The 83683-nt window shown below is 59.4% G+C and carries 60 protein-coding genes and 1 pseudogene; 41 read left to right on the top strand and 20 right to left on the bottom strand.

The window, feature by feature from the left end:
• The 5 genes and pseudogenes from IEX75_RS17220 to IEX75_RS17200 form a co-directional block, all read left to right on the top strand.
• A pseudogene (locus IEX75_RS17220) lies at window positions 1–192 on the top strand (hypothetical protein); the annotation flags it as partial.
• A gap of 308 nt (window positions 193–500) precedes the next feature.
• Complete coding sequence (locus IEX75_RS17215) at window positions 501–1352, top strand: isocitrate lyase/PEP mutase family protein (RefSeq protein ID WP_188796042.1); 852 nt, start codon at window positions 501–503, stop codon at window positions 1350–1352.
• Between the two features lie 90 nt (window positions 1353–1442).
• A complete protein-coding gene (gene nosR, locus IEX75_RS17210) occupies window positions 1443–2849 on the top strand; it encodes a response regulator c-di-GMP phosphodiesterase, NosR family (protein ID WP_229720923.1) in 1407 nt (468 codons plus the stop codon).
• Between the two features lie 24 nt (window positions 2850–2873).
• The gene (locus tag IEX75_RS17205; RefSeq protein ID WP_188796040.1) at window positions 2874–4613 is read left to right on the top strand and encodes a histidine kinase; all 1740 of its coding nucleotides are present in this window, start codon (window positions 2874–2876) and stop codon (window positions 4611–4613) included.
• A gap of 711 nt (window positions 4614–5324) precedes the next feature.
• Window positions 5325–8291 carry a bifunctional diguanylate cyclase/phosphodiesterase gene (locus IEX75_RS17200; RefSeq protein WP_188796038.1) on the top strand — a complete coding sequence of 989 codons (2967 nt, stop codon included), beginning with the start codon at window positions 5325–5327 and terminating at the stop codon, window positions 8289–8291.
• 22 nt (window positions 8292–8313) lie between these two features.
• On the opposite strand, the gene IEX75_RS17195 is transcribed toward IEX75_RS17200, so the two are convergent.
• Complete coding sequence (locus tag IEX75_RS17195; RefSeq protein WP_188796036.1) at window positions 8314–9177, bottom strand: LysR family transcriptional regulator; 864 nt, start codon at window positions 9175–9177, stop codon at window positions 8314–8316.
• 349 nt (window positions 9178–9526) lie between these two features.
• Here IEX75_RS17195 and IEX75_RS17190 point away from each other — a divergent pair, with 349 nt between their 5' ends.
• The 5 genes from IEX75_RS17190 (at window position 9527) to hmpA (ending at window position 15587) form a co-directional block, all read left to right on the top strand.
• Window positions 9527–11593 (top strand): FUSC family protein, encoded by a 2067-nt coding sequence (locus tag IEX75_RS17190; protein ID WP_188796034.1) that lies wholly within the window; start codon window positions 9527–9529, stop codon window positions 11591–11593.
• Window positions 11586–11801, top strand: coding sequence for a DUF1656 domain-containing protein (locus tag IEX75_RS17185; RefSeq protein WP_188796033.1), 216 nt, complete (start codon window positions 11586–11588; stop codon window positions 11799–11801). Before IEX75_RS17190 ends, IEX75_RS17185 begins: the two co-directional genes overlap by 8 nt.
• Window positions 11802–11823: 22 nt before the next feature.
• A complete protein-coding gene (locus IEX75_RS17180) occupies window positions 11824–12702 on the top strand; it encodes an efflux RND transporter periplasmic adaptor subunit (protein WP_188796031.1) in 879 nt (292 codons plus the stop codon).
• Window positions 12696–14102 carry an efflux transporter outer membrane subunit gene (locus IEX75_RS17175; protein ID WP_188796029.1) on the top strand — a complete coding sequence of 469 codons (1407 nt, stop codon included), beginning with the start codon at window positions 12696–12698 and terminating at the stop codon, window positions 14100–14102. The genes IEX75_RS17180 and IEX75_RS17175 overlap by 7 nt, the downstream gene beginning before the upstream one ends.
• A 276-nt stretch (window positions 14103–14378) precedes the next feature.
• Window positions 14379–15587, top strand: a complete 1209-nt coding sequence (hmpA, locus tag IEX75_RS17170) for an NO-inducible flavohemoprotein (protein ID WP_188796027.1) — start codon at window positions 14379–14381, stop codon at window positions 15585–15587.
• Between the two features lie 91 nt (window positions 15588–15678).
• Here the strand turns inward: hmpA and IEX75_RS17165 are convergent, their stop codons facing one another.
• The 10 genes from IEX75_RS17165 to IEX75_RS17120 all read right to left on the bottom strand — a co-directional run bounded on the left by IEX75_RS17165 (window position 15679) and on the right by IEX75_RS17120 (window position 29786).
• Complete coding sequence (locus IEX75_RS17165) at window positions 15679–16113, bottom strand: RrF2 family transcriptional regulator (protein ID WP_188796025.1); 435 nt, start codon at window positions 16111–16113, stop codon at window positions 15679–15681.
• 162 nt (window positions 16114–16275) lie between these two features.
• Window positions 16276–17985, bottom strand: coding sequence for a thiamine pyrophosphate-dependent enzyme (locus IEX75_RS17160; protein ID WP_188796023.1), 1710 nt, complete (start codon window positions 17983–17985; stop codon window positions 16276–16278).
• A gap of 50 nt (window positions 17986–18035) precedes the next feature.
• A complete protein-coding gene (locus IEX75_RS17155) occupies window positions 18036–19448 on the bottom strand; it encodes a TolC family protein (RefSeq protein ID WP_188796021.1) in 1413 nt (470 codons plus the stop codon).
• Window positions 19429–21366 (bottom strand): FUSC family protein, encoded by a 1938-nt coding sequence (locus IEX75_RS17150; protein WP_188796019.1) that lies wholly within the window; start codon window positions 21364–21366, stop codon window positions 19429–19431. Before IEX75_RS17150 ends, IEX75_RS17155 begins: the two co-directional genes overlap by 20 nt.
• Window positions 21350–22375: an HlyD family efflux transporter periplasmic adaptor subunit gene (locus IEX75_RS17145; protein ID WP_188796017.1), complete on the bottom strand. Its 1026-nt coding sequence runs from the start codon at window positions 22373–22375 to the stop codon at window positions 21350–21352. Before IEX75_RS17145 ends, IEX75_RS17150 begins: the two co-directional genes overlap by 17 nt.
• Window positions 22376–22390: 15 nt before the next feature.
• Complete coding sequence (locus IEX75_RS17140; protein ID WP_188796014.1) at window positions 22391–22678, bottom strand: YtcA family lipoprotein; 288 nt, start codon at window positions 22676–22678, stop codon at window positions 22391–22393.
• Between the two features lie 44 nt (window positions 22679–22722).
• Window positions 22723–23652, bottom strand: a complete 930-nt coding sequence (locus IEX75_RS17135; protein WP_188796011.1) for a helix-turn-helix domain-containing protein — start codon at window positions 23650–23652, stop codon at window positions 22723–22725.
• A 546-nt stretch (window positions 23653–24198) separates the two neighbouring features.
• Window positions 24199–27252, bottom strand: a complete 3054-nt coding sequence (locus IEX75_RS17130) for an ATP-binding protein (RefSeq protein ID WP_188796009.1) — start codon at window positions 27250–27252, stop codon at window positions 24199–24201.
• Window positions 27253–27267: 15 nt separating this feature from the next.
• Window positions 27268–28812, bottom strand: coding sequence for a LuxR C-terminal-related transcriptional regulator (locus tag IEX75_RS17125; protein WP_188796007.1), 1545 nt, complete (start codon window positions 28810–28812; stop codon window positions 27268–27270).
• 362 nt (window positions 28813–29174) lie between these two features.
• Window positions 29175–29786, bottom strand: a complete 612-nt coding sequence (locus tag IEX75_RS17120; RefSeq protein ID WP_229720954.1) for a response regulator transcription factor — start codon at window positions 29784–29786, stop codon at window positions 29175–29177.
• 260 nt (window positions 29787–30046) lie between these two features.
• On the opposite strand from IEX75_RS17120, the gene IEX75_RS17115 reads away from it, so the two are divergent.
• From IEX75_RS17115 to IEX75_RS17105, 3 genes are all read left to right on the top strand, one after another.
• On the top strand, window positions 30047–30310 hold the full coding sequence (locus IEX75_RS17115; protein ID WP_188796005.1) for a hypothetical protein: 264 nt from the start codon (window positions 30047–30049) through the stop codon (window positions 30308–30310).
• A 4-nt stretch (window positions 30311–30314) separates the two neighbouring features.
• Window positions 30315–30599 carry a DUF2384 domain-containing protein gene (locus IEX75_RS17110; protein ID WP_188796002.1) on the top strand — a complete coding sequence of 95 codons (285 nt, stop codon included), beginning with the start codon at window positions 30315–30317 and terminating at the stop codon, window positions 30597–30599.
• 110 nt (window positions 30600–30709) lie between these two features.
• The gene (locus IEX75_RS17105) at window positions 30710–31513 is read left to right on the top strand and encodes an acetoacetate decarboxylase family protein (RefSeq protein ID WP_188796000.1); all 804 of its coding nucleotides are present in this window, start codon (window positions 30710–30712) and stop codon (window positions 31511–31513) included.
• Between the two features lie 215 nt (window positions 31514–31728).
• On the opposite strand, the gene poxB is transcribed toward IEX75_RS17105, so the two are convergent.
• The gene (gene poxB / locus IEX75_RS17100; RefSeq protein WP_188795998.1) at window positions 31729–33447 is read right to left on the bottom strand and encodes a ubiquinone-dependent pyruvate dehydrogenase; all 1719 of its coding nucleotides are present in this window, start codon (window positions 33445–33447) and stop codon (window positions 31729–31731) included.
• Between the two features lie 618 nt (window positions 33448–34065).
• On the opposite strand from poxB, the gene cyoA reads away from it, so the two are divergent.
• From cyoA to IEX75_RS17075, 5 genes are read left to right on the top strand one after another with little or no spacing between them, the layout of a single operon-like run.
• Window positions 34066–34980 (top strand): ubiquinol oxidase subunit II, encoded by a 915-nt coding sequence (gene cyoA / locus IEX75_RS17095; RefSeq protein WP_308422156.1) that lies wholly within the window; start codon window positions 34066–34068, stop codon window positions 34978–34980.
• A gap of 1 nt (window position 34981) precedes the next feature.
• A complete protein-coding gene (gene cyoB / locus IEX75_RS17090; protein ID WP_188795995.1) occupies window positions 34982–36943 on the top strand; it encodes a cytochrome o ubiquinol oxidase subunit I in 1962 nt (653 codons plus the stop codon).
• 17 nt (window positions 36944–36960) lie between these two features.
• The gene (gene cyoC, locus IEX75_RS17085) at window positions 36961–37572 is read left to right on the top strand and encodes a cytochrome o ubiquinol oxidase subunit III (RefSeq protein ID WP_229720922.1); all 612 of its coding nucleotides are present in this window, start codon (window positions 36961–36963) and stop codon (window positions 37570–37572) included.
• Window positions 37569–37958 carry a cytochrome o ubiquinol oxidase subunit IV gene (gene cyoD / locus IEX75_RS17080; RefSeq protein WP_188795991.1) on the top strand — a complete coding sequence of 130 codons (390 nt, stop codon included), beginning with the start codon at window positions 37569–37571 and terminating at the stop codon, window positions 37956–37958. The genes cyoC and cyoD overlap by 4 nt, the downstream gene beginning before the upstream one ends.
• 38 nt (window positions 37959–37996) lie before the next feature.
• Window positions 37997–38491 carry a hypothetical protein gene (locus tag IEX75_RS17075; protein WP_229720921.1) on the top strand — a complete coding sequence of 165 codons (495 nt, stop codon included), beginning with the start codon at window positions 37997–37999 and terminating at the stop codon, window positions 38489–38491.
• A 2-nt stretch (window positions 38492–38493) separates the two neighbouring features.
• On the opposite strand, the gene IEX75_RS17070 is transcribed toward IEX75_RS17075, so the two are convergent.
• Entirely contained in the window at window positions 38494–39447 is a 954-nt protein-coding gene (locus IEX75_RS17070) for a LysR family transcriptional regulator (RefSeq protein WP_188795989.1), read from the bottom strand.
• Between the two features lie 121 nt (window positions 39448–39568).
• Here IEX75_RS17070 and IEX75_RS17065 point away from each other — a divergent pair, with 121 nt between their 5' ends.
• Both IEX75_RS17065 and IEX75_RS17060 read left to right on the top strand, forming a co-directional pair.
• Complete coding sequence (locus tag IEX75_RS17065; RefSeq protein WP_188795987.1) at window positions 39569–40006, top strand: DoxX family protein; 438 nt, start codon at window positions 39569–39571, stop codon at window positions 40004–40006.
• A gap of 57 nt (window positions 40007–40063) precedes the next feature.
• Window positions 40064–40429 carry a nuclear transport factor 2 family protein gene (locus IEX75_RS17060; protein ID WP_188795985.1) on the top strand — a complete coding sequence of 122 codons (366 nt, stop codon included), beginning with the start codon at window positions 40064–40066 and terminating at the stop codon, window positions 40427–40429.
• Window positions 40430–40996: 567 nt separating this feature from the next.
• Here IEX75_RS17060 and IEX75_RS17055 read toward each other — a convergent pair.
• On the bottom strand, window positions 40997–43927 hold the full coding sequence (locus IEX75_RS17055) for a sensor histidine kinase (protein WP_188795983.1): 2931 nt from the start codon (window positions 43925–43927) through the stop codon (window positions 40997–40999).
• Between the two features lie 311 nt (window positions 43928–44238).
• On the opposite strand from IEX75_RS17055, the gene IEX75_RS17050 reads away from it, so the two are divergent.
• The 12 genes from IEX75_RS17050 (at window position 44239) to IEX75_RS16995 (ending at window position 60475) form a co-directional block, all read left to right on the top strand.
• Window positions 44239–45483 (top strand): MFS transporter, encoded by a 1245-nt coding sequence (locus IEX75_RS17050; RefSeq protein WP_188795981.1) that lies wholly within the window; start codon window positions 44239–44241, stop codon window positions 45481–45483.
• A 19-nt stretch (window positions 45484–45502) separates the two neighbouring features.
• On the top strand, window positions 45503–45874 hold the full coding sequence (locus tag IEX75_RS17045) for a tautomerase family protein (protein ID WP_188795979.1): 372 nt from the start codon (window positions 45503–45505) through the stop codon (window positions 45872–45874).
• A 19-nt stretch (window positions 45875–45893) separates the two neighbouring features.
• Window positions 45894–46673: an SDR family oxidoreductase gene (locus IEX75_RS17040; RefSeq protein WP_188795977.1), complete on the top strand. Its 780-nt coding sequence runs from the start codon at window positions 45894–45896 to the stop codon at window positions 46671–46673.
• Between the two features lie 464 nt (window positions 46674–47137).
• Window positions 47138–50164: a sensor histidine kinase gene (locus tag IEX75_RS17035; protein WP_188795975.1), complete on the top strand. Its 3027-nt coding sequence runs from the start codon at window positions 47138–47140 to the stop codon at window positions 50162–50164.
• A gap of 362 nt (window positions 50165–50526) precedes the next feature.
• Window positions 50527–53463 carry an FAD-binding and (Fe-S)-binding domain-containing protein gene (locus tag IEX75_RS17030; RefSeq protein WP_229720920.1) on the top strand — a complete coding sequence of 979 codons (2937 nt, stop codon included), beginning with the start codon at window positions 50527–50529 and terminating at the stop codon, window positions 53461–53463.
• A gap of 80 nt (window positions 53464–53543) precedes the next feature.
• Window positions 53544–54227 (top strand): YoaK family protein, encoded by a 684-nt coding sequence (locus IEX75_RS17025; RefSeq protein WP_188795974.1) that lies wholly within the window; start codon window positions 53544–53546, stop codon window positions 54225–54227.
• Between the two features lie 122 nt (window positions 54228–54349).
• The gene (locus IEX75_RS17020; protein WP_188795972.1) at window positions 54350–55279 is read left to right on the top strand and encodes a 3-hydroxyacyl-CoA dehydrogenase; all 930 of its coding nucleotides are present in this window, start codon (window positions 54350–54352) and stop codon (window positions 55277–55279) included.
• 1 nt (window position 55280) lies between these two features.
• Window positions 55281–56258: a 3-hydroxyacyl-CoA dehydrogenase NAD-binding domain-containing protein gene (locus IEX75_RS17015; protein ID WP_188795970.1), complete on the top strand. Its 978-nt coding sequence runs from the start codon at window positions 55281–55283 to the stop codon at window positions 56256–56258.
• 76 nt (window positions 56259–56334) lie between these two features.
• Window positions 56335–57558 (top strand): acyl-CoA dehydrogenase family protein, encoded by a 1224-nt coding sequence (locus IEX75_RS17010; RefSeq protein WP_188795968.1) that lies wholly within the window; start codon window positions 56335–56337, stop codon window positions 57556–57558.
• 42 nt (window positions 57559–57600) lie between these two features.
• A complete protein-coding gene (locus IEX75_RS17005) occupies window positions 57601–58392 on the top strand; it encodes an enoyl-CoA hydratase-related protein (RefSeq protein WP_188795966.1) in 792 nt (263 codons plus the stop codon).
• Window positions 58389–59210: an enoyl-CoA hydratase-related protein gene (locus IEX75_RS17000; RefSeq protein WP_188795964.1), complete on the top strand. Its 822-nt coding sequence runs from the start codon at window positions 58389–58391 to the stop codon at window positions 59208–59210. The genes IEX75_RS17005 and IEX75_RS17000 overlap by 4 nt, the downstream gene beginning before the upstream one ends.
• Before the next feature lie 38 nt (window positions 59211–59248).
• The gene (locus IEX75_RS16995; protein ID WP_188795963.1) at window positions 59249–60475 is read left to right on the top strand and encodes a CaiB/BaiF CoA transferase family protein; all 1227 of its coding nucleotides are present in this window, start codon (window positions 59249–59251) and stop codon (window positions 60473–60475) included.
• 231 nt (window positions 60476–60706) lie between these two features.
• Here IEX75_RS16995 and IEX75_RS16990 read toward each other — a convergent pair whose 3' ends face one another.
• Genes IEX75_RS16990 through IEX75_RS16975 form a run of 4 tightly spaced genes read right to left on the bottom strand, consistent with a single transcriptional unit; the run spans window position 60707 to window position 65499 of the window.
• Window positions 60707–61231 carry a MarR family winged helix-turn-helix transcriptional regulator gene (locus IEX75_RS16990; RefSeq protein ID WP_188795962.1) on the bottom strand — a complete coding sequence of 175 codons (525 nt, stop codon included), beginning with the start codon at window positions 61229–61231 and terminating at the stop codon, window positions 60707–60709.
• Window positions 61232–61254: 23 nt separating this feature from the next.
• Window positions 61255–62817 (bottom strand): efflux transporter outer membrane subunit, encoded by a 1563-nt coding sequence (locus tag IEX75_RS16985; protein WP_188795961.1) that lies wholly within the window; start codon window positions 62815–62817, stop codon window positions 61255–61257.
• A 28-nt stretch (window positions 62818–62845) separates the two neighbouring features.
• A complete protein-coding gene (locus IEX75_RS16980; RefSeq protein WP_188795960.1) occupies window positions 62846–64426 on the bottom strand; it encodes a DHA2 family efflux MFS transporter permease subunit in 1581 nt (526 codons plus the stop codon).
• The gene (locus tag IEX75_RS16975) at window positions 64423–65499 is read right to left on the bottom strand and encodes an HlyD family secretion protein (RefSeq protein WP_188795959.1); all 1077 of its coding nucleotides are present in this window, start codon (window positions 65497–65499) and stop codon (window positions 64423–64425) included. The genes IEX75_RS16980 and IEX75_RS16975 overlap by 4 nt, the downstream gene beginning before the upstream one ends.
• Window positions 65500–65721: 222 nt before the next feature.
• Between IEX75_RS16975 and IEX75_RS16970 the strand changes: the two genes are divergently transcribed.
• The 7 genes from IEX75_RS16970 to IEX75_RS16940 all read left to right on the top strand — a co-directional run bounded on the left by IEX75_RS16970 (window position 65722) and on the right by IEX75_RS16940 (window position 75452).
• Window positions 65722–66258, top strand: a complete 537-nt coding sequence (locus IEX75_RS16970) for a MarR family winged helix-turn-helix transcriptional regulator (RefSeq protein ID WP_188795958.1) — start codon at window positions 65722–65724, stop codon at window positions 66256–66258.
• 296 nt (window positions 66259–66554) lie between these two features.
• Window positions 66555–70754: an RHS repeat-associated core domain-containing protein gene (locus tag IEX75_RS16965; protein WP_188795957.1), complete on the top strand. Its 4200-nt coding sequence runs from the start codon at window positions 66555–66557 to the stop codon at window positions 70752–70754.
• Between the two features lie 15 nt (window positions 70755–70769).
• Window positions 70770–71210 (top strand): hypothetical protein, encoded by a 441-nt coding sequence (locus IEX75_RS16960; RefSeq protein WP_188795955.1) that lies wholly within the window; start codon window positions 70770–70772, stop codon window positions 71208–71210.
• Window positions 71211–71628: 418 nt separating this feature from the next.
• On the top strand, window positions 71629–72765 hold the full coding sequence (locus IEX75_RS16955; protein WP_188795953.1) for an acyltransferase family protein: 1137 nt from the start codon (window positions 71629–71631) through the stop codon (window positions 72763–72765).
• 274 nt (window positions 72766–73039) lie between these two features.
• Window positions 73040–73315 (top strand): hypothetical protein, encoded by a 276-nt coding sequence (locus tag IEX75_RS16950; RefSeq protein WP_188795951.1) that lies wholly within the window; start codon window positions 73040–73042, stop codon window positions 73313–73315.
• Window positions 73316–73407: 92 nt separating this feature from the next.
• The gene (locus tag IEX75_RS16945; protein ID WP_188795949.1) at window positions 73408–74460 is read left to right on the top strand and encodes an acyltransferase family protein; all 1053 of its coding nucleotides are present in this window, start codon (window positions 73408–73410) and stop codon (window positions 74458–74460) included.
• Window positions 74461–74894: 434 nt separating this feature from the next.
• The gene (locus IEX75_RS16940) at window positions 74895–75452 is read left to right on the top strand and encodes a hypothetical protein (RefSeq protein ID WP_229720919.1); all 558 of its coding nucleotides are present in this window, start codon (window positions 74895–74897) and stop codon (window positions 75450–75452) included.
• Between the two features lie 95 nt (window positions 75453–75547).
• Here the strand turns inward: IEX75_RS16940 and IEX75_RS16935 are convergent, their stop codons facing one another.
• Window positions 75548–76723 carry a hypothetical protein gene (locus IEX75_RS16935; RefSeq protein WP_229720918.1) on the bottom strand — a complete coding sequence of 392 codons (1176 nt, stop codon included), beginning with the start codon at window positions 76721–76723 and terminating at the stop codon, window positions 75548–75550.
• A 459-nt stretch (window positions 76724–77182) separates the two neighbouring features.
• Window positions 77183–80437 (bottom strand): TonB-dependent receptor, encoded by a 3255-nt coding sequence (locus IEX75_RS16930; protein ID WP_188795946.1) that lies wholly within the window; start codon window positions 80435–80437, stop codon window positions 77183–77185.
• A 314-nt stretch (window positions 80438–80751) separates the two neighbouring features.
• Between IEX75_RS16930 and IEX75_RS16925 the strand changes: the two genes are divergently transcribed.
• Window positions 80752–81765, top strand: coding sequence for a LacI family DNA-binding transcriptional regulator (locus IEX75_RS16925; protein ID WP_188795945.1), 1014 nt, complete (start codon window positions 80752–80754; stop codon window positions 81763–81765).
• A 68-nt stretch (window positions 81766–81833) separates the two neighbouring features.
• On the top strand, window positions 81834–83129 hold the full coding sequence (locus IEX75_RS16920; RefSeq protein WP_188795928.1) for an MFS transporter: 1296 nt from the start codon (window positions 81834–81836) through the stop codon (window positions 83127–83129).
• Window positions 83130–83683 lie beyond the last annotated feature (554 nt).

Genomic DNA, 83683 nt, shown 5'->3' with positions numbered 1-83683 from the left:
AGTCCCGACGACCTCCTCATTCGCGTCCATCAGCGCGGGCGCATACGCCTTCTGGGCCACCCGCTGACCGTCTCGGTGGCGCTCTATGGACACACCATTGCCGCGCGACCACGGCCCACCGAAGACGGTGTCTACGATCTGTTCTTCAATCACCATCGCTTGCAGACCATCGACATGCGATCCGTGCGATAAAGTGTCCACCATCTCTTGGCACACCTGTAAACCATGTGTCCGGTCTGTACACGAAGGCCGGAATCCATGCTTCGTACTGGCGATGGATGATTCGCTTCGCTCACCCCTTCGGGGCCGTCCTTCGGACGTTCTCCGCGCTTCGCGCTACGTCCGGCCTTCGCCGGAATGACGATACGCGGTGAAACAAAATCGCCATGAACCTCGACTTTTCGGCAGAAATACGAAAAAACGTCGAGACACTACAGGCTTTGCGCGCAGCCTATGGCCATAATCGCTTGCTGCTCACTTTCCCCACACAGGACTCCTTTATGAGCGTCGCCAAGCCTTCCGTGTCCGACAAGCGCAAAGCATTTCGTACCCTGCACGCGTCTGGCTGCTTCGTCATTCCGAATCCCTGGAACATCGGCACCGCGCGTTATCTGCAGGGCCTGGGCTTCAAGGCGCTGGCCACGACCAGTGCCGGTCACGCGCATTCGCTGGGTTATGCCGATGGTGCGCAAAGCCTGGATGAGGTGCTTGCGCATTTCCGCGAACTGGCGGCTGCTGCCGATGTTCCGCTCAACGCGGATTTCGAGAACGCTTACGCCGATGATCCCGATGGCGTGGCTGAAAACGTAGCCTGGTGCATCGAGACTGGCGTTGCAGGGCTGTCGGTCGAAGATTCGCCCAATAACGGCGTCACGCCGCTTTACGATTTTGATGTTGCCGTAGCACGCGTCAAGGCTGCCCGTGCCGCGATCGATCACGCCGGTGGCGAGGTGGTGTTCACGGCTCGTGCAGAAGGTTTTATTCGCGGCGTGCCCGATCTCGACGAGGTGATCCGGCGCTTGCAAGCTTTTGCCGAGGCCGGTGCCGATTGCTTGTACGCGCCAGGCCTCACCACGCGCGAACAGATCGAGGCCGTGGTGAAAGCCGTCGCGCCGTTGCCGGTGAATGTGCTTGCCATCGCCTCATCGGGATTCACCGTGGATGACCTGGCCGCGATGGGCGTGCGCCGCATCAGCGTGGGTGGTGCGCTGGCACGCGTGGCGATGGATGCCTTTATCCGCACGGCCACCGAAATCGCCACGGAAGGCCGTTTTGATGGATTCAAAGGGCGTATTTCCAACGCTGACCTGGATACGTTTTTCAGTGCGGATTGCGAGCAGCGTTCGTCGTAACGGCGTGACGAAAATGTGAAGAAAAACCGGCACTAAAGGATCATCAGGCAGCCGTCGATAACCTCATCAAGCCACGCATGAGGCACTTTTGTGAACGCGCCTGACGATACGAGTCTCTCACTGATGGAGGCACGCGTTTCGGCACCCGTTTCCGGCGGGAGCGAAGGAACGCCAAAAAAACCGGCGATTCTTGTCGTCGATGACGAGCCGAGCGTGCTTTCCGCACTGCGGCGCATGCTGCATACCGCGTCTTATCAGGTGCTGACGGCCAACAGCGGCGCGGCCGCCCTGGACGTGCTCGCCACGCAAGACGTGGACCTGATCATTTCAGACATGCGCATGCCCGGCATGTCCGGCGCGGAGCTTTTATCGCGCGCGCAGGCGCTTTATCCCGTCACGGTACGCATCCTGCTGACCGGCTATTCGGAAATCGAAGCGGTTGTGCAAGCCGTCAACGAAGGCGGTATCTACCGCTATCTGAACAAGCCATGGGATGAGCACGATCTGCTCCTCACCATCCGGCAGGCGCTCGAGCAGCAACGGTTGCGCAAGGAAACCGCCAGGCTATTGGCGCTTACGCAGCAACAGAACGACGAGCTCGCTGCGTTCAACGCCGAGCTGGAAGCGAAGGTGAAGTCCCGCACCGAGGAAATCCGTCAGACCGTGATGTTCCTCGAAGATGCGCAGCGCGATTTGCGGCGCAACTTCATGACCATGGTGCAGGTTGGCGCCAGCATGATCGAACTGCGTTGCGGCGCCATGGGCGGCGAAGCGCATCGCGTGGGCCAGTTGGCCAAGCACCTGGGACTTGCGCTTGGACTGGATGGTCTTGATGCGCAGGATCTCTATTTTGCGGGACTGCTGCACGGCATCGGCAAGCTGTCGCTGCCGGATGAGATCCTGCATAAATCCATCGATCGGATGACGCCTGCAGAGGCCCACACGTACTACCGCCACCCGCTGCGCGCGCAAATGCTGCTGACGCCGGTAGCGCAGCTCAGCCAGGTCGCGCACATCATTCTGCACCAGTACGAACGCTTCAATGGGCGAGGCACGCCGGATGGTTTGGCGGAAGGCAACATTCCTCTCGGCTCGCGCATCCTTGCTGTAGCACGGGATTACGAAGGGCTGCAAAGCGGTGCAATCGCGCGGGAACGTTTGCTCCCTGAGCAAGCTGTCGAACTGATCAAGCTGCAGTCGGGCTTGCGCTACGACCCGCAGGTGGTCGAGCAATTCCTGCTGCTGTTGAATGATCCATCGATGCTGGGCGGCTCGACACTCTACCGGCAGGTTGCCAGTCGCGATTTGGTGCCGGGCATGCGCCTTGCCGACGATCTGCGCACCAGCCGCGGTGTGCTGTTGATGACGAAGGGCAGCGTGGTGTCGGATTATCAGGCGTCCGTCGTTCGGCGTTACGAATCCCAGGAAGGGGCGCCGTTCAAGATTTTCATCGAAATCGCCGATGCCATGCCTGCTGCCCCGCAGGCCTCCGCTTAGCCGGCAGGTCAGCGAGGCGGCGCCATGACCGGAACTTACGACCTTTCGCTCGTCGCGCTATCCCTCATCATTGCAACGTTGGCCTCCTACACCGCGCTGGACTTGAGCGGGCTTATCTCGTTGCTCGATCGGCGCCTGCGAGTTGGCTGGCTGGCCGCAGGTGCTGCCGCGATGGGCGCGGGCATCTGGGCGATGCATTTCATCGGCATGCTCGCGCTCTCCATGCCGATCCAGCTCGGCTACGACGTTCGGATGACCTTGCTGTCGCTCGCGATTGCCATGGTCGTCTCGTATTTTGCACTCAACGCCATTACCCGGCCTGCGCTGAAACGTGAAGGGCTGGCATTGGGCGGTGTACTGATGGGGCTTGGCATTGCCGGCATGCACTATGTCGGCATGTCGGCTTTGCAAATGGAGCCGCCGATCGTTTATGACCCAGTGCTGGTCGTGGTTTCGGTGCTGATCGCCATAGCCGTGTCGACCGCGGCGCTGTGGCTTGCACATCGGCTCAGTACCGAGAATACCTCCCGCGTGATCGTGAAACGGATCGGCGCGGCGGTGGTGATGGGGGTTGCCGTGACCGGCATGCACTATACGGGTATGGCTGCCGCGCATTTTCCGGTGAATGCCATTTGCACCACCGTCAATGGCGTCAGCGGCCCATGGCTGGGCGGCATGATCGCGCTTTTTACGGCCACCATTTTGACCACCACGCTGGTGATATCGCGCTTCGACGCGCGCACGACGTTTTTGCGTGGAAGAAACGACGCACTCGAAGCGCAAGTGAAACGGCGCACCGGCGAACTCGAAGGCGTGCTTCGCCAATACGAGCGCACGGTGCTCGCGCTCGAGCAGGCGCGCGAGATGATGGAGGAAGAGATCGAGCAGCGCAAAGTGGCGCAGCATCGGCTTGAAATCGAAAAGGAAGAACAGCGCCGGCTGATCCATGCGCTGGAAGACACCCATCTGCAACTGCTGCAAACCGAAAAGCTTGCTTCGATCGGCCAGCTTGCCGCCGGTGTGGCGCATGAAATCAACAACCCGATCAGCTTTGTCCATGCCAATCTCAATACGCTGAAGGGCTGGGTCAGGCAGTTGCTGGAGGTGATCGTTGCGCAGGAGGCGGTAACCGGCGCCCCCGCTGCCAGCATGCTGGCGCCGGTTGCGCAGATGGCGGGCGACCTCGACCTCGATTACGTGCGCAACGACATCATGATGCTGATCGAAGAGTCGCTCGAAGGAGCCGTGCGCGTGCGCCAGATCGTGCGCGACCTGCGCGACTTCTCCCGCCCTAGCGGCGACGAACGGGCGTTTGCCGATCTGCATGCCGGCTTGGAGAGCACGTTGAACGTCGTGCACAACGAGATCAAATACAAAGCCGACGTCGTGCGGGAATACGGCGATCTTCCACTGATCGAGTGCAACGCGGCGCAGTTGAACCAGGTCTTCATGAATCTGCTGGTGAACGCGGCACAGGCGATCAAGACGCAGGGCACGATCACGATTCGCACCGCGTGCCACGGTGACAGCGCATCCATTGCCATTACCGATACCGGTGCCGGCATACCCGATCACGTGCTGGGCAGGATCTTCGATCCCTTTTTCACCACCAAGCCGATCGGGCAGGGTACGGGGCTGGGTTTGTCGATTTCGCACGGGATCGTCGAGCATCATCGGGGACGCATCGATGTGCAGAGCTGTGCCGGTCATGGCAGTACGTTTACCGTGACACTTCCGGTGAGGCGCAGCGATCGACCTGCATAGGTGGGATGCAAGCTTACGCTTTTACCTTCGAAACGTCATTCGCTGCAAAAAAATCAGTCTTGCCTCATCGTCATTCCGGCGAAGGCCCATTCTTGTCCGGGGAAAATTCGCGAAAGAAATGGGATGCGCTTGGTCGCCGATACGTTCGCGTGAATTCGCACGACAGGAGACTTAAAAAAGTTTGTTCAAGGCGACGTCAACTAGCTAGCTGGAAACAGCTCCCTCCCCTGCGTGCAGGGGAGGGCTGGGGTGATGCGAGCGAAGCTCGCTTCCAGCTACGCCGGAACAAGCGTCTTACATGGTGGAATCTCTCGCAAGGTTGCTTCACCCCACCCCAACCCTCCCCTACTACACGTAGGGGAGGGGGCGATCCGGCAAGCTAAAAGTTTCCCGGACAGCAGTGGGCCTACGCCGGAATGACGGTGAAGTACTACGAAACTTCCCCGGACAGCAGTAGGCCGTCGCCGGTATGACGACTCGCCCTGAAACAGCATTCATGGAAATGCATGCAGGGGAGCGGCACACATGTACCAAGAAGGGCACCTTTGCCTGCATGGATCGGGAGCCAGGAAGCGCTGGCGCCTCTCCGTGCTTGGCACGCGGGTTGCTTCATTCTCGATAAAAGAAGTGCCAGGCCGTGCCATAAGCATCGTGCCGGCTTGCCGAGTTTGCTGTTCACCAGATCGAAGCAGGGGACCCCACACCCGCGCCATGAACACCATCAAGCGCCAGATCCAGAGCTTGCTGCCACCGCTGGCTGCGGTTGTCGCGGTGACGCTGCTGTCGTTGTGGCTGTACAAGATGGGGGGCAGCAAGTCATTGCCGGCCTTGTGTCTGGGCAATGGCATTTGCCTGGCGGTGTTGATGCATCGCGCGCGGCGCGGTGCTGTGGCGCTGGTGACCGGTGCCTGCTGCACGATCTGGCTCACCAACATGGCGATGGGGATATCCGTCGAAGAGAGTCTCGTGGGAGCCCTGGGCAACGCCCTGGAAATGGGTATCGCGCTCTGGGCGCTGTCAAAAAAAGATCGCGCGACGCATCTGGAAACGCCTTATGGCACCAAACGCTTCATCATCTGGGCGCTGCTTGTCGCGCCCTTGGTATCGACGCTCGCCGTATTCCCCTGGTTGATCCTGACCGGGCATCCGCATTCCTGGGAAACCGGCGGCCTTCGTTTCGTGACCCATGCGATGGGGACCGCGCTTGCCGTTCCGCTCACCATGGAAGTGCTGCGCTGGCATCGCGAGCCAGGTTTGTCCAGGCGCCGTACGCACCGCTGCGCGCAGGCCTTGCTGGGACTGATCGGCGCATCGGCCATCGCATTCGTTCAACCCACACTTCCCGTGTTGTTCATTGTTTTTCCGCCGCTCGTACTGCTGGCCTTGACGGGAAACCGCCGCTGGGTGATCGCGGGCATCATCGCCGTGGCCACCGTGGGCGCGGTAGCGACAGCGGCAGGCTATGGGCCGATCCACCATCAGGCACCGCTCCCGGCATGGAGTGCGTTGTTGTTGCAGTTGTGCGTGCTGTCTTGCATGTCGGTCGTGCTGCCGCTGACCGCTTCCATGGAGCAGCGGCGCCGGCTTGCCCGCACCTTGCGCGGAAGCGAAGCGCGCTACCGCATGCTGGCCGAACACTCGCACGACATCGTGCTGCTGCTGGATGCCGATGGCTACTGCAAATACGTGTCGCCGGCCATCCAGGACATGCTTGGCTACCCGGCCGTCAAGATGGTTGAAAGCTCGCTGGAAAGCTTGATCGACGAGAAGAGCCAGGCCATTGCCCGTGAGCTTTGGACGCAGCTTTTGCAAAGGAAGCCGCCCGCCACGGCATTGCTGACCATGCGTCATGCCGACGGAACGTTTCGCAATGTGGAGGCCACCGGTGGCGTCATCGACGAGGAGCCCGATCGCGTCGTGCTTACCCTGCGCGACGTAACCGCCCGCGTCGCCGCGGAAGATGCCTTGCGGCAGGAACGTCTGATGACGGACGTGACCTTGCAGGTGATCGGGGATGCGGTCTTTACGCTGGATCGCAACGGCAAACTCGAATTCGCTAATCCCGCCGGCAGAGCGCTGCTTGATCGCTCCATTGCGCCAAACGAGCGGACCTTGGAACAGCAGCTGCCGCTATGGCGCGAAGGCGAGCGGATGACGCAGATGCATCCGGCATGCATGGCGCTGCAGTCCGGTCTGCCGGAAGGTCCTTTTCTATGCGCGCTGGAATTGAAGGACGAGACGCGTCATGCCATCGAATGCTCGGCAACGCCGATCCGTTCGAGCAGCGAGGACGTGATGGGGGCGGTACTGGTATTGCGCGACGTCAGTGCGGTGCTGGAGCTGTCCGAACGCATGGCGCATCTGGCGCACTTCGATGCCCTGACCGGGCTGCCCAATCGGGCACTGCTGCTCGAACGGCTCGACATTGCCTTGGCCCGCGCAAAACACACGGCGCATCATCTCGCGGTGTTGTTCATCGACCTGGACCGCTTCAAGCAGATCAACGACACGCTCGGCCATGGGCCGGGCGATGAACTGCTGCAGCAAGTCGCCGACCGTTTGCTTTCTGTCGTGAAAGGCGCTGATACCGTGGCTCGCCTTGGCGGCGATGAATTCGTCGTGCTGTTGCCGGATCTGTCCGACAAGTCGGATGCTGCCATCGCCGCGACCAAGGCTTTGGAGATGCTGAGCAAACCCATCCGGGTAGGGCGTAGGGAGTTGCAGCTTTCGGCAAGTATCGGCGTCAGCATGTTTCCGGATGATGGTGACGATGCCGACCTGCTGATCCGCCACGCCGACATCGCCATGTATGCGGCCAAGCGCAATGGCCGCAACGACTATCACTTCTATACCGCCGCGATGGAGGCCAATGCGCAGAAGGAGTTCGACCTGGAAAACGCGCTGCGTTTTGCGCTTATGCGCTCGGAGCTGTTCCTGGAGTTCCAACCGCGTGTCGATACCAGCTCGCGCAAGATCATCGCAACCGAAGCGCTCATGCGTTGGCGCCGGCCCGATGGCGAAGTCTGCCTGCCGGACGTATTCATTCCGATCGCGGAAACCAGCGGCTTGATTCTCGGCATGGGCAACTGGGTTTTGAAAGAAGCCTGCCGCGCGTGCAAGGCCTGGCAGCATGGTCCGCTGAAAGGCGTGAGCGTCAGCGTCAACATCTCGCAGGTACAGTTCGTGCGCGACAACTTCCTGAGCTTCGTGATGGAGTCGCTGCGCGAAACCGGCTTGCCGCCGCACCTGCTCGAACTGGAACTGACGGAAAGCATGCTGATGGAGCCGAGCGAATCGATCCAGCAGCGCATCGCCGGCCTCAGCGCGCTCGGCGTAAAGCTTTCCATCGACGACTTCGGTACCGGTTTCTCAAGCCTGGCTTATTTGCGCCGCTTTGCCATCGATACGCTGAAGATCGACCGCAGCTTCGTCATGCACATGACGGATGATCCCGAGGATGCCTCCGTCATCCACGCCATCATCGCCCTGGCCATCAGCCTCGGTAAGCGCGTGGTGGCCGAAGGTGTGGAAACGGTGCAACAAGCAACACAGCTGGCTGCCTTGGGCTGCCATGAGATGCAAGGCCATTGGCTTGGCCGGCCTGGCGATGTGGGGCAGTTGGCGCAACTGGCCAGGCACGGCACCAAGTCCACCACGCCTCGCGCGGCGCAAGGGTGACGCTCGCGTCGAAAATCGCCTGTCAGGCGGTTTCCGATGCGGCCCGCGAGGCTGCCTCACGCAGACCGGCACGGATGCGCTCCATCACGCCTTTATCTGCCTTGGCCGAGTGCACGGCATACGCCGAGTAGGAAAATTCGGGGCTGTCCGGCACCAAGGCGAGGCGCCGATCTTTCAAGTAGCGGCGCACGAAGCCTTTGCGGAAATAACCACTGCCGCCCATCGCAAGAATGTAGTCGAGCGCGAGCGGTCCGTAGCTGATCGACACGACCGGATTGGGCTGGTCCGGAAACGCCGCCTGGTAGCTGGCGGCGAACGTATCGCCCCAATCGATGCGAACATGATCTTCGGGTTGCAGGGCGCGCCCGTAGTCTGCCGTCGTGCTGACCATCACCAGCTTTTCTTCAAACAGAAGCTCGGCAATCACACCCGGGCGTTGTGGCGCGGCGTAGACGATCGCCACGTCCAGCAAGCCGGCCTGCACGCGGTCGACCAATCGCTCGGCATCATCGACCTGTGCGCTTACCGCGAACTCGGGGCAGGCTTGGCGTACCCAGAAAAGCCAATCGCGCAGAAACGGATCCCACAGGCTGAGTTCGGCGCCGACGGTAACCACCATCTCGCGTCCCGGCGGCAAGGCGACCGCTTTGCGCGCGCGTTCCCACACCTGGACCATGGTGGTGGCAAAGCGCAGAAACTGCTCGCCCGCCGTAGTGAGCCGCGCACCGGATTTGTTGCGTACGAACAGGGGTTGGTCCAGTTGCTCCTCAAGCACCCGGATGCGGGCGCTGACGGCAGTCTGGGTGAGATTGAGGTTGGCCGCGGCGCTGACGAAACTGCCGGTTTTGACGATTTCCAGGAAGGTGCGGGCGGCGTTGACGTCCATCTAGCAAACTTTTGTTATTGAAAGCGCGGACAATTCTATTATTTTTCTGGATAGGACTGAATGGCACTTCGTAGGTTGGGGTGCAAACCCCAACGTCGGGGAACTCATGCGTGGCGACGTTGGGGTTTGCACCCCAACCTACCCAACTGCGCAAACCCGTTTCTCGCGTTGATCTGCACGCTCAAGGGCCTGCTATTTGCCTTAAACGCATTTTTATTGCTAACACCCAGCAATATTTTGATCTCAGCTTTAACGGATTAATAAGGCAAAATGCGCGCGCTCGCCGGCAAGCGCATTCCGCCGCTGCGGCGACAAGGTCTCCGCCCTCGCACGCTCGCTTCGTTTCCCCATGCCTGCTACCGCCCGAACGGCATCATTGCCGTGGTCCTTGCTACTGCTCGATCCGCAGAAACTGCTGTTTTCGTTCAGCAGCTTCATGGCTGCGGCGGCCACGCTTTTCATTGCCTTCGAATTCAGCCTGCCGCGTCCGTGGTGGGCACTGTTGACGGTATATGTCACGGCGCAGCCGATGGCCGGCGCGTTCCGGCCGAAGATGCTTTATCGCCTGGGCGGCATCCTCACCGGTGCCACGGTATCCATCCTGGTGGTGCCCAACCTGCAGCATGCACCGGAACTGCTGGTGCTGTGCATGGCGGCATGGACGGGCTTGTGCATCTACCTTGCGGTACTCGATCGCACGCCACGCGCTTTCCTGTTCCAGATGGCGGCCTTCAGTTCGGCGGTGATCAGCTTTCCCTATCTGGATGACCCTGCGGACGTCTTCACGACCACCATCTCCCGCGTGGAAGAAATGACGGTGGCCATCACCTGCGTCAGCTTCGCGCACGGCTTGCTGCAACCATGGAGCGTGAAGCCGGTCATCCACGGCCGCGCCAGCTCGTTTCTTGCGCATGCGTCGCGATGGACGCGCGAAGCACTCGGGCAACGCCACACGCGGCTCGAATACGAACACCGCCGCATGCTCGCGGCGGATGTCGCCGAACTCGGCATGATGGCCATCCATTTGCCTGCCGATCCATGGCCGGCCAAGGCGGGCCGCCGCATGGTGCTGGGTGTGCAGAAGCAACTGGCTACCATCCTGCCGTTGGCGTCGGCAGCAGCCAACCGCCTGGACATGCTTAGCGCCCTGGCACCGCTTGATCCTGAACTGGCACGCCTGATCGAAGAAACGCGTGCATGGCTTACCAAGTCCGCCGAACTGCAATACGCCGCCGGACATGCGTTGGCCATGCGCTGCCGCAAGCTGGCCGAGCGCAAGGAACACCCGCTGTTCTGGCGTGATCTGTTGCGCGCCAGCTTGTGCGTGCGCATGGCCGAATTCGTCGAAGCGCAGGTCGAAGCGTGCCGGCTGGTGAAACAGCTTGGCAGCGCGCCAGCAGCGCAGCCGAAGCAGGGCAGGGAGCGCGACAAATCGTTTCCATTGGCGCGCGATCATGGCTTGGCAATGCTGGCGGGCCTGGCGACCGCCACGGCCATCATCCTGTATTGCGCGGTGTGGATTCTGCTGGCCTGGCCCAATGGTTCGGCGACCGCGGCGTTTGCAGCGCTGATCACCTGTTCGTTTGCAACGCAGGATGATCCAGCACCAGTACTTGGCCGCTATCTCGGCGCAACGCTGCTGACGTTTCCGCTCGCAGCGTTTTATCTGTTTGCCGTACTGCCACGCGTCGACGGTTGCGCGATGCTGATCGTGACGCTGGCGCCGGCGTTGTTGGGGATCGGTTACATCCAGGCCACGCCGTCGCTATCGGCGCGTGCTTTGCCGATGTTTTCCTGCCTGATCGTGGCGCTGGGTTTTCTTGATCGTTTCATGGCCGACTTCGCCACCTTCATCAATGTCGGCCTGGCACAGGTCGGCGGCATCATCGCTACCATCGCCGTGGCCAAGATGTTCCGTTCGGTCAATGTGAGTTGGACGGCCAAACGCATGATCCGCGGCAACTGGATCGAGATCGGCCAGATGGCGTCGGTGGCGCGGCCGTTCCGGCCCGTGCATTGGACCAGCATGGCGATCGATCGCCTGGGCCAGATTGCCGCGCGCATGGCCGTGGCCGAAGGCAGCGATGCATTGCATGCGGCGGATGGTTTGGCAGACCTGCGTATCGGCCGCAACGTGATTGCGATTCGGCGGACGCTATCGACGGTGCCCATGCCGATCCAGGCGACGCTGCGCGAGGTGCTCGAAGGCATCGCAAGCCTGTTTCAAGCACGCGGTCGCAAGGGCGAGCTACTGCCGCCCCCCACGTCACTGCTTACCAGCCTCGACAAAGCCATTGCCGCCATGTGCACCGCGGAGCAACCGGAACCATCGCATCCCGCCTTGCTCGCTCTGGTCGGCATGCGCTGCAACCTGTTTCCCACTGCGCCTGTTCCAAGGATGGCCGGCGATGCTTGAAGAACTGCACGTATTCGGCGTGTATCTGCCCTCCGCGCTGGTCTGGGCAGTGGTGGCCGGTGTGCTTGCGCACCTGCTGCGCGGTTGGTGGCAACGCGTGCCCGGGTCGGGTGTGTTCGGGCACGCAGGCGTGTGGGAACTCGCTTTGTTTGCCTTGTTGTGGTGGCTGCTGACCATCGGCGCCGATCGGTTTTTTCACTATGGGTAATGCCTTGATCAAGCCTTGGATCATGAAGATCGTGCGTGCGCTGTTCACGCTGCTGGCCATCGCCGTGCTGCTGTATGCCGTGCGTGCGCTGTGGATTCGCTACCAGGTGGAGCCGGTCACGCGCGACGGCAAAGTGCTGGCGGATATCGTGCCGGTGGCTGCTGATGTAGCCGGCTTGATCACTGAAGTGCGCGTGCACGACAATCAGAAAGTGCAGCAAGGGCAGGTGCTGCTGGTGATCGATCCGTCGCGCTACACGCTGGCATTGCAACAGGCGCAGGCCACCCTCGGCAGCCAGCGCGCTGCGCTGGCTGAAGCCGAGCGCGAAGATCGGCGCAACCGCTCGATGTCCAACGTCGTGGCGAGCGAAGTGACCGAGCAAGGACAGGCCAAGGTCGAGGAGCTGCGCATGGCAGTGGCGCAGGCCGTTGCGGCGCGTGACCTGGCACAGCTGAATCTGGATCGCACCCAGGTCAAGGCGCCGGTGAGTGGCGAGGTCGCCAATGTCACCCTGCAGCCCGGCATCTATCTGACTGTCGGCAAGCCTGCACTGGCTTTGGTGGACACGGCATCGACACGCGTCGAGGGTTACTTCGAAGAGACCAAGCTGCAGCGCGTCCATATCGGCGATCGCGTCAGCGTTCACTTGATGGGCGTGCCGGGCGAGATTCGCGGTCACGTCGACAGCATCGAGTCGGCCATCCAGGATCGCGAGCGCGCCGGCGACATCGCCAAGCTTGCCGACGTCAATCCTGCCTTTACATGGGTGCGCCTGGCGCAACGCATACCGGTACGCATCGCCATCGACGACGTGCCCAAGGGCATTCGCCTGGTGCCCGGCCAGACCGCCACGGTGGTAGTGCACTCGCCCGACAAGCCGCAAGGTCTGCTGCCATGGTGATGTTGCGTAGTCTTCTTGCCGCGTGTATCTGCATTGCATTCGTCGGCTGCGCCGAAGTCGGACCTGACTATCACGTGCCGACGCAGGCAGTCGTTAACGCGCCTGCAGCCCAGGGCGGTTTCGTTTCCGCTTCCGCCGCGACGAGCGCAGCCGCCCTGCCTCCAAACTGGTGGAAGCTTTACAACGATCCCACGCTGGATCGCCTTATCGCGCAAACGCTGGCCGCGAATACGCAATTGCGTTTCGCCGAGGCCAATCTCGAACATAGCGATGCCCTGCTTATCGATGCCGATTCGCAGCGCTTTGCGGGCAGCGTGGATGCCTCGACGGCGTGGAATCATCCTTCCGAAGAGGCGGTGTTGAAGCGCGTCGGCGTCACGCCGTATCAGAACTACAACGGCGGTGTGTCGGTCAGCTATGACCTCGACCTGTTCGGTGCGATTCGCCGTGGCGTGGAAGCTGCTCGCGCGGATGACGAAGCAGCTGTCGCAGCGCGCGATCTGGTGCGTGTCAACGTCGTTGCCGACACCGTGCGCGCTTATGCCGACGTCTGCAACGCAGGGCATGAGATCGCGCTGGCGCAAAAGCGCATCGACGTCGAGCAGGATGATGTGCGCATGACCCAGGAGCTGGTATCGCATGGGCGTGCATCGCCGCTGGACAGCACACGGCAGCAAGATGCATTGGCCACCATCAACGCACAGTTGCCGACGCTTGAAGCCGCGCAGCGCAATGCCTTGTTTCGCTTGGCTACGCTGGCAGGGCAGCCTCCCGCGAATGCCGACCGCGCCTTGCTTGCCTGCCACACGCCATTGCATCTGAATCAGCCGCTTCCTGTCGGCGATGGACAAGCCTTGCTCAAGCGGCGTCCGGATGTGCGCGCGGCGGAGCGGCATCTGGCAGCTGCAACGGCACGCATCGGCATTGCCACGGCAGCCTTGTATCCGGATATCAAATTCGGCATTTCCGTCGGCTCGACCGGCAAGGCCGTCGATGGACTGACCGGCTATACCAACCGCTTCGCCATCGGGCCGATGGTGAGCTGGAACTTGAACCGGAATGCGGTGCGCGCACACATCGACGAAGCCAATGCGCAAAGCCACGCAAGCCTGGCGGCATTCGACGGCACGGTGCTGAATGCACTGCGTGAGGTTGAAACCTCGCTGGATACTTACGCGGCTGACCTCGACAAGCAGGAGCAATTGCGGGTTGCTCGCGATAGTGCTGAGCATCGTGCGTTGCAGGCGCAAGAGCTGGAGCAGGGAGGCAGGATCGATAGTCTGGCGTCGTTGGCGGCGGAAAGGGATCGTTGGACGGCCGAGCAGGCGGTGGCTGCGGGCGAGGCTGCGCTCAATCATGATCAGGTCGATGTTTTTCTTGCGCTAGGTGGTGGTTGGTAGCTTGGAGCTTGCACCCCACGGTTTTGCCTCCGATGCGTGATTAGCGGTGAGAAGTCTGTCTAGCCGTGACGTCATTCCGGCGAAGGCCGGAATCCATGCTCCGCACTTGCCATGGATTCCGGCCTTCGCCGGAATGACGCTGAGGCGAGATTGAATAGGGCGGATTAATCAGTGGCCGCTTGGATGCCGCTACCGCGGCAGTGCGTCGCAGCACAACGGGTCATGATTTATAAGATGTATTATAAATGCATCTTTAAAACGACAAGGCACCTCCCCATGCTGACCCAAGCCCAACGCGACATCGTCAAAAGCTGCGCCCCCGCGCTAAGAGCGCACGGACTGGCGCTGACAAAAAACTTCTATGCACGCATGTTCCAAGCCAATCCGGAGCTCAAGCATCTGTTCAACATGAGCCACCAAGCCAGCGGCGAGCAGCAGCAAGCGCTGGCCCTCGCGGTGCTGGGTTACGCGGAAAACATCGACAATATCTCGGTGTTGGCGCCGGTCATCAAGGTGATTACGGCCAAGCACGTCAGCATCGGCATTCGCGCGGAGCACTATCCCATCGTCGGCCGCCATCTGCTTGCGGCGATCGCCGATGTGATGGGCGATGCCGCGACGCCTGACGTGCTGGAGGCATGGGTTGCCGCGTACGGACAGTTGGCGAACGCACTGATCGAAGCCGAGCAAGCCTTGTACGTGCACGCCGCGACGACGGAAGGTGGCTGGTCTGGCTGGCGCCCGTTCCGTGTCATCGGCACAGCGCGTGAAAGCAGCGAAATCGCTTCGTTCTATCTGAAGCCGACCGGTGAGGGCACCTTGCCGCCGTTCCAACCGGGACAGTTCGTGTCCGTACGCACGGTGGACGAAGCCGGCATGACGCATATACGCCAATACAGCCTGTCGGACGCGCCGCATCACGATCATCTGCGCCTCACCGTCAAGCGACAGGATGCCGGCGAGGACGCCCCCGCGGGTATCGTCTCCACCTCGCTCCATCTCGACGTCAACGAAGGCGATGTCATCGAGCTGTCGTTCCCGCAGGGCCATTTCGTGGTGGACCAGAACAAAGACACGCCGCTGGTACTGCTGAGCGGTGGCGTAGGCATCACGCCGATGCTGGGTATCCTGGGACAGGTTGCGAAGGAGCAACCCAAGCGTTCGATCCATTTCGCCCATGCCGCACGCAATCGCGACGTGCATGCCATGAACGAGTGGCTAAGAACCATGGCCGCGCAGCATGAAACGCTGGATGTGGAGATTTACTACGAGGAAGTCGGTACTGCCGACGTGGCGGGTCGTCACTACGACAAGCAGGGTCGTATCGATGCCGGGCAGATTGCCGTGCAGGAAAACCTCGCCGATGCGGACTACTACATTTGCGGCCCACGCGGCTTCATGAACGCGCAGATCGATTCATTGAAGCGGGTTGGCGTGCCGGACTCGCGTATTCACGCGGAGTTCTTCGGCTCAGCACTTGCCTAAGTCTTCACGTAGGTTGGGGTGAAAACCCCAACATCGAGGTGCATCCAAGCATGGCATGTTGGGGTTTGCACCCCAACCTACGATTCAGAGATCACGCCACGATGTTGAGCGCTATCTTCAGCTTCCCAGGCCGCGCCACCAACTGCTTCAGCGTATAGCTGTCCAGTACGGCGAGAAAGCTCTGGCGCGCTTCGTCCAGAACATGGCGCAGCGCACAGGCTGGCGTAATGGTGCAAGTGTTTTCGGCGCCGAAACATTCCACGATCTCAAGATCGGGTTCCATCTCGCGCACGATATCGCCAATGCGGATATCTTCCGGTTTACCCGCCAGTTTCAGCCCGCCGCTGCGTCCACGCAGCGCGTCGACGTAACCGAGTGCCGACAACCGCTGCGTCACCTTCATCAGATGGTTTTCGGAAATGCCATATTGCGTGGCGATTTCATGGATGGAAGAGCGGCGGTCGCCTTGCACGGCCAGGTACATCAGCATGCGCAAGGCGTAGTCGGTCTGGTAGGTCAGTCGCATCGCGGGCTCCGGTAGAACGTTCATGCTACACGCGTCTTCCGGTTGCGTGCAGCAAGCGTGGTTCCGCAGGTTGGGGTGAGAACCCCAATGTCGCGACGCATGGGTGCGCGGAAGTTGGGGTTTTCACCCCAACCTACGTCGCTTCACATAACTACCGGTGTATCAGAAATTTTCGCGCACCAGCTCCAGCACGTCTGCGCTACGCCCATGCAGGATGGCTCGCGCCGAATACAGCGCCATGCCAACGACGGGTTTGAGCTCGACAAAAGGCGGCTTGACCAATTCCAACGGACTCACCGGAACGTTGAGCAACGCCGGTCCCGGATGGGCCAGCCACTCCTGCACGGCCGCCTCGATTTCCGGGGCCTTGCGAACGGTCTTGCCCCACAAGCCGATGGCTTCGGCCACCTTGCCGAAGTCCGGGTTCTTCAAGCGCGTGAAGGTATCGAGCATGCCTTCCGATTTCTGCTCGATTTCGACGAACCCGAGTTTGTTGTTGTCGAACACGACGATCTTGATCGGCACGTCTTCCTGGATCACGGTCAACAACTCGCCGAAAAGCATGGAGAGCCCACCGTCGCCGCACATCGCAATCACCTGGCGCTTGGGTGCTGCCTTCTTCAAGCCCAGTGCGTTGGGCAGCGCGGTCGCCATGGTTCCATGCAGCAGGCTGCCGAAAATCCGCCGCTTGCCGTTGGCGGTGATATGGCGGATCGCCCATACGATGGGTGTGCCGTCGTCACCGGAGATAAGCGCATCCTCGTCGGCGTAACGGTCGATCAAGGAGGCCAGGTACGAGCCGGGAATGGTGTCATCGTGGCCCGGAACCAAATGGCTTTTCCAGGATGCCATCGCCTTGTTGAAGCGTCCGACGTACTCGTCCTGGAACGATGCGTCGTCGTGTTCTACTAGGCTTGGAAGCAGGGCGCGCAGCGTTGGCTTGATGTCACCGACGGCGCCGAATGCAATGTGATGGCGCCGGCCAAGATGTGTGGGATCGATATCGATCTGCACGATCTTCGCGTGGTCGGGATAGAACTGGCGCCACGCAAAATCCGCACCGAGCAACAGCAGCGTGTCGCAATCGAGGATGGCCTTGTAGCCGGCCTCGGTACCGAGAATGCCGGTCATGCCGACGTTGAATGGATTGTCGGGCTCCAGAAAGCTTTTGGCGCGGGATGTGTGGGCGACAGGCACCTTGAGCACGTCGGCTACTGCACGGATTTCTTCCAGCGCATTTTCGCAGCCGGAGCCCGCGTAGATGGTGATCTTCTTGCCGGCATTGAGGATCTTGGCAATCGCATCGATCTCTTCGCTGTTGGGCGTGATCGTGGGTTTGCTGTGGTGAACCTGATAGGGGAAATCTTCGTGCACTTCGCCATGTGAGATATCCACCGGCACGATCAGCACCGCAACACCTTGCTTGGCCAACGCGGCCTGGCAAGCCATCACGGCTTTCTTCCTGGCCTGGTCGGGTGTGAGGATCATGTCGCAGAACACCGAGCATTCCTTGAAGACCGTTTTGAAATCGACCTCCTGGATGAACTCGAAGCCCAGGTCGTTCATCATCACCTGGCTGGCGATAAGGATGACGGGCGAGCGGTTGCGGTTGGCCTCATACATGCCGTTGATGAAGTGCAGGCTGCCCGGTCCGCAGCTGCCGGCGCATGCCGTCAGGTTGTTGGTAAGCGATGCTTCGGCGCCCGCTGCAAACGCGCCGGCTTCCTCGTGCCGAACGTGCACCCAGTCGATGGTGCTGCGCTCCAGATGTTCCGCGAACAGATTGAGCGTATCGCCGACGATGCCGTAGCAGCGCTTGACGCCCGCTTGTTCGAGAACCTCGACGAGGATTTCTGCAACTTTCTTGCTCATGGCTTGCTCCGCGTGGTGAGGGGGTGGGAGTCCTGTTGAAGCGGCGACCGCTAATGCGAAGAAGGCCGCCGCCCCAAGGCCAGATCCAGCGCGGCGCGCGCAATGCCGACGTTGGCATCGGCATCTTCTTGGCCGGCTTCCGCCTGGGCGAGCACAGCTTCGTTGCTCGTCAGGTCAGTGATGCTGGTGAGGCCGCGCCGATACGAATCGAGCGAGGCCTGATAGGCAAGTTCGGAAGCATGCGTATACGCCAGCGCCTGATTGCGGTTGTCCAGGCTCGTTTTCAGATTGCTGTAGGCCTGCACCACCTGCTGGGAGGCGGTGTCCTTGGTGTCGGCCAGGGCATCCTCGGCCTCCGTCTTTTGCGAGACGGCCAGCGATACGTTGGTGGCTCGTGCACCGCCGTCGAACAGCGGCCAATCGAACGAAACGAACAGCGCGTTGCCGGTTCGATCGATGGACGAGTAGGGGCTTCCATCGCTGCTGATCTTGCCGATGTTCTGGAACAGCTGCGCGGACAGGCTGATCGTCGGCCGGTAAGCGGCGCGTGCGGTTTCGATCTTGGCGCCGGCTGCAGCGACTTTATCGGTGGCGGCGAGTACGTCCGGACGGGTTTGCAGCGCTTCGTCGATCAATGTCCGCAGTGGTGCGAGTGTTTCCGTTGTTGGTGCATCGGCAGGCGGCGCGACTTCGAAACGGGTTTCGGGCGGCAGTCCGATGGTGGCGACCAAGGTGGCGAAGGCCGTATCCGCCGTACCGTTGGCTTTCGTCAATCCCAGTTGCATGGCAGCCGTCTGGCGTTGCGCTTCGGCAAGCTGCACCACGGTGGCGCGGCCGTGCTTCTTCTGATCGGCGACGGCCTGTTCGGTCAGCTTGGCGGCATCCAGTGATTTTTGGGCGGCGCGCACTTGTCCCTGCGCGGAGGTCGCATCGAAATAGGCTTCCGACACGTCGAACACCAGTTTTTCCTGCGCGCCAAGCAAGCCTGATTGCGCGGCGGAAGCGTTATGTCTGGCTTCCTCTACGGCGCCTTTGCGGCGGCCGAAGTCGAACAATAGCCATTTCATTTCCAGCGTCGGAAAAACTTCCCGGGTCGACGACACGAAGTAGCCTTTTTTCGAAACTGTCGGCGGAATCGCCAGCGGTGTACGTTGGATGCCACCGAGCGCCTTGGCATCGAGTTGCGGTGAATACTGGGTTTTGGCCAGCCGCACGGCGAGGTCGGCTTGTACGGCTTCCTGCTCGACTTCGCGCGTCTTGGGGCTGATGTCCAGCGCGATGGTCAGGAGTTCCTGCAGCGTGTAGACGCGGTCTTCCATCGCTGGTGCATCGGCATGGCTGGTGGTGTCCATGGCCCATGACGCCGATTGCGTGCGCGCCATGCCGCTGTGTACGAAGAGCACTATCGCGAGCGCGAGGGGAATGTGTGCGAGCAGAGGCGATTCAGATCGCGCGCGACGCATGATCGATCTCCTCGTTGAGGTGCTGCCGGGCCTGATTCAGAAGCGTGGTGGGTGCTTGGCCAAGGTGTTCGTCTGACACGTTTGAAGATGTTCCTTTTGCAAGGGCGGCCAGTCGCTCGGCGATGGCTTGATCTGCCTTTTCATCGGATGGAAGCGACGCCGTTTTGTCCTTCAGCCGCTGCACGACAAAGGCTGCCGATGCGAGTTGTTCAACGTGACGTGCTTCGGGGACCGGGCGATCCGCCAGGTCGCCATCGAGGAAAAAACGCCACTCGAACAGGGTGCGTGCGTTCAACCGGGATGCTTCGGAAGCACGCTGGCAGATATCCGCTTTCATCGCAGCGGCAGCTTCCTCGTCATGGGTGACGAGCAGATCGCCGAGTTGCTTGATCGCCGAAGACCATTTATCGCGCGCCTGGCTCACCGCGCTGACCGGCCAAAGCGTGGTGAAGAAAATCGTGATCCACAGATTGCCGACCACGATGCCGACGATGCGATCGCGCAGCACGGTGAGGTCATCCGCCGGGCTGTAGCCTTGCAGTACACCCAGGAAGAAGGCGAAGGCGATCTGCATGCCGCCATAGGCAATCGTCTCGCTGCTGGTGGCAATCCATGCGCAAAAGGCGGATACCACGGCAATCAGCAGGCAAAGCTCGCCGATATCGGTCAGGGAGGGCAACACGAAAACAATGCAAAGTCCGGCGATCAGCCCGCCGATGATGGCGCCGGTAATGCGCAACGTCAGCTTATGCACGCTTTCTCCCAGCGTCGTCAGCGAGACGAAGAAACAGGTGGTGACCGCCGTGCGAATGCCGGGCCAGTCGAGCAACGTGTAGGTCGCGTAGGAAGCCAGCACCGCACACATCACTTTGAACGCGAAGCGCGCATGCGCACGGTTCTGGGATTGAACTGCCGCAGGTGGATGTTGTGGCGGGGCTTTGTCAGCAGGGGGCGGTGCTTTGCCGGAAGCTTCGTCAAACAGTTCATCGAGCGTGTTGCGCAGGGCCGTCTCCGTGGGATTCAGCGTGGCGGGCATGGGCTCGCTCTCGTCGGCGGCAGCATCGGCCATGACGCCGCGACGTTGTAAAAAAAGACGTTTGCTTTGGCGGAGAGAGATCGCCAAAGAACGCCTCGAAGCAAGCGATACGCTCGAAGGGTGGCATCGAGCGATCTGTAGCGCTTCTAACAGGATGGCGATCAGGCGGTTGTCTTCCCGCGCAAATGCCTTGAGTTGTTTGTTCCACAGATAGGCCTTGTTCTTGAGCTGGCCAAGTGCGAGCAACTGGTCGCGCAAGCGCGAAGGGTCTGCGGAGTAGGGGTTTTCGATATAGCCGGCGACGGCATCCATCAGTTGCGCAGCCTGCTTGCGCGCCAGCGCGACAGGACTTTCGCCGGCCAGCAGCGCGGCCATGACGCTCGCGCCAACCGGCACCGCAACCACCACCCACAGCCACAGCACCGTGTGCGTGACATATTCGGTGGTGGGTACGTCATCCAGCAGCGTCTGCGACAACACCAGGATGAACCCGGCAAGAAAGATGATGGGTCCCAACCGGCTGGTGCGCGCGAGAAACGTTCCAGCCAAGGTGCTCACCGCCAACAGCGGAATGCGCAGCGCCGGTTCGGCCGCGTCGAACACGTAGAACAACAGGGACGAAGCGACAGCCAAGGTAACTGCCACCAGGCCACCGACGGAGGAGACCAGGGTTGAAGCGGCATCCTCGTGGCTGAGCAGAAAAACCAGGTAGGCAACGTAGGCAGGCAATGGAATTTGAAACACCATCGCGATGGCAACCACGAAGGCCGTACACCCGGTGATACGTGCCATGGTGCGAATACGCGTATCGGTCAGCGCGAGTTCGCGCTGCAACACGCCGGTCAGGCCGCCACGGTTTTGAAGCTCAATCGGTGCGTGCATGGCTCACCCGTACGGAAGCGGTTGCACCGATGCGCAAGAACGGCTGCGAGGGTTGGTCCAGGCGTACCCACACGGGGAAGCGTTGCGCCACCACGACCCAATTGAGGTTTCGATCGACCTGGGGAAGTCCTGGGCCGGCCGCGCCTTCCGGCTGAACACCTGCACCCAGGCTTTCGACCACGCCGTGCAACGGCTGGCCTTCATGTCCCATCACCCATATCTGTGCGGCATCGCCGGTGTGCATCCCGCGCAGGTCGGTCTCGCGGAAATTGGCAACGGCATACCAGCTGTTGTCATCGATCAACGTAAAGAGCGGATGCCCGGACACGGCAAACGATCCCAGGGCGAGATTGAAGCCGGTCACCCGGCCATCCACCGTGGCGCGAATGACGGTTTCACGCAGATCGCGCGCAGCCAGGGCTTCGACGGCTTGCGCGCCGAGCAGTTGCGCCTTCAGGCTTTCCACATCGCCGACGGCTTCCTTGGCTTGTGCTGCCTGCTGGATGGCTGCGGATAATTGCGATGCCGCCGTGCGCTCGTTGGTGCGCGCTTCATCGATTTGCTGTGTGGTGACGAAGCCCTTGGCCAGCAACGGTTGTTCGCGTGCGAGTGTGTCATGCGCAAGCGCCAGTTGCTGACGCGCACGATCGACTTCGCGTGCTGCGGCTTCGGCGCCGGATCCTTGCGCATTGACCTGCCGGCCGGTGAGGTTGATGTCGGCCTGCAAGGCGGCGACTTGTGCTTTGGCTTGCTGCAGCTTCAGCTCGAACGGCTCGGGATCGATCTGCAGCAGCACGTCACCTTTGTGGACGAATTGATCGTTGCGGATATGGATCGCCACGATGCGTCCGTCGACCTCCGGCGTGATGCCGGCGCTGTACGCAAAAATATAGGCATCGTGCGTACGCGGGCGCTGATCGACGACGATCATCGACACGACGATGAGCACCACGGCCGCCGCGATGGAGACGAAGGCGATGAGTCGGCCAAGAGCGGTTTTGGCTTGCATGGACGCGGTCTCCATTCAGCCCAGCCACACAAGCCAGATGGCGAGCGTGACTGCTGTCCACATGCACAGATAGACAATCACCGGCACAGGCATGGCGGCGTCTACACCCGTTTTTAGCAGTACGCCACGAATGATCGCTACGAGGACAATGCCCAGCAGCGCGCACACCATCCACGTCGGGAAGTAGGAGCCGAGGATGTTTCGCGAGGGCGAGGCGCTGCATGCCGCCATGGCCATCGAGAACGATGACGCGAGTGCTACGCGTAGATAGGCATGTCCGTGCGTCGTTCTAGGTGAGTGCATGTGAGCAACCTTGTGTAAGCCAGTCTTGTGCATGGAAACGGCGGTCACGCCGCTTCCACCCGTTTGTTGTTCGCCAGCGACTTGCGCCATGCGCCCGGCGCAACGCCCATCTTTTGCGTAAACACGCGGCTGAAATGGCTTTGGTCGGAAAAGCCTGCGTTGAAAGCAATGTCGGCCAGTGAGGTGTCGGGGTCCGCCATGAGTTCCAGCGCGACGTCGATACGGCGTGACAGCAGCCATTGATGCGGCGACATGCCGGTGCTCCGTTTGAAACCTCGCGCCAGCGCGCCCGCCGAAAGACCACAGGCTTCCGCCAATTCGCCGATGGAGATCCCTTCGAACACGCGCTCCCGCATCATTTGCATGACCAGCCGCTGCTGCCACGGCGCGAGCGCACCGCGAACGATGTCGGGACGTATCGAAGACCCGCTGTACGTGGCCGCCATGTAGGCGCACAGGCCTTGCAGGAGGTGATCGGCGAGTGACTGGTTCGCTGGGGCATCCTTGTTGAAGATCGGCAACAAGGTCTGGCCAATGCTGCCGATAATGGTGTCCCGGAAGCATTCGCCAGGAAGCATGGCCAGCCCGGCAATGTTCGTTTTTCCGAGCTCCTCGCCGGCTTCGACAATGGCTTGCCGCGGCATGTAGAAATACAGCGAATGCAACGGCTCGCCGATATAGGCGATGGGGTCGCAGCGCAGGTCCAGTACGTAGGATGTGCCTGCCTCATAGGCAGTCGAACACACGGAACGGCCGTCGCACCAAAGCTCGTGCGTGCTCTGTTTGCGCAAATTGAGGCATACCAGGTAGGCATCGTCGTTGCCCATCGGGGACGTCATGCCATAACCGGATTGGTCGATCCTGAGCTCCGTGACCGCAAGGCGCACGCCATGCCTGGTCTGGCTATGGAGAACCGGGGGATTGTTTAGGTGAAACGAACGGCCGAGCCGATCGCCGAATGCACCATGATTCATGCGCACCTCTCCGGGCCTGATGGCCTTTGAGCGTTCTTGGTTGAACGTCGTCCTGAATGGAAAGTACGCGCATGCGTCAGAGGCCGAAGCCTTCGTCAGGGTAGACTTGCTGACACAAAAGGGATGCGTCGAATCACTCGAAAGTGTAGATGGGTCCCATATGGCAGCCGTGTCTCACTGCGTTCGCTTTCGATGGCGAGTAGCAGCCCGACGAGCGTATGCGCTCATTCCATGGTTTTAATGTTTATCGGGGTCTGGGCAACGCATGGTTGGCGCTGACCTTGGCTTGATGTTGGATCGTGTGAATCGCGGTGGCTATCCCCCGCGTGGGGGACCGTTGTGCGTATTTGTAATGTCGGTCGTTCAAATCTTGCCTCACCGTCATTCCGGCGAAAGCCGGAATCCAGTGAAATATGCGTCCGAAGGACACTGCATTAGGTTTTGAGTGCTTCGCACAACGTATTGAAACTGGATTCCGGCCTTCGTCGGAATGACGGTGAGGTATGAGCGTGCATTACCGCAAGGCGATCATTCAGAAACCTTCGCTCACCCCATAAACCGCGCAAAACTCTGCTGAAGCCGATGCCCCGAAGGCAGGCTGTCCAGCAGCCGCTGCGCCTTCCTGCCAAACAATTGCTCGTGCATCGCTGCGTTTTCGCTATCACCTTGCAGCCGATGCACTTGTGCGGCCGTGCGGTGAATCCGCCAATCGGCCAGCGGCGCACCCATCACGTCGGTCATTCGCAAGGCATCGTTGATCAAGCGAGCGGCGAGGGTGAGATGGCCTTCTTCGATGGCGACGCGGCATCGCACTTCGCGCGCCATCGCACGCCATGTGACTTCCATGGTGCGGTCGGAGCGTTCCACCATGCGGTCCGCATGCAGGCGTGCCTGTCCGATATCGCCGGCTTGCAGCAGGGCATTGGCAAGCGTCCACTCCAGTACGAACAGCCAATACCAATCCGTGAGCACCGGATGCTCCAGCATGTCGTGCTCGAGCCGCTTCAGGATGTCGATGCCGGCATCGAGATTGCCGAGCCCAATTTCCATGGCGCCGCCGAGCAGGGTGCAATGCCGTATTTCATTCGGAAGCACCAGGGTGTAGAGCGCCGCCGGTTGATGGCCGGTTTTATCCTGGTAGAAACCGAGCTTGATGCAAATGTCTTTGATGGCTTGGAAGTCACCCGCCATCAGATAGAGAAAGCCGCGCAGCGTCTCCAGGGTGCAGATGCTGTAGCGATTGGCATTGCCGACGAAAAGCGCTTCGCTGGCGTCGAATTCCTTCAGGGCCTGGCCCCATTCGCCCAGCATCGTGTACGCCCATGGCCGGCCCAGGTGAGCCATCCAGATGGCGCGAAAGATGTTGAATTCGGGCCGGTCTGCCGCGTGGCGTATCAGGATGTCCAGGTTCGCATCCACGGTTTCCAGGCACTCGCGGTATCGGCTGGAGATCAGGCAGATCATGCAGTATTCGATCAAACCCCAGGCTGTGATCTGGCGGTCCGGGCCGTTGCGCAAAGGAATCAGGTTTTCATCGCAAATCTTGGCCAGCTCCGCATCCCATCCGCTGATCCAGAGGCGCCAGGCGGCACTGCTCAACCGGATGCGTGCCTTCAGTTGCGGCTCCCGTTGCGCATCGCTCAAGCGGGCGGCGTTTTCCAGATGCGCCACCGATGCGGCCGCATCTCCCCAGCTCAAGGTGAAGGCCAGGCCAAGTTGCGCACGCGCCTGCATATCGGGGCGACGCAGTTGCTCGGAGCGTTGCACAAGCTCGTTAAACACCTGCAAGGCGCGCGGATCATGGTTGGTGGCGTAGATGGAGGCGCGATCTTCCAGCAGCACGGCCAGGGTGGATTCGCGCTCGGCTTCGGGAAGATGGCGCGCAATCTCGTCGGCCTTGTCGAGAATCGCGAGCGCATCCTGGTGCGCATAGCGGCGCTTGGCGGTTTGCAAGGCGATCTTCAGATAGTTGAGCCCTTTGGACCACTCATGCGCGTTGGAGAATTGCTCGGCCAGTTCGAACGCCGCATGTGCCCGCAGCTCACTGGGATACGACTTTTCCAGTTCCTTGCCGATCAAGGCATGGCTTTGCGCCAGCCGCAAAGGTCCCTGGCGGTTCAGCAGCACTTCGCGAAGCAGGGCGTGGTTGAACCGATAGAGCCGAACCACCTCGCCGCTGCCCAAGGTATCCATGTCATGGCGATGAATGAAGCTGCGGGTTCGGCAAAGCGCCTCGCATACTTCCTCGAACCGGCGTGCGCTCAGGCCCGCGGCGGTGGCGGGCACGATCGGATTGAACACTTCCCCCACCGCACTGGCCGCTTCCAGAATGCGCTGCGTTTCATCATCGAGGCTGGCGATTTTGGCCTCGATGACGTGGCTGATCGTCTGTGGTATCTCGAAGCGGATCTGGGAAAGCGGTACGTCGTTTTTCCATCGCCCGCGATCGGCGGATATCGACCGGGTACCTTTCAGGTGATCCAGGATCGTACTCAGGAACAGCGGGTTGCCGCTTGATTGATGCAACAGCAGTTGCACGAACGAGCGGCTTTCTTCGGAGTCATCCGCCTGGACATACTCCGCGACGTCATGCTGGTCCAGCCCGGTCAAATGGATGGACTCGCACAGCTTGTGCAAGAGCAGTTCGTTGACCAGTTGTTTCAATGCTGGCCCGCGTGTAGCCAGTTCATCCGAACGATAGGTGGCGATCAGCAGCAGCTTGACGGCCGACTTTCGCCGGGCGAACGCCGAAATAAGATCCAGCGTGGAAAAGTCGGCCCAATGCAGGTCTTCCAGCAGCAGCACGAAGGCTTCATCCTCGGCCAGTGCTTCAAGCAGTTCGCAGAATTCGCCCAGCATGCGGCTGCGGGCCGATATATGCGCCATTTTCTGCAACAGGGCGCGATGTTCGCGAGACAGCAGGCCGGCCAGCTGGCTGGCCCATGAAGGCGCCAGGGAGATCAAGGCATCCTGCACCTTGTTACCGTTGGCGCCCTTTATCAGTCGGGAAAGCGCTTCGATGATGGGATAGAAGGGCTCGGCACCACCAAAGCCTTCGATGCAACGGCCATATGACAGCGGCACATGACGGGTGGCGATGTCGCTGCAAAACGCCTCGGCCAAGGAGGTCTTGCCGATGCCGGCATCGCCATGCACGAAGACGATCTTCGATTGCCCATGGCTGGTCTGCACGAGTGCTTCGCGCAACATGTTCAATTGCGCCGCTCTGCCAATCAGCGACGGCGCCGCAGGCGATGAAAGATGGTTGTCCGTCTTTTGCGGGGTCGCGATGTCCGCAATGAAGCGGTAGCCGCGGCCGCGATGGGTTTCGATATAGCGCGGACGCTGGGCGTCGTCACCAAGTGCGTTGCGGATGGCCAGCACATGCCCTTTCAACACTTCGGGTTGAACGGCCACGCCGGACCAGAGCGCTTCCAGCAGTTCTTCGTGCGAGACCAGGCGCCCGGGATGTTCGACCAGGTAGCGCAGTACGTCGAACGCCTTCGCGGTGATGGTGACCGGCGCAAGCCCGCCTTCATCGGAGGTGCGCCACAACTGATGGTTGGCTGGATCGAGCCGAAAGGGTTTGAACTCTTTCATTCGATCACCGTGCTTTCAAATGAGCCCCAATTCGGTTGCGCGGGAGACGGCCTCGGCGCGGTTCTTGGACGACAGCTTGATGAAGATGTGCTTGGCATGCGACTTCACGGTCTCCGGCGTGATCTGCAATTCGCGAGCGATCAATTTGTTGGATAAGCCTAAGCTCATCAACCGTAGGATAATCGCCTCGCGCGTACTTAGGGATTCCACCAGGCGGTGGTTGATTCTGAATTTCTTGCGGGCGGGAACACGTACTTCCGGCGCCGTGAGCAGGCGTCCGACGTAAGGACCTAGATGACCGAGCTTCCCCGCCTCGGAGGATCGCCAAAGCTGCTTGAGAGGCGTTTCGATCAACGGCATGTCATCCAGGAAACTGCGGAAAAGCCCGGCGCTGGCGCCCTGATGCAAGGCGGCAAGCAATTCTTCGTGGGCGCGCGCCGTCTCGCCGATGGCATGGAGCGCACTTGAAAGCAGAATGGTCAGCTTGACCACCAGCGCAGGGTGATTGCGGTCCAGCGCCGCGTTGCGCAGATCTTCAAGCGAGCGGGCCGTACCCGGACCAGGCCCGTTCGCCAGTTGCAGGCGAAGCCGGGCCATTTGCAAAGGCCACGCTTCGATGTCCTTGGGACGAATCTTTGCATCGACGCTGCCCAAATAAAGATACAGGTGTTGCAGGGCTGCCTCGGCAAGATCGACACGTTCGTCTTGAAGGCGCAACGCCACTTCTTCCGCCTTGCAGCGAAGCACCAGCCTGGGCCAGCGGCGTTCCCTACCTATTTCTTCGCCACGGTGCAGGAGCAGCAATGCCATGTTCTGGCTGCCTCGTGCGGCGGCAATTTTTGCGGAAAGCACGTAGGCGATGAGTGCACTCTCGATCGCGCCGCTCTCTTCGATGGCCGTGAGCCGTCCTCGCAGCAGCGTATCGGCCTCGTCCACGGCGCCGGCTTCGTAGTGCAACTGCGCCAGTACAGCGGTGGGAAGCAGCGATGCGTACGTATTTGCCGTGGTCGACTTGTGGCACAAGAGCAAGGCGTCCCGGGCCAGACGTTCGGCCAGCTTGAATCGAAGCTGCTCGGCTTCCGCCGTGGCCTCGATGGATAGGTTGACGATGGCCGTCAGCAGCGACATGGCATGGCTGCGCGGCGCTTTGCCCCACGACAGCTCATAGAACGGCATGAAGTCGCGCGCCCGCCAAAGACAAAATTTCTTCACGACTTCAAGCATGGACCGGTACCGCGCGCCGGTACCGCGTGCCGACACCGATTGAACGCGACGCATGGCTTCATCGATATCGTCTTGCCAGAGGCTTCCGATGGCCAGCAGCGTTTCGACTTCATCATGCGGAAAGTAGAAGCTGAAACGATGTTGTTGCAGATAGGCATGACGCAGCATGGTCGTGACTGCGACCGCGTCGGTTCCATTCATCGTGCTCACGGCATACCAGGCAGCATCCAGCAGATTTCTGAGCGCCTCATCAGGATTGTCGAAGTCGTGCCAATCCTGCACCCATCCCAGATGGGCAGGCGCGGTCGCGCTGTGTGCAACAGGAAAGAGATTCATGCATCCGCCCTCCGACCGCCGTGAAGGAAGCTGAAGCGGGACCCGTCCTGCTTCAGCTGCGTACGCTGTCGGGGTGATTGCTGCTACACGCCCAGCGCCAAAAGTACTCATCACCTAATTCACCTAGCAGACCATTGAATCGTCCAGCGTGTGATGCGTCTTTTTATGCAGGACATTAGGCGAGATGACGCGCCTTGTCGTGAAATTCAGGTTTTGGCTTGGTCTTCTTTTGGTTTTTTGGTGAACCAGCGGCAGGGCGCGGAATGAAACGGGTGCAGCGGTAATCATCACCGTTTTTACTCCGGTGGGATGTCCCCCTGATTAGGTACTTTTGATCAAGCGCCCACGTTTCGTGGAACGCTTTACGGTTGTGATTCCATGAAGCCGCGACGGATCGCAATCATCACGGCGTGCGTGCGGTCCTCGGCGCCCAGTTTGCTCATGATGCTTTTCATGCGCGCCTTGACGGTGTCTTCCGAAATGCACAGGGCCGTGGCGATGGCACGATTGCTGTGGCCTTCGGCCACCAGCTTCAACACGCCGACTTCGCGTTCCGTCAGTCCTTCCTGCCCGGTATGGCTGGCGATCTCCTGGGCGACTTCGGGCGCCATGGTGTGACGCCCGCAAAGCGCACTGCGAACCGCCTTGATGATTTCATCGCGGCGCGCCGTCTTGAGCAGATAAGACGTCGCGCCAAGCGTAAAGGCACGTACCACCCGCGCGTCGCCGGGAAACGTAGTGAGCACGATGATGGTGGCGTCGGGAAATTCGCTGCGGATGGTCGTGATGGCTTGCAGGCCGTCGACATCCGGCATCTGCAGATCGATCAGCATGATGTCGGGTAGCAGCTTGTGGAATTGCTCGATCGCTTCCCGGCCATCGGCCGCCTCGCCAACCACCTCCATATCCGGCTCTTGTTCAATGACCGCGCGCAGCCCATCGCGCATGACCGGATGGTCATCCACGACGAGAATTCCATACCTTTCCTTTTTCTCGTTCAAACCATCCACCTGGAAGAATATTTATTAAAAACAATATCTTGATAGGTCATGACAGACCCTGGTCGATGGGGACTATGCGCTGCGCAAACGGTGACTTCAATGCTCGAAAGGGTAATTCGGGAGCCCTTCCACGTGCATGCGAAAAGCACATCTGCGCGCAAAAATTTGCAAGAAAACCATCGGCTGCCAGGCGTAGCGTAAGGTCCGCGTACGTTTAATGAGGGGCCGCAACCATGACTATCGAAGGCAGTGTGGCGTCATGGCCGTCACGCAAGGTGGGCGCCTCGGTCCTGAATCAAGCAGTCGATATCGCCTTTCTCCATATCTCGCAATTGGCCTCGGCGATAGAGGGCGATCCGTCGCGCGTCAGGGAGTGGTACCGATCGGTGTGTATCCGGGAACTTGGCGACATGACTGCGCAGCAGCTTGTCAGGCAGGGTAGTGCAGACCTGGTGATCGGTTTTCTACGTTCCATCCTGCGCGGGGAGCGCCATTGAAGGTATGCGTAACATAGACCCGTTCAAGGATATGGTGGTGCGGCTGGAAGAGATCCACGCGACGCACGAACAAATCGCGCTGGCTGCATTTTCTGTGCTGGAAGAGCGGCTGGGCAATTTATCCAGCATGTTGGTCATTGGCCTGGGCGACAGGACACGCGCCGTGCGGTGGATGTGCACGCGCCATCGGGACCTGGATGGACGAAATGCATACCAGGTTATCGCCGATGGCGAGGAAGACCGTCTTTGGGACGTCGTGCAAGGCTTGTGCGGAACGCCGGAGCTTTGATCTGCGCGAACAGCGTGGCGTAGGTTTCCGGCCTTTGCCGTCACGTTTATCCAAGATCGCCCGAACCACGAATGTCATAGTTCGTTCGACATTCATCCGGGAAGGGCCACATGAAAAGCCGTTTTTTCGCCCCCCTTACGCCTCGCGGGCTCTCCAGCATCTCCCCGTCACCGCCTTGGCACTATGCCGGCGACTTTCTCGTCATCGATTTTTGGGCGCGTCCCGAAGCCGTCACCTCGCTTCTGCCTGAGGAGTTACAGGCCGATGCCAAGGCGGAAGGACATGCACAGGCGTATTTCATCGATTGGCAATTCACCGGCGAGCACGATGAGTTTCTCAATCCGGCGCGTTATCAGTACCGGGAATTTTTCATACTCGTGGATGCGTCATTCAACGGCAAGCCGGTTGCGTATTGCCCCTATATCTTCGTCGACAACGATGCGGCGGTCGCGCGTGGCTGGGCGCAGGGCTTCCCCAAGCGGCTTGGTTCGGTTTTCCAGACGCGCCTGTTTGCTGCGAGTGGCCCCGCATCACCCAAGCTTGCGCCCGGAGGCCGATTTGGCGCGAGCGCATCGACCAGTGGACAGAGGATTGCGCGGGGCATCGTGACGCTCGAAAAAGCCGTGACGGATCTCGCTGCGCTGGCTTCGCGTCCCACGATCAACATGCGTCACTTTCCTCGACTGGCAGCGGGGCAATGGGAGCGTCCGGCCGTGCATGAGCTGGTGGAGTCCGTGATGGACAACTTCACGGTGGCTGATGCATGGATGGGGAAGGGCGAGTTGACGTTGCCGGAGTGCGAAGGCGAGGAACTGTCGGATCTTGCACCGGTGCGTTGCGGTAATGGGTATCGCATGTCGGTGTCGTATGACGTGACGGATCTGAAGACGTTGGTGGATCATTCTGTGAAGTAAGGTACTGGATGATCCGCTTCACAAGGATCGAATCTCAGTCATGCTGGCTTTCGCCCGCTGCTGTCCCGGGAAGTTTCGTAGCACCTCACCGTCATTCCGGCGAAGGCCGGAATCCATCGCCAGTACGAAGCGTGGATTCCGGCCTTCGCCGGAATGACGACGTGGCAAATGGGGGGCTTTATGGTGGCGGCGATGCAATCGTTAGCGCTACGCCATCACCGCAACAAATTCACCTTCGCCAAATCCACCAATTGGCTACCACGCCCATCCAACACCGCCTTGATCATGAACAACCCAAACTTGTAAGCCTCATCGAATGTCGTCTTCGGCGGCATCGCCAATTCCTGCCGTGCACTGACCACATCGACCAGGGCAGGGCCTTTATGCGAAAACGCTTCGACCAGCGCTGCATGAAGATCCTCGGCGCGTTCCACACGAATCCCTTTCACACCGACGGCATTGGCCATTTGCGCAAAGTTGGGGTTGACCAGGTCGCAGCCGGTATCGAGAAAGCCGTTGGCCTTCATTTCCATCTCGACAAAGCCCAGCGTGCCGTTGTTCAACAGCACGATTTTGACGGGCAGATCCAGCTGCGTCAGTGACAGAAAATCACCCATCATCATCGCGAAGCCACCGTCGCCGGACATCGAGATCACCTGGCGGTCAGGGCAGGCGACCTGGGCGCCGATGGCATGCAGCATGGCGTTGGCCATGGAACCGTGATTGAACGAGCCGACGATGCGGCGCTTGCCGTTGACCTTGAGGTAGCGCGCCGTCCACAAGATCGGCGAGCCGACATCGCAGGTAAAGATGGCATCCTCCGTCGCCAATTCACTGACCAGCTTCGTCACGTACTGGGGATGGATGATGTCGCTGCCACGCCGCGGATCGGCCAGTTCGTCGAGGCCTTTGCGTGCCTCCTTGTAATGCGCGAGCGAAGCATCGAGATGGCTGGAATCCATCTTCTCCGGGATAGATGGAAGCAGCATCTGCAGTGTTTCGCGCACGTCGCCGATCAAGCCAAGGTCGAGTGGGCAGCGGTTGCCGAGTGCTTCGGGGCGCACATCGATCTGCGCAACCTTGGCGTTCTTGGGAAAAAATTGGCGGTAAGGGAAGTCGGTGCCAAGCAACAGCAGCGTGTCGCAATCCTTCATGGCGGCATAGCCCGATGAAAAGCCGACCAATCCGGTCATGCCGACATCATAAGGATTGTCATATTCCATGTATTCCTTGCCACGCAGCGTATGCACGATCGGCGCCTTGAGACGTCGCGCCAGTTCCACGACTTCGTCGTGCGCGCCAGCGCAGCCGGCGCCGCAGAAGATGGTGACGCGCGTGGCGTCCTTGAGCAGACCGGTAAGCCGCTTCAGATCTTTCAGCGACGGATGCAGAATCGGTTTGGTCGGCAGCACCCAGCGAGGCGCTTCGGCGACGGCCTCCCGCAACGACACGTCTCCTGGAATAACCACGACAGCCACGCCGCGTCGTGCAACCGCCGCGCGCATGGCGCGGCCCAGTATCTGCGGAAGCTGCTGCGGGTTGGAGACAAGTTCCGCATAGTGGCTGCATTCCTTGAACAGAATCTCCGGATGCGTGGCCTGGAAGTAATCGATGCCGATTTCGCTGCTGGGAATATGCGAGGCAATCGCCAACACCGGCACGCCACTGCGATGGCAGTCGAACAAGCCGTTGATGAGATGAAGATTGCCGGGGCCGCAGCTGCCGGCGCAGACCGCCAGTTCGCCGGTCAGGTGCGCTTCGGCACCGGCGGCAAAGGCTGCGGCTTCCTCGTGGCGCACATGCAGCCATTCGATCGCGTTGCGGCGGAAAGCGTCGGTCATGCCATTGAGCGAATCACCGACAACGCCATACACGTGCTTGATGCCTGCCTGCTGGAAAACTTTGGCGACGTATTCGGCGGATGACATGGCCATGGTAGAGGTCTCCCTGGGTGGCAAGTTGCGGGCGCGGCAAATCGGCGTTCAAGGCAATACCGATGAGCACATAGACGTTAGCGCCACGGGGCGCTGCCGGCTTGTACGCATTTGACGGGCTATGGATCAAACACACCGGTGTCATCAAGACATCATGTGTGGCGCTGGTTAATTGAGGGTTCGATGTCTGAAGTTTTCCAGCATTTTTGAGCGGATCGAAAGTGAGCTATCCACCGCTAAAAGCTCCAGTTTTTCCTTGTTGTCATTCCGGCGAAGGCCGGAATCCATGCTTCGCACTGGCGATGGATTCCGGCCTTCGCCGGAATGACGATTCGGTAATTTCGATGATCAGGGTTAGCCGAATGATTTCATTGAGACCATCGAGTGAAAACGTACAGAAACCTCGGGCGCGGTGTCGTATCCGTTCCTTGCCGAACGTTTTCGTCCAAGATCATTCGGACACGGCCACCTATCGTTCATCCACCCATAACGATCGCGTGGCACGGCGACAGCCTTCACGCGAAATCCGTTGCGACGCCTCCGTTCTCCGAAGCTGCCAAGTTCGGTGAGGCCAACGTGTCGGTATGCGGAGATGGGATCGTGTGTCGGAGACCGAGCATGCCGTTGCCAAATGCGTCAAAAACCATACTCAGAGTAGGCGCAGCCATGTCGTGCGTATGGCTTGCGGCCTGTCATGAAGGCGTGTTGGTCCCTAAAGGACCGGTTGGAGCAGAAGAAAAGCAACTGCTCCTGGAGGCGCTCATCCCCATGTTGATGGTCATTACGCCCATCATCCTGCTGACGCTGTGGTTCGCTTGGTGGTTTCGCGCCGGCAATGCGCGTGCGAAGTACAAGCCGCGTTGGGAGTATTCCGGTTATGTGGAATTTTCCATATGGATGATTCCCCTGCTGGTCATCCTGTTTCTTGGCAGTCTCGCCTGGGTAGGCGCACATCAGAACGATCCCTATAAACCGCTGGCCTCGAACCGGAAGCCGATGACGGTGGACGTGGTGGCGATGGACTGGCGCTGGCTCTTCATCTATCCCGACCAGGGCGTTGCCAGCGTCAACGAGCTGGCCATTCCTGTCGGTACGCCGATTTCCTTGCGGCTTACGTCGGCAACCGTGATGAATTCATTCTTCGTGCCGCAACTCGGCGGCCAGATTTACGCCATGCCCGGCATGGAGACGAAGCTGTCGTTGCTGGCGGATGAGCCGGGAAATTACCGCGGATTGTCGGCGCAATTCAGTGGCGATGGATTCTCCGACATGCACTTTCAGGTGCTGGCCACGGATGACAAGGCGTTCAACGCCTGGCTCGATCACGTCAAGGCGCAAGGTGCGGCCCTGGATGACGCCACCTACAACCAGCTCGTTGCCAGGCACCGTACGGGAAACGTCGTTTATTACGCTTCGATCGCACAAGACCTGTTTACCCACGCGATCGACAGCGCAACCAGACGACCCGTTGCAGTCACTGCGTCACCGGCGCAGGCCGGCGTGACGCTTACCGCAGGCCCCACGGAGCGCTGATATGTTCGGGAAACTCACGCTGCAGGCCATTCCGTTCGACCAGCCGATCATCATGGGCACTTGCCTGGCGATCATCATCGGCATCCTGGCGATTCTGGGCCTGATCACGTACAAGCGCAGGTGGGCGTGGCTATGGACGGAATGGCTTACGACCGTTGATCACAAGCGCATCGGCATCATGTACATCTTGCTGGCGGCGGTGATGCTGCTGCGCGGCTTCAGCGATGCGATCATGATGCGTTCCCAGCAGGCGTTGGCCAGCGCCAATGCGCAGGGCTTTCTGCCGCCCGAACACTACGACCAGATTTTCTCGGCGCACGGCACCATCATGATTTTCTTCATGGCCATGCCGTTCGTGGTGGGACTGATGAACTTCGTCATGCCGCTGCAGATCGGCGCACGGGACGTCGCCTTTCCGGTGCTCAATTCGATCAGTTTCTGGCTGACGGCCGCCGGCGCGCTGCTGATCAATATCTCGTTGGGAGTGGGCGAGTTCGCCCGCACCGGCTGGCTGGCTTATCCGCCGCTTTCCGAGCTTCCGTTCAGTCCGGGCGTCGGCGTTGATTATTACTTGTGGTCCCTGCAGATTTCAGGTGTCGGCACACTGCTATCCGGCGTGAATCTCGTGACGACTATCTTGAAGCTGCGCGCACCCGGGATGACGTTGTCCAGGATGCCGGTATTCACGTGGACCGCGCTGGCCGCGAACATGTTGATCATCGCGGCTTTTCCCATCTTGACTGCCACCTTCGCCATGCTGCTGGCGGATCGTTATCTGGGGATGCATTTCTTCACCAACGATGGTGGCGGCAATCCCATGATGTACATCAACCTGATCTGGACCTGGGGGCATCCGGAGGTTTACATCCTGATTCTTCCGGCCTTCGGTATTTTCTCCGAAGTGATTGCCACCTTTTCGCGCAAGCCGTTGTTCGGCTACCGGTCGATGGTGGTGGCCACGATGGTGATTACGTTGCTGGCCTTTACGACGTGGCTGCATCACTTCTTTACGATGGGATCGGGCGCCGATGTGAATGGCTTCTTCGGCATCACGACCATGGTGATAGCGATACCCACGGGCGTGAAGATCTTCAACTGGCTGTTCACCATGTATGGCGGACGCGTCCGTTTCACCTCGCCGGTGTTGTGGACGATCGGCTTCATGGTGACCTTCACCATCGGCGGCATGACCGGCGTGTTGCTGGCGGTGCCGCCGGCCGACTTCGTTTTGCACAATAGCCTGTTCCTTATCGCGCATTTCCACAACGTGATCATTGGCGGCGTGGTGTTCGGTTGCTTTGCCGGCCTGACTTACTGGTTTCCCAAGGCGTTTGGCTTCCGGCTGCACGAAGGGCTGGGCAAGGCGGCGTTCTGGTTCTGGCTGGTGGGTTTCTATCTGGCGTTCATGCCGCTCTATGTGCTCGGCTTCATGGGCATGACGCGGCGCATGAACCACTACGACGATCCGGCCTGGCTGCCTTACCTGTTGGTAGCCGAATGCGGCGCGGTGTGCATTCTGATCGGCATACTTTTGCAAATCGCGCAGCTGGTGTGGAGCATCCGCAAACGCGATCAGCTGCGCACGAATGCGCGTGATCCCTGGGACGGCCGCACGCTGGAATGGTCTACCACCTCACCGCCGCCCGCCTACAACTTTGCGCTGCTTCCAAAAGCAGACACGGTGGATGCGTTCTGGGAGGCGAAGCAGGAGGTCGCCGAGCCGGCCGAGCAGGCTTACGAATCGATCGAGATGCCAAAGAACTCATGGCTTGGCTTCGCGATCAGTTTCTTTGCGGTGCTCGGCGGGTTCGGGATGATCTGGCACATCTTCTGGATGGGCGTTCTGTCACTGCTTGCCATCGTTGCATTGCTCGGCTGGTATTCGTGGGATGAGGACGACGAATACGAGCTGACGCCTTACGACATCGACCGCCTTGAGCGCGTCACGATTCACGCCGGTTAATGGAAGAGGATATCTCTGTGGATGCGGCCATCGCAGGCTCCTACCCCGAAGAAAGCGAAGCGCTGCCAACTCGCCAGCATGTGACGGGTTTCGGCTTCTACGTCTACCTGCTCAGTGACGGCATCCTGTTTGCCGCGCTGTTTGCCGCCTTTGCGGTGTTGCGTGGCGCGACCGACGGCGGGCCTGACGGCCATGCGCTTTTCAGCGCACGAAACGCTTTTATTGAAACCGCATGCCTGCTGACCAGCAGCTTCACCTGCGGCATCGCCATGCTGGCCTGCGATCGGCGTAACCGCTTCATGACGCTGGTCGGCTTTCTGATAACTGCCGTTCTGGGTGTGATGTTTCTCACGCTGGAGATACGCGAGTTCTCCGACCTGGTCGCCAGAGGGGCAGGGCCGGATCGCAGCGCTTTTCTATCGTCGTTTTTCACCTTGGTCAGCACGCACGGCATCCACGTGACCTGCGGCTTGCTGTGGCTGGCCGTGTTGCTGGTCCAGTTTCTCGGCCGTGGCTTCACGCCCGCGATGATGCGGCGCTTTCTGTGTTTCAGCCTGTTCTGGCATGTGCTCGACGTGGTGTGGATCGGGATCTTCACCTTTGTGTATCTGATCGGAGGCTACCTATGACGAACCCGTTGCATGATCCGCGTCGCGCAAACCGTAGTACCCCGAGCCTTCAAGCACATGGCCATCATGGTTCATGGCTTGGCTACGTCATCGGTTATGGGGTGGCGATCCTCCTGACCGTGGCGGCGTTTGCCATCGCCCCTTCGAAGCACATGGCGCCTTTCAGCATCGAGGCGGCGCTTGTCGTATTGGCCATTGCCCAGATGATCGTGCACCTGATTTTCTTTCTGCACATCAATACGGCGCCGGAGCAGAAAACGAACGTCATGGCGTTTGGTGCCACCATGCTGATCATTGCCATCGTCGTGATTGGATCGTTGTGGATCATGTCGCATCTGGCGGCCAACATGGCGCCGATGGATCACCTGATGAACATGCAGCGATGATGTATGGGTGGATGGCTGAGTGATGCACGGACGGCAGCATGAATACGGCTTACATCTCTGCCCTGGCGGGCCTCACCGGTGCCGGCATCGGTGGCCTGACCTCGTTTGCGACATCCTGGATCACGCAGCGCACGCAGCTGCTGGCGCAATACCGCGAGGCGGAGCGGAAACGCCGCGAGACGCTTTTCAATGCCTTCATTGCCGAAGCCTCAAGGCTCTATGGCGATGCCTTGGTCACCGGCAAGGACGACGTCACGCAGCTGGTGAAATTGTATGCCCTGGTGACGCGCATACGTCTAACATCCTCGCCCAGCGTGTTGGTGGCGGCGGAGCGCGCCATGGATACCATCGTCGACACATACCTCAAGCCGAACAAGACGCTGCACGAGCTCAAGCTTTTTGCGGAGCAGGGCGGCATGGATTTCCTGCGTGATTTTGGCGAAGCATGCCGGGCTGAACTGGCTGACGTGATGTGGGATCCATTCGGTCGCCGCAATCACGCAGTATCCGGCCTGGAAACCGGCGATACGTGAGGTCATCGTTTGCGGCGAGCCGGTGTTTTTCCTGCCGCAAGCTTCGGCGCACGCCATTCAGCCACAGTGAGTCTGTTGATGAAAAAGTCAGCCAATGCGCTGACTTTCGCAGGCCGCGCGCGCGTGGTGGGGGTGACGAAGTACAGGCCGCCTTCGGGCAATCGCCAGTCCGTCAAAATGGGCTCAAGCTGTTTGTCCGCGAAGTACTGCGTGGCAACGAACTCCGGCAGTTCGGTGAGCGCAAGTCCCGCAAGCACCGTGGGCAGCAGCGCATCCACGCTCGTTCCGCGCAACAATCCGCTCGGCGTCATGCTGCATTCCTCGCCGTTTTTGTGGGTAAAACGCCAAACGTCGCGCTTGCTGCGGTTGGCGTAGGTAAGACACTGATGGGCACCGAGATCATGCGGATGCTTGGGCCTGCCGTGGCGAGACAGGTAGGCCGGCGACGCCACCACGAACCGGCGCACGGGTGCGATCAGGCGTGCGACGAGCGAGGAGTCTTCCATCACGGCGATGCGCAGCGCGGCGTCGAAGCCCTCGCCGATCAGGTCGGCGTGGGCATCCGTGAGATGAAGTTCGACGGAAATATCCGGATAGGTTTGGAAGAACTCGGGCAATAGCGGAGCGACCCAGCGCGTGCCGAAAGAGAGCGGCGCGGCAAGCTTGACCAGGCCGCGCGGCCGACTTGAGGTCTCACGTGCGACATCCTCGGCTTCTTCGGCTTCGGCATAGATTTTTGCCGCGCGCTCGGCGAGCGAGTGACCGTAGTCGGTGAGCGCCAGCCGCCTGGACGTACGGTTGAACAGCCGGCCTCCCAGCCGCTCCTCCAGGCGGGTAACGGCCCGGGAAACCGTGGCGACCGACACGCCCATGGCGGTTGCGGCGCCAGCGAATGAACCTTCCTCGGCGACTTTCGCGAACATCGCGAGCCCTTCGAAATCCGGCAACTTTGACATGGCAATTTTGCAACGATGGTTTTCAGTCATTTCTATTTCGAAAACTAGCACGCCGCCGTAGATTTGTCCTGCAGCAACTCAATCGTCCCTGCCGGGACCTACCTAAATGAGGACATACGCCATGAGCAACCAAACCTACGCCAGCGCCGCGGTCGTTCCCGCGACTGTTCCTGACGCCCTTACCACGATCGTTCCGGCCATCGGCCGCGTGATGATCAGTGCCATCTTCATCCTCGCCGGACTTTCGAAAATCGCGGCACCGGCGATGACCATCGGTTACATCCAATCGGTGGGGCTGCCGTTGCCACAGGTCGCATTCGGCATCTCCGTGCTGGTCGAAGTCGTCGGCGGCATCACGCTGCTGCTTGGCTACCGCACGCGAATCGTTGCGAGCGTGCTGTTCGTGTTCGCGCTGGTGACGGCGGCGTTCTTCCACCACAACTTCGCCGACCAGAACCAGTTCATCCACTTCTTCAAGAACGTCGCGATGGCCGGCGGCTTGCTGCACGTGGTCGCCTTCGGTGGCGGCCGGATCAGCCTGGATGGACGGCGCGCTTGATCGATCGACGGGAGCGGCAACGGCCGCTCCCGTTCACTACGCTTAAGGAGACGTGTCGTGAATGACCTTACCCATGAACTGCTTTATCGCAACCTGCAGGATGTTTTCGGCGAAGGCGACGCTACCCGCCGTCGCCAGGCCATCGAAGAACTCTATACCGAGGATTGTGTGGTCTACATGCCACTGGGCACACTCGTCGGACACGAGGCGCTCGACAAATTCGCCGGGGATCTTCGCGCGACGCATCCGCACTTTGCTTATACGCCGCACGGCGAGCCTCAAACCCTCCACCATGCAGGCCGCCTTGCCTGGGGCTCCGGCCCGCGTGGCGAGAAGCCCGAATATACGGGGCTGGATGTCATCATCGTTCGTGATGGGAAGATTGCGGCGCTTTATGTCTTTCTTGATGCTGTGCCGGCGTAGCGTTTTCGGAGCGAGCCGTCATTCCGGCCTTTGCCCATTGCCGTCTTAGGAAGATTTTTCTGAAGCTCAGAAAGCTGCCGTTCTATAGGCGCTTTTGCAAAGGAATGCAGCAAGGAACTTGTTCTCACCGTAGTCTTGAATCTTGCCTTATCGTCATTCCGGCCTTCGCCCATTGCTGTCCGGGGAAAATTCGCGAAAGAAATGAGATGCGCTTGGTCGCCGGCACGTTCGCGTGAATCCGCACGACAGGAGACTTAAAAAAGTTTGTTCAAGGCGACGTCGACTAGCTAGCTGGAAACAGCTCCCTCCCCTGCGTGCAGGGGAGGGCTGGGGTGGGGTGATGCGAGCGAAGCTCGCTTCCAGCTACGCCGGAACAAGCGTCTTAACATGGTGGAACCTCTCGCGAGGTTGCTTCACCCCACCCCAACCCTCCCCTACTACACGTAGGGGAGGGGGCTGATCTGGCAAGCTGGAAGTTTCCCCGGACAGCAGTAGGCCTTCGCCGGAATGACGGTGAGGTACTACGAAACTTACCAGGACAGCAGTGGGATTCGCTCTGAAGCGATATTAACGCCAGAACATCCGGCCCAGAGACCGGCGACGCTTGAACGACGAGTAGTCCGCATAAGCAACACTCGCTGGCAAGGTCAACGCAACCGTAGTGCCTTGCGGATTCGTACCGCGGATGACCAACTGGCCGCCAAGTTTCGACGCACGTTCGCGCATGCCGGCTACGCCCCAATGCCCCTCCTTTTGCCGCTGCTGGATTTTCTGTTCGGTGATGCCAAGGCCATTGTCGGTGACGTCCACGATCAACGCGTCGGGTTTGTAGTAAACGGACACACGCACCCATTCGGCTTCGGCATGCTTGAAAGCGTTGATGATGCTTTCCCTGGCGATAGCCATCGTCTCCTCACCGACTTTGGGATCGATGGGGCGTGGTTCCCCGTCGATGCGCAGGGAGAAATGCGTACTTGAATGCATGGCGGCATCGTGCCCCATGATCTCCAGTTCTTCCCGCAGGTCCGCGCGCCCCGCTTCTTTTTGCCGAAGCGCGTTGATGGCATCGCGCCCTTCGATCAGCACGCTGCGCATTTTTTCTTCGATCTTGCTTATCCGGGTTCGTTGCGCATCCGGCAAATCGCGGCTGTTGGAGAGTATCCCGACTTGCAACAGCATGCCTTGCATGCCTTGCAGCAAAGTGTCATGCAGATCGCGTGCGATGCGTTCGCGTTCGGAGACGCGCTCTTCCATCAGCAAGCGGTAGCGCCGTTCGATAAATTGCAGGCGCAGCATGTAGAGCAGCCACAGCACCAGCACGGCAGCGCAAGCCATCAATACCTTGAACCACAGCGTCTGGTAGAACGCGGGCATGATCGTGAAATTCAAGGTCGCGGGTTGCCGGCTGGCTACGCCGTCTTCGTTCACGGCGAAAACCTCGAAGTGATAGCTGCCGGGCTGCATATTGGTATAGAACGCCTCGCGCCGGCCGCCGTCATCCTGCCAGTCGCTGTCCACCCCTTTGAGGCGATAGCGGAAATGCACACGTTCCGGCATGGACAGCGCAGGTGCCGTATAGGTGATATGGATACCGTGCGTCATCGGCGGTAATGAAGGCACCGAGGAGGCCGGCCAGCTGGCACGGCCTGCCTCCAGCGCACCGATCATGACGTCGGGTGCAAGGGTATTGCGCCGGATATGTGCCGGATCGATCCAGGAAAGATGCTGCTTGGTCGTTACCCAGATGCGTCCGTCCGCGCTTTCGATCATGGTCGGGCCGGGGCGAATGGGAACGGCAACCCCATCGATGCCATCCGCTTGCGTGAAGAGCTCGTAGCTGGGCGCATAGTTTGGTTGCTTGAGCCATTTGGCGATTTCGTCGGCGCTTATCCGATAAACGCCATCCGGCCCGTTGAGCCATAGTTCGCCGGTTGGCGTTTCGACGACGCCCGATGCGCCTGGAAAGTGGTTATCGCTTTTGCCTAGCAGGCTGATGAAGTTGCCTGACGGAGATAGATAGGCAAGGCCATGATCACCGGTGGCCCAGACATGCGTGCCGCGCACGGCGATGGCGAGGATGTTGCCAATATTCAAGCCATCGGCCGTGGTGTAGAGCTTGACGTGGTCATGATCGACGACAGCGATGCGGTTATTGGGATAAGTCAGCCAGATGCGGCCGGACTCATCGGCAAGCACACGAATCGCCGGTCCTTTCGGCAGCCCTTTCAGTCCGCCATTGGGCGTCCACGTTCCGTTGGACAGCCTGAAGACACCGACTTTGAGGAAGGATATCCATACGTCGCCCGCCGCATCTTCCGCGATACCTTGGCAGGCCTGCACGGCTTGCTCGCCGTGGTCCTCGATCATGGTGCCGGACGGCGGGGGAATGTGGCCGACGTGTGTACCGTCGTAGGTTTCGATATCCGTTCTTCCCGGCATCCAGACGACGCCCCGGCTGTCTACCGTCGAGCAGTCCGCACCGAGCCCGAAGCCGTCGGTGCGGACGGGTTGCTGGTCGCCCTTGATGTACAGCGCGACTTCGCGCGCGCTGCCTACCCATACGCCGCCGTGTGCATCGGCGGCGACGGTGATATTGATCACGCCGTTCGGAAACGGCTCTGCAAAGTGGATCGGTGTGAATTTACCGATTGAAAAGCGGTCGATGCCGCTTTCCGTCGTGACCCACACGTTGGATTCGCGATCCATGAAGTAACCGAACACGAACTGGCCGGTCAAACCGTCACGCCGATCAAAATGCTCCTCGGAAGAGGGCGAGCTGCCGCCGTCGTTCCAGCGCATGCGCGCGATGCCTTCCTGGTCTCCGCGGGTCACCCACAGTGCGCCGGATGGATCGCGAAGGCTTGCCCAATAAGGGTTGTTCTTGCTCCATGTGACGCCAGGTGGAAATCCAATCAGTTCATGCTTGGCTTGCAAAAAATCGACGGGATGGAATTGGTTGTCGTGCTGGTCGAGTAGGTAGGCGCTATCGTCATCGAAGAGATAGATCTGGCCGTTTAGAGTTCCAAACCATTGCGGGTGATGGCCGGGATAGCCTTGCGATGGGCCTGCCGTTTTCCAGTGCGAGCCTGCTTGCCTGAGAACGCCGCGCGTCGTGGCAATCCAGAGCACTTTGTCCGCCGCCCGCGCAAAGCCTATGACGCTGCCGCTGGGCAGCTCCGAAGCGGGAATGTTCGACACCTTGCCGTCGTGCAGTACGCCGGCGCCGCCGAAGGTATAGCCGATCCACAAGTCACCATTCGGCTCCGCATAGAGGGAATAAATATTGGTGGTGGGCAGCTGGCGGGTCACGCTTCCGTCGAAGTGCACGCCGTCAAATCGGTACAGGCCGTTCTGGCTTGCAAACCATAAAAAGCCGTCCGCTGTCTGGGCGATGGCCGTGCCACCGGCGGGGGCGCCATCCCGCGATAGATACGCCCGATGCTGGAGCTGGCTCAGCTGCAGTCGATAAGGCGTTTGCGACGACAGCGGAACGATCACATGTGATGGTTCGGCTGGCCACGCTGCGTACGGGAAGCAAAGAAAGACCAGGAGAAGGTAGGCGAGATGCTGGCTTTGACAGCTAAATCGTGTGGCCAATGAAAGGGCCTTGTTGCCGATCACATGTGCATCCGTGGGGTTATCCCGAGAGACGCGATTCTATATAAGCCCAAAGCGGTATGGACATCCATGCTGCAAATTGAACAGAACTGCCAGCGCTCAAGACGATTTACTACCCTTTTGGGGGGCGAACATCGCTGCCATGCCCGATAGAGTGAGAAACCACTGGGCCAATGACCACGGTGTGCCCCATGAACGTCAGAGCTGCAGTCATTCAAGCGCCCCGAAAAGCAGAAATCGCCTATGCCATCGCGTGGGGATTCGCTGCCGTGTTTTATTTTCTGGAATACGCGTCGCGTTCCGCGCCGGCCGTGATGATTCCCGAACTGGTACAGGCATTCGGCGTCACGGCGCTTGGTGTCAGCACCATTCTCGGCGTGTATTACTACACCTATTCCACGACCAGTTTGGTGGCAGGCGTGCTGCTGGATCGTTTTGGGGCGCGCTATGTGGTACCGATGGGCATGGCGCTGCTTGCCATCGGCTGCCTGCTTTTTGCCGTTCCTCAGGCTTCAGTGGGAAGCTTCGGGCGTCTCTTGCAAGGCGCGGGTTCGGCATTCGCTTTTACGGGCGCCGTGTATCTTGCCGCGCACGGATTCTCTGCCAAGAGCCTGGCAACGGCGATCGGGTTCACCCAGTGCTTCGGCATGCTGGGGGGCACCATGGGGCAAATCGCGGTAGGTCCGCTTATTCATGGTGCCATCAACATCCATCAATTCTGGGTGGGAATGGGGATCGTGGTGTTGCTGGTCGCGGTGGGCTTGATGCTCATGACGCCACGCGAACAGCATGCGGCCCAAACCGGCGAAAAACGCAGTTTCCTCGCGCCTTATAAGGTCGTATTGAGCAATCCGCAGTCATATCTGTGTGGCATTGTGTCGGGTTTACTCTTTGCGCCCACCACCATTGGCGACATGGTGTGGGGTGTTCGCCTGTTCCAGGAAGACCGGCTATTCAGTTACCACGATGCGGTCTTCGCCATCTCGATGGTGCCCTTTGGCTGGGTGTTTGGCTGCCCGTTGTTCGGTTGGATGGCCGATGCGTTGCATCGCAGGAAATTGGCGCTGATCATCGGCATAAGCCTGATGCTTGCGTGTGCCTTGCAGCTGACATTTGTTCCCGGTGCGCTGCCGAGCTGGTTCACGCTGCTTGTTTTCGGTATTGCGTCCGGTGCGGCGATGATTCCTTACACGATCATCAAGGAAGTGAATCCGGACAATGTGAAAGGCAGCGCCACGGGTGCGATCAACTTCGTCACCTTCAGCGTGACGGCGTTGCTTGGCCCGGTCTTTTCCAAACATATCGGGAAAACGATCGGCACACCCATCACCAACCCTGAGCTCCACTTTTTCCACTCCGCCTTGTTCTGGGTTGCGGTGATCGCATTGGCCTTGCTGGTGTCCTTTGCATTGCGCGAGACGGGGAAGCGGCCGTGAAGGTCGCGGGGAAATCCGTATGCCTCTCTATACGCTAGTGACGCAGAAGGGAACGCTTGATCAGGCAGCCAAGTCGCGCCTGGCAAAGCAATTGACCTTGTTTCACGCCGACTATGCCGGCGTGCCGCCGAACTGGGTGCATGTCGTGTTTCAGGATTTTCCGCCCGGCGATGGCTTTACGGCCGGGGAACCTGCGCCTGCCGCAGCACTGACGCTGCTGATTCGATCCGGACGATCAGCCGACTACAAAAGGGGTTTATTACTTCAGTTATGGAACATGTTTCAGACGGCGACCGGGGCGCCCGACGATCAGATCGTTATAGGGATACAAGAGGTTTCTCCCAGCCAGGCGATGGAGATGGGACAAATCATGCCTGAGGTTGCAGAGTAGGAATTGAGCGAGCGTCACGATGGATTTGGGAATTAGAGGAAAAACGGCCCTGGTTTGCGGGGCCAGCCAGGGACTTGGCCGTGCCTGTGCCGATGCACTGGCCGCCGAAGGCGTCAACCTGGTTTTGCTGGCACGCACTCCGTCAACACTCGAAAAAGCTGCCGATGACATACGCGAGCGTTACGGCGCGAGCGTGGTGACGGTGTCTTGCGACATCACGACGGTGCAAGGCCGCCGCGATGCGGTAGCTGCATGCGACAAACCGGACATCCTGATCACCAATTCGGGTGGCCCGCCTACCGGAGATTTCCGCGGTTTTTCGCTGGATGATTGGAGAAAGGCCGTCAACGACAGCATGCTGGCGCCGCTGGAGCTTATCCGCATGACGGTGGATGGCATGATGACGCGCGGTTTCGGCCGCATCATCAACATCACCAGTTGGGCGGTGAAGGCGCCTTTGGATGGGTATAGCCTTTCAACCGGGCCGCGGCTTGGATTGACCGGTTTTTCCGGCAATGTGGCACGCAGCGTTGCCGCGGGCAACGTTACCGTCAATAACCTGCTTCCTGGCGTATTCGATACCGAGCGCACCAAGTCGTTGCTCGGTGCGCAGGCCAGGCAGCTTGGCATCACGGTAAAAGAGCTGGTCAAACGGCAGGGGCAAACCATTCCTGCGAACCGGTTGGGGAATCCTGCGGAATTTGGCGCGGCGTGCGCTTTTCTTTGCAGTGCGTATGCCGGCTATATCACCGGGCAGAATCTGCTGATGGATGGTGGGCGTTATCCTGGGATTTTCTGATTGGCGATAGGACATTGCGTGCCACTCGCGCCGAGATCCTTCACCGTCATTCCGGCGAACGCCGGAATCCAGTTCAAATATGTTGTGCGAAGCACTCAACATAAAAGATGTCGTGTCCTTCGGACGCCTATTTAGACTGGATTCCGGCTTTCGCCGGAATGACGACTGGGCAAGACGATAGCTTGCGGTGAAAACAAGCCTCAACCAGTTACTCGCCCATCTACACATTCATTTTTAACCTGCGCGTGCCCACGGACCCAAGGCAACACAGGGTGCTAACCTTGCCTTGCAACCCGATCCACCTCCGATGGGGGAACGTCGGTATCAGCTAGCCCATGATTCCAAGCTGAGGGCATATGTTCGCGATTCACGGAAGATGGTTGGCGCTTATCTTGCTGCCGCTGTGTTTGACGTGGCCGCGTTCGGCTATCTGCAGCGAACCCACGGCCGACAGCATCCAGCACATGAACCATCGCACCTGGATGGTCGTAAACGGCGCGCCGGCGGATAACTGGGACATCAAGCAGGACGGCAAAGGCTTCATCTGGCTCGCCACCAGTACCGGGTTGTTTCGCTTCGATGGCGTGCAGTTCCAGCGCTACGTGCCTGCGGCAGGACAGTCCTTCCTATCCACCGACATGACTGCGCTTCGCATCGTATCCGATGACGACTTCTGGGTCGGTACGTCCGACGGTGTGATCAGCCATATCAAAGCCGGGCATGTTGTCAGTTACCCCATCAGCAACACGGCAAAGGAAGGCCCCGTGTATGCCTTTGCAGTGACACCCGATGGTGCCATGTGGGTTGTGGCGGGGCGGGCATTGCTTCGTTACAGCGATGGCAAGCTGGCGAAGGTCGGCGTCGATTGGGATTTCCCGCCGGATATGCAGGCCATGTGGATGCTCGTGGACAAGGAGGGCACGGCGTGGTTGGCGACCGATCGGGAGCTGCTGTTTTTGCGCAAGGGCTCTCACCGGTTCGAGCACACCGGCATCTCCACCGGTTTGTATTCGGTGCTGGCCTTGTCTCCGGATGGAACGTTGTGGGTGTCCGACGGTGTGCACGGTACGCGCGCGTTGCCTGGCCTTTCAGCCGGACATGTTCCCAGTCAATTGTTGAAACCCTTGCCGGCCACGCACTTTGCGCAAAGCATGCGCTTGGTTTTTGATAAAAGCGGTGCGCTTTGGGGAACGCTCTCCTATCGCAGCGGTATGCAAGGCATTTTCCGCGTGGCAAATCCATCGCAGTTCGCCGATGGTCAGCCGTTACGTCCTGAACAGGTAACGGACAGGTATTCCACCGAGCAAGGGTTCACCTCGATTGTGACGGTGCCCATGCTTGTCGATCGCGAAGGCGACGTATGGGTCGGCACCGATTTTGGCCTCAACCGGTTCCACACGAATAGCTTCAAGGCTGTTTCGCCTTTGCCTGGTGCATCGCCGGTGGAAACATGGTTGTCTCCCGACGATGCGGGAAACGTCCTGCTGCTGCAGGAGGGATGCCTATATCAAGTCTCCCATGCCGTGGCGTCGGAACTGACATGCGCGTTTCCAGCAAGTTCTTATCACATCATTAAAGCCGGTAACCGCTTCATAAGTGAAACGGCGGAGGGTTTCTACCAATGGAGCCCCCAAGCGGGAAGTTCGCCATTGAAGCTGCCAGGCAATCAGGCCTCATGGGATACGACGGCCGTTGGCAAGGATGCGCACGGCAATCTCTGGCTTGGTTTCAGCGGCAGCCTTTACGAGTTGGAGGGCGACGCTTGGCGAAAAGCCGAGATCGAAAACCCTCTCGGCCACAAGCAACCTACGGCGATTGCTTTTGATGCAGGCAATACGATGTGGCTGGGCTACCCCAACGGCCAGATCCTGCGTTGGAATGGCCATGCGGCTACCGTGTATACCGCGAGCGAGGGGTTGAGCATTGGCAACGTGGAGGCTATCGCCGCACAAAGCGGCAGCATCCTGGTGGGAGGCGATACCGGCGTTGCGCGTTGGAAGAACGGGCGTTTTCAATCGCTATCCATGGCTCGCCTGCCGGTGCTGAGCGCGGTGTCCGGCGTTGCCGAAACGAAGACGGGCGATCTTTGGTTGAACACCAGCGTCGGTGTCGTGCGTATTGAGGCAAGCGAAGCCGAACGCGCTTTCGACGATGCAGGGTATACGCCCAGCTACAGGTTATATGGCGGCGACGATGGCGTGCCGGGCATTGCCTTCCGGCAGCCGCTGGCTTCCACGATTACCACGGATGAACACGGCAGGCTGTGGTTTTTGACCAACCAGGGTGTGTGCTGGATTGACCCGTCGACCGTGCACGCCAATCCGGTTGCGCCGCAGACGGTGATCGAGTCGATAGTCGCGGAAGGACGGCCATTCCCCATCGATAGTCACCTGGCGCTTCCGCCGCATACCGCCACCATCAGTTTTCAATATACGGCAGCCAGTCTCAGAGCCCCGCAAAACGTGAAGTTCCGCTACAAGCTGAGCGGTGTCGATACACACTGGCAGGATGGCGGCGCGCAGCGGCAGGCCGTCTACGCGAACTTGAAACCGGGTGATTACGCATTTCAGGTAGAGGCGGCGAACAGCGATGGCGTGTGGAGCGAGCATCCGTCCATCTTGGCGTTTCAGATCGAGCGAACGTTCTATCAAACGCGGATTTTCCGGATACTGTCGATCATGGCGGCGATACTTTGTGTCGTTGCGCTCGCCCTCATGGAGCGCCGACGAATGCTGCGCGCACTTCGCGACCGGCTTGAGGTTCGTCATGCGGAGCGTGAGCGCATCGCGCGGGAGCTGCACGATACCTTGCTGCAGGGCGTGCAAGGCCTGACCTTGTGCATGCAGGCGTTTGCCGACCACATACCCAAGGGCGATCCGTTTCGTGCGAAGGTCGATCAGTCACTGGAACGCGCTTACGAACTGTTGGTGGATGGCCGTGATCGCGTGCGGGACTTGCGTACCCGCGATCATGCGGCGAAAGATCTCGCCGAGGCCTTTACGTCGCTTGCCGAAGATTTTGCGGAGGAGTGGCCGGCACGTTTCCAGATTGCCTGCACCGGTATCCAGCAAGGGATCATCCCGGTGATTCGCGAAGAGATTTACTTGATCGGCCGCGAAGCCTTGCTCAACGCATTTCAGCACGCCATGGCGACGCAGGTCGACGTGGCGATTGCCTACGACGTCAAGCAGCTGCGCGTGTGCATTCGTGACGATGGCGTTGGCATCGATCCACAGATATTGGATGCAGGACACCGGCCGGGGCACTGGGGATTGGTCGGCATGCGCGAGCGCGCGGGCGCTATCGGTGGCCGGCTGCTGATCAGGGCAAGCGCCGGAGCGGGTACGGAGATTGAACTTGTCGTGCCAGCGGGCATTGCCTATGCGCATCCGCGGCAGTCCCGATGGATGTGGTTCAAGCAGCGGCTGCCTTCATCCTGGCGTGTATTTCCTGATGCTGTTCAGCCGAGCCCGAAATATCCCATGCCGTGAGCCGGTGTGAAGAGCTGGGTGGCGAGAGGGCTGAAATCGACAAGTGGGGTCATAGACGTCCAATAAGTGGAAATTGGGCGTGGGGTAGGGTTTGGCTATCGGCGGGCTTAGCGCGCGTTGCTATATCCATAAGCATGGATATCCACACATTTCACAGTAACGTCTGTTTACACCTCACCGTCATTCCGGCGAAAGCCGGAATCCAGTACAAACATGCTGTGCGAAGCACTCGACATTAAAAGCGCCGTGTCCTTCGGACGCATATTTAGACTGGATTCCGGCTTTCGCCGGAATGACGGCAAGGCAAGATTTCAGTGCGCGGAGACGTGTAGATATCTATGATCCAATGAGAGGGTCCTGCCTTGGCCAGAAAGCTGCTCTCCCCAGACCCCTCACTGATCGGCCAATTCCCCGGTCATCCGCAAAGCGATGCCGTTCCTGCCTCCATGCTTCATGGAACGCCCGACACGCTCAAGCACGATCTCATCGCGCTGCTCGGTAAGGACCAAGTGCTGCACCGGGCAATCGATCTGGTCAGGTATGCATCCGATGCCAGCCCATATCGATTGATTCCTCGTGTTGTAGTGCTGCCAAGGACCACTGAAGATATCGCCAAGATTTTTGCCTACTGCCGCACGCACGGGAGGCACGCCACGTTTCGCGCCGCAGGGACCAGCTTGAACGGGCAATCACTCTCCGATGACATCCTGATCGATGTACGCCGCCATTGGTACGGTGCGAAAGTAGAAGACGGTGGTCGGCACGTGACGGCACGTTCCGGAATGATTCTCGCGCACGTCAACGCCATGCTGGCACGGCATGGGCGGCGGCTTGGGCCGGACCCGGCAAGCTCGCATGCGTGCACCATTGCCGGCGTGATCGGCAACAATGCCGGTGGCATGCGCTGCACGGTCGAGCGCGACGCCTACCACACTGTGAAAGCGCTGAAGTTCGTGACGCCTTCCGGTGCCTTTATCGATACATCGGCGCCCGATGCCGAACGCGCTTTTGCGGCGGCAGAGCCACAACTGGCTGCGGGCTTGCTGGAGCTTCGGCAAGAACTCTTGGCCGACCAGGCTTTGGCCGATCGCGTGCGCCGCAAATACAGTATTCGCAATACGCATGGCTACCGGCTTTGCGCGCTGCTGGATGGCGAAACGCCACTGCAAATCTTCCGGCGCTTGATCGTCGGGTCCGAGGGAACCTTGGCGTTTATCGCCGAGGCGACCATCGAAACGATTGCTGCGCCGAACGTCACCAGCGTCGCTTGGATTCCGGTGCCGACGATCGACGAAGCGGTTGCGCTTGTGCCCGGTTTAGTAGCCATCGGCGCAACCGCTGTCGAGTTGATGATTGCACCGGCACTCACCGCAGCGGGCCAGGCGTTTGCACACACGCCTTCCTATTGGCGAACGCTTGATCCCAAGGCGGCTGCACTTCTGGTAGAGCTTGGCGCGCAAGACGAAACATCATTGGAGGCAACGCAGTACGCGGTGATCGAACATGTGGGGCACGCCAAGCTGGTTCACGAAGTTGAATTCACCAGCGTTGAGGAGGCCATCGAACTTGCGTGGCACGTGCGTGAAGGCCTGCTTGGATTGGTGGGAAAACAGCGGCCCGAGGGCTCGACGCTTATCACCGAAGATGTGTGCTTTCCGCCACAGCGCCTGGCCGAAGGCGCGCGCGACGTACAGGCGTTGCTGGCCAAGCATGGCTTCATTCCCGGTGTGGCCGGGCACGCGGCACACGGGAATCTGCACTTTACCTTGGTGGCGGACTTTACCGATCCGGAAGGGCGCAAGCGCTACGCAGCATTCATGGACGAACTGGTCGATCTGGTTATCAAGAAACACGATGGCTCGCTGAAGGCCGAACACGGAACCGGTTTGAACATGGCGCCTTTCGTCACGCCTGAGTGGGGCGAGAAGGCTACCGCCATGATGTGGCGCATCAAGCAACTTGCCGATCCGTATGAGATTCTCGCGCCCAACGTGATCCTGACGCATAACCCGAATCTTCATCTGGAAAACCTGAAATCGGTACCGCAAATCGAAGGCGTGACGGGTTCGTCGCAATGTATCGAATGTGGTTTTTGCGAACCGGTGTGCCCGAGCCGCAACGTGACGATGACGCCTCGTCAGCGGATTGTGCTGCGGCGGGAGATGGCACGTCAGGCGCCGGATTCGCCGGTGCTCACGCAATTGCAGAACGATTATCAATACGACGGCATCGAGACGTGTGCGGGCGATGGCATGTGCTCCATCCCTTGTCCGATCGGCATCAATACCGGTGCCTTGATCCGCGAATTCAGGGCGCTGGAACGCGGGCCTGGCTCGGAGAAAGTCGCGCTTAGCCTGGCCAAGCATTGGAAATCAATCGAAAGTGTTGCTCGCGTGAGTCTGCACGGCGTACATGGATTTACGTCGATCTTTGGTGTGAAACCGCTGACCGCGTTGGCGGATGCTGCGAGAACTGTCGTCAGTCCGGACGTGCTGCCAACGGTTCCCGGACCGATGCCGCGCCCGGCACCTGCCTTGCCGCAGACAGATAAAGGCGGCGCAGCTGCTGTGTACTTTCCCGCGTGCATCAACCGTATTTTCGGCCGCGATCCGGCTTCAGCCGCGAGGCCTTCACTTCCGGAGGTGTTTGTCAGTCTCTCCGCGCGAGCCGGCAAACCTTTGTGGATACCGCCGGATGTCGGCGGCTTCTGCTGTTCGACGCCGTGGAAGTCCAAAGCCTATCGCCAAGGGCATCACTACATGGCGCAGGCCATCGCAGAGGCTTTCTGGCGGTGGAGCGGGGAAGGGAGCTTGTCCATCGTTGTTGATGCCGCGTCGTGCACCCTCGGTTTGCTGGAGGATATCGGCACGCAACTCGATGGTGATCTGAAAGATCGGTATGCACGCTTGACGATCATCGACTCGATCGCCTGGTGCCGCGAGCTTTTGCCGAAACTCACCATAACTCATACGTTGCCGCGGATTGCCATCCATCCCAGCTGCTCGATCACCCACCTGGGTCTGGCCGGCGCGCTCAAGGAGATCGCCAGCCATCTGGCCGAAGACGTCGTGGTACCCATCGGTACGACGTGCTGCGGCACGGCCGGTGATCGAGGCCTGTTGCACCCCGAACTGGTCATGTCGGCCACGCGGGAAATCAAAGCCGTGCTGGATGCCCATCCCGCAGATGCTTACCTGTCGGCAAACCGAACCTGCGAAATGGGGCTGCGGCAGGCGACCGGGCGGCCGTATGAATCATTCCTTTTTCTGTTGGAAGAGTTGAGTCGTACCAGCGCCTGAAGATTTGCGCCGGATAGTTTGCATAAAGCGCTCTCAAGGGCAGTTACCTTCTCTTGGAAGGGTGAATGAGGGGCGCTGCCATGTTCAAAATGCCGAATCTTCCAACGCTACTCAGCTTCAATGCCGGTTATGTCGATTCGGCCGGGTTTCTGGCCTTGCACGGCCTCTTTACGACTCACGTAACCGGCAACTTCGTGACGCTTGGTGCTGCATTCGTGTATGGATCGAGCGGTACGGTGGCGAAACTCCTGGCGCTTCCTGTCTTTTGCATCGTTATCGTTTTCGCACGTCTGCTGCATTACAAGCTGGTGGCGCTTGGTAGGCCGGTGTTGCGAACACTATTTCTGCTGGAATTGGTTCTCCTGATCGTGGGCGCGTGGCTGGCGTGGGTGCTTGGACCTTTTCCCGATGCGGACAACACGGCAACGGTCGTCGTGGGCATGATCTTCGTCACTGCCATGGCACTGCAAAATGCCGTGCATCGTGTTCATCTTTCTTACGCGCCGCCGTCCACGATCATGACGGGAACTACGACGCAAATCATGCTCGATCTGGCGGACAAGCTGCATGGTGGCTTGAGCGAAGAGCAGGCATCGGCGCTCAATTCCCGGCTCGTTCGTTTTAGTGGGAACGTTGCCGTGTTCGCACTGGGATGCGGATGCGGTGCGTTGATGTTTGCCATCGTCAGCGTCAAGTGTTTCACGTTGCTGCCGATCGTCGCTGCCTTGGCTTACGTACACAACGAAGCAAAAACCGAATCATGACCGAGATATCACCACGAATTTTCTCAGGACGGTAGTTTCGTCCAATACGGTAGCTGTCTTTCGCGGCATGGTAGCGACATAACTCCCATCGAAGTTGTGTCATACCTTCAAGCAGGTGCCGCATGTCCGAAGTCCTCAACGAAAGCCAGCACAGCGCTGGCACCAGAGCCACCGTCGCCCGACTCTTTGTGCTGGAAATCAATGCCGGGCGCATTCATTGCATGAATGCGGATGGTTCCGATCGCAAGACCATCGTCACGGATTGCCGCATGCCCGACGGCATCGTCGTCGATATTGATGCCGGTCACATCTACTGGACCAACATGGGCGTTCCCAACCTCAACGACGGATCGATCGAGCGCGCCGACATCGACGGGAAAAACCGCAAGATGATCGTTGCGCAGGGAGACACCCACACGCCGAAGCAGATCATTCTCGATAAGCCAAACGGCAAGCTCTATTGGTGCGACCGAGAAGGCACGCGTGTCATGCGCTGCAATCTGGACGGATCGCAGTTGGAGACGCTCATCGAGGCCGGACGCGGTGAAACCGATAGCAGGGATAAAACCAAGTGGTGCGTCGGCCTGACGATCGATGCGGAACGCGGGCATATCTATTGGTCGCAAAAAGGTCCTGACAAAGCCGGGCTCGGCCGTATCTTCCGCGCCAATATCGAGATCCCTGCCGGAGAAACCGCAGCGGCCAGGTCGGATATCGAGATTTTTTTCGATAAATTGCCGGAGCCGATCGATCTTGAGCTCGACGAGAAAAACCGCGTCCTGTACTGGACCGACCGCGGCGACCCGCCGCGCGGCAACACGGTCAATCGCGCATCCATCGACCACAAACCGGCCGAGCCGGAGATCGTCGTTACCCATTTGATGGAAGGCATCGGCATCGCCCTGGACGTGGCTGGCGACCGCATGTTCGTAACCGATCTCGCGGGCTCGGTCTACACCGCGCGGCTCGGTGGATCCGAAGAGAAAAATTTCCTCTATGCCCAGGGCAACCTGACCGGCATCGCCTACGCCGAACTCCCGAAGGAGCAGTGACATGTCTCATAGCAAGCCTATTCGCCGGGTGGCGATCATCGGCACGGGAGTGATTGGCGCCAGCTGGGCCGCTCTTTTCCTGGCCAAGGGTCTGGACGTGGTGGCGACAGACGTCGCGCCGGATGCCGAGGCCGCATTGAAGCGTTTTATCGCAGCGGCTTGGCCTGCGTTGCAACGGCTTGGCCTTGCGCCTGATGCATCACAGAACAGGGTGTCGTTCACGGCGAACCTTGCGGACGCCATCAAGGATGCCGATCTGGTGCAGGAGAACGGGCCCGAGCGAATCGAGTTCAAGAAGACGCTCTATCGCCAACTGGATGAGCTGTTGCATCCCAGCGTCATCATTGCCTCAAGCTCATCGGGCTTGACCATGAGCGACATCCAGTCGGCGTGCGAAAAGCATCCCGAGCGCTGCGTCATCGCGCATCCCTTCAATCCGCCGCATCTGGTTCCGCTGGTCGAGATCGTCGGCGGGGCAAAGACATCGAAAGATACGATCGACCGCGTCGCCGAGTTTTATACAAGCCTGGGCAAGCGAACCGTCCGCTTGAACAAAGAAGTGCCAGGCCATGTAGCCAACCGTTTGCAGGCTGCGTTGGCGCGGGAGGTCTATCACCTGGTTGCCGATGGCGTCGTCAGCGTCGCCGATGTCGATACGGCGTTGTGCTGGGGGCCGGGTCTGCGCTGGGGCATCATGGGCCAGGTGCTGCTCAATCATCTTGGCGGTGGTCAAGGCGGCATCGAGCACTTCTTCCAGCAATTCACTGGGCCCATGACGGCGTGGTGGAAAGTGTTGGGCTCTCCCGAACTTACCCCGGACGTGCAGAAGAAACTGATCGACGGCCTGCATGCCGAGATCGGTTCGCGTTCCATCGACGAACTTGCGTCGGAGCGCGATGAGGTGCTGCTCGGGCTGCTTGAGCTGCGTAACAAGGTAGAGAAATCGAGCCAGCTCAAATCGGCGGCGCCGGTCGCTTGAGGCTGGGTGCTTCTATCCGGATCGATTGTACGTTTTTACTTTTTCCGGCTTTCAAACCGAAGTCATCGGAGCCCCAATGTCCACAGCAGCAACCGCAGCAAGCAAAAGCGGCGAACCGAAGCCCATACCTGTACCGAACGGCGACTTCTATCTGCTGGTCGAGCTTCTCACCGAAGAAGAGAGGGCCGTCGTCAAAAAAGTGCGGACATACATGGAAACCAAAGTCCGGCCGATCATCAACAAGTATTGGTCGGATGATGCGTTTCCGTTCGAACTGCTGCCTTCGTTCAAGGAGCTTGGCATCGGCGGACTTGGCTACGAAGGTTATGGCTGCGCGGGCGGCAGCCAGAAGTTGTTCGGCTACGTCGCGATGGAACTGGCGCGCACTGATGCATCGATGTGCACGTTCTTCGGCGTGCACAGCGGCTTGGCGATGGGCTCGATTTATCTCGATGGATCGGAAGAGCAGAAACAGAAGTGGCTGCCACCCATGGCGCGGTTCGAGAAAATTGGCTGCTTCGGGTTGACCGAACCACTGGTCGGTTCGGGAACGGCCGGCGGCCTGACCACGACGGCGAAGCGCGACGGCGACAACTGGATTCTCAATGGCCAGAAGCGATGGATCGGTAACTCGCCATGGTGCGACATATCGATCATCTGGGCGCGGGACGTGGCTGACAACCAGGTCAAAGGTTTCATCATCGAGAACAAAACCACGCCGGGTTTCAGCGTGGAGAAGATGGAACACAAGATCGCGCTGAAGGTGGTCCAGAACGGCCAGATCACCTTGACCGATGTGCGTGTGCCGGAGGCGAATCGCCTGCAAGGCGGCAATTCGTTCCGCGACACCGCGCGTGTGCTGCGGATGACGCGGTACATGGTGGGTTGGGCTTCCACCGGCATCCAGATGGGCGCGTTCGAGGCAACGCTCAAATACACCCAGGAGCGATCGCAGTTCGGCAAGCCGATCGCTTCGTTCCAGATGGTGCAGGACATGCTTGCGAAGATGCTCGCCAACGTAACGGCGTGCCAGTGCTTGATGCTGCGACTTGCGCAACTCGATGACGAGGGCAAGCTCAGCGATCACCAGGCGGCGCTTGCGAAAGCATTCTGCACGGCCAAATCGCGCGAAACCGTCGCGTGGGGACGCGAGCTGCTGGGCGGCAACGGCATTCTTGCCGACTACGATGTCGGCCGTTTCTTCGCCGATGCCGAAGCGCTCTATTCCTATGAAGGTACGTATCAGATGCAGAACCTGATCATTGGTAAAGCCATCACCGGCCACGGCGCGTTTGTCTGACGCGCGTGGCGCCGACCAGCCACAGAATCCAAGGAGACGAAAATGCCTGAGATCATGACCGAGCGCTTCGAGAACATTCTTCGAATCCAGTTCAACCGACCGGAAAAGAAGAATGCGATGACGTTCAACATGTACTCGACCATCGCCGATCTGCTCAATGCCGCTGCCAAGGACGACGAAACGCGGGTTGTGCTTCTGCACGGCGTTGGCGATGCATTCTGCGCGGGCAATGATCTTGAGGATTTTCTCCACCATCCGCTGAAGGGGGATGACAGCCCGCAGGGTCGCTTCGTCGCTGCGCTGATCGAGTTCGGCAAGCCGCTTATCGCGGCGGTGCATGGCGTCGCCATTGGTGGGGGCACAACCATGCTCACGCACTTCGACTTCGTGTATGCGGCCGAGCACACGCGGTTTCAGATGCCTTTCGTGAATCTCGCCCTGGTGCCGGAACTGGGAACGAGCTATTGGCTTCCCGCGCAGATCGGCTATCTCGCCGCTGCGGAATTGGTGCTGTTGGCACAGCCGTTCGATGCACGCCGCGCTGCGGAGCTGGGGTTCGTCACGCGCGTCGTGGCCGAGGCAGATCTCATGGCAACAGCGCTGGACACGGCACACAAACTGACACGGCAACCGGCCGGCGCGGTATGTGCGAGCAAGCAGTTGATGAGACGTAGCTTGAGCGCGCACATGGCGGCTGCTGCGGAACTTGAGTTCCAGGAGTACGCGTCGCGTTTGCAGTCGGCTGATACCAAGGAAGCCCTCATGGCATTCCTCGAAAAGCGCAAGCCCGACTTCACAAAGTCCAAAGCTGCAGCGGGAGGATCCTTGCAATGACTGCCTTGACACTCGAACCTGCTTCAGCGACGGAGTTGAAGCTCGAGAACGTTCTGTATGAGAAAAAGGGTTCGATTGCCCACGTGACGGTTAATCGGCCCAAGGTGCTCAACGCGCTGAATACGTCGACATGGACCGATTTGCAGGCTGCATTCGAAGCCGCGAAAGCTGATGCTTCTGTACGCGGCGTGATCCTCACCGGCGCAGGTGACAAGGCTTTCATTGCCGGCGCCGACATCAGCGAACTCGCGCATTTAGGTGCCTATGAGGCGGAGGCATCCAGCCGGCTCGGGCAGCACGTGCTGGATCTCGTCGAAAATCTTGGCAAACCGGTGATCGCGGCGATCAACGGCTTTGCGCTAGGTGGCGGCTGCGAGACGGCCATGGCCTGCACGATGCGGATCGCCGTGGAGCACGCCAAATTCGGACAGCCTGAAGTAAAGCTGGGTTTGCTGCCTGGTGGCGGCGGAACGCAACGTTTGCCGCGCCTGGTAGGGAAGGGGCGTGCGTTGCAGCTGATTCTCACTGGCGAAACGATTTCTGCGCAGGAGGCCTATCGCATTGGCCTCGTCAATGAAGTCGTGGCTGCGGCAAGCCTGATGGAACGCGCCGAGACCATCCTCAAGCAAATCGCGGCCAATGCACCGATCGCGGTGAAGTTCTCCCTGGATGCCGTGAACAAGGGATTGGATATCAGCCAAAGCGAAGGTCTTGCGCTGGAAGCGGCCTACTTCGGCATTTGCGCCGCCACCGAAGACAAGCAGGAAGGCACCACTGCCTTTCTGGAGAAACGTGCGCCTCAGTTTCGGGGGCGGTGAAGTCGCCGCCGCACACTAATGATCGAGAAGGGACAGACATGGCAAGCGACAACATTTTTTCCGGGCTCAAAGTGGTGGATATGGCGAGCTTCATCGCAGGCCCCAGCGCCGCGGTGATCCTGTCCGACTTCGGCGCCGACGTGATCAAGGTGGAGCCGCCGAATGGCGACCTGTGGCGACATGCGAACAACATGCCACCGCAACCGGTTGCCGCGGATGCCTACCCCTGGCACCTGGCCAACCGAAACAAGCGGGGCATGGCGCTTGACCTGAAATCGCCGGGCGCTCGCCAGGTGATCGAGAAGCTCGTCAAATGGGCCGACGTTCTGATCGTGAATACACCGCACCCGGCACGCGCGCGACTCAAACTTGAATATGAAGACGTGGTGGGATGGAACCCGCGCCTGATCTACGCCGACCTTACGGGTTTCGGCGAGAAGGGGCCTGATGCAGATCTGCCGGGCTTTGACATCACCTCGTACTGGGCGCGCAGCGGATTGCTGTCGATGACGCGCGATGCCGGCGCGCCACCCACCTGGCCGGTGGCAGGCAGCGGTGACAATGCGACCGCAGTCGGGCTTTATGCCGCGATTGTAACGGCCCTGTATCGCCGCGAACGCACGGGTGAGGGCACTCGTGTCACGACCTCGCTGCTTGCGGAAGGTGTCTGGTCGGCAAGCGTTTCGATCCAGGCGGCACTGTGCGATGCGAAGTTTTTTGGTTTGCACGATCGCAAGAATCCTGCGAATGCGGCGATGAATGTCTATCGCGCCGCCGATGACACCTGGTTCGTTCTCATCGTCACACCCGACAAGCTGGAGGCCGTGGCCAAGGCGATCGGCCGGCCGGATCTTCTGACCGATCCGAGGTTTGCCGATCCCGCCAAGTTGATGGCGAATATGCCGCAGCTCACCGCCATCCTGGACGGCGTTTTCGAGTCGCAGCCGATGGAGCACTGGTACAAGGTTTTCAGTGGCGTCCATGTGACGTTCGGTGCCGTGCGCTCTCCGCAAGAGGTGATCGATGATCCGCAGCTGCGCGCCAATGACATCATCGTTCCGCTCGAAGGTGCCGGTGGCAAGCTGACGTCCACGATCAGCAGTCCGCTGCAGGTGCATGGTGTCGCCAAGGTTTCGGCCAAGCGTGCGCCGAAGATTGGTGAGCACAACGAGGAGATTCTTCGGCAGCTTGGATTCAGTGCGACTGAGATTGATGATTTGTGTGAGGGTGGTGCTATTCCGCGCGCGAAGGAGCATGTGGTTTAGCGCGGCTAAAAAACATCTCTTACCTTGTTTGCAAGTGGGTAGGTCAACCTTGCGGCAATGCCAATCATTGCCTCACCGTCATTCCGGCGAACGCCGGAATCCAGTTTAAATATGCGTCCGAAGGACACGACACCTTTTATGTTGAGTGCTCCGCACAGCATGTTCGTACTGGATTCCGGCGTTCGCCGGAATGACGGTGAGGTGTGATCAGGTGTCCAGCGAGGGTTGATCTCAGTTCTCTTTGCCATCCCGATCAGATAGCCCTTCGTTCCCGGTCGTGATGACAAAACGCTTCAGCGAGAAACCAAGCTGCTCAATAGCATCGCGTTGTGTCTGATGGGTGAGCTCATGCAAGGACGCCAGCAGACGCAGCGCAGTTTCCCGTCCTGGCGCGGTAAGCACCAGAATGATCTGCCTACGATCCCCTGACGACCGATGCCGACGGACAAAACCCCGAATGGTGAGTTCATCGATCAACTTCGTCAGATACGGCGAAGCGATGCGGGTGGCATATTTCAGATCCAACTGTTTGCAGCTGACCGTCCTCGATAGATGAACCAGCACGAGGCAGTGCATCAGTGTCAGATCGTTGGTTCCCGAGGCCAGGTGTGCGAGTTTCTCGATGGTGGAGGTTGCGCTCTTCAAGATGCGGCTGACCTCCGCCATTTTGTAGAGCGCGTCGACGTCCGTCATGTCGAACGTTTCTTGTCCTGTTGACGCCTCGCTTTTGTCCGCACGGTCAACATATTTGTTCACGACTCGACACTCCTGTGGACGGTCTAGGAACGTGGTGTTTGCGTGACCGCTACGGACCCGATTTCGGGATAAGTCGACTCCCAGCCGCCGCCCAGTGCCTTGTACAGCGAAACCAGAGTGGTGGAGATCTGCGTGGTGTTGTCGGTAAGGTCCTGCTGTGCGGCGAGCAGGCGGCGTTCCGCATCGAGCACCTGCAGGAACGAGCCCGTGCCGGCGGTGTATTGGGCTTGCGCCAAATGTAGTGCACGCTGGTTGTCCTGCACTTCTGCTTGCAGTTGATCGTGACGCTGCTGCTGTGAGGAATACTCGGTCAGCGCATTGTCGATGTCATGCCATGCAGAAAGTACGACGCGTTGGTAGTTGATGGCCGCTTCTTGTTGTTGTTCCTTGCGCAGATTGAGCGTCGCCTTCAGCCGGCCGCCTTCAAAGATGGGCAGGTTGATCGAGGGGCCAATGGAAAACTGGCGCGAGCCCCAGTTACCGAGCTGGCTGAACTGCAAGGCTTGCAGGCTGCCGCTGGCCGATAACGTGATGCTCGGATAGAAATCCGCCTTCGCAACGCCGATGTCTGCCGTGGCCTGATGCAGGTTTGCCTCGGCTTCGCGGATGTCTGGACGGCGGCGCGCCAAGTCTGAAGGAATGCCTACGGGCACGACCGGCGGCGTAGGCGGAACGGGCCTGCTTTCTTCGAGCTCGGCGCGCAAGGCACCGGGAGCCTGGCCAAGCAGGAAGCTCAAGCGATTGATGGTTTCGTCCTCCTGCTGTGCGAGCTGGGGCAGGATCGCGTTTTCCGCCGACACTTGCGAAGCGGCTTCCGTCACATCCAGTTCGGTGGCGAGGCCATGCGCCATGCGCTCGCGCGTGACGCGTTCGGCATCCTTGGCGGCGTTGAGATTGTCGAGCGTGATGGCGTAGTCAGTTTGTGTGCCGCGCAATTGAATGTAGTCGCGTGCGACTTCGGCCATGGTGGACATCAGAAGATCACGGCGTGCATCGGCTTGTGCATCCACCGATGCATCGGCGGCTTCCACTTCACGGCGCACCTTGCCCCACAGATCGAGCTCCCACGACGCATCGAAGCCCGCCTGGAAAAGATTGAAAGGCGCCGGGCCCGACGAGCCTTTGCTACCGGAGGGAAGGGCCACGACACCCGCGCCCGTTCCGTTGGCGGCCGTCGTTGCATTGGTCGATTGCGTCAGCGCACCGGCAATGCCCATCACGCCATTGGCGCTGGCACGCTGACGCACGGCACTCGCATTGCCTTCGACGGTGGGATATTGGTCGGCAGCGGTGATCGAACGTTCCGCGCGGCTTTCGGCAAGCCGCAGCGATGCCACCTTGAGATCCAGGTTGGCATCGGCGACGCGCTCTTCCAGCTTGACCAGTTCCGGATCATCGAACGAAGTCCACCAGGCCGTGTTGATCGGCGCGGGCGCCGTGTGGCTGGGAACGGTTGGTTTTGCCTGGCAGTCTGCCGCGCACCATGCGGTCGGCAGTTTCGCATCGGGGCGCGTGAAGTTCGGACCTACGGTGCATCCGGCCAGTAGTACGGCAGCGAGCGCAATGTGCAGCTTGATGATGTTCATGGCGTGTGTCCTCGACAATCCAAATGCTTTAGTGCATGGGTGCGGATGCATGACCGCCGTCTTTGACCGGCGACAAAAACATCGCCAGCGGGATCATGGCCGCGGCAAGTACGGCGAAGTACATGAAGGTATCGCCGTAGGCCAGGATGGCGGCCTGCTGTTTCAAGGTCTGAAACGCATAACCGATAGCTGTTTCGTGCAACGTGCTTGCAGCGCGTCCCAACGATCGCAGTGCCGCTTCGTTTTTTGCGACCAGTTCATTGAACGATTGATTGAAGGGAGTCAGCCATGTGGACAGATGCGCCTGGCTGGCCTGCGTACGCTCGGAGACAATGGCGGTCGAGACCGAGATGCCGACCGATCCGGAGACATTGCGGAACATGACGAACAGCGACGATGCATCCGCACCAAGCGACTTGGGCAGGCTGTGGTACGCCATGATGCTGATCGGTACGAACAGGAAGCCCAGTCCCGCGGTCTGCAGGCCGCGCATCGTGGTGAGCGTCGAAAAATCGATGGACGGTACCAACCTGTTGGAATACCAGAATGCCAACATCATGATTGCAAAACCCACGGCAATCAGATAACGCAGTTGCACCACTTTCATCAGCCGTCCAACCGGCGGAATCAGCAAGATGATCACGACACCGCCAGGTGCCAGCACGAGCCCGGCCAGCGTAGCGGTGTAACCGATCGTCGTCTGCGCAAATTGCGGAATGAGCACGGCTGCGCCGTAAAGGATGAAGCTCATGCCCATGATCAAGCCGCAACTGACGGCAAAATTGCGGTCCTTGAAGACCCGTAGATTCACCACGGGCTTCTTGGCGATCAACAACCACAGCACGGCACCGGCAATGCCGAGAACGGCCAGTATCGTCATGTGCACGATGAAGGGGGATTGAAACCAGCCTTCGTCCTCACCGCGATCCATCATCACTTGCATGCAGCCCAGGCCAAGCGTGATCAGCCCCAGGCCGATGTAATCCACGGAACGCTTCTGTTTGACGGCCCACGGCGGATCGTCCACCAGCGCTGCCACGGCGAGGCAAGCGAAAATGCCGACCGGAATATTGATGAAAAAGATCCAGCGCCACGACGCGTTATCAGTGATGAAGCCGCCGAGCACCGGGCCGAGTACCGGTGCCACCACGGTGGCAATCGCCGTGATGGCGAACGCCGCACCGCGTTTCTGCGGCTCGAAAGAATCCACCACGATCGCTTGCTGGTTGGGCTGCAAGCCGCCGCCGAAGAAACCTTGCAGCAAACGGAACACGATCAGTTGCGGCAGGCTCTGCGCCAATCCGCACAGCAACGAGCACACCGTAAACATGGCGATGCAAATCAGGAAGTAGCGCTTCCTGCCGATCACCGCACCGAGCCAGCCGGAAATGGTCAGCACAATCCCGTTGGCAACGAGATACGAGGTAAGCGTCCAGGTGGCATCGTCAGGGCTGCTCGAAAGGCTGCCGGCGATGTGCGGCAGCGCGACGTTGACGATGGTGGTGTCGAGAATCTCCATGAATGCGGCCAGCGTCACCACCACCGCAATCAGCCACGGATTGCCGCGCGGCTTCCATGCAACATCATGGATGTCGGAGGCGGTGCTCATTGCAGTTCTACCGTCGGTTCGACCGAGAGATTGAGCGGCAGCGGCTGCTTCGGATTCAGGCCGGAGTCGATCACGATCTTCACCGGCACGCGCTGCACGATCTTCACGAAATTGCCGGTGGCGTTTTCCGCGGGAAATGCGGTGAACTTGCCGCCCGAACCTTCCTGGATGCTATCGACGTGGCCTTTCAGCTTGAGGTTCGGATACGCATCAATCGTCATCGACACATGCTGCCCGGGGCGCATGTGCGCCAGCTGCGTTTCTTTGAAGTTGGCCGTGACCCAGACTTCCGGGCTGACAATGGCGAACAGTTGTTGGCCGACCTGGATGTAGTCACCTTTTTCGACACCGCGCTTGGTAACCCAACCATCTTGCGGTGCCACGACATCGCAATAGCCGACATTGAGCTTGGCTTGATCCAGATCGCCTTGGGCAAGCTTCACTTCGCCCTGCAGTTGCTCGACATGTGCCTGCGCGTCGTCAATGTTGAGATTGACCGGCTGGGCGATGCGCGCTTGCGCCTGTGCTTGTGCTACATCGCCTTCGGCCGCGTTGCGATTGGCGGTGGCGAAGTCGATGTCATGCGACGTGGTGGCTTCTTTGGGAATGTCGTGCTGGCGCAGGAACTCGGATTGCGCCTTGAACAGATTGGCGCGCTCCGTGGCGAGCGTGGCTTGCGCGGCGCTCAAGCGTTCGGGGTAAGTGATCTTTGCGAGTGCCAGGTCCGTTTGCGCGGCTGCCAGTTGCCCTTCGGCCGATTCCAGCGCGCCCTGCGCGTGATCACGCGTGGCGAGATAGTCCGTGCATTGAATGCGGACCAGCACCTGGCCCTGGTGGACGAACTCATTGTCGGTGACGTTGAGTTCGGCAACGTACCCGGCCACATGCGGGGCAATCGTGATGGCGCGGCCGTCGGTGTACGCATCGTCGGTGGAAACCTCGCGGCCCGACATGACAGCGTAGGCCACGCCGCTGACGACCACCAGCACAGCGGCGATCACACCCGCGGCGATCCGGGTTTTGCGGGGTAGAGCGCGGGGCTTTGCGCCTTCCTGTGTTTCGGTGTTGCTCATGACCAACTCCTCCAAGCGGGGGCTGGCGTGCGCCGATCGCAAGTCAGCCGCTATTTGTATGGCAGCGAACAATACGCTTGCTTAGTAAATAAGTCAAACGACATACAATTTGTAGGCGAAGTATTATTTATGCTACTGTTTTTACTGACTTAATCGTCCGCGAAGGCATTTGTCGCTTACCATACAGTCCGCTGCCGGATCGTTCCGGTGGGAGGTAACCCCTTGAAAGATCAAGATTCCAACGACCCGTCGAGCTTCCCGACCCCATACCTGCGCGAGGCCTATCTGCGGCGTTTTCCGGAGTCGGCTGCGCAACGGCTGGAAACGGTGTTCACGCTGAAGTCCGGTACCCAGCACATCACGAATGTCTTGAACAGTTGGCTGGAGGGCACCGCCGGTTCGCCTGCGCGGTTCCAGACGTTGGCACTGCTGTGGGGCGCGGGCGACCGCGCGGTACCGCATCAGGAAATCATTGCGGCGCTGCAGGTCAAACGCGCCACCGTGTCGGCCATGATGTTTGCGCTGGAACAGGAAGGCTTGGTGCAATCGGTCGGCGATCAACAAGACCGCCGCCGCATGCTCGCCACGCTTACGAAGAAGGGCAGGGAGATCTTTACGAGCGCGATGGATCTCAACGCGAGCCGTTTGCAAAAGGCGCTTGCCGATGTGTCACCGGACGAGCTTGTGTTGTTTCAACGTTTGTTGACGCGTATCAGGGATGGGTTTTTGAAAGTCGCTGATGAGGAAGCGAAGCGATAGGACCGCGCTCGCCGTGAAAAACAGTCTTGCTCCGACGTCATTCCGGCGAAGGCCAGAATCCATGCTTCGTACTTGCGATGGATTGACCAGCTTCGCTGTTGTAAAGCACATCGGCTTTCGCCGGAATAGCGGCCGTGGGGGTAGCACCCGATACTTGTCTCGAAAGGCCATCCTCTTGGCTCTTACTTGAACTTCCCAAAACACAACCTTTCCGCAGACTAGCCGCACCTACGCAGGTTTGACGCAACGGATAAAAGGGGAAGTGTGTGTCGGGGGAAAGTCAGGGAATGATGCGTGTGGCACGCATCGAACGTGCTGCGGCTGAAGTCAATTCGCCGGTTCCGAAAGCGCCATGGTTTACACGTCGTCGAGAGCTTCTTTTCGTGGCCGTCGCTGCCATGGTTTCGCTACCGCACTCGGCAGCCGGGCAGGCGGCAGCACCTCAGCGCGACACTTTTAACTGGCCTTCGATCCAGGTAACGGGGAATCGGGCGCCGGACCTCTTTGCTGCAGCGGATGCGCTCGGCCTTAGCAGCTATAACCCTCCGCAGAATCCGTTCGGCTCTCTTCCTCCGATCGCGAAGGGACTTGCCTTCTCCCCCAAGCGTCCGTACTCGTCTCAAAGCGCGCCTGCCAGCACCGATTGCAAAAAGAATCCGAATGGTGGCGCGGATAAAAAAGCAGATCCCGTGCTGCTCAGCAGTGGCAGCAAGGTCGAGACATTTCCGCTATTCGAACTGCCCGGCGAGATGGGTTTGAAGTTCGTGTTGTCTCACAACAGCGGCAACGTGGCGCCATGGACCAGCAACTTCGATTACATGCTGGATACCACCTGCTATTACGATGGCTTGGCGCAAGGCAGCGCAGTCACCAATTGCAGCAAGCGCACCTTGCATCGCCCGGATGGTTCGGCGGTGGTCTTCAGCGGTGGCGCGAACGACACGTCCTACCCGATCATGGGCAATGGCGTGCAGGTGCTGACACGCGATCCGTCCAGCGGCAATTACACCTTGCGGGATGACGACGGCAGCACCCAGGTGTATTCGTCGTCGGGGGTCATCCAGTCCATCGTGGATGCGTCCGGTATCGGTTGGACCTTCACCTATAGCGGCGGGCAGTTGGCATCGGTGACGCATACCAATGGCCAGTCGATTCGCTTTACCTACGTGCCCTCGGCAAGCGGCGGCGCGCCCACCGTTACCGTCACCGATCCGGCTAACAATGCCTATACCTACGTGGGCAACGAATCTCCAGGCAGTTACACGCTAAACGACGTCGTCAGTTCGATCAGTTTCCCCGGCAGCCCTGCTACCACGATTTCCTTCAAGGGAACGTCGGGTGGCATCTTGGGCGAGGTGGACTATAACGGCACGCCGTATGCCTACACGACCTACGACACGACGGTTCTGAGCGTCAACAACGGCAACCCTATTTTCGGTCCCTATTGGGGATGGGTTACCAGCACGTATTACGCGGATGGCAGTGGCAAAAATACGATCGCCTACAGCAAAGATGGTTCGGGCAATCTGGTAGCCACGGTGACCAACCCGCTGGGGCACGTCACCACCAACACCTATGCCGGCGTGAACGGGTTGCTGAGCTCCATCAGCGACGGCGCCACCAGCACGTGCGGCCCCACCGCCAACACCCGAATCTACGATGGCAACGGCAACCTCTCTCAGACGGTCGACAACAACGGCAACGTTCACACCTACAATTACGCCGCCAACGGCCAGCTCCAGACCGAAACCGAAGCGGCCGGCACGTCGCTGGCGCGCAAGACTGACTATGTGTGGGATCCCAATGCCACGTTGAATCGGTTGCTGAGTGTGACGGTGGAAGGTGTCCGCAAGACCGCGTATGCGTACAACGCCCAGAATCGCATCGCTTCGATCAGCGTAACCAATCTTGCCGCGAATGGCATCGCAGGGCAGACGCTGACCACCAGCTATCAATACGCGTTGTATGGCAACGGCTTGGTACAAACCATGACGATGACCAAGCCGTCGCCCAATGGCAGCGACACCGATACTTATCGCTACGATGGCCTGGGCAATCTCACTTCGATGACCAATGGCCTGGGCCAGACCATTTCCTATGGTGGCTATAACGGGTTGGGCCAACCCGGCAGCATTACCGGCCCTAACGGCGACACGGTGAATTACACCTACGATGCGCGTGGACGAGTGTCGACCAAAACGACGCATCCCAATGGCGGAAGCGCCACCTGGTCATATGGCTACGATGGCTTCGGTTTGTTGGCCGTCGAATCCGGTCCAGACGGCCAAGTCACCACCTGGAATCGAAACCAGGTCATGCAGGTGACGTCTATCAACCACAATGACAAGGATGGCGCCTCCTCCGAAGGCTTCCTCTATGACGTGAACGGTGATGTCATTAAACATGCGATCGCGCGTGGCGGTACGGCCACCCTGATCGACACGGTCAATTACGACGGGCTGGGCAGGGTGTATCAACGTCTGGGTCAGCACGGCCAATCGCTGACCTACGCTTACGACGGCAACGGCAATGTGCTGTCCGTTACCAATGCAGCCGGTCATGTGACCAGCCATCAATACGATGCATTGAATCGCGTCACCCAGACCACGGAGAGCGGCGGTGCCAGTTCGTCGATCGGCAGTACGGCTCAGGCGAGCGCCACCACTAGCTACCTCCATGACGCAGGGGATCAACTCACGCGTGTCACCGATCCGCGTGGTCTTGTCACCGGCTACGTCTATGACGGCTTGGGGCAGCTTTGGCAGCAGACCAGTCCCGACACCGGCATGACAAGCTATAGCTACGATGGCAATGGCCGTCGCACCAGCATGACGCGCGCGAACGGTGTGCAGACCATGTATGCCTACGATGCCATTGGCCGCGTCACCAGCATCAGTGCAGGCGGGCAGTCCCAAACCTTCACCTACGACAGTTGCGCTAATGGGCTTGGTCGCCTGTGCAACGCTGCCGATGCCAGTGGCCACGTGGGTTACAGCTATACCCCAGAGGGCTGGGTCACCGGCCGCTCCTTCTTTGTCGGAGGTGTGAGCTACTCGTTGAGCTACGCTTACAACGCGACAGGGGACGTCACGGCGCTGGTGTATCCGGATGGGAATCAAGCGCTCTACAACTACACCAATGGCGTGGTGTCTTCCGTCAGTTTGAATGTTGCAGGCACAGGGAAGACCGAAGCCAGCCAGATCACCTATCAGCCCCAAGACAAGGCGATGGCGAGCTGGGTGGGCAGCAATGGCCTGACCACGACGTTGTTTTACGACACCGATGGCCGGTTCACCGGTGCCAACGTGCCTGCGGTGCTGACTTACGGCGTTTACTACGACAACGCCGATCGCATCAGCAAGAAGCAGGATTTTATCTCGCCCATCTTGACCCAGAATTTTGCCTATGACGAACAGTCACGCCTGGTGTCGGAAACAGGCAGTGCTGAGAACGAGACCTATCAATACGACGCCGATGGCAACCGCATCGCGCAGACGGTCAACGGCAACAGCATGAATATCTTCTACGAAAGTGGCAGCAACCGGATGATCAAGGCCAGCCAAACCACTTTCGCTTACGATGCACTGGGTAACAGCAGCGCTGCCAACGGGATCAGCCGATGGCAGTTCGATCCCTTCAACCGCATGACCACGGCGTTCGGCAATACGTATTACATCGACCCACAAGGGCAGCGGTTGATGAAGACGGTTGGCAGCGCCACGACGTATTTTGCGCCGGATGAAAGCAACCATCTGATCGCTGAAAACGATAACGGCATGTGGGTGGACTACCTGTGGCTCAATGGCCGTCTGATCGGCCGCATCCATGGCGGGCAGGTGCAAGACATCCATCTGGACCAGGTGGGGCGCCCTGAGGCGATGACCGACGCGAACCAGACAGTCATTTGGCGCGTATTTAATCTTCCGTTTACGCGAGAGGTGGGCACCAACAATGTGGTGCCTCTGAACATCGGATTTCCTGGGCAGTATTTCGATGCGGAATTGTCGCTATGGAACAACGGGTATCGGGATTACTTCGATTGGGTGGGGCGGTATCTTGAGAGTGATCCCGCTGGATTGGCGGGTGGGATCAACACGTATATCTATGCAGACGGCAACCCTGTCTCCCTTATCGATTTTTGGGGCCTTGATACCACCTATACCGGACAAGCGACCTACTACAGCTTAAATGGCTATAAGACCGCTAGCGGGGGACTTTTTGATGGAACTGTCATGGCGGCAGCCATGACAGGTGATAAGGTTCCGCTTGGAACGATGGTTGCGGTGACGTATACCCAGCCTGGTGGAAAGCAAGTGACCGTATGCGTAACGGTGAATGACAGAGGGCCGTTCGCACGTGACGGTAACGGCCGGCCGATACATCCATTAAGACCGGACTCGATGGATATCATTGATTTGACACCCGCTGCCTTCAGAGCCCTAGCGGGTAGCACGAAGGCTGGTCGCTTGAATAATGTAACCGTCACTGTGCCCTGATGCAGGTAAAACCCAATGAGATCGTTAAGCAGATCAGTCCCGTTTGCGCTCGCTTTGTTACTTGGAGCGATCGGGCAGGCCCATGCAGAAAACTACGTGCTCACCTTTGATGCGGTGAAAGTGATGCCGGGAGAACGTATCGTCGGCTTTGATATCAAGATAAAGGCCGCCTATGTTTCATCGATGAAGCGCGTGCCTCTTGGTTGGCACATTGAGATAGACAATCAGCCCTCATGGAATACGCAGGTAACTGGCGGAATTTCGATAGGAGCCGCAGCGCTGGACAAGGATGCACTCAATCACCTGTTTCTTGTTACGACGGACAAAGAGATGGGAGCTCTGGAGGTGACTGGTGAGATTGTTACTACCAGCGACTTCGAGCATGAGCGCCACCTGGCTTTGAAGTCATCCGATGTACATGCCACCTTGATCCCGCAAAACGGAAACTCGAAGTAAAAGGGCGTTTGAGCAAGCCTGATAATCAAGTCTAACTTTCGGTGTCCCCGCTCTGCATACGCGTAGGCTGGGGTGCAATCCCAGCATTAGCGGCCAAAAAAGCTGGGATTTCATCCCAGCCTACGCGCTGTTTTCCGCAGTCGGCCCGAAACAGGTGATTGGCATCGGTGCACTCGGTGTTGCCCCACCGAATGGTTCCGTAGCGATCTGTCCCGCAGCGTTTGACCTTCCTTATGGAACCATTCCGGAGCGCGTGAGCATCCAGGCCAGGCTCAAGGCCGTCATGGGGTTGGAGCATCTGAGCGCTGAGCAAATCAAGACAAGATTTGGCGCTCATCTCGGCAATCAGGGGCAGGCGGCCGTGGAGTAGGCGGGCGGTTGAACTTAACCAAAAGCGCGCCATGAAGCACTCACCTTGATGGACACGCAAAAGAACAAGCTCGAATGGGTTCAGGCGCTGAGAGGGCTCGCAGCGTTCATGGTCGTCACGGTCCACAGCCGCAGTGTTCTCATGGACACTGGGCTGGGGAGGGCAGTTGCTGACCATGTGCTGTTGCCCATGGCGATGGGCGTGGACCTGTTCTTCATCATCAGCGGCTTTCTGATGGTGTGGACCACCCGAGACTTTGACGGAACCAAAACTTACCTGTGGAAGTTCCTGGCCAAGCGGTTTGCGAGGATCTGGCCACTGTTTGCTGTCATGGCACCCATCGCACTGGTGGTGGAGCATGGATTTGCAGGTTTTCGCGACGCTTCTGTCGCGCTTTCCTATCTGGAAGGGCTCGCTTTCATTCCGCACAATCCGGGTGCGTCGGGCATCTACTTTCAGATGGCTGTGGGTGTTGCCTGGACACTGTGCTTTGAGTGGTATTTCTACCTGGTGTTCGCGGCATCCATGTTTTTGGGTCGTCGACGCTATATGGCCTTGATCGCATGGTTTGCCTTGACCTTGTTGGTCATACCCATTAGCCGTGGTGGCTACAACCTCAATGTGGCCGCTCAACCCCTGGTGGCATGGTCCCGGTATGCCAATCTCGCCATCAATCCCATCGTTTGGGACTTTGTTGTTGGGATGGCCGCGGGTTGGCTCTATGGCTCCCGCATCAGGATCAAGCAGGCTGGCGTGGTCTATGCCGTTGCATCGTTGCTTCTGGTTTTACTTTTGGTGACCTGGAGGCGGATAGGGATGGTGAATTTCTTTGGTCCACACGGATGGGGAGCGCCACTGGCCATTCTGTTCGTCAGCATGGTGCCGCTGGCCAAGGCGGATGCGATCAAAGTGCCAAAGTGGTCCGTGTGGATGGGGAACATCTCCTATTCACTTTATCTGGTTCATGTCTACGTCTTCGAAATTCTGCAACGCATCGCTGCAGACATGCCTTTGAGCCATAAGACACTCGAGGTTGCACTCTTCGTAACGCGCCCAATTGTCGCCGTCATCTGCGCCTGGCTGATGTTTCGTTGCATCGAAGCGCCACTGTCCGTTTGGGTACGCAAGCGACTACTCAATCTCCGGATGCCTTGGAGGTTGGAGGCAAAGAGTGCTGTTTCTTGATGCTAGTGGCCCATCTGCGTACGGCGTCCACGCTCTGCATACGCGTAGGCTGGGATGAAATCCCAGCATCAGGAACCCACCAGCATGCTGGGATTTCATCCCAGCCTAAGCGCTACGCGCGTGATACCGGTTTACAAGGGGATGAATGTGTGGCTTCAGGAATTATGATCAGATGCTCTGGCCAATAATCATGTCTTACTCCCAGCGAGTCCTCGTTCTTCTGCTAATCCTTGCGGCACCTGCCATTTGCATACCGATACTTGGATTTGACTTGATGCCGCCGTACCTGCGCGCGTTCTTTGTCATCTTGTTTTTGAGTGCTGCATCAGGCTTGAGTTTCAAGAGGCAGTGGGGGAGCGTGTTGGCCAAGATTGCCTTATGGCTATTTCTGCTTTGGGGATTGTTGACCATGACACCGGATTGGGACGATGCCGTCTTAAAAGGAGCATCGTCTAGCGTCACCGAGATGATTGTCCGGCTTTCGGTCATAGCGGCTTATTGTTTGGGGATGCTTTGGTCGCTCCGCAAGAAGCGCCATCACGTCTCGTGATGGCTACGCCATGGGAAGAATGAGAGCGCGGCAGATGGGCTTTCGAGAGCGGCATCTTTCCTTCCGCAATAACCGTAAATGAAGAAGATCAAATGAAGATGATCGGTGAAAATGATCGTGGAAATTGCTTCGACCTGATGCGGCACTTTGCTGCGCTGCTCGTGCTATACAGCCATCAATTTGCCCTGCACGGATCCGTGGAGCCGGTTTATCCCTTTTGGGATAGCTATGGCTTCGTCGCAGTCGCCATCTTCTTTTCAATCTCCGGCTACTTCATGCCAGCCAGCTTCAAACGATCAGGCAATTTTGTCGAATTCAGCAAACGTCGGTTAAGGCGACTATTGCCTGCCATGGTGGTGTGCTCGTTCTTGATGACCTATGTTCTGGGTGCTGTCTACACGAGCGGGTCCAAGTGGGACTACGTCACATCTCACGTGGCATGGGTAACGTTCCTGAAGTATTCGCTGTTTTTAGGTCAGGCGATTCCGGGGGTTTTTGCAAACTACATTTATCCCAACGCGATGAATGGAAGCCTCTGGACGCTGCCCATTGAGTGCGTCTGTTACATTGCCATCGGTGTTGCGCTGTCTTTCTCACAATCCTGGAAGGTCGTTCTCGCCCTCTTTGTCGGGGCGGTTCTTGGAACGGCATTGCTTGTGCACACCGGCACCGGGTTTGCGTTTTACGGAGTCCCGCTGAATTACCTGTGCATGTTCGGCATATGTTTCAGCGGTGGGGCTTTGTTATCCGTCACGAAAGAGACCTGGTATCCAAACAGGTGGATGCTGTTGACGTTTGGGGTTGCCTGCATGTTCATCATGCCAAGCGCGCTCGAATATAGTGTGCTCGGAACGTTTGGCATTGCCATCGTTGTTGCGATTATCGGAGAGTCGTTCAGCGAGAAACTGATCAACGGAAAATTCGATATTTCGTACGGCATATATATTTACGCATTTCCTATCCAGCAAATCGTTATTAACAAGATCACGCACCGGTTCTGGCTTGGAATGGCGATATCTGTCGTTCTTGCACTGGTTGCTGGGTATCTTTCTTACCATTTCGTCGAAAAGCCTTTTCTTCGCAAAGGCCGTAAGACCCAGTCATCATCTAACATTGCCGTGGTTGGCTTACCTCAGCCTGATTAGCATGGATCTTCGTATCTTCACACCATTTGCACACAGTTGCGTGATAGCTTCATCTCGCTAACGGGGAATTCAGGGAATTATTTAAGTCGGCCAGGACTGGTCTATTTGCTGCGTCAAGAAATGGTCGCCGGGTTTTCCGGCGTCCTTGGGTGTTTGCACTGGTCGGTTTATCTCTCTGGCTTCGCGCTGGCGTGTTTCATCGTGTTTTCTGCTAGCGATCGGACGACAGTTCGATTGCCGCCGAGTCTTGCGCACTGGTTTTGTTGCCGGCACGGCTGTTTGGCTTTTTCGTGAGTCGCGTTGGTTGAGTGCCCCTAGGGTTCGGCGAGGGTCTGCAGGACGAATGAGTCCGAGGGCGTGCCGTGCTTTGACGACGAGCAGGTCATCGAAGTAAAGGCCATTAGTTGTATCCCTTCAACGAGGAGATAGCCAATATGCACTTTAAAACTGATCGTTTGGGTTATTTGCTGGCGTGCTGCGCGTTGTCGTTGATCGCCGCATCCTATGGGGAAGCTGCTTCGGCGGCCCCTGTGACTGGAACGGCAAAGGTCCAGCTGACACACGTGTTCGCGACGTTACAGACGGGTCAGCCCGACACAAAACCTGAAGATACTGCCGCCTGCCGCAAGCAGGTTTCAGCACCTGACTCCCGGTACTTTGGCATTACTGTTTCGACGAGCTATTCAATCGATGCAAAGTCGCTGATGATGAGCGCATCATCAACGTTGCCATCTCCGCATGCTACGAAACCGGTTGTGCTAACGATACCGCTGTCAGCGCTCGGTCTTGCAGGTCAGTACGCGTTCGGCGCATTCCGTCCTACCGCTTTGCCTGATGACTACGTGTTGTTCTCTATCGGGCTCGACTTCAAGGCGGCGAAGTCGTCGGTATTGGTTCTTAACAGTGACAAGGATTACAACTGCCTCGTCACTAGTGATCCTTCGCCGTTCAAGGGCGGATTGAGCACCAAGCTCGGGGCCGATCAAAAATAATGGTATTGGCCTAACGTGCACTTGGAGAGCGTTCGTGCGAGGGTGGCACGTTATGCCACCCTCGACACCAGTGCGAAATCTGGGCAGGCGCGTGCTCAATGCCGCCGACCGGCAGGCAGATACGGATTGCGATCCAAGGCTGCCAACACGGCCCATGCCGTCGCGGCGAGATGCGGCTGGCGGTAGTAGTAGGAATAAATCGCCGTGATGCGCGGCTCCCGCGTGGCGTAGAGAAACCCGCCGGGCGAAGCCTGCTGTGCGATCGACACCAGCAACGTGTCAGCTTCGGTATCCCGGCCAAGCCAGCGATAGACCAATGCTGCCTGCCCGGTACCTTCCGTCCAAAGGCCATCCGGTGGATCGGTGAAATTAAAACCACCTTTGACGGCATTCGTGCGTTCGATCCAGCTCAGCGCCCGCTGCCACTCGTGCGGTGCATTCGGCAGGAGTTGTGCCCAGAGTTGCACGTCGAGGGCGGATGGCGTGCGCAGTGACGTGGCGCCGTCGGCGGTGGTGCCCATCCAGAAATGGCCGCTGCTTGCATCCCATTGGGCGGCGACGAAATCGCGTGCGTGCCTGGCTTGCGTGGCCCAGCCACCCGGCGCGTCGGTGCGGGCCAGCCAAGCGAACAACGCGGCGAGGTCGATATTGTGCTCGGTCGATTTCCACCATGCCTTCTTGGGCACGAGCAGATAGGCTTCGATACCGCCATCGAAGCCACCTGCGCCGCGCGCGTCCTCTGCGTTGGCCACCACCCATTCGGCGAGATGCAGCGCGGCATCGCGCCAGCGCGTCTGGCCGGTGGCGTCGTGCAATGCCAACAGCGCCAGTGCGGCCCAGGCAACGTTGCCGCACGATGTGCCGTCCTGGTATGCACCGGAATAATCGTGCGCAGCATCCACCCATCGTTTGCGCTCTGCGTCCCACCAGCCGTTCGGCAAGGGTTTGCTGCCCTTGATGACGCCTGCGCGGTAGGTGTCACGCAGGCGTGTGTCGTTCATCGCCGCAAGCCGCAAGGCTTCACCGATGCGCTCGGCTTGTAGCGGCTTGCCGCATGCAAGCAGGGCGATGACGGCGAGCGCGTTGTCGTAGGTGAAGGCGGCCGAATGCAAGGGCGGAAGGTCGGGCGCGCCTTGTCCGCGCAGGCTGTCGTAGCTGCGCAATAACAATGCTGTGTTTCCCGGTACTGCGTCGACGCGGGATGCGATGGCGTTGCAGCCTGTGCGTGCGATGGTTGCAGTGGGGGCTATCACGGTATTCGTGTTCGCCATCGGCGATGCCGTCGCTTCCGCGCAAGCGGGCGGCGTTGCGGATATGGCAAGCGTTAAACACGCGGTGATCCAGACCAGCCAACCGTGTCGTGCCCCGCCAGCGCGGGTTGCTGCGAATTCAATCATCCGTCATGCCGTCATATGCCTTGCGATAACGTCTAGTCCCTCGCGCCTGACTCTAACCCCTGAGATATCCCCACGTTTTGATTTTCTTGTTTCCAACAAAATCAAAACGCTACCCAAGTTAACGGTGATCTTTCAGATTACCTTGACGTCATTCCGGCGAAGGCCGGAATCCATGGCCAGTGCGAAGCATGGATTCCACCTTCGCCGGAATGACGACTCGCTCTGAAACAGCATTCAAAGTAGATGTCAATTTTTTTCCGCAGAGGGACAAAAACATGGAGATGCCTCAGCGCTAACCCTCCCCTGCAAGCAGGGGAGGGGACAGGGAGTTCATCAAAAATCCGCACGCACGCTCAGGTTGTAACGCGTATCGTCGCGGAAGAACCCCTTCGGCACACTCAATCCGTCGGTATTGATGATTTCCCTGGTCTTGAACGTCGAGTTCAAGAGATTGGCCACCTGCAGCGATAGCTTCACGTGATCGGTGAGCGCATAGATCACCGAGGCGTCCAGCTGGCCCTGCGAGTCTGCCATCACTGGCAGGAACGGATAATCCGCCTCGTTGCCCGTAATCAGGTACTTCGAGCGCCAGTTGTAGGCGAGGCGCGTGGAAAGCGGGCCTTTTTCGTAATACAGGGTGAAGTTGTAGGTATTGCGGGATAGCTCGTACGGCGGCAGCTTGAGTTGGTTGACGCACTGCGTGGCCGGCGCATAGCCACTGGGGCAGAAGCTGGCCGAACCGTAACTCAAGTTGTAGGGCTTGATGTAGGTGTAGTTCATCTGCGTGCCGAAACCGGATAGCCAGCCGGGCAGGAAATCGTATTTCTGCTGATACGCCATTTCCGCGCCGCGCACGCTGCCACCCTTGTTCAAGTTGGCCAGGCCGATGGTGTACTGCTCCGGATAGCTCACGCCGTTGTTCGTCACGGTGGTGTCGACCACGCTGGTGATGGTCTGGATGGTGTTGTTCAACTGCTTGTAGAACAACGTGCCGGATATCGAGCCGGCATGGCCGAAATACCATTCCTGGGTAATGTCGAAGTTGTGCGCCTTGATGGGCATGAGGTACGGATTGGTGCCACTGTAGCCATTGCCCACGGTCGGCACGGTGCTGCCATTGGTGCCGTACGGCAGCAGCCCACTGACCGATTGCCCTGCCTGCAACTGGTTGAGCGTCGGTCGATACACCGACTCGGAGAACGCGAAACGGGTGATCAGATCGTTGGCCCAGCCAATGGACAGGTTGAAGCTGGGAAGCCAATTGCTGTAGGAGTTACGGGCAGTGATCGGGGTGTACTGGCCATTGGCGAAGGTGATGTACTGCTGTTGCTGCGCCGGCGTCAGCGCGCAGAACGTGCCCGGTGATGGCGTGGCGCCGCCTTTCGTTTGATTCAGGCAGTACTGCGCGATGCTGACGCCGTTGAGAACCGCCGACTGGTTCGGAAGCACCAGATAGCCTTCCGCATCATCCTGCGTGTGCACGTAACGCAGCCCCACGTTGCCGCTGATCTGCAGGCCGCTGAGGAAGTCGGTGTTGTCGTTGCCGAAATTCAGGCGCACGTAGGCGGCATTGGTCTTCTCCTGGTTGGAGTCGACCTCCTGTGGCAGATAAAACGTGCCTGGTACAAACACATCGCCGTTAACGTACTGGGTGCGCTCGTAGAGGGTGTAGTACGGGCCGACGCTGCCAGGCGGGTTCAAGGCCATGGCCTGCTTGTTGATCTGCTGGATGATGCCGGCGGCCTGGTGGAACTGCGTGAGCGGATTGAGGTTGAAGTAGGGCGCGACAATGCCGCCGAAATTGCCGTTGCTGAAACCCTGCAGATTGAGGTTGTACAGGGACGTGACCCCGGGAGTGTCGGCAACGGTTACCGCGTTCTGCCCGTAAGGCGAGCTGATGGCCGAGTAGTTGTAGGTCGAGTTTTGCACCACTTCATGCTGGTCGGAGTGGCGGACGCCGAACTGGAGGTTGTCCAGGAAACTCTCGTCCACGTCGAAGGTGCCGTCCAGGCGCAAGGTGCGCTGATTGCCCCAGGAGTTCGCAAAGTGGTCCTGCGCCGCCGCCCAGTAGTAGTTGTTGGGGTTGGTGTAATACTGTGCCGCCGTTTCATTCGGATCCGGCGAAAGCAGGCTGACGCTGGGCACGTTGTTGCCATGCAGGGCGATATTCCAGTTGGCCTGTGTCAGCTGGCGGATGTAGTAATAGAAATTGTTGAACGTGGAATTCGTGTCCTGCACGTCGGCGCTCAGGTGCAACCGGTCGTTGACGTTCCACTTCAGGTTGAAGCTGTAATCGTTGGTGACGTAGCGATTCCTGTATGCGGTGCTGTCGAGCTGTGTCTGCACGCCGCCGTAAGTGATGGGCAGGAAGCTCGATGAGCCCGGCGCACCGCCGATGATGCCTGACTGGAACACGCCGTTGCCGTCGTAGATGGGCGTCGCACCGGCCACCGGAACGGCGCAACCGGCCAGCGATTGGCCAAAGGCGCAGCCATCCGTCGACGCTTGCAAGGTGTGCTCGTAGGTGGTTTCCGTGTCCGACGCGCGATCCCATTCCAAGGTGGCTTGCCACGCCTTGTCCGGGCTTTCCCATTGCGTGGAAAGCACATGGCCGAAGCGTGTGCTGGTTTCGTCCTGCACGCGCAGGTCGGCACCCACCGGTACATAGGCGTATTGGCCCGGCGCCAAACCGGGATAACTGTCGGTTCTACCGTTGGGAAGCGAACAGCCATCGCAGCGCCGCTGGAAATCGACCAGCGAGATCGCATTGTCTTGCTGGTCGATGCGGTCGTAGGCCACGTTGAACAGCACACCAAAGCGACCGATCTCGGTGTTCCAGTTATGGCTGAACAAGCCGGCAATCTGCGGCGTGCCTTTTTTGTCCAGGTCGCCCCAGTAATTGCCGAGAGTGATGGATGCCTGCGTATCCTTTTTACTGTCGAAGGGCTTGCGCGTATTCAAATCGATCGAACCGGCGATGCCGCCTTCGATCATGTCGGCCGTCTGGTTCTTGCTTACTACCACCGAACCGATCAATTCCGGCGACACGGTGAAGAAGTCCAACCCATGGCCGCCGCCGGCGGTGAACACCTCGCGGCCGTTGAACAGCGTGTTGGTATAAGGCAGACCCTGCAGGCTGATGTCTGAGCCCTGGATGGAGAAATGGTCCGGGTCGGCCGCGACACCGAAGGCACTGACCGCTACGCCCGGCACGCGCTTCAAGGCTTCGGTGACCGAGGTGTCGGGCAGGGAGCCGGCGTCTTGCGCTGAAATCGCATCGACCACGGTATCGGCGTAGCGCTTGATCTCCTGCGCCTGGTTCAAGCTGTTCGAGAAGCCATTGACGGTGAGGCCGCTGAGCAGTTTCGCCTCCTTCTCGTCCGTCTTCGTGGCGGTGTCTTTTTTCTTGTCGCTGGTTTTCGTGTTCTGCTGCGTCGCAGATGCGTTTTGATCATTCGATGGCGGCGCAGGCTGTCCGGTCTGCGCATGCAGTTGCCCTGCAGCGAACAGGGTTATCGCGATGGCGAAGGAAAGTCGGCACGGCTGGCTGGTGCTGCGCGCATGCGAATGCATGGATTGCTTCTTCATTACTGAATCTCTCCCCAGTTCAGTGAACACCCGCCGTCGCGTGCCTTAATCGATCCCCGGGAGCGAGGCGGTGAAAGTGCCGCAGAGCGCATTGCGGCGCCTCATGAGAGACGCCCCCATATTCCCCACGCGTTGCGCGTCGCAGCATGCGGACTTTTGCCCGCCACGCACGCTAGTAAAAATGTACAAGCGCTGTCAATACGAAAATACCAGCGCTGGTATTTTGATCAAGAAAGAGTGAAATCCGGATGGTGGCGCGCCTTGCGTTTGGGGTAGCATGAGTCGCTGCAAGCCATACACCGTGGGGCGGATACATGCCTGCAAGAATCGAAGATGTTGCTGCGCATGCCGGCGTGTCCACCAAAACGGTGTCCCGCGTACTCAACGGCCATACGAGCGTGCGCGCCAAGCTGCGCACGCGGATCGAAGCCTCGATTCGCGCCCTCAATTACGTACCCAACCCGGCGGCGCGTGGCCTGGCGGGAAACCGCTCGTATCTGGTCGCGCTGCTCTACGACAACCCGACGGCCAACTCCAGCTACATCATGGAACTGATCGTGGGTGTGCTGCAGGCATGCAAGGGCACGCCCTATAACGCGGTGCTGCATCCCTTCGATGCGGTGGACGACCTGGCCGCGCAGATCGACGGCTTCGTGGCGACGCATCGCCCGGATGCCCTGGTACTGGTGCCGCCGCATGCGAACAACGCCAAGCTGCTGCAACGCCTTGACGAGCTGGACATACGTTATTCGACGATCTCCTCGAAGTTGCGCCAATCACGTATCGATATCGGCTTCGACGAGCGCAAGGCGGCGGCAGACATCGTCGAACACCTGATTTCGCTCGGGCACCGGCGGATTGCCCACATCGCCGGATTGAAGGGGCACGGCGCGCACACTTGGCGGCTCAACGGCTATCGCGATGCATTGCGCAGGGCCGGTATCGCGTACGACGAATCGTTGGTGGTGGAAGGGGACTTCACGTTCGCTTCGGGTATGGCTGCCGCCCGAACGCTGCTCAAGCGGCGGCGTCCGCCCACGGCGATCTTCGGGGCGAACGACGACATGGCTTGCGGCGCGATACGCGAAGCTTACGAACGCGGGTTGGCCATCCCCCATGACCTGTCGGTATGCGGCTTCGACGACACGCCGGTGTCGCAGTTGATCTCGCCTGGCTTGACGACGGTGCGCCAGCCTTGCCGCGAGATCGCCTGCCTGGCTGCCGAAAGCGTCTTGCAGTCGATCCGCGACCCAGCCATGCGCGTGCAAGCGCGCGTGCCGTATCAGATGCAACTACGCGCATCCACGATTGAACTCAAAAAGCCGTAGGATTCGCTCTCCACCGTCGTCGGGTTCGCCATGAGCCTGGCAGGCGGATTCACGGAGGGGCGGAAGCGGTGATCGACGACACAGCCGAAACTGCGATGCGCGGGCTGCCGCAGGGCACGGCGACCGCTGATACAACCCGGCACGCGCGCCAGGTCGGCTGGCTGTTCATCGTGATCTACGGCATGGCCTATACGGGCCTATGGATGGCGTTGCTTCCGCCGATCCTGACGGGTTTGACGATGCGCGTGCACGAACTCGCGCCCGCGCATGCAACCGGCAGCCTGTCGCTGGTGGTGGGCGTGGGCGCGCTGATGGCATTGTTCGGCAATCCGTTCTTCGGCCGCCTGTCGGATCGCACGACGTCGCGTTTCGGCATGCGCCGGCCTTGGCTGATCGCTGGTGCCCTGGGCGGGGCGGTGGGGCTGGCGGTGATTGCGACGGCGGTGTCGATTCCGCAACTCCTGCTGGGCTGGTGCATCACGCAACTTGCCTACAACGCGGAACTGGCTGCATTGGCGGCGATCTTTGCCGATCAGGTTCCGGCGACGCAACGCGGCACGGTGTCAGGCATCGTGGGCATCAGCCTGCCGTTGGGCATGATCGGCGGCACCTTCCTGATGCAGGCTCTCGCGGATTCCACGCTCGCCATGTTCCTGGTGTCGGCCGTTATTGCCTTGGCCAGCGCACTCATCCTGGTCTGGATGCTGCCCGATCACCGATTGGCTGCGACTCAGCGACTGCCTTACGGGTGGCGCGAATTCCTCGGCAGCTACTGGATCAATCCGCTGCGCTTCCCCGATTTCGCGTGGGCGTGGAGCAGCCGTTTCCTGCTCTACGCCGGTATTGCGGTGCTGATGACCTATCAAGGGCTCTATCTGATCCACCAATTGGGCTGTGCGCCCACCGACGTACCACGCCGGATATTCCTGGCCACCCTGGTGCAGTTCTGCATGGTGGCGATCTTCAGTGCCTTGGGCGGTGGCTTGTCCGATGCCGTGGGGCGGCGCAAGGTCTTCGTCTCCGGTGCCGCGGCGGTTTATGCGTTGGCCTTGTTGATCATCGCCTTTGCTGCTTCGTTTCGCTGGTTTCTCGCGGGCATGGCGATTGGCGGCATCGCGCAGGGGGTGTATCTGGCCACCGATCTTGCACTGGTGACGGACGTGTTGCCGCAACGTGAGACCCATGCCGCCCGGAACCTTGGCATCTTCAACATTGCCAACGTCATGCCGCAGTCGCTGATGCCAGCGGTTGCTCCTGGGATTTTGCTGGTGAGCGGCGGCAGCTATACAGCGCTGTTTGTGGTGGCGGCCATGTTTGTTGCATTGAGTGCATGGGCCATCTTGCCGGTGCGTGGGGTGAAGTAGGTTGGGTTAGCGCAGCGTAACCCAACAAATCGTTTCGAACATGTTGGGTTACGCTGCGCTAAACCAACCTACACGACTGAGGCTCATAAAACTGCCGTTTTATAGGCACTTTTTTGCAAAGGAATGCAGCGATGAACTTGTTCTCACCATAGTTTTCAATCTTGCCTTATCGTCATTCCGGCGAAGGCCGGAATCCATCGCCAGCACGAAGCATGGATTCCGGCCTTCGCCGGAATAACGGTGAGGTGCTACGAAACTTCCCCCGACAGCAGTGGGCCTTAGCCGGAATGACGACTCGCTCTGAAACGGCCTTGACGTGAACTTCGAACGGGCGATTTTCGTCATCACTCTGGCGATAACCCACGAGCGGCGAGATCGCCATCACGGAAAAATGACAGCGCTTGTATTTTCATTTGACAGCGCTTGTACTTTTGACTCGTAGCGCCACACAACAACCAGAAACTCCCAACGGCGACTGTCCCCACACGGCTGCATCAAAGCGTGCCGTGAAATCGCCCATTCCCAATTGTTTGGCAGTGATTTCACCCCTAGCA

Source organism: Dyella nitratireducens (assembly GCF_014642835.1).
Lineage (GTDB): Bacteria > Pseudomonadota > Gammaproteobacteria > Xanthomonadales > Rhodanobacteraceae > Dyella_B > Dyella_B nitratireducens.
The sequence above is the reverse complement of the archived record's forward strand: the minus strand, read 5'-3'. Positions and strand labels throughout refer to the sequence as shown.

Excerpts from the sequence above, each read along its gene's own strand:
- IEX75_RS17025 (WP_188795974.1), top strand. The coding sequence starts at position 53,544 with ATGTTCAAAATGCCGAATCTTCCAACGCTACTCAGCTTCAATGCCGGT.
- IEX75_RS17140 (WP_188796014.1), bottom strand. The coding sequence starts at position 22,678 with ATGCACTCACCTAGAACGACGCACGGACATGCCTATCTACGCGTAGCA.
- poxB (WP_188795998.1), bottom strand. The coding sequence starts at position 33,447 with ATGGCCATGTCATCCGCCGAATACGTCGCCAAAGTTTTCCAGCAGGCA.
- IEX75_RS17045 (WP_188795979.1), top strand. The coding sequence starts at position 45,503 with ATGCCTCTCTATACGCTAGTGACGCAGAAGGGAACGCTTGATCAGGCA.
- IEX75_RS17115 (WP_188796005.1), top strand. The coding sequence starts at position 30,047 with ATGACTATCGAAGGCAGTGTGGCGTCATGGCCGTCACGCAAGGTGGGC.
- IEX75_RS17145 (WP_188796017.1), bottom strand. The coding sequence starts at position 22,375 with ATGCAAGCCAAAACCGCTCTTGGCCGACTCATCGCCTTCGTCTCCATC.
- IEX75_RS16980 (WP_188795960.1), bottom strand. The coding sequence starts at position 64,426 with ATGAGCACCGCCTCCGACATCCATGATGTTGCATGGAAGCCGCGCGGC.
- IEX75_RS17205 (WP_188796040.1), top strand. The coding sequence starts at position 2,874 with ATGACCGGAACTTACGACCTTTCGCTCGTCGCGCTATCCCTCATCATT.
- IEX75_RS17005 (WP_188795966.1), top strand. The coding sequence starts at position 57,601 with ATGCCTGAGATCATGACCGAGCGCTTCGAGAACATTCTTCGAATCCAG.
- cyoB (WP_188795995.1), top strand. The coding sequence starts at position 34,982 with ATGTTCGGGAAACTCACGCTGCAGGCCATTCCGTTCGACCAGCCGATC.
- cyoD (WP_188795991.1), top strand. The coding sequence starts at position 37,569 with ATGACGAACCCGTTGCATGATCCGCGTCGCGCAAACCGTAGTACCCCG.
- IEX75_RS16930 (WP_188795946.1), bottom strand. The coding sequence starts at position 80,437 with ATGAAGAAGCAATCCATGCATTCGCATGCGCGCAGCACCAGCCAGCCG.
- IEX75_RS17215 (WP_188796042.1), top strand. The coding sequence starts at position 501 with ATGAGCGTCGCCAAGCCTTCCGTGTCCGACAAGCGCAAAGCATTTCGT.
- IEX75_RS17135 (WP_188796011.1), bottom strand. The coding sequence starts at position 23,652 with ATGAATCATGGTGCATTCGGCGATCGGCTCGGCCGTTCGTTTCACCTA.
- IEX75_RS17150 (WP_188796019.1), bottom strand. The coding sequence starts at position 21,366 with ATGCACGCACCGATTGAGCTTCAAAACCGTGGCGGCCTGACCGGCGTG.
- IEX75_RS17070 (WP_188795989.1), bottom strand. The coding sequence starts at position 39,447 with ATGTCAAAGTTGCCGGATTTCGAAGGGCTCGCGATGTTCGCGAAAGTC.
- IEX75_RS17200 (WP_188796038.1), top strand. The coding sequence starts at position 5,325 with ATGAACACCATCAAGCGCCAGATCCAGAGCTTGCTGCCACCGCTGGCT.
- IEX75_RS17190 (WP_188796034.1), top strand. The coding sequence starts at position 9,527 with ATGCCTGCTACCGCCCGAACGGCATCATTGCCGTGGTCCTTGCTACTG.
- IEX75_RS17050 (WP_188795981.1), top strand. The coding sequence starts at position 44,239 with ATGAACGTCAGAGCTGCAGTCATTCAAGCGCCCCGAAAAGCAGAAATC.
- IEX75_RS17065 (WP_188795987.1), top strand. The coding sequence starts at position 39,569 with ATGAGCAACCAAACCTACGCCAGCGCCGCGGTCGTTCCCGCGACTGTT.
- IEX75_RS17015 (WP_188795970.1), top strand. The coding sequence starts at position 55,281 with ATGTCTCATAGCAAGCCTATTCGCCGGGTGGCGATCATCGGCACGGGA.
- IEX75_RS17035 (WP_188795975.1), top strand. The coding sequence starts at position 47,138 with ATGAACCATCGCACCTGGATGGTCGTAAACGGCGCGCCGGCGGATAAC.
- IEX75_RS16950 (WP_188795951.1), top strand. The coding sequence starts at position 73,040 with ATGCCGCCGTACCTGCGCGCGTTCTTTGTCATCTTGTTTTTGAGTGCT.
- IEX75_RS17020 (WP_188795972.1), top strand. The coding sequence starts at position 54,350 with ATGTCCGAAGTCCTCAACGAAAGCCAGCACAGCGCTGGCACCAGAGCC.
- IEX75_RS16995 (WP_188795963.1), top strand. The coding sequence starts at position 59,249 with ATGGCAAGCGACAACATTTTTTCCGGGCTCAAAGTGGTGGATATGGCG.
- IEX75_RS17160 (WP_188796023.1), bottom strand. The coding sequence starts at position 17,985 with ATGAGCAAGAAAGTTGCAGAAATCCTCGTCGAGGTTCTCGAACAAGCG.
- IEX75_RS17040 (WP_188795977.1), top strand. The coding sequence starts at position 45,894 with ATGGATTTGGGAATTAGAGGAAAAACGGCCCTGGTTTGCGGGGCCAGC.
- IEX75_RS16985 (WP_188795961.1), bottom strand. The coding sequence starts at position 62,817 with ATGAACATCATCAAGCTGCACATTGCGCTCGCTGCCGTACTACTGGCC.
- hmpA (WP_188796027.1), top strand. The coding sequence starts at position 14,379 with ATGCTGACCCAAGCCCAACGCGACATCGTCAAAAGCTGCGCCCCCGCG.
- cyoA (WP_308422156.1), top strand. The coding sequence starts at position 34,066 with ATGCCGTTGCCAAATGCGTCAAAAACCATACTCAGAGTAGGCGCAGCC.
- IEX75_RS17185 (WP_188796033.1), top strand. The coding sequence starts at position 11,586 with ATGCTTGAAGAACTGCACGTATTCGGCGTGTATCTGCCCTCCGCGCTG.
- IEX75_RS17110 (WP_188796002.1), top strand. The coding sequence starts at position 30,315 with ATGCGTAACATAGACCCGTTCAAGGATATGGTGGTGCGGCTGGAAGAG.
- IEX75_RS16940 (WP_229720919.1), top strand. The coding sequence starts at position 74,895 with ATGCACTTTAAAACTGATCGTTTGGGTTATTTGCTGGCGTGCTGCGCG.
- IEX75_RS17165 (WP_188796025.1), bottom strand. The coding sequence starts at position 16,113 with ATGCGACTGACCTACCAGACCGACTACGCCTTGCGCATGCTGATGTAC.
- IEX75_RS16960 (WP_188795955.1), top strand. The coding sequence starts at position 70,770 with ATGAGATCGTTAAGCAGATCAGTCCCGTTTGCGCTCGCTTTGTTACTT.
- IEX75_RS16925 (WP_188795945.1), top strand. The coding sequence starts at position 80,752 with ATGCCTGCAAGAATCGAAGATGTTGCTGCGCATGCCGGCGTGTCCACC.
- IEX75_RS17010 (WP_188795968.1), top strand. The coding sequence starts at position 56,335 with ATGTCCACAGCAGCAACCGCAGCAAGCAAAAGCGGCGAACCGAAGCCC.
- IEX75_RS17155 (WP_188796021.1), bottom strand. The coding sequence starts at position 19,448 with ATGCGTCGCGCGCGATCTGAATCGCCTCTGCTCGCACACATTCCCCTC.
- IEX75_RS16975 (WP_188795959.1), bottom strand. The coding sequence starts at position 65,499 with ATGAGCAACACCGAAACACAGGAAGGCGCAAAGCCCCGCGCTCTACCC.
- IEX75_RS17195 (WP_188796036.1), bottom strand. The coding sequence starts at position 9,177 with ATGGACGTCAACGCCGCCCGCACCTTCCTGGAAATCGTCAAAACCGGC.
- IEX75_RS17000 (WP_188795964.1), top strand. The coding sequence starts at position 58,389 with ATGACTGCCTTGACACTCGAACCTGCTTCAGCGACGGAGTTGAAGCTC.
- IEX75_RS17180 (WP_188796031.1), top strand. The coding sequence starts at position 11,824 with ATGAAGATCGTGCGTGCGCTGTTCACGCTGCTGGCCATCGCCGTGCTG.
- IEX75_RS16945 (WP_188795949.1), top strand. The coding sequence starts at position 73,408 with ATGAAGATGATCGGTGAAAATGATCGTGGAAATTGCTTCGACCTGATG.
- IEX75_RS17075 (WP_229720921.1), top strand. The coding sequence starts at position 37,997 with ATGAATACGGCTTACATCTCTGCCCTGGCGGGCCTCACCGGTGCCGGC.
- IEX75_RS17175 (WP_188796029.1), top strand. The coding sequence starts at position 12,696 with ATGGTGATGTTGCGTAGTCTTCTTGCCGCGTGTATCTGCATTGCATTC.
- IEX75_RS17105 (WP_188796000.1), top strand. The coding sequence starts at position 30,710 with ATGAAAAGCCGTTTTTTCGCCCCCCTTACGCCTCGCGGGCTCTCCAGC.
- IEX75_RS17125 (WP_188796007.1), bottom strand. The coding sequence starts at position 28,812 with ATGAATCTCTTTCCTGTTGCACACAGCGCGACCGCGCCTGCCCATCTG.
- IEX75_RS17130 (WP_188796009.1), bottom strand. The coding sequence starts at position 27,252 with ATGAAAGAGTTCAAACCCTTTCGGCTCGATCCAGCCAACCATCAGTTG.
- IEX75_RS16955 (WP_188795953.1), top strand. The coding sequence starts at position 71,629 with ATGGACACGCAAAAGAACAAGCTCGAATGGGTTCAGGCGCTGAGAGGG.
- IEX75_RS16935 (WP_229720918.1), bottom strand. The coding sequence starts at position 76,723 with ATGGCGAACACGAATACCGTGATAGCCCCCACTGCAACCATCGCACGC.